The following is a 110,663-nucleotide window of genomic DNA, read 5'->3' on the forward strand; positions in this document are numbered from 1 at the left end:
GATCAGCTCGCGGAAGTCGTGGACCTCGAGGCTGCCCTGTTGCGCCAGTCGGACGTCGTCGATGCCGATCACGATCCGCCCTGCGGAGGATCGCAGCATCGCCGGCAGCAGCGTCTTGGCGAGTTTGGTGTTCGAGACGATCACCGCGCAGGCGCCGCTGTTTTCCAGGATATGCTGGTGATCGCGCTCGGTATTGGTGGTGTAGGTGGGGACGGTGACGCAACCCGCCGCCATGATCGCGAGGTCGCTGATGCAGAATTCGGGGCGGTTCTCGGAAACGAGCATCACCCGGTCGCCGGGCTTGAGCCCCAGCGCCTTGAGCGCGGTGGCGAGGCTCGCCACCTGGCGCGCCGCCTCGGCCCAGCTGGTCGGGTGCCAGGAGCCGCCGGCCTTGTGCCAGAGGAACGGCGCGTCCCCCTTCTCCGCGGCCCGCGTGAGGAACATCGTCACCAGATTATCGAAACGTTCGAGCTTGCGCATTCCTACTCCCCCTGCAGGCGCCCCATCTTATCCTTGAGCGTCCCGCTTCATTCCGACGGGCGGTTGGGCTTGGCACCCACCCGCTGTATAACCGTTACCGAGCCGTCCTGATCCATTGCCACCCCTTCGCTGCGCGGGTCGGCGGCGCCGACCCAGCGGCCGCCCACGCGCTCGATCGCATTGGCCTTGAGGCCCATCGGAGCAGCACGGACGTCCTCGCCCAGCGCGCGTAGCACAGGCAGCATCGCGTCGAGCTGGGTACCCTGCTCGGCGATCGCGGTTTTGCCCGGCGCGTAAAGCAGGCCGAGGCCGATCGCGTCCTGCGCGGAGAGCTTCCAGTCCACGACGCCGATGATCGCCTTGGCCACCTGCGCGATGATCGTGGAGCCACCCGCCGCGCCGACCGCGAGGCGGACCTTGCCGTCGGGGCCGAACACGATCGTCGGTGCCATCGAGCTGCGCGGCCGCTTGCCGCCCTCGACCCGGTTGGCCACCAGATACCCGTTCTTCACCGGCACGGTGTCGAAATCGGTCAATTGGTTGTTGAGGATCATGCCGTCGACCGTCAGGCCTGAGCCGAACGGCCCTTCCACCGTGGTGGTGACTTCGACGACATTGCCCGCCCCGTCGGTCACCGCCAGGTCGGTGGTGCCGGCGACTTCCTGCACCTTGGCCATCACGCGCTTCGGCGCGCCCGGCGGCGTGCCCGCGGCGATGCTGGTCATCGTCCTGGCGGGGTCGATCAACTTGGAGCGGCTGGCGATATAGCGGCGGTCGAGCAGCCCCTTCAGCGGTACCGCCACGAAATCCGGATCGCCGAGATACAGGTCGCGATCGGCATAAGCGAGCCGCGAGCTTTCGGCGAACAGGTGCCAGGCGGTGGCCGAGTCCTTGCCCAGGCGCCCCAGGTCGAAGCGTTCGAGCTGCGCCAGGATCATCAGCACGGTGATTCCGCCCGAGGAGGGCGGGCCCATCGAGCAGATCTTGTACCCGCGATAGCGCCCGCACAGCACCGGTCGTGCCTTGGCGTCGTACGCCGCGAGGTCGCCGGTGGTCATCTTCGAAGGGTTGCGCGCCGCGCCGTTCACCGCCGCGACCAGCTTGGCGGCCTGCGGACCGACATAGAAACTGTCGGGCCCCTGACTTGCGATGCGCTCGAGCAGCGCGGCCTGCTCCGGGTTGCGCACGGTGGTGCCCGCGGGCAGCGGCTTGCCGTCGGCGCCGAAGAACAGCGCACGATAGGCGGGATCGACATGGCCGGAGAATTGGGTGAGCGAATTGTTCATCCGCGGGCTCAGCACGAAGCCGTCGCGGGCGAGGCGGATGGCGGGGGCGAACAGCTTGGCCCAGGCGAGCTTGCCCGAACGGCGATGCGCCAGCGCCATTGCCCGCACCGCCCCCGGCACGCCGACGCTGCGCCCGCCGGGCACCGCGGCGAAGTGGCTGAGCGGTTTGCCGGCGGCGTCGTAGAACCAATGGTCGTCGGCGGCCATCGGCGCGGTCTCGCGGCCGTCCACCGTGGTCATCGCCTTGGTCCTGGCATCGTAGAGCACCAGGAAGCTGCCGCCGCCGAGGCCCGAGCTCTGCGGCTCGACCACGCCCAGCGCCAGCATCGTCGCGATCGCCGCATCGGTGGCGCTGCCGCCCGCGCGCAGGATCTCGACGCCCGCCGCCGCCGCGCGGGGATCGGCGGCGCTCACCATGCCCTGGGCATGGGCGAGCAGCGGCGTGAACAGCAGGAGGAGCAGCGCGACCGTTTTTCTCATGGACCTAGGCGTAGCGCGCTTTGCCCCGGAGGCAAGCCGTCAGGCGAGCGCCCGCGCGATGCTGCGTGCCAGACCGGTCCCGCGATAGAGCAGCGCCGAATAGACCTGCACCAGCACCGCACCCGCCTCGATCCGGCGCTTGGCCTCGTCCGGCCCGTCGATGCCGCCCGCCGAAATCAGCGGCAGCTGCTCGCCCGAGATTTCGCGCGCCTCGATCAGCTTGGCGCGGGCGAGGTCCTTTAGCGGCTTGCCCGAAAGCCCGCCGGCCTCGCCGGCATGGGCCGAGGCGAGGGGCGGGCGGGAGATGGTGGTGTTGGAGACGATCAGCGCGTCGACATGATGATCGATCGCCGCGCGCACCGCGCCTTCCAGCCCGGCGCGATCCAGATCGGGCGCGACCTTGAGGAACAGCGGCGTGGTGCCGCGCGCCGCATGCGCGGCCGCCAGCAATTCGTCGAGCGCAGGCCGCGACTGGAGATCGCGCAGGCTTGGCGTGTTGGGCGAGCTGACGTTGATCGTGATATAGTCGGCATGGCGCGCCGCCTTGGTGACGCCCAGGGCGTAATCGGCGACGCGGTCGGTCGAATCCTTGTTGGCACCGACATTGATGCCGAGGATGCCGGGCCGCTGCTTCAGCCGCGCGATTCGCGCCAGCGCGGCGTCGATCCCGTTATTGTTGAAGCCCATGCGGTTGATCACCGCCTCGTCCTCGACCAGCCGGAACAGGCGGGGCTTGGGATTGCCGGGTTGCGGTCTGGGGGTGAGCGTGCCGATTTCGACCGCGCCGAAGCCCAGTCCGAACAGGCCGGCGATCGCCTCGGCATCCTTGTCGAGCCCCGCGGCGAGCCCGACCCGATTGGGGAAGCTCAGCCCTGCCAGCGTCACCGGCGCCGCCGACTCGGGGCCGCCACCGAAGGGTGCGCCCGCGCCGCCCCACAGAGCCAGCGCGCGAATCGCCGCGCGATGTGCCCGCTCCGGATCGAGCGTGAAGACCAGGTTGCGAAGAATCTTGCCCATGAAAGCGCTCATGCATCGCAAGGCAAACGTCGTCAAAGGCTGGAATGTCGATTCCGTACAATACCGTGCCTCTCGAATCGGGTAGAGCATCCCTGCGACCCGAGGGGTTCCGCTTAACGGGGGGAACCCTTTCCTTTGGGCCCGGCCGGGCAACCGGCCGGGCCTCTTTTCCGTTGCGCTTTCCGCGCAGCCATGCTCCAGCTGTGCGACGAACCGAAGCACAGGGGAACAGCGTCGCATGCGTGGCGCCGAAGAGGGCCAGGTTGCAATTGCCGCGCGCCGTGGCGCGGGGGCGGGCCAGCCTTTGAACATTCGCTTTCAGCCGTCCACCGGGCGGCTGATACCGCATGTCGAAAGCTTTTATCTCGCTCATATCGATGCGCCGTGCATCGAGGGCGTCGAGCGCGTCGATCTCGGCCAGTGGCGCTTCTGCCTGGAGGGCGATGGTACCGTCCATTTCCCGGACGCGCATAGCGAGACAACGCTGCCGGTGATGGTCAACGGCCCCGGCACCGCGCACTGGACCTATCGGATCCAGGGCCCCTTCCGCTGCTTCGGCATTTCCTTGCGCGGCATCGGCTGGCGCACTTTGGTGGGCCGCCCGGCGGACCAGGTGGCCGATCGGCTGGTGGACGGCGGCGAGATCTTTGGGCCGGAGGTGCATGCGCTGCATGCCGAACTCCGCACGCTCGATACGCTGGAAGCGATGGTCGCCGCGGTCGAGCCCTTCCTGCTGCGCCGGATCGACGCCGCGCGGCGCGTGCCCAAGGCACATATCGCCTTCCTTCGGATTGTGCGCGAATGGGCGGCCTCGGGCGATCCGACGATCGATGCGCTGTACGACGCGATGGAGGCCGAAACCGGCATGGGGCAGCGCCAGGTCCAGCGGCTGTGCAAGGAATATTTCGCCGGGCCGCCCAACCATCTGCGCCGCAAGTTTCGCGCGATCGGCGCCGCGATGCGCATCCACCAGGGCGCGCCCCTCGCCGAAGTGATGGCGCCCTTTGCCGACCAGTCGCACATGATCAACGAGATCAAGCATTTCACCGGCCAGACGCCGGGGTTGCTGCGCGACGGCATCGATCCGGTGCTCGCTGCGACGCTGGAGAACGAGAAGTTCCACTTTCTCCCCGATGTGATCCCCGAGACGGTTGACCTCGGCGGCCGCTAGGCCCACATGCCCAATCGGATCAACTTTGTCCGATTGGGAGTCGATGCGTCTTTCGAGCCTTGCCGACTATGCCGTGGTGATGCTGGCCGCTGCTGCGCGCCATTGCGGCGCGTCGTGCCGGCTCAACGCGACGCTGCTGGCGAACGAGACCGGCCTGCCGCTGCCGACGGTGCAGAAGCTGGTGAGCAAGCTTTCCGCCGCCGGCCTGATCGAAAGCGCCCGCGGCACCGGCGGCGGCTTCCGCCTCGCCCGGCCGCCCGCGGCGATCAGCCTTGCCGAGATCGTCGAGGCGATCGAGGGACCGATCGCGCTGACCGTGTGCGTCGACTCGGCGCGGCATGATTGCGCCGTGGAAGGAAACTGCCGGGTGAAGCCGCATTGGGGCGTGGTGAGCGATGCGGTGCGTTCGGCGCTCGCCCAGGTCAGCCTTGCCAGCCTCGCTACGCCTCCGGTGCTTGCAGCCCCGGCAATGCCGGTGCATGGGCTCGCGCCTTCCACCTCCGACCTTTCTTCTCCTTCTCCGGTGCTCGCCGGGGAAAGCCAGGTATCTTTCTGATGGCCACCAAGAATGCCGAGGCGCTCGCCGCCGCGAACAAGAAGTACGAATGGGGCTTCGCCTCGGACGTCGAACAGGAGTTCGCGCCCAAGGGGCTGAGCGAGGATACCGTCCGGTATATCTCCGCCAAGAAGAACGAGCCCGAGTGGATGCTCGACTGGCGCTTGAAGGCGTTCCGCCTGTGGCAGACGCTGGAGGCGCCGGACTGGGCCAAGCTCAACGTGCCGCCGATCGACTATCAGGACGCGTATTATTACGCCGAGCCCAAGCAGAAGAAGACGATCACCAGCCTCGACGAGCTCGATCCGGAAATCCGCCGGACCTATGAGAAGCTCGGTATTCCGATCGAGGAGCAGAAGGTGCTCGCGGGCGTCGAGGGCGCGCGCAAGGTCGCGGTCGATGCGGTGTTCGACTCGGTGTCGGTCGCCACGACCTTCCGCGCCGAGCTCAAGGCGGCGGGGGTCATCTTCCTGTCGATCAGCGAGGCGATCCGCGAATATCCCGAGCTGATCCAGAAGTGGCTCGGCAAGGTGGTGCCGCAGCGCGACAACTATTTCGCCACGCTCAACAGCGCGGTCTTCTCCGACGGCACCTTCGTCTATGTGCCGGAGGGCGTGCGCTGCCCGATGGAGCTCTCCACCTATTTCCGCATCAACGCCGAGAATACCGGCCAGTTCGAGCGGACGCTGATCGTCGCCGACAAGGGGGCGTATGTGTCCTATCTCGAAGGCTGCACCGCGCCGATGCGCGACGAGAATCAGCTGCACGCTGCCGTCGTTGAGCTGGTCGCGCTCGACGATGCCGAGATCAAATATTCGACCGTCCAGAACTGGTATCCGGGCGACGAGAACGGCGTGGGCGGCATCTACAATTTCGTCACCAAGCGGGCGCTGTGCCAGGGGCGCAACTCCAAGGTGAGCTGGACCCAGGTCGAAACCGGATCGGCGATCACCTGGAAATATCCGAGCTGCGTGCTCGCGGGCGAGAATTCGGTCGGCGAATTCTATTCGGTGGCGGTGACCAACAACCGCCAGCAGGCCGATACCGGCACCAAGATGATCCATCTCGGCAAGGGCAGCCGCTCGACCATCGTGTCGAAGGGCATCTCGGCCGGGCGCAGCGACAACACCTATCGCGGGCTGGTCCGCGTGGCGGCGAGCGCGGAGAATGTCCGCAACTTCACCCAGTGCGACTCGCTGCTGCTCGGCGACCAGTGCGGCGCACACACCGTGCCGTATATCGAGGTGAAGAACCCGAGCGCCCAGATCGAGCATGAGGCGACCACCAGCAAGATCAGCGACGACCAGCTGTTCTACGCGCTCCAGCGCGGGCTGGACCAGGAGGCCGCCGTGGCGCTGATCGTCAACGGCTTCGCGCGCGAAGTGCTGCAGCAGCTGCCGATGGAGTTCGCTGTCGAGGCGCAGAAGCTGCTCGGGATTTCGCTCGAAGGTTCGGTGGGATGATTCGTCCCGCCGCCCCCGCTCAGCCTGCGCTCATCTCGGCTGACGTATCGACGACGCAGGGCCGCGTTCCGGGCCCGCAGGAGTATCGTGCATGTTGAACGCCCTTCTTGCCGCAGCCTTCGCCCTTCAGGGCGGCGTCGCGATCGACAGCGCGGCCCAGTTCGGCGCGGCGACCAACCACGCGCGCTGCATCGTCCGCGCGATCGGCACCGCGCCGGCGGACGCGGGCGCGCGCGCGACCAAGGTCGCCGGCGCGATCAAGCAGTGCCGCGACTTTCTCGATTCCGATTTCCAGGCCGGTCGTCTATTGCTCAACGACCGGCCCTACCAGCCGAGCGCCTGGCGCAAGCTGACCCCGGTGCTCGACAGGATCGAGGCCGACATCAAGGCCAGCGTCACCGCGCCCAAGCAGTACAAGATCATGTGGAAGCTGCCCGACGGCTCGCTGGTCGATGCCTATGACGCGGGCGCCCAGCCCAAGACCCTCTCTCTCGTGACCGTGGCGATCTAAACCCCATGCTGAACATCCAGAACCTGCACGCCGAAGTCGACGGCAAGGAAATCCTCAAGGGCCTCACCCTGTCGCTCAACGCGGGCGAAGTGCACGCGATCATGGGCCCGAACGGCGCCGGCAAGTCGACGCTGGGCTACGTCCTGGGTGGCCGCAACGGCTACGAGGCGACCAGCGGCAGCGTGACCTTCGACGGGCAGGATCTGTTGGAACTCGAACCGCACGAGCGCGCCGCCGCCGGCCTGTTCCTCGGCTTCCAGTATCCCGTTGAAATCCCCGGCGTATCGAACGTCCAGTTCCTGCGCGAGGCGGCCAATGCCCAGCGCCGCCACCGCGGCGAGGCCCCGCTCTCGGGTGCCGAGTTCCTCAAGCTGGCGCGCGCCCAGGCGGCGGCGCTCGGCATGGATGCGGAGATGCTCAAGCGGCCGGTGAATGTCGGCTTCTCGGGCGGCGAGAAGAAGCGGAATGAGATGGTGCAGATGGGCATCCTCAACCCCAAGCTCGCCATCCTCGACGAGACCGACAGCGGCCTCGACATCGATGCGCTGAAGGCGGTGGGCGAGGGCATCAACCGCATCATGCGCGCGCCCGACAAGGCGGTGCTGCTGATCACCCATTATCAGCGCCTGCTCGATTACGTGAAGCCGGACTTCGTCCATGTGCTGTTCGATGGCCGCATCGTCCGCTCGGGCGGGCCGGAACTGGCGCTCGAACTCGAGCGCGAAGGCTATGGAGCGCTGGCGGCGTGACCGTGCTCGATCTTCCCACGAAGAAGGCGGAGGCGTGGCGCTGGTCCGACATGGACGCGCTTCGCGCTTCGGCCGAGAGCCCGCAGGCACCGGCAGGCATCGACCCGGCGGACCTGTTCCTCGACATCGAGGGCCCGCGGCTGTGCTTCGTCGACGGCGTGTTCGAGCCTGCGCATAGCCGTCCGGGGCCGGTGGAAGTCACCCGCCAGATCGCCGCGACCGACCATCCGCTCGGCAGCCTGGCGATCGGCGAGGGCTGGGCGCTGCACCTCGGTCCCGAACATGCCGCGACCTGCATCCAGATCGTCCATCTCGGCACCGGCGGCGAGAATCACGTGCCTGCGCGCATCCTGCTCGCCGACGATGCCGTGGCGACCGTGGTCGAGACCTTTGCCGGCACCGGCTGGGCGAACCGGCTGACCGCGATCGCGCTCGGCAAGGGCGCGCGGCTGATGCGCTCGGTGCGGCTGGTCCAGACCGGCGGCTTCGTCTCGATCCGCGACGAGGCGGAAGTGGGCGAGGGGGCGAGCCTCGTCTCGATCTTCCTCGGCGCCGGCGGCATGGGCAGCCGGATCGATGGCGCGCTGACCCTCACCGGCAAGGGCGCCTTTGCCGAGATGGGCGGCGCGCTGCTCACCAGCGGCACGCAGCGGCAGGAAGCTGCGGTTGCGGTGCGCCACGAGCAGGTCGAGGGCAGCTCGCGCCAGATCTGGCGCGCGGTGGCCGCCGACCAGTCGGTGGCGAGCCTCGCCGCGCGGGTGGAAGTCGCCCGAGGGGCCCAGCAGACCGACGGCGAACAGTCGCTGCGCGGACTGCTGCTCCAGCGCACCGCGACGGTAAACCTCAAGCCCGAACTCGAAATCTTCGCCGACGACGTAAAGTGCGCGCATGGCGCGACGGTCGGCGAACTCGATCGCAACGCGCTCTTCTATCTGCAGAGCCGGGGCATCGAAGACGCGCAGGCCAAGGCGCTGCTGACCCACGCCTTTGTCGCGGACGCGCTGGCGCGGATCGGGGAGGAGCCGGTGCGCGAGGCGTTCGCGGCGGATGCGGCGGCTTGGCTGGAGGCGGCGCTGTGAGCGTACTGGCCACCACCGCCCCGCTCGACGTGCTCGCCGACTTCCCCGCGATCCCGGCCGGCTGGGCTTATCTCGACACTGCCGCGACCTCGCAAAAGCCCCGCCCGGTGCTCGACGCGATCGCGCGCGGCTATGGCGAGACCTATGCCACGGTCCATCGCGGCGTGTACCAGCGCTCGGCCGACATGACGCTCGCCTTCGAGGCGGCGCGGGCGCGGGTGGCGAAGTTCATCGACGGCAAGCCGGAGGAAGTGGTGTTCGTCCGCGGCGCGACCGAGGGGATCAACCTTGTCGCTGAGTGCTACGCCGCCACCCAGCTCGAGGCCGGCGACCGCATCCTGCTCTCCGCGCTCGAGCATCACTCGAACATCGTGCCCTGGCAGATAGCCGCCGAGAAGATCGGGGCGCAGATCGATGTGGTGCCGCTCACCGACGATCACCGCATCGATCTCGACGCGATGGCCGCGATGCTGACCGACCGGCACAAGCTGGTCGCGCTCGCCCATGTGTCGAACGTGCTCGGCTCGGTGCTCGACGTGAAGCGCGCGACTGAGCTGGCGCACGGCGTCGGCGCCAAGATCCTGATCGACGGCTGCCAGGCGGTCGCCCGGCTGCCCGTGAACGTCGCCGAGCTCGGCTGCGACTTCTACGTCTTCTCCGGCCACAAGCTCTACGGCCCGACCGGCATCGGCGTGCTGTGGGGTCGGTACGAGCTGCTCGACGCGATGCCCCCCTATCAGGGCGGTGGATCGATGATCGACCGGGTGACCTTCGCCAAGACCACCTACGCACCGCCGCCGGGCCGCTTCGAGGCGGGCACGCCGCACATCGTCGGCGTGGTCGGGTTGCATGCGGCGATCGATTATGTCGACGGCATCGGGCTCGACCGCATCCATGCGCACGAAACCGCGCTGGTGACCGAGACGCGCGCCGCGCTGTCCGGCATCAACAGCGTGCGGCTGTTCGGTCCCGCGGACAGCGCGGGCATCGTCAGCTTCGCGGTGGAGGGCGTGCACCCGCACGACGTCGCGACGATCCTCGACGAGGGTGCTGTCGCGATCCGCGCCGGGCATCACTGCGCGCAGCCGTTGATGGAGCTGCTGGAGGTTCCCGCCACCGCGCGGGCGAGCTTCGGCGTGTATAACGGGCCGGCGGACGTCGCCGCGCTCGTCCGTGGAATCGAACGAGTGACGAGGATCTTCGGATGAACGAAGAACGCAGGATCGTGGTGGAAGAGGTCGAGGCCGTCGAGGCGCCGCCCAAGGCACGCGTCGACGATGCGGTCGAGCCCGCCGCCGAGCGCAAGCGCGACTATCTCTCCGGTTTCCTTTCGCAGAAGCCCGCCGAGCCCGGCGCCGGCGAGCCGGGCGGACCGCTGTACGAGGCGGTGATCGACGCGCTCAAGGAGATCTACGACCCGGAAATCCCGGTCAATCTCTATGACCTCGGGCTGATCTACGGCGTCGACATCACCGCGAACGGCCATGCCGCGATCACCATGACGTTGACCACGCCGCATTGTCCGGTAGCGGAGTCGATGCCGGGCGAGGTCGAGCTGCGGGTGAGCGCGGTGCCGGGCATCGCCACGGCCGACGTCAACCTCGTCTGGGATCCGCCCTGGGACCCGCAGAAGATGAGCGACGAGGCGAAGCTGGAACTGGGGATGTTGTAATTTCTAGCCCCCTCCCGCGTGCGGGAGGGGGTTGGGGGTGGCCCCCGGCACCCAATATCCGGAGCGCTCGCGGAGAGCGGGCGCCCACCCCTCGGTCCCCTCCCGCACGCGGGAGGGGAAGAAGGTTAGAAGACAGACCATGACCACCGTGACCACCCCCCGCCAGCGCCCCGCCGCGCTGCACCTCACCCCCGCCGCCGAGGCGCGCATCGCCGCGCTGATGGCGAAGGCGCCGGAAGGCACGGTCGGCGTCAAGCTCTCCACCCCGCGCCGGGGCTGCTCTGGGCTCGCCTATTCGGTCGACTATGTCGCCGAGGCCAAGCCGCTGGACGAGAAGATCGAGACTCCCGGCGGCACCTTCTTCGTCGACGGTGCCTCGGTGCTCTACCTGATCGGCTCTACGATGGATTGGGTGGAGGATGATTTCACCGCCGGCTTCGTGTTCACCAACCCCAATGCCAAGGGCACCTGCGGCTGCGGCGAAAGCTTCATGGTCTGATACCGGGCTCAGACGGAGGAGAGGGCTGTACTTTCAACCCTCCGCGTCACCTCGGCGAAAGCCGGGGTCCATTGGGGTCTCCGTCCCGGCTCTTTCGCCGGCCGAGTGGCGAATGGATCCCGGCTTCCGCCGGGATGACGGCTGAAGCTGAGGGAACTGCCGTCACCGCCCTTGGTAAAATCGCGTTGGCTGGAGTAGATCCGCCGAAATGACGAAAGCTTCGGACGATGCCGCGCTGCCGATCCGCGTGGCGGCGCTCTACCAATTTACCCGGTTCGACGATCCGGCGGCGCTGCAGGGCCCGCTGGCCAAGCTCTGCTGTTCGCAGGGCGCGAAAGGCACGCTGCTGCTCGCGCGCGAGGGCGTGAACGGCACGATCGCGGGCAGCGACGATGCGATCGCGGCGGTGGTCGACCATATCCGCGCGCTGCCGGGCTGCGCCGGGCTCGACGTGAAATACGCCCGCGCTGCCGAGCAGCCCTTCTACCGGATGAAGGTGCGCCTGAAGCGCGAGATCGTGACGATGGGCCAGCCGGACATCGATCCGCTGGCGAGCGTCGGCACCTATGTCGCGCCCGAGGACTGGAACGCGCTGATCGCCGATCCGAACACGATTCTGATCGATACGCGCAACGACTATGAGGTCGCGGCGGGCACCTTCCGCGGCGCGATCGACCCGCACACCAGGAGCTTCCGCGACTTCCCCGACTGGTTCCGCGCGCACCGCGAGGAACTGCTCGGCAAGAGCGAGATGCCGCCCAAGGTCGCGATGTTCTGCACCGGCGGCATCCGCTGCGAGAAGTCGACGGCGTTCCTCAAGTCCGAGGGCATTCAGGAGGTGTTCCACCTCAAGGGCGGCATCCTCAACTATCTGGAAAAGGTGCCCGAAGCGCAGAGCCTGTGGGACGGCGAATGCTTCGTGTTCGACCAGCGGGTGACCGTCGGCCATGGCCTCGCGCCCGGCAGCTACGAACTCTGCCACGCCTGCCGCCGCCCGGTCAGCGCCCAGGATCGCCGTTCGCCGCGCTATGAGGCGGGGGTGAGCTGCGCCGCGTGCTATGACGAGCGCAGCAACGAAGACCGCGAACGCTACCGCGAACGTCACCGCCAGGAGCGCCTGGCGGCCATCCGCGGCGAGCCGCATGTCGGCAAGGTCTATCCCGCCGACCCCGACGCATGAGCGGAACTTCAGCGCCGGCAACACAGGGTTTCCCGCGCGCGGCTTGATCCTGCGCAAGGACGCGCCCATGTGGGCGGCATGCTGATCGAGACCGAAGCCACCCCCAACCCCGCCACGCTCAAGTTCCTGCCCGGCAGGATCGTGATGGAGGCGGGCACCCGCGACTTCGCCAGCCCCGAGGAGGCGGAAGCCTCGCCGCTTGCCACCGCGCTGTTCGCACTGGGCGACGTGACCGGGGTGTTCTTCGGCCGCGACTTCATCTCGGTGACCGCCGCGCCGGGCGTCGAGTGGCTGAGCCTCAAGCCCGACGTGCTCGGCATCCTGCTCGACCATTTCTCGGCCAACATGCCGCTGTTCATGGCAGGCTCGGCCGCCGGCTTCAGCGTGCCGCCCGAGAGCGCCGATTTCGGCGACAATCCCGAGGATGCCGACATCGTCGCGCAGATTCGCGAGCTGATCGACACCCGCATCCGCCCTGCGGTCGCCAATGACGGCGGCGACATCGTCTATCGCGGGTTCAACGAGGGCAAGGTGTTCCTCCAGATGCAGGGCGCCTGCTCGGGCTGCCCTTCGTCCACCGCGACGCTGAAGAACGGGATCGAGCAGCTGCTCAAATATTACGTTCCCGAAGTCACCGAGGTGCGCGCGATCTGATCGCGCACCCGCTTCCCGCCCCCCCAAGCATGAAAGGATCGCAGGCCATGGGCCAGCCGCTGAACGACGTCGCCCTCGACACGATCTTCCGCACCGCGCGGACCTTCAACGGCTATACCGACGCTCCGGTGACCCAGGCCGATATCGAGGCGATGTACGACCTGCTGAAGATGGGGCCGACGTCGGTCAACCAGCAGTCGGCGCGGTTCGTCTGGGTGCTGAGTCAGGAAGCCAAGGACAAGCTCGCTAGCCTGTCGAGCGGCAGCAATGCCGAGAAGATCCGCAAGGCGCCCGCCAGCGTCATCATCGGCTACGACATCAACTTCCACGAGCATCTGCCGGCATTCTTCCCGCACGCGCCCGAGGCGAAGAACTGGTTCCCGACCGAGGAAGGTCGCCGCGAACAGGCGTTCCGCAACTCCTCGCTGCAGGGTGCCTATTTCATCATTGCCGCGCGCGCGCTGGGCTTCGATACCGGCCCGATGTCGGGGTTCGACAATGCCAAGGTTGACGAGGCGTTTTTCGCCGATCAGCCGGGCGTGAAATCGAATTTCATTTCCACGCTCGGCGTCGGTGATCCTTCGAGCCTTCATGCGCGGTCGCCGCGTCCGGCATTCGATCAGTTCAACCGGGTGATTTGACCTGTACCCAGTTCTATGGCTAGCGCGGGGCGATGGCTGAAGCCCCGCGACTGCTCGTGATCGAAACCGCCACTGCCGCCTGTTCGGTGGCCTTGCTGGCGGATGGTGCCGTTCTTGCCGAACGGCACGAACTGGTCGGCCGCGGCCATGCCGAGCGGCTGATCCCGATGATCGGCGAGCTGCCCGGCGGCGGCCGCGCCGATGCGATTCTGGTCGATGTCGGCCCCGGGAGCTTTACCGGGGTGCGCGTGGGCCTCGCCGCCGCGCGAGGCCTGGCGATCGGCTGGGGGGTGCCGGTACACGGCTATTCCTCGCTCGCCCTGATCGCCGCCGCCGGGTTCGCCGGCGACCCCGCGCTCGCCCGGCTGTCGGTGGTGCTCGAAGGCGGCCACGGCGAAGTCTTCGTCCAGCATTTCGCGACGCCGCTGGTCGACACCGCGCCGCTTGCCTCGCTGCCGCCCGAAGCTGCGCTTGCCGCGCTCGACGGCCGCGCCGCATTCGGCAGCGGCGTCCGGCGCCTCGCAGCACTGGCCGAGGGGCTGGACCTGCGCGAGGCGCTGCCCCGCGCCGCCGACGCGGTGCTGCTCCCGCCCGATTTCGCCTTGCTGCCGCCGCGCCCGCTCTATGGCCGCGGTCCCGACGCCAAGACGCTCGCCGAGCGGGGGCTCGCATGAGCGCCGCGCCCCAGCCGATCGAGCTGCGCGAGGGCGGGGTGCACGACCTGATCCCGGTTAACCGGATCATGCAGTCGGCCTTCGATCCCGAATTCGGCGAAGCCTGGACCCAGTCGCAATGCGTGGGGATGATGGCGCTTTCGGGCGTGTGGCTCGTCGTCGCGAGCATCGGCGGGCGCGACGTCGGCTTCGCGATGGCGCGGGCGATGCTCGACGAGGCCGAGCTGTTGTTGCTGGCGACCAGTCCCGGTGCGCGGGGACTTGGCGTGGGCGGAGCGTTGTTGCGCGCGGTGATCGCGGAGTCGCGCAATCGTGGGGCGACCAAGCTCCATCTCGAAGTCCGCGCAGGCAATGAAGCGATCCGCCTCTATCACCGCGAGGGTTTCGAGAAGATCGGCGAACGTCGTGGCTATTATCGCGGTACTAGCGGGCTGGCGCTCGATGCTCTCACTTTGGCACGTCCGCTTGCATAAAAATTACAACCATTGCGACGTTGATCTCTTGCCAATCACCAAGCTTCGCACGATAGGACGCTGCAGGCGACATCCAGAATAGTCGCCATGAACGGGTCGAAAGGAATATCATGGAAGCTTCATCTGAAATTCAGGAAACCCTGATCGCGCTGACCGCCGATATTGTCGCTGCGCATGTCAGCAACAACAGCGTCGCCGTGTCGGACCTGCCGCAGCTGATCCAGAACGTGCATGGCGCGCTCACCGGTCTCGGCACCGTGCAGCCGGAGCCGGAAGTGAAGCAGGAGCCGGCGGTTTCGGTGCGCGCTTCGGTGAAGCCCGACTACATCGTCTGCCTCGAGGACGGTAAGAAGCTGAAGATGCTCAAGCGTCACCTGATGACCCATTATCAGATGACCCCGGAACAGTATCGCGCCAAGTGGAACCTGCCGGCCGACTATCCGATGGTCGCTCCGAACTATGCCGAGCAGCGCCGCAGCCTGGCGAAGAAGATCGGCCTCGGCACCAAGCGTCGCAAGACCCGCTGATCGCCATTCCCAGGATGGACTTCGAAGCGCCGGCCCGGGCCCCCGTCCGCGGCCGGCGTTTTCGCATTCGCTCGATTAGGATGAGCGAGCCGCTTGCCCTTTTCCGATGACGTCAATGGCGCTACAGCGGTGTCATGGTTCGCAAGATTGATCTCGAAGCGCTCTGCCACGAAAAGGGGCTGCGCATCACCGAACAGCGCAAGGTGATCGCGCGCGTGCTTTCCGACGCCGATGACCATCCCGATGTGGAAAAGGTCTATGAGCGCGCTGCCGCGATCGATCCCGGCATCTCGATCGCCACCGTCTATCGCACGGTGCGGCTATTCGAGGAGGCGGGCATTCTCGACCGCCATGATTTCGGCGATGGTCGCGCGCGCTACGAGCCGGCGCCCGAGGCGCATCACGATCACCTGATCGACGTCGAGAGCGGCAAGGTGATCGAGTTCGTCGATCCCGAGCTCGAGCTGCTGCAGAAGCAGATCGCCGAGCGGCTCGGTTTCCGCCTCGTCGACCACCGCATGGAACTCTACGGGGTTGCACTCGAGCGCAAGAACTGAGCGCGCCCGGCGCCGCCGCGAGGAAGCGACCCAGGGACTGCCGACCCGGCTGACCGGGGCGGAGCAGGTGCGCCTGTGGTTCCGCATCGCGCGGCTGGTGCTGGCGCTGCTGGTGCATGTGCCGCTCCACTATCTCTTCCGGCTGGTGCGGCTGCCCTCGCCCTGGCCGCGGCTGTTCCTGGGCAGCGCGGCCCGGATCGCCGGCGCCAAGGTGAAGCGCGTCGGCACGCCGCTCAAGCGCGACGTGTTCTACGTTTCCAACCATCTCAGCTGGATCGACATTCTGGCGCTCGGCGGGGCGAGCGGCACCGCGTTCGTCGCCAAGGCGGAGATCGGCGCCTCGCCGCTGGTCGGCTGGCTCGCGAGCCTCAATCGCACGGTATATGTGAAGCGCGAGAACCGGATGGGTGTGGCCGAGCAGATCAACCAGCTGCGCGAGGCGCTGGCGGAGACCTGGGCGGTCACCATCTTCCCCGAGGGCACGACGACCGACGGCAAGTCGCTGCTGCCGTTCAAGACGCCGATGCTGCGCGTGCTCGAGCCGCCGCCGCCGGGGGTGATGGTGCAGCCGGTGATGCTCGATTACGGCACGGCGGGCGAGGACATTGCCTGGATCGGCCAGGAGCGGGGCCTCAACAACGCCAAGCGCGTGCTGGCGCGCAAGCGGCGCTTCCGGCTGCGCGTGCATTTCCTCGAACCCTTCGACCCGCGCGACTTCCCCGGCCGCAAGGCGATCGCGGCGGAGAGCCGGCGGCGGATCGAGGCGGCGATGGTGCGCACGCTGGGCCATCCGCTGCGACCGTTCCGCTTTGCCGAGGACCCGATCGGGTACAAGACGCTGGCGCAGGGTGCATCCGAACCTTCCGTATAAACCGTCATACCGGCGCAAGCCGGGATGACGGGTGGGGTGCGGGTGCCCTTCGCAAACAAGCGCAAGGCCTGTTTTCTGCCGTCATTTCCGCGTATAGGCGCGCCGATCATGACCACCCCCAAGACCTATCACGTCAAGTCGTACGGCTGCCAGATGAACGTCTATGACGGCGAGCGCATGGGCGAGCTGATGGCCGCCCAGGGCCTTGTCGCCGCCGAGGCGGACCAGGCCGATCTCGTCGTCCTCAACACCTGCCATATCCGCGAGAAGGCGACCGAGAAGGTCTATTCGGAGATCGGCCGCTTGAAGCTGCGCGAGGCGGGCAAGCCGATGATCGCGGTGGCCGGCTGCGTCGCCCAGGCCGAGGGCGAGGAGATCGCCCGCCGCGCGAAGGTGGACGTGGTGGTAGGTCCCCAGGCCTATCACAATCTGCCGGAGCTGGTGGACAAGGCCGCCAAGGGCCAGCTCGGCCTCGACACCGACATGCCGATCGCCAGCAAGTTCGGCAAGCTGCCCGCGCGTCGCAAGGTGGGGGCGAGCGCGTTCCTCACCGTGCAGGAAGGCTGCGACAAGTTCTGCACTTATTGCGTGGTGCCCTATACCCGCGGCGCCGAAGTCAGCCGGCCCTATGCGGCGATCGTCGACGAGGCCAAGGCGCTGGTCGATGCCGGCGCGCGCGAGATCACGCTGCTCGGCCAGAACGTCAACGCCTGGGGGGACGACGACGGTCGCGGGCTGCACGACCTGATCGTGGCACTCGACCGGATCGAGGGGCTGGCGCGGATCCGCTACACCACCAGCCATCCCAACGACATGGCCGAGGGGCTGATCGAGGCGCACGCCCATGTGGCCAAGCTGATGCCGTTCCTGCACCTGCCGGTGCAGGCGGGCAGCGACCGCATCCTCAAGGCGATGAGCCGCAGCCACACGCGCGATTCCTACCTGCGCATCATCGAGCGCGTCCGTGCCGCGCGGCCGGACATCGCGCTGTCGGGCGACTTCATCGTCGCCTTCCCCGGCGAGACCGAGGCCGAGTTCGAAGAGACGCTGCAGCTGGTCGACGCGGTGCGCTATGCGCAGTGCTTCAGCTTCAAATACTCGCCGCGCCCGGGCACCCCGGCGGCCGACCTGGTCGACCAGTATCTGCCCGAAGCGGTGGCCGACGAGCGGCTCCAGCGGCTCCAGGCGGCGCTCGGCCGCCATTCGCAGGCGTTCAACGAGGCCAGCGTGGGCAAGCGCTGCGCGGTGCTGATCGAGCGGGTGGGGCGCCGCCCCGGGCAGATGATCGGCAAGTCGCCCTGGCTGCAGTCGGTCCATCTGGAGACGTCCGCCAGGATCGGGGACCTGATCGAGGTGGAGTTGGTCAGCGCCGGGCCCAATTCGCTCGCCGGTCGGGAACTGGCGCCAGTTTCCGCGTGACTGGAGGCGCGCCGCGCGCATCGAAGCGCTCCGCCGCCAAGCGGCCGGTGAGCGTCGTCGGCGCGCTTTGGGAGGGACAGCCGTGCCCATACCGGCAACCGCGGCTCGCCGGTGACGACGGGCGAGGTCAACGCGCTGGAGCCGGTGCAGGCCTATGTGCAGCTCGACCTCGGCGCGGCGCTAGAGCATTTTCAAGTTGACCGTGTACGGTCAACGACTCGGAAAATGCGGCAAACAAACATCTAGAGCGTCTTCACCCATGGTGAAAACGCTCTAGGGCCCGGATCGAAGCTTCGGCTGCGGGCTGGCCGCTTCCTGCGCAACCTCGACTCGCTGCTGTCGAACGCGTCGGCGATCGATCGAGAAGGCGCGGCGCTGGTGCTGTGGGGCGGGCTGATCAGTTGCGCGCGGACGATCGGCCCTGCGCTTGTCGAGACGCGCTACCTCCATCTCGGCGAGCACGACACCCCTGGCCGTCCGACGCGCGATCGCTCGCTCGATACCGCCGCCATCCGCTTCGCGCGCGATCCGCTGCCGGCCAGGCTCGACTATGAAGTCGAAGCGATCGGCCAGACCGGGTCGCAATCGGTGAGCCTGGTGGCGGCGGCGGGGCGCCAGCCGGTGCGCGCCTGGTTCGTCCATGGGCGGGTGGGCTACCGGCTGAGCAAGGCGGTGCGGCTGGAGGCCGATGCGGTACTGCTCGCCAAGGGGCGCTTCCTGCGCGATGCCCCGAACGCGCAGCCGGGGCGCTGGACCTGGTAGGGGTCGCTCAACCTGCTGATGAACCTGCAGCCGAGGCCGGACACGACATCGTCGCCCCGGCCCAGGCGGATTTTCAGGCCAGTGCCGCGCGACGCTTGCGGCGGGTGCGGATTGCGCCGCCTGCGATGCCGAAGCCGCCGATCAGCATGGCCCAGCTTGCCGGCTCCGGCACCGCACCACCGGTGGCGCCGGTCAGGCGGATACCGAGATTCTGCTCGCGCAGGCGGCGCCAGTCACCCTCGCTGCCATGGAGGTAGGCGACCAGCGGGTTGGACACGCCGCCCGGCATATAGCTGGTGCGATGTTCGTCGGCGGCCGAGAAGACGACCCAGTAGGATCCCGCCTTCAGGTTCCACTTGAGCGAATCGGCACCCTGCCAGTCGACCAGGCCCCGGTTGACGAAGGTCGTGGAGAAGAGCTGCTTGGCGGGCACGAAATCGATTTCGCTGTAGATGCTGGCGGTGAGGCGCGCGCCTTCGTCACCGCCGATCCAGCCATAGATGCCGTCCACGGTCACGTCGTTCAGGAGCTCGAAATAGCCGGCGAGGCTGCGCGAGCCGGAGACATCCATCGCGCTGGCGGTGGTGGGGTTGCCTGCGCCCGTGTCGAGGATCGGCGCAGCCCGGGCGGCGCCGGTCATGGCGAGCATGGCGGCAGCGAACGCCGCTACAGCGAACTTCATCTTCTTTTCCTTTGCAACTAGACGTGGGGACGCTTGTACAAGCTGCGGGCATTGCGCTCGACGGCAGCGTTGGGGGAATGCGTCTCACCGGTGTGGGTGTGCGTCTCAGCGCTGTCCCACTTTGAGCGTTTCGTGCGAAAGCTATGCGAGCGACGAGCCGGCGTACAGCAGGAGCGCACATGCGAACGCGCCCCGAAGCAGATACTTCATGGAAGACCTTGGTTGTTACTGATGCGTGGCCGTGCAGATAGCGACGGCGTCGTGCATTTCCAACCCAAGGCTGGTTGCTGTCGTTCCCGTTTCGGCACGCGCGGGGCAGGGGAGGCGCCCGGGGGCGACGCGGCAGGGTGTCGCAACCGCGTCACATGCGCGCGGCATTGCACTGGCAACGCACACGCCCCCTGTGCAGCCGCGCCCGCGTCTGCCATCTTGTTCATCGACATGCGCCAAGGAACCTCCGCACGATGCCAAGGTTTGCCCCTCCGGGGCCGCGTGATCCCCGCGCCCCGCGCCAACACCGAAAGGACCGCATGAGCCGCAAGCCTGTCCCCGCCCAGTCCGGCGACCGTTCCCGGGTAGAGGTGACCTTCGACAAGCCCCAGCTCCTGCCGCAGCTCTTCGGAGAGTTCGATTCCAACCTGCTGATGCTCGAGGAGCGGCTGGGCGTGTACATCCACGCGCGCGGCCAGCGGGTCGTGATCGAAGGCGGCACCGAGGCCGTGGCGCATGCCCGCGAGGTGCTCCAGGAACTGCACAGCCGGGTGATCCGCGGCGAGGAAGTCGATGGCGGGCTGATCGACGCGGTGATTGCCATGTCAAGCGAACCGATGTTCACCGGCATCGTCCGCGCCGAGCCGACGAATGGCGGACCCAAGCCCTCGATTATGATCCGCACGCGCAAGAAGACGATCGTGCCGCGCTCGGTGACGCAGACGCATTACATGCGCGAGCTCGCCTCGAACGACCTGATATTCGCGCTCGGGCCGGCGGGTACCGGCAAGACCTATCTGGCGGTGGCGCAGGCCGTTGCGCAGCTGATCACCGGCAGCGTCCAGCGGCTGATCCTGTCGCGGCCCGCGGTGGAAGCGGGCGAGCGGCTGGGCTTCCTGCCGGGCGACATGAAGGAGAAGGTCGACCCCTATCTCCGCCCGATCTACGACGCGCTGTACGACTGCCTGCCGGCCGAGCAGGTGGAGCGGCGCATCGCTTCGGGCGAGATCGAGATCGCGCCGATCGCGTTCATGCGCGGCCGGACGCTTGCGGACGCGTTCGTCATCCTTGACGAGGCGCAGAACACCACGCCGATGCAGATGAAGATGTTCCTCACCCGCTTCGGCCAGAACAGCCGGATGGTGATCTGCGGCGACCCCAACCAGACCGACTTGCCCGGCGGGCCGAGCGCCTCCGGCCTCAACGACGCGGTCAACCGGCTGGAGGGCGTGGAAGGCATCTCGATGGTGCGCTTCGGCGTGGGCGACGTGGTGCGCCATCCGATCGTCGGCCGCATCGTCGCGGCCTATGAGGGGGAAGGTTGAAGGCGAGGATATCCCGTCCTACATTCGGGATATCCCTATCGGAGACGCGGCGTGGCATCGCTCTACATCAAGGACCCGGACACCGCGGCGCTCGCCGCCGAGGTCGCGGTCGCGCTCGGCACCACCAAGACCGAGGCGGTGCGCGACAGCCTGTTGCGGCGCAAGGCGGAGCTCGAGGCCAAGGGCCGCGCGCAGGACGTGCTGCGCAAGCTCGACGCGCATCGCCGCGCCCACCCGCTCCCGCCGCCGACCGGGCTGCCCGCCGACAAGGCGTTTTTCGACGAGCTGTGGGGCGAGGCTTGACGCTGTTTGTCGATGCATCGGCGATGGTCGCGATCATCGCCGAGGAACCCGAGCGCGATCGGCTGGTGGTCGAGGCGGTCGAGGGCGCGCCGGCGATCTGGTCGGCGATGGCGGCCTGGGAAACCGTCGCCGCGCTCTCGCGTTCGCGCGAAATGGATATCAATGCGGCACGCCAGGAAGCGGCACTTTACGCCGATCAGCTCGGGCTGACGCTGGTGCCGATCGGCGCGCGTGAGCTGGACCTGGCGCTCGATGCCTATCAGCAGTTCGGCAAGGGGCGTCACCCCGCCGGACTCAACATGGGCGATTGCTTCGCCTATGCCTGCGCCAAATCGCAGGATGCGCGTCTGCTCTGCAAGGGCGACGATTTCTCCAAGACGGACCTCGCCTGATGCTTGACGTTGCCGCCCTCCTCGAATCGCCCTGGCCGGAAGGCGATTGGGACGCGCTCGCCCTGCGCGCCGCCGAGGCGGCGATCGCGCAGACGCCCTATGCCGAATGGCAGGGCTGGCCGATCTCGGTGGAAGTCGCGGTGCGCTTCACCAGCGACGACGAAGTCCATACGCTGAACCGCCAGTATCGGCACAAGGACAAGCCGACCAACGTGCTGTCCTTCCCGATGATCCAGCCCGATCTGCTCGATGCCGTAACCCAGAACAGCGATGATGGCGAAGTATTGCTGGGCGATATCGTGCTTGCGCACGGCGTCTGTTCGGTGGAAGCCGAGGAGCGTGGCATTGCCGTGGACGATCATGCCACGCATCTGATTGTCCATGGCATGCTGCATCTGCTAGGCTATGATCATATCGAGGATGGCGAGGCGGAAGCCATGGAGGCGATGGAACAGGCCGCCATGGCGGCCCTGAACCTGCACGATCCCTATCCCGTACGCGAGGATTGAACACCAACATGAACGAGGGCCCTAGTACCGGCTCGCCCGAACACCGACACGAAAATGGCGGCATCTGGCGCAGTTTGCGCGCACTCCTGTTCGGCGAGGAACAGGAAGAGACGCTGCGCGAGCGGCTTGAAGAAGCCATTGACGAGCATGAGAGCGACGGCAGCACGCCGCCCGCGGGCGACCTCGCCCCGATCGAGCGTCAGATGCTCAAGAACCTGCTGCATTTCGGCGAGCGCGATGCCGGCGACGTGGGCGTGCCCCGCGCCGACATCATCGCGGTCGAGGAGCAGACCAGCTTCGCCGACCTCGTCCAGCTCTTCGCCGAGGCAGGCCACAGCCGCCTGCCGGTCTATCGCGAGGAGCTCGATACGATCATCGGCATGGTCCACATCAAGGACGTGTTCGAGATCCTCGCCAAGGGCGAGGCGCATCCGCCGAGCATCGCGGGGCTGATCCGCCAGCCGCTCTATGTGCCGCAATCGATGGGCGCGCTCGATCTGCTCGCGCAGATGCGGGTGAAGCGCACCCACCTCGCCGTGGTGCTCGACGAATATTCGGGTACCGAGGGGCTGATCACGATCGAGGACCTGATCGAGGAAATCGTCGGCGAGATCGAGGACGAGCATGACGAGGCGCCTGCCGCGCTGATCGTGCCGATCGACGGCGGCGGCTGGGAAGCCGACGCCCGCGCCGAGCTGGAGGACGTCGCCGAGACGGTCGATCCGCGGCTGGCCGAGGTGGAGGAGGATGTCGACACGATCGGCGGCCTCGCCTTCGTGCTCGCCGGGCACGTGCCGGCGGTAGGCGAGTGCCTGGAGCATGAGAGCGGCTGGAAGCTCGAAGTGATCGACGCCGACGAGCGCAAGGTGAACCGCCTGCGGCTGCATCCCCCCGAAGTACGGGTGGAAGACGCGGCCTGAGCGCCGCGTCTACGCCGCCAGCCCGATCAGGCTGACCTGCCGGCCGTAATCGGGCTCGCCGCGATGCGTGGCGCGGCGGAAGCTGAAGAAGCGGGCCTCGTTCGCATAGGTATCGAGGCCCAGCGCCTCGATCGTCCGCAGGCCGGCCAGTGCCAGCCGGTGTACGACATAGGCTTCCAGATCGAACTGGAAATGCTCGGGGCGGCCGTCGGCGAAGAAGCGTTCGTTGGCCGGGTCCTGCTCGCAAAAGCGCTGGAAGAAGCCGGCATCGACCTCATAGCTGGCCCGGGCGATGCACGGGCCGACTGCGGCGGCGATCCGCTCGCGGCGGGCGCCGAGCGCTTCCATCGCGGCGATCGTCGAATCGGTGATGCCGCCGATCGCGCCCTTCCACCCGGCATGCGCGGCCGCGACCACGCTGGCCTCGCCATCAGCGAACAGCACCGGCGCGCAGTCGGCGGTGAGGATGCCGAGCACCAGCCCCGGCTGATTGGTGATCAGCGCGTCGGCCTTGGGGCGCAGCGCCTCGTCGAAGGGCGCAAGTACCGTCACCGCATCGGCCGAATGAACCTGATAGACGGTGACCAGCTTCGCGCCGGGCAACACCGCCTTGACCGCGCGGCCGCGATTCTCAGCGATCGCCGCCGGACCGTCGTGCGAGCCGGTGCCGACGTTGAGCCCCGCCACCATGCCGGTCGAGACGCCGCCGATGCGGCCGAGAAAACCGTGCGGCACGCCGTCCAGCGCGCGGGCGCGGGTGACTTCGACGTCGCTCACAGTGCCAGCCGCATCAGCCGATCCTCATCGGCATGGTTGCCCACCAGGAAGGCATAGGGTCCGCGATCCTCGAAGCCGTAGCGCTGGTAGAAGCGCTTGGCGCGGTGGTTGTCGATATAGACGGAAAGCCAGAGCTCGGACGCACCCCGCGCGCGGGCGGTGGCGAGCGCCCAGTCCATCAGCGCCTGCGCCGCGCCGCTGCCCTTGGCGCGATCGAGCAGATAGAGCTGGCGGAGTTCCAGCGCGGGGCCCTGCGGTTCGGCGGGCAGGCTGATCGGCCCCAGCTTGCAATAGCCCGCGATGCCCTCCGCATCCTCGATCACCCGAAATGCGAAGGCGGGATCGGCCAGTTCCGCCGCCCAGCCCTCGACGGTGAACTTGGCGAGGAAGCTGGCGAGATCCTCGTCGGCATAGAGATGGCCGAAGGTCGCCTGGAAGCTGGTCCGGAACAGCGCGTCGATCGCGGCGGCATCGGCGGGGGTGGCGTCGCGAAAGCTCATGCGAACCCCGCCGGCACCGGCCAGCCCGGTGCGGTGAGCGCGATCACCTTGAACAGCGAGCCCATCTGGTCGTCGGCGACCAGCCGGTTGCGATCGGCGGCGATGGTGTCGCCGCGCTCCGGTGCGGTGCGGGCAAGCGCGCGGGCGCGCTCGTCGATGCCGAGTGCCTTGAGGAAATCGCCCTGCGTCACCGGCCCATGGACGGTCAGCCCTTCGGCCTCGGCGGCCTCCTTGAGCGTGCCGAAATCGACATGCGCGGTCAGGTCCGCCTCGCCGGGCGCGTCGAACGGATTGGCGAAGGCATGGCCGCGCACTGCCTGCAGCGTGTCGCCGATCGCGGGCCCCTCATAGCCATAGTCGATGATCAGCGCGGCGCCGCCCTGGGCCAGCAGCCGCTGCGCCAGCGCGCGGAGCAGTGACACGCTGGCGGGCGATGTCTCGAGGATCGCGCCTGGGGCGGCGTCGCGAAGCGCTTGCGGGATTACCGGGTCGAAGCCGCGATCGCCGGTGACCGGCAGGAACAGCGTATCCTGGCACGCGACCAGGCGCTCGCGCCAGCCCTGCGCGGTATGGACCAGCTGGCGGATCGGCAGCGCGTCGAAGAATTCGTTGGCGACGACCAGCAGCGGCGCGTCCTCGGGCAGCCCGACCAGGTCGAGATGCCATTCGGCGTGCGGCACGCGTTCCTTCTGCGCGGCGCGCAGTACCGGGCTTGTCTCCAGGAAGTCCACCGGCGGCGTGAACCCGGCCTTGCCCATCGCGCGCAGCGCATCGCTCGCCAGCGTGCCGCGGCCTGGGCCGAACTCGACATAGCGGGCCGCGTCCGGCCGGCCGGCGCGGTCCCACAAATCGGCCAGCCACAGCCCGATCAGCTCGCCGAACATCTGGCTGATTTCGGGCGCCGTGGTGAAGTCGCCGCGCGCGCCCAGCGGATCGCGGGTGGCGTAATAATGCGCGTTGGCAGCCTCCATGAACTGCGAGAGCGGGATCGGCCCGGCGAGCGTGATCGCCCGCGCCAGCCGTTCGGGCAGGGCGGGCTCGGCGGCATTGTCGCGGCGTTCTTCGGGCGGGGCGTCGAGCGGGTTGGTCATGGCGGTCAGGTCAGGCGACGCTCGGCCCGGTGATCGCCTCGATCCGCTTGCGGCGGCCCGGCGCGGTGGCGATGAGGTACAGGCCGCCCGCGATCATCGGCAGGCACAGCCACTGGCCCATGTGCAGGCCGGTGAGGTTGACCAGCCAGACCAGCTGGCGATCGGGCTCGCGGAAGAACTCCACGAAAAAGCGGCACATGCCGTAGCCGAGCAGGAAGATCCCGGCGAGCTTGCCCGGCTGGTATCGCGCATCGGTACGCCAGAAGAAGAACCACAGCACCGCGAACAGCAGCAGGCCTTCCAGCCCCGCCTCGTAGAGCTGGCTCGGGTGGCGGGCCGGCTCGGGGATACCGGCGGGTACGGTACCGCGAAAGACGATCGCCCAGGGTACGTCGCCGGGCTTCCCCCACAGCTCGCCGTTCACGAAATTGGCGAGACGGCCGAAGAACAGCCCGAAGGGTGCGCAGCACACCACATAATCATGCACGCGCAGCCAGTTGAGCTTGTTCTGCCAGGACAGCCAGATAATCGCCAGCGAAGTGCCGATCACGCCGCCATGGAAGCTCATGCCGCCTTCCCACAGCATCAGGATCTGCAGCGGGTTACGGAGCATCTCGGGCGCGTAGAACAGCACATAGCCGATGCGGCCGCCGAGGATGATGCCGAGCGTCGCGTAGAACACCAGATCGTCGGCATGGCGGCGGGCCATCGGCGCGCCGGGCTGGGCCAGCAGCTTCATCAGATACACCCAGCCGATCAGGATGCCGGTGATATACGCGAGCGAATACCATTTGATCTGGAAGAAACCCAGATTGATCGCCACCGGATCGAGGTGGAGATCGGTGAAATGCAGATGTCCGCCGGCAGCGGCAAGCAGAGTGGGCAGCACGATAATCCCCGGCGTGAGAAGCGACTTTGCCCCGCGATAGAGCCAAAACGCCGCAAACCCAAGGGGGAGCGATCAGGCTGATCGAAAGCCCATGCTGGCGTGGGGCCTCGGTGCGCGATAGAGCCGGGGCATGGCTGGCAATACTCCACCCCGCATCAGGCTCGATCGGCGCAGGCTGTTGATCGGCGGCGGCGCGGGACTGGGCCTGGTGGTCGCCTGGGGGCTGTGGCCGCGCAGCTATGCGCCGAACCTCAGCGCCGGGCCGGGCGAGAGCCTGTTCGGTGCCTGGCTCAAGATCGGCAAGGACGGGCAGGTGCGCGTCGCGGTGCCGCAGGCGGAGATGGGGCAGGGCGTCTATACCGCGCTTCCACAGATCCTCGCCGATGAACTGGGCGCGGACTGGAAGCTGGTCGGTGTCGAGCCCGCGCCGCTCAACCCGCTTTATGCCAATCCGCTGGCGGCGCAGACGCTGTTCTCCGCCGCGCTGGGCGGCCTGCCCGAAAAGGTGCAGCGCAGCCATGCCGCGCGTGCGGACCTGATGCTCACCGCCGCCTCCACCTCGGTGCGCGCCTTCGAGGAGGATCTGCGCCAAGCGGGTGCGGCGGCACGGGTGCTGCTGTGCAAGGCGGCGGCGCGGAGTTGGGGCGTCGACTGGCAGTCTTGCGGCACCGCCGGCAGCACGGTGATCCATGGCAACCAGCGGCTCGGCTTCGGCGACCTCGCCGAAGCGGCCGCGCAGGAAAAGGCGCCGGCGCAGCTTCCCTTGCGCGGCGGCGAGGCAGGGCGGCTGCTCGGCCAACCGCTGCCGCGGCTCGATGCGCCGGCCAAGCTCGACGGCAGCGCGAATTTCGCCGCCGATGTGCGCCTGCCGAACATGGTATTTGCCGCGATCCGCCAGGGGCCGGTGGGCGAGACCGAACTGGTGCATGTCGACCGCGAGGCGGCGAACCGGGTGCGCGGCATGCTGTCGATCGTCACGACGAAGCAATGGGTGGCGACGGTGGCGAGCAACTGGTGGGCGGCCGAGCGCGCGCTCCAGGCGCTGCGGCCGCGCTTCCGCAATCCCGCGGCGGTGGTCAACGACGACAGCATCGACGCGGCGCTGGATGCCGCGCTGGAAGGCGAGGGTGCCCGCATCGAGGCGAAGGGGGATCTTGCCGCCGAGTTCCGTGGGGCCAAGGTGGTGACCGCGGACTATCGCGTCGGCCTCGCCCCGCATGCGCCGCTGGAGCCGATGACCTGCACCGCGGACTATGCGCATGGCCGGCTGTCGCTCTGGCTGCCGACCCAGGCGCCGGGCCTCGCGCGCGCGGCGGCGGCCAAGGCGCTCGGCGTCGATCCGGCGCGGGTGACGGTGCATGCGATGCTCGGCGGCGGCTCGTTCGGCGAGAAACTGGAGGTCGATGCGGCAGTGCAGGCGGCGCTGATTTCCCACGCCGTGCAGCGCCCGGTGCAGCTCACCTGGCCGCGCGACGAGGATCTGCGGCGCGATCGCTTCCGCCCTGCCGCCGCGGCACGGCTCACCGCCAAGCTGGGACAAGGCGGCACCGTCTCCGCCTGGCTGGCCAAGATCGCCGCGCCCACCACCGGCCGCGAGCTTGCCGCGCGGCTGCTTGCCGGCGACACGGTCGCAGCAGCCGGGCTGGCGCTGCCCGGCAGGCAAGATCCCTCCGCCGTGGAGGGCGCGGCGCCCGCCTATGCCATCCCCAACCTCGCGGTGGATCACCACCCGGCCGAGATCGGCGTGCCGACCGGCTATTGGCGCTCGGGTGCGCATAGCTACACCTGTTTCTTCGCCGAGAGCTTCGTCGACGAGTTGGCGCATGTCGCCAATCGCGATCCGCTCTCGTTCCGCATGGCGATGCTCGGCAACCAGCCGAGGCTCGCCCGCTGCCTGCAGACCGCAGCGCAGCTCGGCGGCTGGCAGGGCGGCGAGCCGGGGAGCGGGCAGGGGATCGCGGCGCACGCCTTTCGCGGCTCCTACATCGCCGTGATGGCCGAGGCGCATCTGACGCCGCAGCGCGAGATCGTCGTCGAGCGTCTGGTCGCGGCGGTCGATTGCGGGCGGGTAGTGAATCCCGATCTCGTCCGCCAGCAGATCGAGGGCGGGCTGTTGTTCGGCCTGGCTGCCGCGCTGGGGGCGTCGACCACGTTCAGCGAGAACATCGCCGACGTGCAGACGCTCGCCGATCTCAACCTGCCGACGTTGGCGAGCACGCCCGACATTACGGTGGAAATCCTGCCGAGCGGATCGGATCCGGGCGGGGTGAGCGAGCTCGCCGTGCCGCCGACCGCACCCGCCATCGCCAACGCGTTACAAACCGCCACCGGCACGCGATTCCGTCGCCTGCCCCTGCTATCGGACGCCGAATGACCCTGCCCGCAGACCATCCGAAGATCCCGCCCGCCCGTATCGGCGTGCTGCTGGTCAATCTCGGCACCCCCGACGCGCCCGATCCCGGCGCGGTGAAGCGCTATCTGGGTGAGTTCCTCTCGGATCGCCGGGTGGTCGAGATTCCGCCTTTGCTCTGGCAGCCGATCCTGCGCGGGATCATCCTGCGGACGCGGCCGAAGAAATCGGCGCATGCCTATGCCCAAGTGTGGCGCGAGGACGGCTCGCCGCTCGCCGCAATCACCAAGGCGCAGGCGCGCGGGCTGGACGGCGCGTTCGGGGCGAGCGTGACGGTGCTGCACGCGATGCGCTACGGCAAGCCTTCGGTCGGCGAGCAGATTGCCGCGCTCAAGGCGCAGGGTTGCGAGCGCGTCCTGGTCGCACCACTCTACCCGCAATATTGTGCGGCGACGACGGCGACCGTCAACGACGTCGCCTTTGCCGCGCTGATGGCGATGCGCTGGCAGCCGGCGCTGCGCACGCTGCCGCCCTATTATGACGACCCCGCCTATATCGCGGCGCTCAAGACCAGCGTCGAGGAAGGGCTGGCGGGGCTCGACTTCGAGCCGGACGCGGTGATCGCCAGCTTCCACGGCATGCCCCAGCGGACGCTCGAGCTGGGCGATCCCTATCACTGCCATTGCCGCAAGACCGGGCGCCTGCTTGGCGAAGCATTGGGGCGCGAGCTGATCGTCACCTTCCAGTCGCGCTTCGGCCGCGCCAAGTGGCTGGAGCCCGCGACCGACACGACGCTGGAGGCGCTACCCGCCAAGGGTATTCGACGCGTCGCCATCGTGGCGCCAGGTTTCTCGGCGGACTGCCTGGAAACGCTGGAGGAACTCGCGATCCGCGGTCGCGAGTCCTTCCTTGAATCCGGCGGCACGGATTTCGCATATTTGCCTTGTCTCAATGATAGCGCGACGGGCATGGAGTTGCTGCGACAGATCATCGGGCGCGAACTTGCCGGCTGGGTGAACCCCGCCTAGCCAATTCTTGGGTTTGATTGGAGAGGAATGCACATGGCACGTGTAGCGGTCGTAACCGGCGGCACCCGCGGTATTGGCGAGGCGATCAGCCTGGCGCTCAAGGAGGCCGGCATCACCGTCGCCGCCAACTATGCCGGTAATGACGAGAAGGCCGCCGCCTTCACCGAACGCACCGGTATCAAGGCGTACAAGTGGGACGTGGGCGATTTCGACGCCTGTGCCGCCGGTGTGGCACAGGTCGAGGCTGAGCTGGGCCCGGTCGACATCGTCGTCAACAATGCCGGCATCACCCGCGACGGCACCATCCTGAAGATGACGCGCGACATGTGGGAAGACGTGATCCGCATCAATCTGGGCGGCTGCTTCAACATGGCGCACGCCGTGTTCCCGGGCATGCGCACCCGCAAGTGGGGCCGCATCGTCAATATCGGTTCGATCAACGGCCAGGCGGGCCAGTACGGCCAGGTCAACTATGCCGCCGCCAAGTCCGGCATCCACGGCTTCACCAAGGCGCTGGCGCAGGAAGGTGCGCGATTCGGCGTGACCGTCAACGCCATCGCCCCGGGCTATATCGATACCGACATGGTCGCGGCGGTGCCGACGGACGTGCTGGAGAAGATCGTGGCCAAGATCCCGGTCGGTCGGCTGGGCCAGGCGCACGAGATCGCGCGCGCGGTGGCTTTCCTCTGCGCGGAGGAGGGCGGCTTCGTCACTGGATCAACGCTGTCGATCAACGGCGGGCAGCACATGTACTGAACGAACAAGGGGGCCGGCGCCTTGCGGTGCCGACCCCCAACGTCTCTCGATACGCTACGCGAGAGCAACTGTACGCGTACAACCCGTTCTGGATAGAGCGGTTCCCTTGAGCGAACGCTGAACGACTTGGTTATTCGCCGTTCATCTTCGCACCTGCAGCACTGGCGGGCGGCGCGGCAGCCGCTAAGAGGGGCGGATGCGCTTCCGGCTCCGCTTCCTCGCTTATCCGCCGCTGGCGCTGTCGATCCTGTTCCTCACTGCATCGGGCAAGGAATTGCGAACGCCGCTGGGCGCCGACCCGGTGATGCACGCGGCGCGCGTGCCCCTGGTGCCGGGCGACCCGGCGCGGCAGCGAATCGGGCGCCTGCGCTATCTGGGTGGGGTGCGGCTCAGCAGCCCGGACCTGGGTTTCTCCGGCTATTCCGCACTGAATGTGGTGGGCGACCGGTTCACCCTGCTCAGTGATCGCGGCAATCTGGTCCGGTTCCGCATGGGAGCGGACTGGCGGCCGTTTGAGATTCGATTCGCCGACCTTCCCGGCGGCCCCGGCACCAGCGCCTTCAAGGGCGACCGCGACTCGGAGTCGCTCGCGCGCGATCCGGTTACCGGAGAATGCTGGGTCGGCTTCGAATCGCACAACGCGATCTTCCGATTCGATCGCGATTTTCGTGTCACGCAGGGCAAGGCCTATCCGCGAGCGATGAAGCGCTGGCCGCAAAATGGCGGCGCCGAATCGATGGTGCGCCTCGCCGACGGTCGGTTTCTGGTGATCGGCGAGACCGCGCGACCGCGCGGCGGCTCGGTCGATCAGCGCGAGATCTTGCTGTTTCCCGGCGATCCCACCATCGGCAATCCGCAGCCGATCCATTTCGCCTATGTGCCGCCCGACGGCTATGATCCGAGCGACGCGGCGGTGCTGCCCGACGGACGGCTGCTGGTGCTGGTGCGGCGATTCGCGCTGGACACGCTGTTCACCGTGAAGATCGAACTCGTCGATATCCGGGGCGTCAGGGCCGGGCAGGTGCTGCACGGGACCGAGCTCGCCGGCTTTTCCCCGCCGTTCCAGCACGACAATTTCGAAGGGCTGGCGGTGCAGCGCGAGGGCGATTCGCTGGTGCTGTGGATGATCTCGGATGACAATGAGCAATGGTGGCAGCAGACGCTGCTGCTCAAGTTTCGGCTGGACCTCTAGGCCCGGCTTTCCCAGGCGCCAGACACGGCAAAACCCGCCACTGCCGTGCAGTAGCGGGCCAAACCGTTGATCTGAAGAGAGATCAGGCCGCTTCGGCGGTGCCGGCGGTCGCCTTGCGCACTTCGCGCTTCAGGCGACGGGCGCGCAGCGACAGATCGTCGTCGCTGCTCTTCAGGAGCCAGTTGTCCAGGCCGCCGACATGCTCGACCGAACGCAGGCCGTGCGTCGAGACGCGGAGACGGATGCTCTTGCCGAGCGAATCCGAGATCAGCGTCACGTTCTGCAGGTTGGGCAGAAAGGTGCGCTTGGTCTTGTTGTTGGCGTGGGAAACATTGTGTCCCACCTGCCGGCCCTTGCCGGTCAGCTCGCAAATGCGCGACATCGCTTCAAATCCTGAGTTGGGCGGTAAGCCGGAAAGGCCGCGCTGTTAGCGTCGATGCGCGTCGCAGTCAACCGATTCACGGCGGAATGCGCGCAACCTGCTCGCCACCGGGGCGTTGGGCAGGTGAAACGATAGGAGGAGATTGGGATGCGCGCAATCCTGGGGCTGCTGGGAATTCTGGTGCTGGTCGCTGTGGTGCTGATCGCGCTGGGCTTTCTCAATGTCGATGTGCGCGGCGGCAAGCTGCCCACGGTCGCGGCGGAGACGGGCAAGGTCTCGGTCGGCGAATCGAACAGCACGGTGCGCGTGCCCACCGTCGAGATGAAGGACAAGCAGGTAAAGCTGCCGACCATCGACGTACAGAAGGCGCCGGAGCCGACGGCGGCGTCGGCAAAGTGACCCCGTCCGCAAGCCGAATCGCGGCCGCGGCATTGCTGCCGCCGTTCGGCGTCTATCTGGAGGAGGGCGCCGGCCGCCCTTTCCAGATCGCCTGCGCGCTGACCGTGCTCGGCTTCCTGCCGGGGGCGGGCTACGCACTTTGGCGGCTGTTCCGCCGTCCGGAGCCCGCCGCCGCCTGAGCAGGGCGTGACCGGGCGGCGTGCGGTCGCTAAGCCGGGCGCGATGTTCCCTCTGCCCCCTCCCATGCGTGCCGCGCTCGCCGCCGCCCAGGCCGCGGCCGAGCAGGGCGAGGTGCCCGTTGGGGCCGCGATCGTGCGGCAGGGCACGGTGATCGCCACCGCGGCCAACGCCCCGCGCGCGCTCCACGATCCCACCGCCCATGCCGAGATGCTGGCGATTCGCGCGGCGGCGGCGCTGCTCGGCCGCGATCGGCTGGAGGATTGCGACCTGTGGGTCACGCTCGAGCCCTGCGCGATGTGCGCGGGCGCCATCGCCCATGCGCGAATCGCCCGGCTCTATTACGGGGCCAGCGATCCCAAGGGCGGTGCGGTCGAACACGGCCCTCGCTTGTTCGGCCAGCCGACCTGCCATCATCGCCCGGAGGTCTATCCCGGCATCGGCGAGGCCGAGGCCGGCGCGGTGCTGCGCGCCTTCTTTCGCGCCCGCCGCTGAGCCCATTCGGCTTTTGCACCGCAAAAGGTTGTGAAGGGGGCGCCGGTGGGGATATGAGGGCGGTGCACCATGAGCGCACCTTTTCCCTGGATCGACGTAGCGATCATCTTCGTGCTGATCGCGATCAACGGCATTTTCTCCATGTCTGAGCTGGCGATCGTCTCCGCCCGCCCGGCGCGGCTGGAGGCGCTGGCCCGGCTCGGCAACCGCGGCGCCAAGACCGCGATCGAGCTCGCCGAGGATCCCGGCAAGTTCCTCTCCACCGTCCAGATCGGCATCACGCTGATCGGGATCGTCTCGGGTGCCTATTCTGGCGCCAGCCTGGGCGAGCCGGTGGGGCAGCGCATCGAGGCACTCGGTATTTCCGCGGGGCTGGCGCACACGCTGGGGATCACGCTGGTCATCGGTCTCACGACCTACGGCTCGCTGGTGGTTGGCGAACTGGTGCCCAAGCAGTTCGCGCTGCGCTCACCCGAGCCGATCGCTGCCGCAATGGCGCTGCCGATGCGTTGGCTCTCCTGGGGTACCGCGCCGATCGTGTGGCTGCTCGATTCGTCGACCGGGCTCGTGTTCCGCCTGCTCGGCCTCAAGCGCGAATCGGAGAATCGGGTCACCGCCGAGGAACTGCACCTGATCGTGGCCGAGGCCAGCAAGTCGGGCGTGATCGAGGAGCATGAGCGCTCGATCATCTCGGGCGTGGTCCGCCTCGCCGACCGCCCGGTGCGCGAGGTGATGACGCCGCGCACCCAGGTCGACTGGCTCGACGTCGGTCTCGACGGTGCCGGCATTCGCGAGGAACTGCTCGCCACCCCGCACACCCGCCTGCCGGTGGCGGAAGGCTCGATCGATGCAGTGATCGGCGTCGTCCAGGCGCGCGACATCGCCGCCGCGCTGTTCCGCGGCGAGCCGCTCGACCTGCGCAAGCTGATGCGCAAGGCTCCCGTGCTGCCCGATCAGGTCGATGCGATGGACGCGCTCACCGCGCTGCGCCACGCCGAGGTGCCGATGGGGCTGGTGCATGACGAATACGGCCATTTCGAAGGCATCGTCACGCCCGCCAACCTGCTCGCGGCGATCGCCGGCGAGTTCGCCTCGGACGCCGAGCCGGGCGACAACCCCAACATCGTCGAGCGCGAGGACGGCTCGCTGCTCGTCGCCGGCGCGACCCCGGCGGACCAGCTGGCCGAGCGGCTCGGCATCGATCTGCCCGAGGACCGCGACTATGCGACCGTCGCCGGCCTGGCGCTGGCGGTGTTCAAGCATCTCCCGGTGGAGGGCGAGGTGTTCGAGCAGCAGGGCTGGCGGTTCGAGATCGTCGACTTGGACGGCCGCAAGATCGACAAGCTGCTGGTGAGCCGTGAGGGCGCCTAGGCGCTCCCCCGAACGACAGCGTCTCCACACCCCGGGCGGGGGTGGAAACGCTCTCCCCCGATGGAGCGTGGACAATATCGTCCAGTTTCGGAAATCTCCCCTCCGCCCCTTATAGTTGCGCCCCACCCCGGCGCATGGTAGCGGCCGCGGCTTGAATGGGGCCATTCCGCGTCCCTAACTTCAGGCTTTTCGGGAACCCATGTTCGCCACTCCAGCATATGCACAGGCCGCAGGCGCGGCTGGTCAGGGTAGCACTCTGGCCGGGATCGCGTCGGTAGCGCCGCTCGTCCTGATCTTCGTCGTCTTCTACTTCCTGATGATCCGTCCGCAGCAGAAGCGGATGAAGGCGCTGCAGAACGCGGTGAATTCGGTGAAGAAGAACGACACCGTGATCACCGCCGGCGGCCTGATCGGCAAGGTCACCAAGGTCGACGAGACCGAGGTCGAGATCGAGCTCGGCCCCAATGTGAAGGTGCGCGCGATCAAGTCGACGCTCGCCGAAGTGCGCCCGCACGGCGCCAAGCCCGCGAACGACTGATGCTGGATTTCCCGCGCTGGAAGGTCTGGTCGATCACGCTTGGCCTGGCCCTGATGGTACTGCTCGCGGTGCCGAGCCTGGTGCCGGAGAGCCTCCGCAACACCTGGCCGAGCTGGGTGCCCAAGCCCGCCGTCAACCTCGGCCTCGATCTCGCAGGCGGTTCGTACCTGCTCCTCGAGGGCGACACGAGCGACGTGCAGCAGACCAAGCTCGAGCAGATGCGCGAGCAGGTGCGGCTGGCGATGCGCCGCGATCCGCGCGTGGACATCGGCGACATCTCGATCGCCGGCGGCAAGCTCAGCTTCATGGTCCGCGATCCCGGCAAGGTGGATGCGGCGCGCGAAAAGCTGCTGCCGATGACCAACGGTGTCGGCACCACCGGTCAGCGCGACTGGGAAATCCAGGTCGTCGATTCGACCCGCTTCGTGCTGACCCCCACCCAGGCGGGTCTGGCGCAGCAGATCGAAACCGCGATGAACGACGCGCGCGAGGTGGTCGACAAGCGCATCAACGCGCTCGGCACCCGCGAGCCGACCGTGATCCGCGAAGGCAGCAACCGCATCGTCGTGCAGGTCCCCGGCCTGCAGGATCCCAGCCAGCTCAAGGCGCTGCTCGGCAAGACTGCCAAGCTCGAATTCAAGCTGGTCGACACCAGCGTGACGCCGCAGCAGATCGCCAGCGGGGATATCCCCGTCACTTCGCAGCTGCTCCAGTATGAGAATGGCGCGCCGATCGTGGTCAACCGTACCGCGATGATCACCGGCGACATGCTGGTCGATGCCAAGCAGAGCTACGACCAGCAGGGCCGTCCCGACGTGACGCTCCAGCTCGACGGCGCGGGCGCCAAGCGCTTCGCGCGGGTGACGACCGAGAACACCCAGAAGCCGTTCGCGATCATCGTCGACAACAAGGTGATCTCGGCGCCGAACATCAACGAGCCGATCCTCGGCGGCAGCGCCTCGATCTCGGGCGGCTTCACCGTGGACAGCGCCAACGAACTCGCCATCGCGCTGCGTTCGGGCAAGCTGCCGATCAACCTGAAGGTCGTGCAGGAATCGACCGTCAGCCCCGAGCTCGGCAACGATTCGATCCGCGCCGGCGTCACCGCATCGGTGATCGCGATCGTCGCCGTCGTGGTGTTCATGGTGCTGACCTATGGCCGCTTCGGCGTCTACGCAAACATCGCCGTGACGCTGAACGTGCTGGTGATCCTGGCGGTGATGGGCATGCTCAGCGCGACGCTGACGCTGCCCGGCATCGCCGGCTTCGTGCTGACCATCGGCACCGCGGTCGACGCCAACGTGCTGATCAACGAGCGTATCCGCGAGGAACGCCGCCGCGGCCGCAGCGTGATGCAGGCAGTGGAGCTCGGCTATAAGGAAGCCAGCCGCACCATCTTCGAGGCCAACGTCACCCACGCGATCGCCGGCGCGATCATGCTGGTGCTCGGTTCGGGCCCGATCCGCGGTTTCGCGGTGGTGCTGCTGATCGGCATCGCCAGCTCCGTCTTCACCGCCGTGGTGTTCACGCGCATGCTCGTCACGCTCTGGCTGCGCCGCAAGCGCCCGAGCGAGATCCATATTTAAGGAAGCGCCGACATGCGGCTCCTCAAGATCGTACCCGACAACACCAATATCGGCTTCGTCCGCATCCGGTTCATCGCGTTCGCGATTACCGCGCTGCTGACCGTCGCCGCGATCGGTATGGTTGCGGTGCACGGCCTCAATTTTGGCGTCGACTTCGTCGGCGGCGTGTCGATCGAGGAAAAGTTCACCTCGGCCCCGCCGCTCGACGAACTGCGTTCGACGGTGAACGAGCTCGGCTATGGCGAGGCGGTCCTTCAGGACATGGGCGGCAAGAACGTCGTCACCATCCGCCTGCCGGTGCCCAAGTCGAACGATGCGGGCGCGACCAACGCGATGGTCGAGCGGGTGAAGGGCGCGGTGGCGGCCAAGTTCCCCGGCGCCACCTTCTCGACATACTCCACCGTGTCGGGCAAGGTTTCGGGCGAGCTGATCCGCAACGGCGTGCTCGCCGTGGCACTGGCGATCATCGGCATCGCGATCTTCTCCTGGCTGCGCTACGAATGGCAGTTCGGCGTGTCCACCGCGGTCGCGATCCTGCACGACGTGCTGATGACGCTCGGCTTCTTCGCGGTGACCGGCATGGTGTTCGACCTGAACATCGTCGCCGCCGTGCTGACGATCATCGGCTATTCGATCAACGACAAGATGGTGATCGACGACCGCATTCGCGAGAACATGCGCAAGTACCGCAAGATGGGGATGAGCGAGCTGATCGACCTGTCGGTCAACGAGACGCTGCCGCGTACCGTGATGACCTCGCTCACCATCCTGCTGGCGCTGGCCTCGCTGCTGGTGTTCGGCGGGCATGTGCTGCGCGGCTTCACCGCGGCAATGATGCTCGGTATCGTGGTCGGCACCTATTCGTCGATCTACGTCTCGTCCTCGCTGCTGATCACGCTTGGCCTCAAGCCCGGCGTGAAGCCCGAAAAGGCCGACTCGATCGCCGACAATGCCGAGCGCGTGGCGCCGCGCGAGCGGCCGTAACGTGAAGATCGAGCGGCGCAGCGCCGAAGGGCCGCTGATCTCGGGCTTTTCGGGCGGCGGCTTTCGGGTCGACGAGAATGTCTATCACGGGCTGATCATCACGCCCCAGCGCGCCGACGGATGGTCGCCGCCCGCGGTGGCCGAGCTGACCGAGGCGGATCTCGAACCCGCCTTCGCGCTGGATCCGCAGCCGGAATTCCTGCTGCTCGGCACCGGCGCGACACTGGTGCGGCCGCCGCTCAGCCTGGTGAAGGCGCTGGAGAAGCGCGGCATCGGCATCGAGGCGATGGACAGCCGCGCAGCCGCCCGCGCCTGGGGCGTGCTCCGCGCCGAGCTGCGCTGGGTGGCGGGCGCGCTCTACCCGCTCGCCTGAGCTTCCTCCGCGAACAGCGTGGGCAGGGTGCGCTCCAGCCGCGCCAGCGCGGCCTCCCAGCGCTCCGGATCAAACGGACGGGCGAGGCGGGCGAGCAGATCGTCCTCGGGCGCGAGCGGATCGACGCCATCGTTCAGCAGATATTGCGCGAACCATAGCCGCGCCGACTCGGGATCCGGCCGGCGCGCAGTGCCGGCGATGACATCGGCGACGAACGGCTCCAGCGCTGCATAGGCGTTCAGCCAGCCGCCACTGTCGAAGCGCGAATGGCGGTGCATCGGCACGCCGAAGAACGCCGCCAGCGCAAAGGTCTTCGAGTCGCCGACCAGCATGCCGTCGGCGTGGCGCGCCATCGCGAGCGTGGCGGGGTGCATGCCGATCCGCGGGGGGAGCAGCACGACATTGTCGCAGTCGCCGACCGCTTCGATCAGCGGGGCGGCGTCGACATGCGCGTCGTTGAGCGGGTGGTTGGTCACCGCCAGCGTGCAGCGGTCGCCCAGCTGGGCGGCGAGTTCGCGGACCAGCGCGGCATTGGGCTTGGTGGCCAGCCGGTGCATCGCGAGGAAATTATCCTCGGTCTCGCATTCGAGCGGCAGCAGCAGCAGCGGGCGATCCTCGGGGATGCCCAGCCGCGCGAACAATGTGGCGCGCTCTTCCGGTGCGGGCGCCAGGCTATGTTGGAGTCGTTCCCAGGCGGGGGCCAGCATCGTTCGCAGGCGATCGGCTGCGACGGGGGGCATCTCCGCGAGCAGGCCATGGTCGTGCGGCCGCTCGGTGAGCAGGATCCAGCGCGGCGGCGGTGCAAAGGGCTCGTACCGCCCTTCCATCAGCAGGCGGACGATTCCGGGGAAGTGTCGTACGGTCTCGTGATCGGCGGTGCGGCAGAGCACCAGGTCGGGGCCAAGATCGCGGACGAAGCCGATCAGCCCCTCGGCATCCTCGGGCGTGGTGCGGGTGCTGGGATGGTCGGGGCCGTCCATGATGTACCAGCGCAGGTCCGGCAGATCGGCGCAGCGGGCGAGTTCCTCCGGCCCGATACCGGTGCCGCGCCAAGGCGCGGGGGCGAGGACATGGATCTCATGGCGCTCCGCGAGGCGGCGGAGCATCGGCTCGACGATGTGGACGAACCACCAGTTGGTCACCATCGGCAGGTAGAAGAGGATCCGCTGGCGCTGCTCGGGGTGCGGGAGGGGCGGCAAGGGAACTCCGTCGGCGGGGGGACCTGCCTTGCTTATAGGCCCTTGCGGCCGTGGAGGACATGCGGCGTATGCGATTTGCCGGGGCCAGCCAGCGCGGTCCGTCTCAGGCGTGGCCTACCGAATCGAGCGCTGCGTCGACAGCCGCTGCATCGGGCGCCAGTAGCCAGGCTTCGGCGCCTTCGATGCTGTCGAAATAATAGGCGTCGCGGTCGCTGGCCGCCCGCTTGATCTGCATCCGCGCCAGCGACTGGGCGACGACGATGGCGAGGCGGCGCGAAGCGAATTTGGGATTGTTCAGCACATGCTTGAACGACTCGACGCTGTCCTGCGACTGGATCTTCATCCCGCGAATGTCGACCAGCGTGACATGGGCGTTGGCCGCGCATGTCAGTTGGCGGTGCGCCTGGTCCCGCGCCGCCACGAAGCGGACGATGTCCTCCATCGCGAAGAAGCCGGACATCGTGATGCGGACGAGGCTGTTGGAAGCGTCGACGTCGATGGAGAAGGCAGCTTCCATGGGGTTTCCGATCCGGCAGCGTCGCGCACCCGCGTGACGCGGGCGTGGCGGGAGAGCCTATGGACGCGCACGGCCGCGCTCAATTCCGTATCGTTCCTAAGGGCTTGCGAAGGTGCGCTCCGTCCCGGCCGCTATCCACACGCTAGGTTCCGCGCCCGACACCTTCAGTCGATGGCAGGACCGTCACGATGACCCGTCGATACCGCGTAAGCGCGGGCATCCCCTTGTCGGTTACCGCGACGATGAAATGTACCGTCTCGAGCTTCTCCACCACCGGCGCCGTCGCGTTGGCGCGGTAGACGTTCTCGGGGCGGTTGATCGGCACCGGCTGCTTCCAGCTGCCCGCCTCGGGATAGGGAAACCAGGCGAAGGACAGGCTGTCGCCGTCCGGGTCAGCGCTCGGCGAGGCGTCGAGGAGGATCTTCTCGCCCGAATGGACGGTCAGCCGGTCGGCATGGGCGAGGCGGGGGGCCGGCGCGTGGTTGGCCTCCGCGAAGGCCCGGGTGGTCCAGGCGATGCGCGCGGCCATGTCGTTCTGATAGGCGTCGCGCCAGCGCCACACCGTCACCATCGGCCCGCGAAAGGTCTTTTCCGACGCGACCGGCCGCGAATAGGGCGTCGGCACCATCGGTGTGTAGGAATCGTCGGCGTTGGTCCAGATCGGCCGCGCCTCTGGCGCAAGCGGAATGCCGCCGGTGACCGTCTCGCCGGGCGGGAAGGGGCGGGGGACATAGCGCTCGTAGCGGCCGCCCCAGCCGCCCCATTCGGGATGCTCGGGCACGCTGAGCCCTGTCGGGATCAGGTTGAGGAACGAAGGCGTGTCGCCCTCCATCGTCCAGGCGACGTCGGGATAGAGCGCGCCCAAGGCCCCATGCCCCTGCTGGATGTTGCGAGCGATCCAGTCGTTGGAAACCGAGCCGTTGTCGATTCCCTCGATCGGCGTGCTCATGCCGGTCCAGCTGCCGTTACTGTAGGGCCCGGTGCTGACGATGTAGAAGAGGTTTGGAAACTCGCGGCGCAGCCAGGCGCCCGAATCGTCCTGGTCGGAGATGGTGTAGACGCGCAGCTTGGCGATCAGCCGTTCCGCCTCGGCGGGGCTGCGGGTGGCGCGCAGCGTGTACAGCGCCTGCGCCAGCGTGTTCGCGCCGCCCCAAACCGCCACCCAGAGGGGGCGCGGATCCGGGCGGTCGAGCGCGCGGAGCAGCAGCGCGGAGCCGGCGCTGTCCTTGCCCGCGCCGACGCTGGCCATGCCATAGCCGGGCTGCCCGCTCTGGATCTGCGCCAGCAGTTGCCCGGCGCTGGGATAGCCGGCGGCGTGGCGCAGCAGATTGGGCTGCACCCTGCCATAACCCGTCACGATCCGCCGCATCGTCTCCGGCTGCGGATCGGTCTTGAGCCAGATCGAGGTGGTGGCGATCAGCCCCTCGATGTCGATCTCGTTGGCGTAGAGCAACAGGCGGATCAGCGACTGGCTGTCGTCGGTCTCCGCCTCGATGTCCGAGAGGAAGATCAGCCGCTGCTTCTCGACCACCGGATCGCTTGCGGCGTGGGCGGGGCCCGCCACGGCAAGCACCGCCGCCAAAACGATGCCGAATCCTCGCATGCGCCACCCCTCTCCCGTTTGGCCGGAGCCTAGAGGGGCAGGGCGGCGGCTGTCACGGAAAAGCTGCGGGCTCAGCCCTTTGTCGTCTGGTACTTTGCGCGGAAATCATTGGCGAAGGCGGTGAGCCGCTGCTCCTCGATCGCCGCGCGCAGGTCCGCCATCAGGGACTGGTAGAACCAGAGATTATGCTCGGTCATCAGCATCGCGCCGAGGATCTCGCCGGCGCGGACGAGGTGGTGGATATAGGCGCGGCTCCAGGTGCCGCAGACCGGGCAGGCGCAGGCCGGATCGAGCGGGCCCTGGTCCTCGGCGAACTTCGCATTGCGGATGTTGATCGGGCCTTCCCGCGTGAAGGCCTGGCCGGTGCGGCCCGAGCGGGTGGGCAGCACGCAATCGAACATGTCGATGCCGCGCTCGACCGCGCCGACGATGTCGTCGGGCTTGCCGACGCCCATCAGGTAGCGCGGCTTGGTCTCGTCGAGCTGGCCGGGGGCATAGTCGAGCACGCCGAACATCGCTTCTTGGCCCTCGCCCACCGCGAGGCCGCCGACCGCATAGCCGTCGAAGCCGATATCCTTCAGCGCATCGGCGCTCGCCTGGCGCAGGCCTTCGTCGAGTGCGCCCTGCTGGATGCCGAACAGGGCAGCGCGGGCGGCATGTTCCTCGCCCGAATCGAAGCCGGCGCGGCTGCGCTTGGCCCAGCGCATCGATCGCTCCATCGCCTTGGCCTGCACGTCGCGGGTCGAGGTGGTCGGCACCAACTCGTCGAACGCCATGACGATGTCGGAGCCGAGCAGCCGCTGGATCTCCATCGAGCGCTCGGGGCTCATCATGTGGCGCGAGCCGTCGAGGTGCGAGGCGAAGGCGACGCCTTCCTCGCTGCGCTTGGTCAGTTCGGACAGGCTCATCACCTGGTAGCCGCCTGAATCGGTGAGGATCGGTCGGTCCCAGCCCATGAACTTGTGCAGCCCGCCCAGCCGGGCGACGCGCTCGGCGGTGGGGCGCAGCATCAGGTGATAGGTGTTGCCGAGCAGGATGTCGGCACCGCTGGCGCGCACGTCTTGCGGCTTCACCGCCTTGACGGTGGCGGCGGTGCCGACCGGCATGAAGGCGGGGGTGCGGATCTCGCCGCGCTGCATGGCGATGGTGCCGCGACGCGCCTTGCCGTCGGTGGCGTGGATGGTGAACTGGAAACGGGGCATGCGTGGCTATTGGCGCGTTTGGGGCCGGAATCCAAGGGAGGGCCGTGTGGCGGAACAGGACGACGAGCTGCGGGCGATGGCGGCGCATCGCGGGCTGAAGCTGGTCAAGTCGCGGCGGCGCAAGCCCGGGGGCGACTTCGGGCGGTACGGGCTCAAGGATGCGGGTGGGGCGGAGATATTCGGCGTCGGGGCGGACGGGCTGACGGCGGATGCCGAGGCGATCCGCGGGTTCTTGCGCGGCGGGATGCGGAGCGACTGGAGTATTTCGGTCGAGACCACGCCCGGACCGAAGCGCGCTCCCAAGCCGAAGCCTTCCCCCAAGTCCAAACCCGCACCGCCGCCCAAGCCGCGTTTCAAGCCTGAGGTCGCCAACCTGCTGCGCGACCTGCCAGAGGCGAAGGACGACGAGGCGTTCACCGATCTGCTCAAGCGCCCAGGCGTGCGGATCGAGCGGATCGTCTCACGCGGGCAGGCGACGCCCGATGAGGCGCCGATGGTGCAGGACTGGGACGAATGGGTGGTGCTGCTCGAAGGTGCGGCGGGGATCCGGATCGAGGATTCGGCCGAGGTGCGGCTGGCCCCGGGCGACCATCTGCTGATCCAGGCCGGGCAGAAACATTGGGTGACATGGACCGCGCGCGACCGGCCGAGCGTTTGGCTTGCCGTACATCTCGACGGATAGGAGCAGCACCCATGGCCGAACCCCTCAATCCCGGCGACGACGCCGCCCCGGGCACGCCGGGCACCGGCGAAGACATCTGCCGCCGTTGCGGCGGGTCGGGTCGCATTGACGGCGGCGAGTGCCCCAACTGCGGCGGTAGCGGCAAGGTGGTGGAGGGGATCGGCGGGGGCTGATCGGCGCATCGCTACACCGAGCGCCTGCCTCACCTCCGTGCCCCTCCGAAAGCAGGGGCCCAGGGTCGCGGGCGACTTGCTCTCCTACCCTGGGCTCCTGCTTTCGCAGGAGCACTAGGAATTACGGCAGCAGCAACCCAGCCAGCGCGGCCGACATCAGGTTCGCGAGGCTGCCCGCGATCAGCGCCTTGATCCCCAGCCGCGCAATCACCGGGCGCTGGTTGGGCGCGAGGCTGCCGGTGGTCGCCATCTGGATCGCGATCGAGCTGAAATTGGCGAAGCCGCACAAGGCAAAGGTGATGATCGCCTTGGAGCGCGGCGCGAGGTCGGTTGCCTTGCCGAGCTCGATGAAGCCGACGAATTCGTTGAGCACCACCTTGGTGCCGAACAGCCCCCCGGCCGTGAGCGACTCGTGCCAGGAGATGCCGAGCAGGTACATCACCGGCGCGAAGATCGCCCCGATGATCGCCTGGAAGCTGAGGTGCGGATAGCCGAACCAGCCGCCGACCATGCCGAGCAGCCCGTTGGCCAGCGCCACCAGCGCGACGAAGGCGAGCACCATCGCGCCGACCGCCACCGCGATCTTCACGCCGGTCGAAGCACCATTGGCCGCCGCCATGATGATGTTGGCGGCGCGCTCCTCCTGGAAATCCTCCTCGGCGACGCGGATCACCTCGTCCTCGCCGGACATCGGCGCGTCGACGACGGCGGGCTCGTCCGGCATGATGATCTTGGCCATCATCAGTCCGCCCGGTGCCGCCATGAACGAGGCTGCGAGGAGGTAGGGGAGCGAGGCCGGCCCGAGCAGGCTGGCATAGGCGGCGAGGATCGTCCCCGCGACGCCCGCCATGCCGACGCTCATCACCGCGAAGACCTGCGAGGGGGTGAGGCGGGCCAGATAGGGCCGGATCACCAGTGGCGCCTCGCTCTGGCCGACGAAGATGTTCGCCGCCGCGCAGAGCGATTCGACCTTGCTGACCCCGGTCACCTTCTCAATCGCGCCGCCGATCCAGCGCACCACCAGCTGCATGATGCCGACATGGTAGAGGATCGAGACGAGCGCGGCGAAGAAGATGATCACCGGCAATGCGGCGATGGCGAGGCTCTGGCCGCCCAGCTCGGGCTTGGCGAGATTGCCGAACAGCAGCTGGGTGCCCGCGCTGGCATAGCCAAGCAGCGCCGAGACGCCGTTCGCCATGCTGTGCAGCGCTACCTGGCCCCAGCCGGTCCGAAGTACGATGACCGCCAGGCCGGCCTGGAGCAGAAAGGCGGGTCCGACGACGCGCAGGCGGATCGCCCGGCGATTGCTGGAAAGCAGGAAGGCGATGCCCAAAATCGCCAGCACCCCGAAAATGCCGATCGGGAAATGAGTCATTCTGAAGTCGATAGTCCCCATCGCCGGCGGAATCGCGGCCAGCAAACCCATCGACCATACACGCGGCGGCGCATCTTGCCAGCCGCTTGCGTTGACCGGGGTGGGACAGGCGTGCTGCCCTAGTCGTCGTCCAGCCCGACGGCGAAGGCGAGCCGCAGCGCTTCGGACAGGCTGCGCGCCTCCAGCTTGGCCATGGCGTTGGCGCGGTGGACCTCTACCGTGCGCGGCGAGATGCCCAGGTCATAGGCGATGGTCTTGTTGGGATGCCCGCGCACCAGCCCGCGCAGCACGTCCTTCTCGCGCGGGGAGAGCAAGGCGATGCGCCGCTCGGCCTCCGCGCGGCTGGCAAGCGCGGCATCGCCCTCCTCCAGCCGCTCAAAGCCGCGTTCGAGGGCTTCGACCAATGCATCCTTCTCGAACGGCTTTTCGAGAAAGTCGATCGCGCCGCCCTTCATCGCCGCCACTGCGGTGCCGACATCGCCGTGGCCGGTCAGCACGATCACCGGCAGCTTGACGCCGCGCCTGGCAAGTTCCGCCTGGACCTCGATCCCGTCCATCTCTGGCATGCGTACGTCGAGCAGGATGCAGCCGGGCTTGGCGCCGCCCACCCTGCCCAGGAAATCGACGCCCGAGCCATAGGTGTCGACGTCATAGCCCGAGGTGCGCAGCATGAAGCTCGTCGAACGGCGGACCGATTCCTCGTCGTCGACCAGGTGGATGCGCTTGCGGTCGCTCATGCGGGTTCCTCGTGTGCGGACATCAGGGTGAAGTTGAAGATGGTGCCCCCTTCGTCGCGCGGCTCGGCCCAGATGCGGCCGCCATGCGCCTCGACGATGGTGCGGCAGATCGAGAGGCCGAGGCCCATGCCGCGCTCCTTGGTGGTGGCGAAGGCCTGGAACAGCCGCGGCGCCTGTTCGGGCACGATGCCGGGGCCGGTATCGGCCACCCAGACGCGGACCAGGTTGCGCGGGGCGACCTCCGATCCGATGGTGATCTCGCGCACCGGGCTCTCCGCCATTGCCTCGATCGCGTTGCGGATCAGGTTGACCAGCACCTGCTGGATCTGCACCCGGTCGCACAGCACCGCGGTGGCGCGCGGATCGAGCGCGTAGAAGGCGCGCACGCCCAGCTCGCGCGACCCGGTGAGCGCCAGCCGGCTGGCCTCGTCGATCAGCCGCGGCAGGTCGACCAGCCCCATGTCCGCCTCGCCGCGCGCGACGAACTCGCGCAGCCGCCGGACGATGTTGCCCGCCCGCAGCGCCTCCTTGACCGATTCTGCCATCGCTTCCTGGATCATCGCCTGATCCTCGGGATCATCGCTGTCGCGCGCCATCAGGTTGCGCCCGGCTTCGAGATAATTGGCGATGGCGGTCAGTGGCTGGTTGAGCTCGTGCGCGAGTGTCGAGGCCATGGTGCCCATCGCCGAGAGCCGCGAGACGTGGATCAGCTCGGACTGAAGCTCCTTGAGGCGGAGCTGGGAGCGCTGCTCGTCGGTCAGATCGCGGATGAAGCCGGTGAAGATCCGCTGCCCCTCGCTGCTCGCCTCGCCGACCTGCAATTCCATCGGGAAATCGGTGCCGTCGCGCCGCTGGCCGACGACGATGCGGCCGATGCCGATCACCCGGCGCTCGCCGGTGGTGAGGTAGCGGGCGAGATAGGAGTCGTGCAGCTGCGCGTCGGGGGCGGGCATCAGCATGCTGACGTTGCGGCCGATCACCTCCGCTTCCGTCCAGCCGAACAGCCGCTCGGCAGCGGCGCTGAACGAGAGCATGGTGCCCTGGGCATCGATCACCACCATCGCCGAGGGCACGGTGGCGAGGATCGAGCGCAGGTGGAGCGCGCTGCCGGCGAGCGCGGTCTGCGAGGCCTTGTGATCGGTGATGTCGCGGAACACCTCGGCATAGCCGTGCAAGCGGCCGTCGGCGTCGACGAGCGCGGAGAGCTGGATTTCCGCCAGATATTCACTGCCGTCGCGGCGGACGCGCCAGCCTTCCTCGATCAGCCGGCCGGCGGCGCGGGCGCGTTCCAGGTCGCGCGCGGGCTTGGCGGCCTTGGCTTCTGCCGGGGGGTAATGGAGCGCGACGTCGGCGCCTGTAAGGTCGGCAGGCGTCCAGCCGTCGAGCAGCTCGACGCCGCGGCTCCAGCTGGCGATCCGGCCGTCGACGTCGAGCAGCAGCACGCCGCGATCCGTCGACGCCTCGAACAGAAGCGCCATCGCCGTGGGATCGTGGGCGGGCCTATCTGTCATAAACTCCGATGCTTGTGCGCAATCCTTTCCATACATACGCACCTCCCGGCAGGAAACTAGAATTTGACCGTCGTCAAAGTAAAGGCCGGGTAAATACGGGATATTTCCGCTCTTCTTGATGGAGGCGGAAATGCTCGACGTCATTGGCAGCAACTATCTGTACATGGTGATGGGAGCGATGGGCGTTTTCACGCTCGCGCTCGCGTTTGTCACCCTCAGCGAGTATATGCATCCGCGCGATCGGTGAGCGCAGACGGGCTTCCCCCGCGCGGCGCGGGGCGCTAGCGCGGTTGCATGACTGCGAACCTTTCGATTGCCGGCCTCGAACTGGGCGGCACCAAATGCGTCGCCACTTTGGGCAGCGGCCCGGGCGACGTGCGCGAACAGCATGTTGTGCCGACCACCGATCCGGCGACCACGCTCGCCGGACTCGAAGCGGTGCTCGATAGCTGGTCCTTCGACGCGATTGGCATCGCCAGCTTCGGGCCGATCGAACTCAACCCGGCGCGGCCCAATTTCGGCTCGATCATCGCGACGACCAAGCCCGGCTGGAACGACACCGATCTTACGCGGCGCCTCTCCGCGCGCTACGGCAAGCCGCTGGCGATCCAGACCGATGTCAACGGTGCGGCGCTGGCGGAGGCGCGCTGGGGTGCTTCGGCGGGGCTTTCGACCCACGCGTACATCACCATCGGCACCGGGGTGGGCGTGGGGCTGGTCGCCAATGGCCGGCCGATCATGGGCTATGCGCATGGCGAGGCGGGGCATATGCGCTCGGCCCGCGCGCCCGGCGACACGTTCCAGGGCTGGTGTCCGTACCATGGCGATTGTGCCGAGGGGCTGCTCTCCGGCCCGGCGCTGGCCGCCCGATTCGGCCGGCCGGGGCAGGACGTCGCCGACGACGCGCCCGAATGGGACTATTTCGCGCATGACCTGGCGGCGCTGCTCCACAACCTGATCGTCAGCCTCGCGCCCGAGCGGATCGCGATCGGCGGCGGGGTGATGACCCGGCGGCCGCAGCTGTTCGGCGCGGTGCGGGCGAAAGTGGCGGCAAGCATCAACGGCTATGGCGCGCTGGCGGGCTACTCCGCCGAGCTCGACGAGCGGGTCGGTCCGCCGGGGCTGGGCGACATGGCGGGGCCGCTCGGCGCGATCGCGATGGGGCTGGAAGCGCTGGATCGCTGAGCTTGCGCGCTTTGGGGGTTGCGTCCCGCCCCCAAGCGGCATACAGGGCGCACCCTCGGTCGGGGCGTAGCGCAGCCTGGTAGCGCATCACACTGGGGGTGTGGGGGTCGCAGGTTCGAATCCTGTCGCCCCGACCAAGCCACACCCAAGCAATCACGAAATCGCCGGATCGTTGCGCTTGCGCGGCCTTAGGGGAACTCCCCCTTTGCACGCCCGCACCCGCCACCCATATGCGCGTCCATGAGTGACAAGAACGCTGCGTGGCACGGCACGACGATCCTCTCCGTGCGCAAATCGGGAAAAGTGGTGATTGCGGGCGACGGCCAGGTTTCGGCCGGCAACACCGTGATGAAGCCTAATGCGCGGAAAGTGCGTCCGCTGGGCGACGGCAAGGTGATCGCGGGCTTTGCCGGTGCCACCGCCGATGCCTTCACCCTGTTCGAGCGGCTCGAGGCCAAGCTGGAGCGGCACCACGGCCAGCTGCTGCGCGCGGCGGTGGAGCTCGCCAAGGACTGGCGGACCGACAAATATCTCCGCAACCTGGAGGCGATGCTGCTCGTCGCCGACAAGGACGTCACGCTGGTGGTCACCGGCAATGGCGACGTGCTCGAGCCCGAGGCGCACGAGCATGGCACCGTCGCGGCGATCGGCTCGGGCGGCAATTTCGCGCTGTCCGCGGCGCGCGCGCTGATCGAGTACGAGCCCGATGCCGAAGTGGTCGCGCGCAAGGCGATGGCGATCGCCGGCGAGCTGTGCGTCTACACCAACGACCGGCTGACCGTGGAGTCGCTGGACAGCGCGAACTGACTTCTTCTCCCCTCCCGCGTGCGGGAGGGGCCGGGGGTGGGCCCTCGCTCGCCTCCAAAGACATCGCTCGCGGATGGCGGGCGCCCACCCCTAGCTCCTCCCGCAAGCGGGAGGGGAACGAGTACAAAATGAACCAGAACCTCACCCCCAAGACGATCGTCGCCGCGCTCGACGCGCACATCATCGGCCAGAAGGACGCCAAGAAGGCCGTCGCCGTGGCCCTGCGCAACCGCTGGCGCCGGCAGCAGCTCAGCGCGGATCTGCGCGACGAGGTGACGCCGAAGAACATCCTGATGATCGGGCCCACCGGCTGCGGCAAGACCGAGATCAGCCGTCGCCTCGCCAAGCTCGCCGATGCGCCCTTCGTGAAGGTGGAGGCGACCAAGTTCACCGAGGTCGGCTATGTCGGCCGCGACGTCGAGCAGATCGCCCGCGATCTGGTCGAGGAAGCGATCCGACTCGAGAAGGAGCGTCGCCGTTCCGCGGTGAAGGACAAGGCCGAGGAGGCGGCGATGGGCCGGCTGCTGGATGCGCTGACCGGCAAGGATTCGAGCACCGCGACTCGCGAGGCGTTCAAGCAGCGCTTCAACGAAGGGCTGCTCGACAACACCGAAGTCGAGATCGAGGTCGAGCAGGCGCCGCAGATGCCGTTCGACATCCCCGGCGGCGCGCCGCAGATGATCAACCTGTCGGAGATGATGAAGGGCCTGACCGGCACGCCGCTCAAGCGCCGCAAGCTCAATGTCCGCTCCGCCTGGGAGAAGCTCGTCGAGGAAGAGGCCGACAAGCGCCTCGACCAGGACGAGGTCAGCCGGGTGGCGCTGGCGGACGCCGAGGCGAACGGGATCGTCTTCCTCGACGAGATCGACAAGATAGCCGTGTCCGACGTGCGCGGCGGATCGGTGAGCCGCGAGGGCGTGCAGCGCGACCTGCTGCCGCTGATCGAGGGCACCACGGTGGCGACCAAATACGGCCCGATGAAGACGGACCATATCCTGTTCATCGCCTCCGGCGCGTTCCACGTCGCCAAGCCCAGCGACCTGCTGCCCGAGCTGCAGGGCCGCCTGCCGATCCGGGTGGAGCTCAAGGCGCTGACCGAGGAGGATTTCGTCGCGATCCTCTCCGACACCAAGGCGAGCCTGGTGCGGCAATATGCCGCGCTGCTCGGCACCGAGGGCGTCTCGATCGACTTTACCGAGGACGGCATCCGAGCGGTCGCGAAGATCGCCGCCGAGGTGAATGCCGAGGTGGAGAATATCGGCGCCCGCAGGCTGCAGACGGTGATGGAGAAGCTGCTCGAGGAAGTCAGCTTCGAGGCCGAGGACCGCAGCGGCAGCGCCGTGGTCATCGACGCGGCCTATGTCGACAAGCAGCTGGCCAGCGTGGCGCGGAACACGGATCTGAGCCGCTACGTGCTGTAAACGGACGTAAGCCCCTCCCCTTTAGGGGAGGGGTTTGGGGTGGGGCAGTGTCTCACCGAGACTAAGTTCCGTTCTGGAATCCCTCCACCCCCAACCCCTCCTCCAAGGAGGAGGGGCTTGCAGTAGTGTAGCGTTCTGGCAGGTTCTCCCATCGACTTGATCCCGGGGGACTCCATGCACAAGCTCATCCTCGCCACGCTGCTGGCCGGCGCCGCCGCAGCGCCGCTCCTCGCCCAGACCGCCGCGCCTACGCCGCCGGTCGCCGCGAAGAAGCCCTACACCGTCAAGGCCCCCTTCGGCGCGACGCGCGAGGACCCCTATTACTGGCTCCGCGACGACACCCGGAAGAATCCCGAGATGCTCGCCTATCTCGCCGCCGAGAACGCCTATGCCGATGCGGTGCTGGCGCCGACCAAGCCGATGGCGGACACGCTGTACCGCGAGATCATCGGCCACATCAAACAGGACGACGCGAGCGTCCCCTACGCCAAGCACGGCTATTTCTATTATACCCGCTTCGATACCGGCGCCGACTATCCGGTGGTTGCGCGCCGCAAGGGCAGCATGGCGGCGCCCGAGCAGGTGCTGTTCGACCAGCCGGCGATGGCCAAGGGCAAGGGCTTCTTCCAGATCGGCAACTGGCGGGTAAGCCCCGACAACGCCCGCATCGCCTGGGCCGAGGACACCGTCGGCCGCCGGCAATATGTGCTGAAGGTGAAGGACATCGCCACGGGCACGCTGCTCGCCGACACGGTGCCCAATATCGAGGCCGGGCTGGTGTGGTCGGCGGACGGCAAGACGATCTTCTATGTCGAGAAGGACCCGGTCACGCTGCTCGGCACGCGGGTGAAGGCGCATGTGCTCGGCACCCCCGCCTCGGCCGACCGGCTCGTCTATACCGAGAAGGACGACACCTTCTACATGAGCATCGGCGCCACGACCGACGAGCGCTATATCTGCATCAACCTCCATTCGACCGTGAGCGACGAGCAGCGCTGCGCGCCGGCCGCCAATCCGGTTGCCTTCACGCCGGTCGCGCCGCGCGCGCGGGACTTCCTCTACAATGCCGATCACCTGGGCGGGCGCTGGATCATCCGCACCAACTGGCAGGCACCCAACTATCGGATCATGGTGGTGCCGGATGCGAAGGCCGCGGCGGGGCGCGCCGGCTGGGCCGATCTCGTGCCGACCAGCGACACGGTGTTCATCGAGAATTTCCAGCCCTTCGATCGCTTTCTCGCCATCGAGGAGCGCTCGGGCGGCAACAAGCGGCTGCGGATGCTGACCCCGGCCGGCAAGAGCAGCTTCGTGACCGCGGACGAGCCCGCCTATGTCATGGACCTCGGCACCAACGAGGACCCGGCCAGCCCGGTGCTGCGCTACACCTATGGCTCGCTGGTCACGCCGACCACCACCTACGAAGTCGATGCCGCGACCGGCAAACGGACGGTGCTGAAGGTGCAGCCGGTACCGGGCTATGACGCTTCCAGATATGTGACGGAGCGCGTCTGGGCCACGGCGCGCGACGGCACCAGGGTGCCGGTCAGCCTCGTCCATGCCAAGACCTTCCGGAAGAACGGCACGGCGGCGCTGTTCCAGTACGCTTATGGCAGCTACGGCTATTCGACCGATCCGAGCTTCAATCCGACGCTGCCGAGCATGCTGGATCGCGGCATGGTCTATGCCATCGCGCATATCCGCGGCGGGCAGGAAATGGGCCGCAAATGGTATGATGACGGCAAGATCTTCCACAAGAAGAACAGCTTCACCGACTTCGTCGACGTGACCCGCTTCCTGGTCGACCAGGGCTATGCCGCCAAGGGCCGGGTGGCGGCGATGGGCGGCAGCGCGGGCGGGCTGCTGATGGGCGCGGTCGCCAACATGGCGCCGCAGGACTATCGCGTGATCATCGCGCAGGTGCCGTTCGTCGACGTGGTGACGACGATGCTCGACACCTCGATCCCGCTGACCACCGGCGAGTTCGACGAATGGGGCAACCCCGCCGAGCAGCGCTATTACGATTATATGCTCAGCTACTCGCCCTACGACAATGTGACGGCGCAGGCCTATCCGTCGCTCTATGTCGGCACCGGCTTGTGGGACAGCCAGGTACAATATTACGAGCCGACCAAATGGGTGGCGAAGCTCCGCGCGACCAAGACCGACGCCAATCCGCTGGTCTTCCGCGTCAACATGGAGGCGGGCCATGGCGGCAAGTCCGGCCGGTTCGAGCGCTACAAGCAGAATGCGGAGTATCTCGCCTTCGCGCTGGACCAGCTGAAGGTGCAGTAAGCACGCGGGGGTGGGCTGCTCAGCCCCCCTTCGCCCGGGTATAGGGCGTGAACTTGCCCAGCCGGCAATAGCCGCTGGGGATGCTCATCCCCGGCGTCACCACCCGGAACTGGTCGTTGCGGCAGAGCTGGCTGCCGCGGATCTCGACGATCACCGTGCTCAGCGGCGCCAGCGACGGGCATTCGGAGGCGAGGTCGTTGCGATAGAGCCGCGCGCCCTGGCGATAGACCAGGGTGCGCGTATCGATGATCTGCGGGCCGTCGGTGAAGCCGGGGTTGATGCAGTCCTGCGGCTTGCCCGGCACCCGGTCGCCCAGCGCGCTGGCCAGTTCGCGCCGCGCCTGGGCGTCGCGCTGGGCCTGATAGTCGGCATTCTGGACGCAGCCGGCGAGCGTGAGCGCGCCGATGATAGTGGTGATGGCGAAGCGCATCGTCTCTCTCCTCGCCGGACCTACGACTCAGCCGGCAAAATTATCCTTCGCGGCGCGGCGTTCGGCGAGCATGCGCGCATCGGCGGCGCGGAGGAAGGGGTTGGTCACGCGTTCGGCGGCGATCGTGGTCGGCACGGTCGCCTCGCCGGCGGCGCGCAGCCGCTCCACCTCGGCCATGCGGTCGCGGATCGCGGCATTGTCCGGCTCCGCCACCAGCGCGTAGCGGCCGTTCGACAGCGTATATTCGTGCGCGCAATAGACGATGGTGTCGTCGGGCATCGCGGCGAAGCGCTGCATCGCCGTGAACATCTGCTCAGGCGTTCCCTCGAACAGCCGCCCGCAGCCCATCGCGAACAGCGTATCGCCGACGAACGCCAGGGCGTCTTCGGCAAAGTGGTAGGCGATGTGCCCGGCGGTGTGGGCCGGCACTTCCAGCACCGTCGCGACATGGCCGCCGATCGCCACCGTATCGCCCTCGGCGACCAGCCGATCGGCGGTGGGGATCTTCGCGGCCTCGGCGGCCGGCGCGATCACGGTACAACCGGTCGCCGCCTTGAGCGCGGCGTTGCCGCCGGTGTGATCGGGATGCCAGTGGGTGTTCCAGATCGCCGAGAGCTGCCAGCCCTGTTCGGCCAGCGCCGCCAGCACCGGCGCCGCGTCGCCCGGATCGACCACGATCGTCTCGCCCGACACGGGATCGTGGACGAGCCAGACATAATTATCGGTAAAGGCGGCGACGCGGACGATCTGGAGCGCGGTCATCGCCTCACCACTCGCCGGTGTTCGGCATCGACGCCCAGGGCTCCTGCGGGGGCAGGCTGCCCTTCTGGAGCAGCTCGATCGAAATCTTGTCGGGCGTGCGGACGAACGCCATGTGGCCGTCGCGCGGCGGGCGGTTGATCGTCACGCCGGCATCCTGCAGCCGCTGGCAGGTTGCGTAAATGTCGTCGACCTGGAAGGCGAGGTGCCCGAAGTTGCGGCCGCCGGTATAGTCTTCCGGATCCCAATTATGGGTCAGTTCCACCTCGGCGGTGCCGCGGCCGGTTGCCGGATCGATGTCCGCTTCGGTGGCGAGATAGATCAGCGTGAAGCGGCCCTTCTCGCTGGTGATGCGGTGGGTCTCCTTGAGGCCCAGCAGCTCGAAGAACTTGATCGAGGCGTCCGGGTCGGTGACGCGGATCATGGTGTGGAGGAACTTCACGGGGGCACTCCCTGGATTGGCGTTTCCCGCCAGATAGGGGCGCCCCGCGCTCGGTTCCACCCGCTACTTGGCCGGTGCGGCGTCGAACTGGGCGAGCGCGGCCCGGGCGGCGGTGGCTTGCGGGCTGCTCGGCGCGGCGGCGACGACCTTGTTCCACGCCGCCTTGGCGCCCGCTTCGTCGCCGCTCGCCGCCGCGATGTTGCCCGCCTCGATCTGGACCGCGGCGTCATCCCCGGCGCGCTTGACCGCCTCGGCGATGTCCTTCTGCGCACGCGGCAGGTCGTTCATTCGCCGCGCGAGCGTCGCCGAGAGCAGCCAGGCGAGCGGATCGTCGCCGGCCTTGGCAAGTGCGACGTCGATATCGGCACGTGCGCCGACATTCTCGCCGGAGGCGACAGCGGCGCGGGCGCGGTCGAGATAGGCCTCGCCCAGCGCCAGCCCCTTCAGCTGCCCGCTGGCCAGCGCGGCGTTGATCGCCGCGCGTGCCCTGGGCGGCTTCTTGGCGGCGAGCCAGGCATTGCCCGCCTGGGTCCAGTAGACCGCGGCACGGGCGCCGTCCTTCGCGGTCTCCGCCTCGCCTGCGGCCTCCTCGAACGCGGCCGCGGCCGAGTCCCAGCGGCCCTGGTTGGTATAGGCGACGGCGAGGCACTGCCGGGCGAACATGCCGCCCTTGTCGGTGCCCCATTTCACCGCCTCGTCGATCGCCGCGCCCGGATCGCCGGTGGCGAGATCCATGCACTTGGTGAAGCGCGGCGGCTCGCCCGCAGGCACCGGCGCGGCAGCCTTGGCGGCAGCGGCGCGGGCGCGCTCGGCATCGCGCAGCACCGGGCCGGCCTTGGGCGCGATGGCGGCGGGGGTCTGCTGCTGGGCGATCAGCAGGAGGAGGGGGAAGAGCATGCGATCAATACGTCCTCGGTGGCGCTAAGCAGCAGGCGGATGTCGGCGTCGCGCGACAGGCGGTGGTCACCGCCCTTGACCAGCGTCACCTGCACATCGTCTGAACGAAGCGTGTCGGCGAGCCGCAGCGCCAGTTCCCACGGCACCTCGGCGTCGCGCTGGCCCTGGAGCAGGCGCACCGGGCCGTCAAAGGCGATCGGCGCCTCCAGCACCAGGTTGGCCTCGCCCGAGGTCCAGAAGGGGAGGGTGGTGACCATCGGTTCGGGGCCATAGTCGCTCGGCTGTTCGAGCCGGCCCTCCTTGGCGAGCGTCGCCTTCTCGGCATCGGTGAAGCCCCAGCGGGTGAAATCGGGCGCGGCGGCGATGCCGACCATGCCCACGACGCGCCCGGGCCGCGCCTGCGCCACCAGCAGCATCAGCCAGCCGCCCATCGACGAGCCGACCAGCACCACCGGCCCTTCCACCACCGTGTCGATCATCCGCAGTGCGTCGTCGCGCCAGCTGGCCAGCGTCTGGTCTTCGAAGTCGCCCGGGCTTTCGCCGCAGCCGGCATAGTCGAAGCGGAGGAACGCCTGGCCGCGCGCCCGCGCCCATTCTTCCATCGCCAGCACCTTCGATCCCTGCATGTCGGAACGATAGCCGGGCAGGAAGACGATGGTGGGGGAGGCGCCTTGCGTGTGGTGATGGGCGAGCTTGATCATGGCGGCGGTGTAGCCGCTCGCGGCTTTCGCCGCCAGCGACGGAACCGATCACGGCCATCGGGATTGATCATAGGACATCGCATCCCGGAAGGAGCATCTAGGCGCCATGAGCAAAGTCGAGAAAGCCATCGCCCTGCCGGTCCGCCGGTTCGTCCCCAGCAGCCAGCTCGTCTTCGGCGCGGCGATTGTCGTGTCGGGCCTCTCGGTCCTCGCCGGCAAGCTGATCGCGGCGCTCGCCTAAGGGGCGGTCGCCGGGTTGTCGCCGCACATCGCGCGCAGCGCCTGCCATTGCTCGGGGCTGAGCGCGGGCTTGTACGCAGCGCCCGGTTTGGCGCTCGCCCGGAACGCCTGTTCGCGCGACGTCGATAGCGGGTGCGAGGACAGATAGGTCATCATCACCGCTGCATTGCCGGGCTGCGCGTCCTGCTCGGCCAGCCGTGCGAACAGCGCGGCCGTCGGCAGCGGGGAGATATTGGCGGCCTGCAGCCGCCCGATCGCATAACCGTCCGCCCCCGCCTCGGCCTTGCGCGAATAGCGGGCGTTGAGCAGCGCGTTGCCATAGCCGCTGACATTGCCGTCGAACCCGCCGAGCAGCAGCTGCAGGCCATATTGGCGGATCAGTGCCTCCATGCCGTCGCGGTGGGCGACATGGCCGAGCTCATGCGCGAGCACCCCCGCCACCTCGTCCGGCGACTTGGCGTTCTGGATCAGCCCGTCGAACAGCACCACCTGCCCGCCGGGAAAGGCGACGGCGTTGATCATCGGCGCATGGACGACGCGGATGGTCACGTCGCCATCCTGGCGCAGCCGCGCGCCGAGGGCTTTCAGTGCGGCGTCGCCCTGCGGGCTGGCGCAGGCATAGGTGCCCAGATTGCCGACGATCAGCCGGCCCATCCGCTGCTCCACCGATTGCGGCACCAGTCGCGCCAGTAGCGGCGGCAGCTTGAGCGTGAAGGCGACGACCAGCACCGCGAGGATGGCGAGCACGCCCGCCGAGCGCCACAGCCCGAACCGATCGATCCAGGCCCCGTAGCGTGCCGGCTTGGGCAACTGCACCGCGATTTCGGACGGCGGGAACTCGAGAAAGGTGATCCGCCAGCCCGGCCGACCCTTCAGGCCGAAGGCGCGCTCATGGTGCGAGGTGCCGTGCGGCTCCAGGTCGGCAAAGGCATAGGGGCCCGGATCGGCGCCGTCGCCCTGCAGCGTGAATCGCCGCTCGTCGGCGCTCGGCACGAGCACCGGCATGCGCCGTTCGCCGCTGCGGCCGTCATAATGCCAGACCCGGGTTTCCACCTGTTGCCCTCCCTCAGAACGCGCCCATGTCGAGGCTGTCGAACAGCCCCTCGCCCTGGCCGGGCGCGCGCGTGTCCGATTGCGTGAACTGCTCGAGATCCAGCGTACCATAAGCGCGCAGGTGGCGGATGAAGAACGCCCAGTTGCGATAGCCGATGAAGATCGAGCCGATGCCCAGCGTGCACACCACCAGGGCAACGGTGCCGAGCATCAGCTTCAGCCAGTCCTTGGTACGCGCGGTGAACTCGAACTCGAGGTGCCCGAGCGTCAGTGCGCCGATCGCCTGGCGAAAATAGGCGGCGTAGAAGGAAAGGCTGATCAGCCCGAACAGCGCCAGGAACAGCAGGTAGAACACGAAGAAGCCGACGATCAGGAACAGCGGGGGGGCGACGGGCCCAGGCGCCGTTTGCGGGGTCACACCGAACCACAGGCTGAGCGCCACGGCCACGATGCCGCCGATAACCAGCGCCACGGGCAGCAGGTAGAACAGCAGATAGCGCCGCATCAGCCCGTCCGAGCTGGCGCCGGAGCGAAACGGATAGGGCCCGAAGCTCATCGCGTTCCAGCGTTCGTTCCACAGCGTGACCAGCGCCCAGGGCACCAGCAGGCCGAACGCGGCGCTGCCCAGCATCATCCGCCAGAGATAGGAAAGACCGTAGCGAAACCCCTGGTCGTCGCTGCCGCCGCGGATGCCGTGCCAATAGGTGCGGCTCAGCCGGTAGCGCAGCGCGCGGAAGATCGCGACGCCGCCCAGCAGGAACAGGAACAGGTAGAGACCGAAGAAGAGCAGGCCGGCCGCAGCGGCGCCCTCGGGCGTGCCCCGCATCGCCAGCGCGCCGACCAGCAGGTTGAGCCCCGCTACCGGCACGAACACCAGCACCATCACGACGATATAGCCGAGCAGCAGTTCGCGCCCGGTGCCGGTCCATTCGAGTCGGTCGTCGATGAAGCGCGTCCGGCTCCACAGATACTGCCGGGTCCGCGTGCGGCCCCAGAAGTTGTAGATGCCGAGCGTTACGATGGTCAGCAGCAGGTTGGTGAACGCGATCGGCGCGTATTCGCGCCACGCGCCGTAAAACTCGAACGCACCGCGCTCGGCCTGTTCTTGCATGATGGTCCCCCTTGGCCGCCATCCAATAGCGGCCAAGGGTTGACGTCAAGTAACGATCAGAGCGCGCTGTTGAAGGTGTCGCACTGGCGCGGGTCGCCGGTCTCCATGCCGCGCTTGAGCCAGGCCATGCGCTGCGCCGAGGTGCCGTGGGTGAAGCTGTCCGGCACCACGTTACCTCGCGCCTCGCGCTGCAGCGTGTCGTCGCCGATCGCGTTGGCGGCGGTCATGCCTTCCTCGATGTCGCCGGGTTCCAGCCGGTCGCGGTTGCGCGCCGCCCAGACGCCGGCATAGCAGTCGGCCTGCAGTTCGAGCTTCACCGACAGGCGGTTGCCCTCGGTCTTCGAGGCGCGAGCCTGGGCCTGCGATACTTCGGTCGAGGTGCCGAGCAGGTCCTGGATATGGTGGCCCATCTCGTGCGCGATTACATAGTCGCGGGCGAAGTCGCCCTTGGCGCCGAAGCGGTTCTGCAGCTCGTCGAAAAAGGCGGTGTCGAGATACACGCCGTCGTCGCTCGGGCAATAGAAGGGGCCGACCGCCGAGGTCGCCGCGCCGCAGCCGGTATTGGCGCCGCCCTTGAAGAAGTTGATCGTCGCGGGCCTGTAGTCGCTGCGGCCCATTTCCTGGAAGATCTTGCCCCAGGTGTCGTCGGTGCTGCGCATCACCCGGCACGCTTCCAGCCGGCGCTCGTCGACGCGGCAGACCTGCTGGCCGGACTGGCCCGCGGTGGGCGAGCGGCCGCCGCCGCCGCCGCCGCTCTGCCCCAGCATGCCGCCGCCGCCGCCCAGCCCGAACATCACCAATGCGATGATGCCCACCAGCACGATGCCGCCGCAGCCCATGCCCCGGCCGAGGAACATCGGCAGCAGGCCGAGCAGCGGAAAGCCGCCGCCGCCGCCCGAGCCGAGATCGCGGGCATTGTCGGTAGGATCGAGATCGTCGAGCCGCATTGGGCCTCCCCTTGATTTGGTTGCCGTAACAATGCGCCAATCGTCTGCGCGTTGCACGTGCCGCTAGCAAGGTTCGTATTGCTCCGCAGCATGGGATGCGCCACATCGCACCGCATGGCCGATGCTGAGTCCCGCCCGCACCGTCGCCGCCATGCCGGACCCGGCATGCCGCTGCCGGATACCGTCGCGCTGGTGCTGCAGGGGGGCGGGGCGCTCGGCAGTTTCCAGGCCGGGGTCATCGAGGAACTCGCCACCGCCGCGATCGACGTGGACTGGGTGGCGGGCATTTCGATCGGCGCGGTCAATGCCGCGCTGTTCGCCGGCAATCCGCCCGAAAAACGGCTCGGCGCGATCCGCGCCTTCTGGGAGCAGGTGACCTCCGCACTGCCCGAATTCTCGCTGCCGATGAACGACCAGGCGCGCGAGATCAGCCATGAATGGGCCGCCGGCGCGGTGATGCTGGGCGGCGTTCCCGGTTTTTTCCGCCCGCGCCCGATCCCGCCCGCCTTCGCCGTGCCGGGTACGCCGGGCGCGCTGAGCTTCTACGATACCAGTCCCTTGCGCGAGACGCTGGACCGGCTGGTCGACTGGGACCTGCTGAACGACGGGCCGGTCCGGCTGTCGGTCGGCGCGGTCAATCTGCACAGCGGCAATTTCCGCTATTTCGATACGCGCGACGAACGCATCGATGCGCGGCACATCATGGCGTCTGGTGCGTTGCCGCCCGGGCTGCCGCCGGTCGAGATCGACGGTTGCTGGTATTGGGACGGGGGACTCGTCTCCAACACCCCGCTTACCCATGTCCTCGATCGGCAGGAGGCCGAGATGCTCGTCTTCCAGGTCGATCTGTTCCCCGCGGAAAACGAACTCCCGCGCACGATCATGGACGTGATGGGCCGCGAGAAGGAAATCCGTTTCTCCAGCCGCACCCGCGCCATTTCCGACGAACGGCTGCGGCTGCGCAAGGCGCGCGAGACGGTGCGGCGGCTGCTCGACAAGCTGCCCGAGCATGTCGCCGACGCGCCCGAGGTGCAGGCGGTGCGCGATCTGGTGACCGAATATCCGGTCAATGTCGTGCAGCTGATCTACCGCGCGAAGCTCTGGGAAGGCGGCTCGCGCGACTTCGAATTCTCCACACGGACGATGCACGAGCATTGGGAGGCCGGCCGTATCGCGGTCGCCGAAACCATGGCCAATTCGCGGCTCGTCGCGCAGAACATCCTCGACGGCAAGACTGCCGCTTTCGATCTCACCCAGCGTTAAAAGGAGTATGCCGATGTTCCTCAAGGGCAAGTCCGCGATCGTCACCGGGTCCACGTCGGGCATCGGCCTCGCCTATGCGAAGGCGCTGGCGGCCGAGGGCGCGAATGTGCTGATCAACGGCTTCGGCGACGCGGCGGCGATCGAGAAGGAGCGCGCGGCACTTGCGGAGACCAGCGGCGGCAAGGCGCTGTACGACGCCGCCGACATGACCAAGCCCGACCAGATCGCGGCGATGGTCGCGCGGGCCGAGGCGGAGTTCGGCGCGGTCGACATCGTCATCTCCAACGCCGGCATCCAGCATGTCGCGCCGATCGACGAATTCCCGCTGGAGAAGTGGGACGCGATCCTCGCGATCAATCTCAGCTCGACCTTCCACCTGATGCGCGCGGCGATCCCGGGCATGAAGCAGCGCAAATGGGGCCGGATCATCTCCACCGCCAGCGCGCACAGCCTGGTCGCCAGCCCCAACAAGTCGGCCTATGTCACTGCCAAGCATGGCCTGGCCGGCCTCACCAAGACGGCGGCGCTGGAAGTGGCGACCCACGGCATCACGGTGAACTGCATCTCGCCGGGCTATGTCTGGACGCCGCTGGTCGAGAACCAGATCCCCGACACGATGAAGACGCGGGGCCTGACCCGCGAGCAGGTGATCAACGACGTGCTGCTCGATGCCCAGCCGACCAAGCAGTTCGTGCTGCCCGAGCAGGTGGCCGCGCTGGCCCTGTTCCTGTGCCGCGACGAAGCCGCGCAGATCACCGGCGCGAACTATTCGATCGACGGCGGCTGGACTGCCGAATGATGGTGCGCACCCTGGTCGCCTTGGGGCTGGGCGCGGCGCTGGCCGGCTGCAGCGTCTATCACGAGGCGACCTCGCCGGGGATGGACACGCGCCTCCCCTGGCGCCGGATCGCGACCGACACGGATCGCACCAAGCTGCGCAACTGGCGCAAGGCGTGGAGCGAGGCGCTGCCGCTCGCCCGCGCCGCCGACGTGAAGCTGATCGAGGGCGACCCTGCGCTGTTCGATCCCGATCGGGCGCTGGACACGGCGATGCCGCCGGCCGGCGCCTATCGCTGCCGCACCATCAAGCTGGGCGGCGGCGGCACCGCGGTGACCGCGATCGTCACCTATGATTGGCGGCCTTGCCCGATCACCGCGGATGGCGACCTGCGGCACTTCCGCATCGAGGGGGGCTTGCAGCGGCCCGAGGGCAATTTCTTCCCCGACGTGACCGCCCGCGTGACCTTTCTCGGCACGCTGGAAGTGGGCGACGACAGCGCACCGCTTCGCTACGGGCTCGACAACAAGCGCAACCTGATCGGCTATGGCGAGCGGATCGGCGACCAGCGCTGGCGGCTGGTGATCCCCTATCCGGCGTTCGAATCGAAGGTCGACGTGATCGAGATCGTTCCCGCGGTTTGACAGGCGGGCGGCCAGGCGTGACACTCGGGTCCATGACCGCAAAGGGGGCCCGATGTTCACGTCTTTCCTGCTGGCCGGGGCAATGAGCCTCGGCACGCCCGCCGCTGCTGCCGCCGATCCGGTGCGCGACGCCACGGCCAGGGCGATGCAGCAGCTGATGGCGCTCTACCGCGACCTCCACGCCCATCCCGAACTCAGCCTGCACGAGGTGCAGACCGCCGCCAAGCTCGCCGCCGCCGCGCGCGAGGCGGGCTATGAGGTGACCGAGAAGGTCGGCGGCACCGGCGTGGTCGCGGTGCTGCGCAACGGACCCGGCCCCGTCGTGCTGATCCGCGCCGACATGGACGGGCTGCCGGTGGTGGAGAATACCGGGCTGCCCTTCGCCTCCAAGGTCCGCGCGACCACCGACGAGGGGATCGAGAGCGGCGTGATGCACGCCTGCGGGCACGACACCCACATGGCGAGCTGGGTCGGCACGCTGCGCAACCTCGCGGCGATGAAGGATCGCTGGCACGGCACCGTGGTAATGATCGCCCAGCCCGCCGAGGAGCGCGGGCGCGGCGCCAAGGCGATGCTCGACGACGGGCTGTTCACCCGCTTTCCCAAGCCGGGCTACGCGATCGCCTTCCACGACAGCGCCAGCCTGCCCGCCGGGCAGATCGGGGTGACACCCGGCTATGCGCTGGCAAACGTCGACTCGGTCGACATCGTGGTGAAGGGCGTAGGCGGCCACGGCGCCTATCCGCACACGACCCGCGACCCGATCGTGCTCGCCGCGCGGATCGTCACCACGCTGCAGACCCTGGTCAGCCGCGAGATGGATCCGCAGCAGCCGGCGGTGGTGACCGTCGGCGCGATCCATGGCGGATCGAAGCACAACATCATCGGCAACGACGTGACGATGCTGCTCACCGTGCGCAGCTTCACCCCCGAATCGCGCCAGCAGCTGCTCGACGGGATCGCGCGCATCGCCAAGGGCGAGGCGATCGCGGCCGGCGTGCCGGAGGACCGGATGCCGGTGGTGACGGTGAAGGACGAATATACCCCGGCCACCTTCAACACCCAACCGCTCGCGGGGCGGCTGCAGGGGCTGTTCACCACGCGCTTCGGCAAGGACCGGGTGGTCGAGACCAAGGCAGTGATGGGCGGCGAGGATTTCAGCCGCTACTGGCTCGCCGACAAGAGCATCCAGAGCACGATCTTCTGGGTGGGCGGCGTGCCCCAGGCGAAGTGGGACGCTGCGCAGGGCGGCAAGGCGATGCTGCCCTCGCTCCACAGCGCCGAATGGGCTCCCGATGCCGAGGCGGTGGTCAGCACCGCGACCGAGGCACTGACCGCGGCGGCGCTGGATATCCTGCAGCGGTAGCGGGCGGGAAGGTCTGGTGTCGTTATGCGGTCAGTTTCCGCTGCGGCCGAGCGCTCTCGCCAGTGCCCCGAAGATCGTCATCCCGGCGAAAGCCGGGGTCCATCCGCCTCTCGGCCGCTGCAAGAGCTTCAGGCGAGACCCCAATGGGCCCCGGCTTTCGCCGGGGTGACGGTTTGGGAGTAGCGATGGCTATTATCAGTGCGGCCTGGCATCAAAGCTTGCCGAACACCGCTTCATAGCCCGCCCTATCGCCCTCGGCGAGGAAGCGGGCCTGGTCGATCCAGCGGTCGCGGGTCATGCGGCCCTGGAAGCTGCCGAGCTGGGCGTCGAGCGCCTTGGCGCCGGCCTCGTCGAGCGCGGCGAGCTGGGCGAAACGGGTGATGCCGAGTTCGTTGAGCCGTGCGGCCAGCTTGGGGCCGACGCCCTTCAGCCGGGTGAGATCGTCACCGCCCGCTGCGGGCGCCGCTTCCACAGGTGCGGGCGCGACAGGCGCCGGTTGGGCATTGGTATCCGCCGCGAGCGCCGCCGATGGGGCCGCGATCGGCGCGGCGGCCGCAATCGGCTCGTCGGCGAGCGGGCCGGGCGCGGGCATGGGTGCCGGCACTTCGGGCGCGCTGGTCGTCACCGAGGGAGGCTCGATCGGCTTGGCCGGATCGACGACTTCGAGCTCGCCGCGCTCGTCCAGTTCCTCGCGGGCCTTGCGGCGGCGGATCGCCAGACGCGTGCCCCAGATCAGGATGAACACCGCCAGCGCCGCGCCCAGCGCGATGAGGACGAACGACGTGGTCAGCCAGCCCGTCTCGGCGGTAGCGGCGACCGCGCCATAGCCCTGGGAAACCTGATCGTTCATGCGTGCCGCTCCAAGGTTCGCTTGCCTTGCCCTTCCCTTAGCGTGCGGTGCGGCCGCGTCCACCCATCTGCGCGGCGGGACGCACGCTGCAGAGGATAGCCGGGCGTTAGCGGATTCGCGGCTCGGGCGCGCCGCGGGCGCGCAGGCGCAGTGCCAGGACGTAGATGATGATCGCCACGCCGGCGAACAGGAACCATTGCACCGCATAGGCGAGGTGGTTGTTGGGCACGCTGGCGATGTCGGGCGGGGCGCTCGGCTCCAGCCCCGGCGCTGCCTGGTCGGAGACCAGCATCAGCGGCTGGGGTGCGGAATCGAAGATGCCGGCGATCAGCGGGCGGTGGTCCGGCGCGCGGGTGAGGGTGCCGCTCACCACCCCGCCGGGCCAGTGCGGGCGGAACATCGGGTCGCGGGTCACTCCCATGTCGACCAGCAATGTCGCGTCGGCATGGGTGCGGCAGGTGGCGATCTGCCGCCAGCCCTGCAGGCCCTGGACCCCCCGCCCGCCCTGGCGCGCCCAGCGGGTGACCGACTGGCAGGCAGAACGGGCATGGCGGAACAGCAGCGAGGCATCGGCCGCGCCGCTCTCGATCGTGATCGTCGGCTGCATCGTGTTGGCGGCGAACACCGCCAGCGCGCTCTCCTTCTGCGCCCGCCGGTCGAGCTGCCAGAAGCCGAGCGCGATCATCGCCGCGACGGCGAGGCCGACTAGCAGGGTAGGGATCAGGGGCACGCCGCGCATGTCAGTCCTCGGCGATTCGGCCCTCATGGGCCCGGTTGCGAAATTCGAGCGCGAGCAGCAGCCCCTTGGCCACGCGCAGCGATCCCACCACCATCGCCAGCGTGACCGGCGGCCAGAGCAGCAGATGGACCCAGACGGGCGGGGAGAAGCTGAACTCCACCCATAGCGCCAGGATCGTCACCAGCGCGCCGATGCCGAGGGTGAGGAACACCACCGGCCCGTCGCCGACGTTGAACTTCGTGAAATCGAGCCCGCAGGCGGAACAACGCTCGGAAAAGGCGGTGAAGCTGCGGAACAGCGTCCTGGCGCCGCAGCGCGGGCAGCAGCCGTAGAGGCCCGATGCGATCGGGGGCGGCAACGCAACGCTGCCGCCCCCTGTGGGATCGGGTGTCGGTGCGGCCACGTCAGCCGGCGTGGACCGGCGCGCCCCAACCGCCCCAGACATAGATCGACGCGAACAGGAACAGCCAGACGACGTCGACGAAGTGCCAGTACCAAGCCGCCGCCTCGAAGCCGAAATGCTGGCGGGGGGTGAAGTCGCCGCGATAGGCGCGCACCAGGTTCACGACCAGGAAGATCGTGCCGACGATCACGTGGAAGCCGTGGAAGCCCGTCGCCATGAAGAAGGCGCCGCCATAGCTGGAGCCGCCCTCGCTCGCCGCCTTGAAGGGGAAGGGGGCCTCCATATACTCGTACGCCTGGAGGCAGCTGAAGATGAAGCCGAGCACCACGGTGAGCCACAGGCCCTTCTTCACCGTGTCGTTCTCGCCCACGCCGATCAGGCCCCACAGCCCGCGCAGTTCGCCGCCGCGCTCGTTGTGGATCAGGCCGTGATGCGCCCAGGTGACGGTGCAGCCCGAGCAGAGCAGGATCAGCGTGTTGAGCAGCGGGAACTGCCAGGCATCGAGCACCTCCATGCCCTTGGGCGGCCAGGTGCCGCCGACTGCCTCAACCGTGGAGGGGAAGAGCGCGAAATCGAACCAGGCCCAGAACCAGCCGACGAAGAACATCACTTCGGAGGCGATGAACAGGATCATGCCGTAGCGCAGATGGAGCTGGACGATCGGGGTGTGATCGCCGGCATGCGCCTCCTGGATCACCTTGCCCCACCAGCCGAACATGGTGAGCAGCACCAGCAGGAAGCCGGTGGTCAGCACCAGCGTTCCGTTCGCCATCTTGTGCATCCACATCACGGCGCCCGAGGCGAGGACCAGCCCGCCCAGCGAGCCCAGCAGCGGCCAGATGCTCGGCGGCAGGATATGATACTGGTGGTTCTTTGCTCCAGCCATGGGCGTATCCCAATCCTCTCTCTATTTTGCGCGATGCTAGCTTGGTGTCTTCGGCGAATCCACTGGATAAAATGTATAGGACAAGGTGATCTCCTCGACGTCGCGCGCGTCGGGATCGTTGAGAATCTTCGGGTCGACGAAGAAGATCACCGGCATGCGGACGGTCTCGCCCGGCTGCAGCGTCTGCTGGGTGAAGCAGAAGCACTGGATCTTGGTGAAATATTTGCCGACCTGTGCCGGCGTGACGTTGAACGTCGCGGTGCCGGTAAGCGGCCGGTTGGAGGTGTTGGTGGCGGTGAAGAAGGCCATGTCGCGGCCGCCGATGTCGATTGTGTCCTCGCGCCGCTCGGGCGCGAACTTCCACGACAGCTTGGGGCTGACATTGCTGTCGAACGCCACCGTAATCTTCTGCCCCGTGGCGCCGGGTGCGCGCAGGCCGCGCTGGGTGGTGCCGTTGAGCCCGGTCGCCTCGCAGAACATCCGGTAGAGCGGCACCGCGGCAAAGCCCAGCCCGGTCATGCCGCACACCAGCACGGCACCCATCAGGCCGACGCGCAGGTTGCGGCTGATCCTCATCCGCCGTGCCCGAGCTGCATCTTCACGATCGAGATCGCGAACACCAGCACGACGAAGCCGCCGAGCAGCAGCGCCATCACCCGGGCGCGCGATCGCTGGCGCGCGCGGATCAGCTCCAGTTCCGATGCCGGCATGTCGTTACCATCCTCTCCGCGGGAATCGTTCATCCGATCCACCTGTCGATCACGAGCGCACCAAATAGCACGAACAGATACAATATCGAGAATTTGAACAGCCGCTTTTCCGGGATCATACGGTCTTCCGGTTCGGTGCGGCGGGTGGCGACCTGGATCGCCATGGCGAGGAAGATGCCGGACATCACCGCGGCGGTGAGGCCATAGACCATGCCGCTCAGCCCCAGCGGCCAGGGCGCGGCGGCGGCGGCGATCATCGGCAGGGTGTAGAGGCCGATCTGGATGCGCGTGGTGCGCTCGCCGGAGACGACCGGGAGCATCGGCACGCCGGCATTGGCGTAATCGGTCTTCACGAACAGCGCGAGCGCCCAGAAATGCGGCGGCGTCCACAGGAAGATCAGCGCGAACAGCAGTACCGGCAGCGTCGCGACATTGCCCGTCGCCGCCGCCCAGCCGATCAGCGGCGGGAAGGCGCCGGCCGCGCCGCCGATCACGATGTTCTGCGGCGTCCGGCGCTTGAGCCAGATCGTGTAGACGAACACGTAGAACAGGATCGAGACGGCGAGGATCAGCGTCGCGACGAGGTTGATCGCGACATACATCAGCACCAGGCTGAACACCGCGAGCCCCACGCCGAAATGCAGCGCCGACTGGCGGTCCATCCGGCCCGCGGGTAGCGGGCGCCCTTGCGTCCGCTTCATCTTGGCGTCGAGATCGGCCTCGTACCATTGGTTGAGCGCGCCCGCGGCACCGGCACCGAGCGCAATGCACAGGATCGCGGTGAAGCCGAGCACCGGGTGGATCGGCACGGGTGCTGCGAGCATGCCGCACAGCCCGGTGAAGACGACCAGCGTCATCACCCGGGGCTTGGTGAGGGCAAGGAAATCGCGCCAATCGGCGGGCAGTGCGGGATTGGCGTTGGTCACGGACATCATCGTTCCCGATATACGGCGCGCGCCCGGCGGGCGAAAGAGGTCAGCCGAGTCGCTTGGCGTTGGCCCGCACCTTGCGGCGATAATGCCGCAGCGTCTTGCTCGCCTGCGCCTCGGGCGTGCTGCCCAGCCGGCCGGTGGCGGCGGCGACCTGAAGCTCCCAGGCGGCCTGCATCTTCTCGGCGACCATGCGCTGTGCCTCGGCCGTCGCGCCGGGGCCGCCGGCAGCAAGCTTGGTCAGCCGCATCCCGATCACGGTCGAGGCCTCGATGCCCAGCATCCAGCTGTCGAGGCCGATCTTCATCCAGTCGGCATAGGGGCTGCGCATCGACGTCTCCAAAATACTACCGGACCAACGAGCAAACGCGCGAGCGACGCGTCCGGGGGCGTCGTGCAGGATAGCGGATAGAAGTTACCGAAACCGCTGATGCGCCCATCGTCGCGGCGAGGCCAGCCGATTCGGTGCCGGTGTGCCGCGTGGTGACACATGCTATTGCAACTGATTATTAATACGCCTATGCGGCCGCCCAACGAGAATATCTGCATCGGGGCGCATCCAATGAACCTATCCTCCCTTCGCCGGCACAGCATCCTGCTGGCCGCGTTGGCCAGCGGCGTCGCCATGCCCGCGGCGGCGCAGGCGTTGCAGGGAGAGGACGATATCGTCGTCACCGGGCGCACCGCCAATGCCAGCATCCTCGGTGCCGACGTGCCCGCCTTCACCTATCCCCAATCGGTCCGCGTGCTCGATCGCGATCTGATCGATGCGGTCAACCCGACGCGACTCGGCGATCTCTTCGATCTTTCCGGCGGCGTCGCGCGGCAGAATGATTTCGGCGGGCTCTGGGACAAGGTGTCGATCCGCGGCTTTGCCGGCGACGAGAATGCCGGGCCGGATATCCGCATCAATCGCTTCAGCAGCAATTTCGGCTTCAACGCGCCGATCGACGCGGCGACGATCGAGCGCGTCGAGGTGCTCAAGGGCGCCACCGCGGCGCTGTCGGGCATCGGCGAGCCGGGCGGGGCGATCAACCTCGTCACCAAGGCGCCGCTCGATCGCTTCCAGGGCAGCGCCGATCTGAGCGCGGGCAGCTGGAACAGCTGGCGGACGAGCGCCGACGTGACCGGGCCGCTCGCCCAGGGGCTCTCGGCCCGACTGATCGGCGTGGCGGAGGGGCATGACAGCTTCCGCGACCATGTCGACGGCTCGCGCCGGCTGATCGCGCCGTCGCTCGCCTGGGCGCCGGCGGCGGGGCTGCGGCTGCTCTACCAGGCCGAATATATGCGCAACACCAGCGTGCTGGACCGCGGCATCGTCGCGGTAGGTGGCAATGCGCGGGCGATGGACCGCCGCACCTTTCTCGGTGAGCCCGGCGACGGGCACATCGTGCAGAACGGCTTCTGGCAGCAGGGCAGCCTGTTCGCCGACCTGACCAAGGACGTACGGCTCGAGCTGGGTGCCAGCCAGCGCGACGGATCGCTGCGCGGCTTCGGCACGATGGTCGATTTCGGCCCCCGAGGCCTGCAGGCGGACGGGCGCACCGCCGGGCGCGACCGGCGCTATCACGATTTTGCCTGGAACGACCTGTCGCTCCGCGCGGAGCTGGCTGCCAAGATTACGCTGTTCGGCATGACGCATGATCTGCGAGTCGGCGCCGACCGCGTCCGCTACCATATCGACTTCGTGCTGAACCGCGCCCGCGGCACGCCGACCCGGCCGCTGCTGCCGATCGATCTGTTCGATCCCGTTTATGCCACCACCGCGCTGCCGGTGCCGCCGCCCTTCGCCAGCCGCGACAGCCGCTTCCGCAGCGAGAGCGTCTATGCGCAGGACCTGATCGGGGCGGGGCCGTTCACGCTGCTGCTCGGCGCGCGGTGGAACAGCTTCCGCGAGTCCGTGATCAACCGGCTGACCAATCGCCGCTTCGAGACGGTCGACAAGGGGGTGACGCCGCGCGCGGCGCTGACCTGGCGGGCGAGTGACGCGATCGCGCTCTACGCCAGCTGGGGCGAATCGCTGCGGCTCAACCCGTCGGACGGCACGACCAGCTTCGACGGCGAGCGCAGCCAGTCGATCGAGGGCGGGGTGAAGTTCGCGCTGTTCGGCCAACGGCTGACCGGCCAGGCGGCGCTGTTCGACATGATCAAGCGCAACGTGCTCAATCCCAATGCGGTCGATCCGTTCGTCAAGACGCAGATCGGGCGCCAGCGCTCGCGCGGGGGCGAACTCGAGCTCAACTGGAAGGTGGCGAACGACCTGCTCGTCACCGGCACCTACACCCATCTCGATGCCAAGGTGCGCAACGATGCCAATACCGCGCTGATCGGCACCGCGCTCAGCAACGTGCCGAGCGACATGGGCAGCCTGTTCGTGCAGAAGACGCTGGGGCCGGTGGCGCTGGGCGGCGGGGTGACGCATGTCGGCGCGCGGGCGGGGGATCCGTTTGGAACCAGCTATCGATTGCCCGCCTATACGATCGCGCGGGCCAATCTGAGCGTCGCGGTGAACGACCATCTCACGTTGCGGGCGGATGTCGATAACCTGTTCGATGCGTATTACATCGCCAGTTCCTACGCGAATGTGTGGACCACGCCCGGCGCACCCCGCAGCTTCCGGGTGACGGCGTCGACGCGGTTCTGACCAAAGAAAAAGCCCCGGAGGTTTCCCCCGGGGCTTTTGTCGTTCGGCTGCGGCCGGATCAGTCGATCTTGGGCAGCGTCTCGAACTGGTGGAAGGGTGGGGGGCTCGACAGCGTCCATTCGAGCGTGGTCGCGCCTTCGCCCCAGGGATTGGCTTCCGCCTTCTTGCCCGCGAGCAGCGAGTAGATGACGTTGACGAAGAACACCGCCATGCCCGCCGCCATGATCATGTAGCCGACGGTCGCCGTGTGGTTCCAATAGGCATATTGGTCGGTATAGTCGGGGATGCGGCGCGGCATACCCTGCAGGCCCAGGAAGTGCATCGGGAAGAACAGCAGGTTCACGCCGGCGAAGAACACCCAGAAGTGGATCTGGCCGAGCAGCTCGCTGTACATCTTGCCCGTCATCTTCGGGAACCAGTAATAGAAGCCCGCGAACAGGCTGAACACCGCGCCCAGCGACAGCACATAGTGGAAGTGGGCGACGACGTAATAGGTGTCCTGCATATAGTCGTCGACGCCGCCATTGGCGAGGACGACGCCGGTCACGCCGCCGACGGTGAACATGAAGATGAAGCCGATCGCCCAGACCATCGGAGTCTTGAAGCTGATCGACCCGCCCCACATCGTCGCGATCCAGGAGAAGATCTTCACGCCGGTTGGCACCGCGATCACCATGGTCGCGGCGGTGAAGTACATCTTCACCTGCACCGGCAGGCCGGTGGTGAACATGTGGTGCGCCCAGACGACGAAGCCGACCAGGCCGATCGCCACCATCGCATAGGCCATGCCGAGATACCCGAACACCGGCTTGCGGCTGAACGTCGCGATGATGTGGCTGATGATTCCGAAGCCCGGCAGGATCATGATGTACACTTCGGGGTGGCCGAAGAACCAGAACAGGTGCTGGTAGAGCACCGGATCGCCGCCGTACTGCGGATCGTAGAAAGCGGTGCCGAAGTTGCGATCGGTGATCAGCATGGTGATCGCCGCCGCCAGCACCGGCAGCGCCAGCAGCAGCAGGAAGGCGGTGACCAGCACCGACCAGGCGAACAGCGGCATCTTGTGCAGTGTCATGCCCGGCGCGCGCATGTTGAAGATCGTCGTGATGAAGTTGATCGCGCCGAGGATCGACGCCGCGCCCGCAAGGTGGAGCGAGAAGATCGCGAAATCGACCGACGGCCCCGGTTCGCCATAGGTGGAGAGCGGCGCATAGACCGTCCAGCCGGTGCCGGCACCCACCCCGACGAAGGGCGAGAGCATCAGCAGGATGAAGCCCGCCACGGTCAGCCAGAACGAGATGTTGTTCATCCGCGGGAAAGCCATGTCCGGCGCGCCGATCATGATCGGCACGAACCAGTTGCCGAAGCCGCCGATCATCGCCGGCATCACCATGAAGAACACCATGATCAGGCCGTGCGCGGTGATCAGCACGTTCCAGAAGTGCATCGCCTCGTCGAACGTGCCTTCGCCGTGCAGCTTGGCGACCCACCAGGGCAGGTACTGGATGCCCGGCTGCATCAGCTCGGCGCGCATGATGCCCGAGATCGCGCCGCCGATGATCCCCGCGAAGATCGCGAAGATCAGGTAGAGCGTGCCGATGTCCTTGTGGTTGGTCGACATGAACCAGCGCGCGAAGAAGCTCGGCTTGTGATCGGCGTCATGGTCGCCATGCGCATGGTCGTGCGCGGCGGAATAGGGGAGCGCGGTATCGGTCATGGCTCAGTTGCCCGTGTTGCCGGCGCCGGCGGGGTTCGCGGTCGCAGGCTGGTTGGACGGTGCCGGCGTGGCGGTGGCGTCGACGGTGGGTGCGTTCTCCATCGCGCCGTTGGCGGTGGCGTCGGTCGCATCGTTGCCCATGGCGGTGGTGCTCGCCGGCTCGGCCGCGGCGCCCGGCATGGTGCCGCCCTTCGAGGCGACCCATTGCGCGAACTTGGCCGGGCTCACCGCCTCCACGGCAATCGGCATATAGGCGTGGCGCGCGCCGCACAGTTCGGAGCACTGGCCGAAATACACGCCTTCCTTCTGGATAATGAAGCTCGTCTCGTTGAGGCGCCCGGGGATCGCGTCGAGCTTGATCCAGAAGGCGGGGACCGCCCAGCTATGGATCACGTCGGTCGCGGTCGTCACGAGCCGAATCGGTACGCCGACCGGCAGCACCACGCGCTGGTCGGTGGCGAGCAGGCGGGGGCCGTCGGCATCGGTGCGATAGCGCTGATCCTTGCCGACCTGCCCCTCTTCCTTGAGCATGTTGGCGGTCAGCTGGATGTTGCCGTTATCCGGATATTCGTACGACCAGAACCACTGGTTACCGATCGCCTTGAGCGTCACTGCGTTCTTCGGCGCGGGCTTGAACTGCGCGGCGAGCAGCTTGATCGACGGGATCGCGATCGCGACCAGGATCAGCACCGGCGCCAGCGTCCAGACGATCTCGATCGCGGTATTGTGGCTGGTGCGCGAGGGCGTCGGGTTGGCCGCCCGGCGATAGCGGATGATCACCCACACCAGCAGCAGCAGCACGAAGATCGAGATGATCGTGATCAGCGGCAGCAGGATCACGTTGTGGAACCAGTGTGCTTCCTGGCCGGTGGGGGTCACCTGCTGCTGGAGCGAGAAGGCCTTGTCGACCGGCTCGCCGACACCGGGCACGGCGGTGTGCAGCGGCTTGCCGGCAGCATCGAGCGTAGGGTCGGCAACCTTGGGGGCGGGTGCGGCAGGCGCTGCAGCGGCGGCCGGCGATGCGGCAGGGGCCGGGGCGGCGGGTTGCGCCAGTCCCGGAGAAGCGAAGGCCAGCCCGGTGGCCAGCAGGATCGTCGGTACCAAGAAACTGCGCATAATGGTGTTGTCACCCCTCTCCAGGAACGCACAACCGGGGCATCCTAGCGGCCCTTTGAACCAAAGGTATAGCTGGGAAAAGGCCATGCTCAACCTTTTTCGCGTGCGGTTGCGGTAGCAGCCCCCGCCACTTAAAGGATCGTTCCACCGTTGACTTCAGGAGCCCAGACATTGACCGGAGACGCCATCCTCGACGAATTTCGCGACGCAGGTGCGTTGCTTGAGGGGCATTTTATCCTGTCTTCGGGTTTGCGCTCTCCCGTATTTCTCCAGAAGATGCGGATCTTCGAGGATCCGGTCCGCACCGAGCGGGTGTGCGGCGCGCTCGGCAAGCTGATTCGCGAGACCTTCGGCGAGGTCGACATCGTCGTCTCGCCCGCGATCGGCGGCATCATCCCCGGCTATGAGACGGCGCGCGCGCTCGGCTGCAAGGCAGTGTTCGTCGAGCGCGAGGACGGCGAGTTCCAGCTGCGCCGCAGCTTCGAGATCCCCGAAGGCGCGCGGGTGGTGATGGTGGAGGACATCGTCACCACCGGGCTCTCCTCGCGCGAGTGCATCGCGGCGATCCGCAAGCATCCCGGCACGCTGGTGGGTGCGGCCTGCATCGTCGATCGCTCGAACGGCAAGGCCGATGTCGGCGTGCCGCTGATTTCGCTGACCAAGCTCGACGTGCCGGCCTATCCGGCGGACCAGCTGCCCCCCGAGCTGGCGGCGATCCCGGCGGTCAAGCCCGGGAGCCGGGCGATCACCGCATGACCGGCAGGCTGCGCCTCGGGGTCAATATTGACCATGTCGCGACCGTGCGAAACGCGCGCGGCAGCGGCTATCCCGATCCCGTGCGCGCGGCGCTGCTCGCGGCCGAGGCGGGGGCGGATGGGATCACCGCGCACCTGCGCGAGGATCGCCGGCACATCACCGACGGCGACATCGCCCGGCTGGCGACCGAACTCACCGTGCCGCTCAACCTGGAAATGGCCGCGACCGAGGAAATGCTGGCGATCGCGCTGAAGCACCGTCCGCACGCCGTGTGCATCGTGCCCGAGAAGCGCGAGGAGCGGACGACCGAGGGCGGGCTGGATGCCGCCGGTATGTTCGACCTGCTCGCGCCGATGGTCGCCAGGCTGCGCGACAATGGCAGCCGTGTGTCGCTGTTCATCGAGCCCGAGGCGCGCCAGATCGACGCGGCGATCAGGCTTGGTGCGCCCGTGGTCGAGCTGCACACCGGCCGCTATGCCGAGCTGGAAGGCGAGGATCTCGCGGTGGAGCTGAAGCGGCTGTCCGACGCGGCGGCGCTGGCCGCGCGCAACGGCATCGAGCCGCATGCGGGGCACGGCCTCACCTTCGACAACGTGGTGCCGATCGCCGCGATCCCGCAGGTGATGGAGCTCAATATCGGCCATTTCCTGATCGGCGAGGCGATCTTCGATGGCCTCGGGCCGGTGGTGCAGCGGATGCGCGCGCTGATGGACTCGGCGCGGTGAGGTTTTCCTTCAATCCTCCCCGGCACGGGGAGGGAGACCACGCCGAAGGCGTGTTGGAGGGGCCGCCGCGCAGCAGCGGTAGATCCTGCGCCTTTCGGGACACCGCGTCTCCGGCGCGGCCCCTCCACCAGTCGCTGCGCGAATGGTCCCCCTCCCCGTGCCGGGGAGGAAGTTTGCCGTGATCCTCGGTCTCGGCTCCGACCTCTGCAACATCGAGCGGATCCGCAATTCGCTCGATCGCTACGGCACGCGCTTCGAGCAGCGCGTGTTCACCGAGGTCGAGCTCGCCAAGGCCGCCAAGCGCCCGCACAATTACGCGCCCACCCTCGCCAAGCGCTTTGCGGCCAAGGAGGCATTTTCCAAGGCGGTCGGAACCGGGTTCAGCCGGGGCGTGTTCATGAAGGATATCGGCGTGGTTAATGCACCGTCTGGCGCACCCACGCTCGCGCTGACTGGCGGGGCCAAGGCGAGACTTGACGCCATGACGCCACCGGGACACGTGGCCAAGGTGCACCTGACGCTTACGGACGACATGCCCTGGGCGTTCGCGATGGTGATGATCGAAGCCGTGCCGGCGGAAAAGGAAATGTAATGGGGGCGGACGAACTGGCGTTGAGCAGCAAGCGGAGCGAGCGACGCCAGAGCGCTACACGCCAGGGTACCGATTGGTGGGCCGAACTGCGCGGCCTCGTTTGGCTGGTGCTGGGGGTGCTCGCCTTCCACAGCCTGATCGCCAAGCCCTTCTACATCCCCTCGGAATCGATGCTGCCCACGCTGCGGGTGGGGGACCAGCTGATCGTCAGCAAATATCCCTACGGCTATTCCTTCGTCACGCCGACCTTTCATCTGCTGCCGCCGATCCCCGGGCGCATCCTCGGCCGGCTGCCGGCGCGCGGCGACATCGTCATCGTCACCCCGCCGCAGCACAGCACCGACTATATCAAGCGCGTGATCGGCCTGCCCGGCGACACCATTGCCGTGCGCGACGGAAGCGTCTGGCTGAACGGCAAGCCGGTCCCGCGCGAGGCGCTGGGCGAGCGGCTGGTGCCGATCGACGGCAACACCCGCTGCGATCCCGATCCCGAGCGCGGCGGATCGATCTTCTACGAGGGCCGCCGCGTCGTCCACCAGGGCAAGGCCTATTGCAGCCTGACGCTGTTCCGCGAGACGCTGCCGAACGGCGCCAGCTATGACATCGCCGACCTGGGCGACTCCGCCGGCGACAATTTCCCGCCGACCGTGGTGCCGAAGGACCATGTGTTCCTGATGGGCGACAATCGCGACAACAGTGCCGACAGCCGCTTCAGCCTCGAACAGGGCGGGCTGGGCGGGCCGGTGCCGTGGGAAAATATCGGCGGGCGCGCCGAGTTCATCACTTTTTCGCGCGACGGCTCGTCGACATGGAACCCGCTGACCTGGTTCACGGGTTTCCGCGGCGATCGGTTCGGCATTTCGCTGCACCCTACCCACGAGGAACAATGAGCAACGATCCGCTGGAATCCGCGCACGTCCGCGTCGTGCGCGAGCCGGGCCCGAACGAGTTTCGCGACCCCGCCACCCGCGCCGAATTCAGGAAGGCCACGGTGTGGCTGGGTCTGGCGGTCGGCATCGCGCTGATCGTGCTGCTGGTCCAGCCGCTGCTGATCATCTTCGCGGGGCTGGTCTTCGCCTCGATGCTCGATGGCGGCGCGCGGCTGCTCGGCAAGGTGCTGCCGATCCCGCGCGGCCTGCGCATCGGGCTGGTGCTGCTCCTCGTCTTCGCGTTCTTCGGCCTCGTCTTCTACCGTACGGGCATGCAGATCTCCGAGCAGGCCGAGCAACTACGCACCACGCTGGAGGCGCAGGCCAATCGCGTCGCGCGCTGGGCCTCGGACATGGGGCTGATGCCCGGCCGTTCGGACATCAACGGCATGCTGCGCGAGGCGCTGGGCTCGGTGGGCAAGCTGACCAGCGCGGTCGGCACCGCGATCGGCGCGGTGACCAGCATGGTCATGATCCTGATCCTGGGCCTGTTCATCGCGCTGGAGCCGCGCATCTACGAGCGCGGGCTGCAGTGGATGGTCCCGCTCGACCAGCGCCACGCCTTCGCGCACATGCTGGGCGGCATGGCGACGACGATGCGACGGCTGCTGGCCGGGCGCCTGCTCGGGATGCTGTTCGAAGGCGTGCTGACCTGGATCTTGCTGAGCGTCGCGGGCGTGCCGATGGCGCTGCTGCTCGGCATCATCACCGGCGTGCTGGCGTTCATTCCCAATGTCGGCGCGATCATCTCGGGCGTGCTGATGGCCGCCGTGGGCTTCAGCGCCGGCCAGGAAACCGGCATCTGGGCGATCATCATCTATTTCGCCGTGCAGAATTTCGACGGCTATGTGGTGATTCCGATGGTCGCCAAGCGTACCGTCGACCTGCCGCCGGCGCTGACGCTCTCCTCGCAGATCCTCGCCGGCACGCTGTTCGGCGTGCTCGGGCTGGCGCTGGCCGATCCGATGGTCGCGATGATCAAGGTGGCCCTGGAGAGCAACGCCCGGCTCAACGGCAAGAAGCCGAAGCGCGACGGCGACTCCGAAAAGGACTGAGCCGATGCTCGTGCTGCACGACTATTTCCGCTCCTCGGCGGGGTATCGGGTGCGGATCGCGCTCGCCCTCAAAGGGGTGGAGCATGTGCGGCACGAGGTCCCCTTGCTGGAGAACGCCCAGCGCAGCCCCGCGCATCTCGCGCGCAACCCGCAGGGGCTGGTCCCCGCGCTGGAGGCGGACGGCCGCGTCTTCACCCAGAGCCTGGCGATCCTCGACTGGCTCGACGCGCGCTATCCCGAACCGCGGCTGATCCCGGCCGATCCGGATGCCCGGGCCGACGCGCTGGCGCGGGCGATGGTGATCGGGATGGACGTGCATCCTATCAACAATCTGCGGGTGATGCGCCATCTGGAGCATGGCGTCGGCGCCGATGCCGCGACGCGCTCGGCCTGGACGGCGCACTGGATGGCCGAGGGTTTTTCGGCGCTGGAGGCGATGGTGCGCAACTCCGGCGGCGACGGCCCGTTCCTCGGGGGTGCCGCACCCGACATCTCCGACTGTTTCCTGGTCCCGCAACTGTTCAACGCCCGGCGCTTCGCCGTGCCGCTGGATGCCTATCCCCTGCTGCTGCGCGCCGAAGCGGCGGCCGTTTCCCATCCGGCTTTCGTCGCCGCCCATCCGGATACCGTCGCACCACATGCTTGAAAAACTGGGATGCGCGGTTGCCGCGCTGTGCGTGGCGGCGCCTGCGGTCGCGCAGGATCGTTCGCAGGACGAGATCGTCGTCACTGGCCGCGGGCTCGACGTGCCGCCGGGCGATGCCGCCTATGCCGTGGTGACGATCGACCGCGCCCGGCTGGCCGAGACCGCCAGCAACCGGATCGAGGACGTGCTGGCCGATGTCGCGGGGCTCGCGCAGTTCCGCCGCTCGACCTCCACCTCGGCGCATCCGACCAGCCAGGGGATCACGCTGCGCGGGCTGGGCGGCAATGCCTCGAGCCGCGCGCTGTTGCTGCTCGACGGCGTGCCGCAGACCGATCCGTTCGGTGGCTGGGTGCCGTTCCCGGCCTATATGCCCGGCCGGCTCGCCGGTGTGCGCGTGACGCGCGGTGGTGGCAGCGGCTTTGCCGGCCCCGGAGCGCTGGCGGGCACGGTCGAGCTGGAGAGCGGCAGTCCTACCGAGCTGGGCTCGCTGAACCTTGGTGCTTTCTACGGCAGCCGGAACAGCGTCGACGCCAACGCCGTCGCCGCGGTGCCGGTCAGCGGCGGCTTCTTCACGGTCGCGGGGCAATATGGCCGCAGCGACGGCTTCGTGCCGATCGTGAAGCCCGGCCGTGTCGATCGCGCAGCGCCCTATGAGCAGGCCAGCGTCGCGGTGCGGGGCGTCACCAACATCGGGGGCGGCACCGAACTCCAGACCAATCTCTCCGGCTTCACCGACCAGCGCGACCGCGGCACCGCCTTCACCGGTGTGCTGAGCAAGGGCGCGGACGCCAGCGTGCGCCTCGTCCACCGCGGCAACGGGCAGAAGGGCGAATGGGGCTGGTCCGCGCTCGCATATCTCCAGGTCCGCCAATTCGAGAGCGGTTTCGCCAGCATCTCCGCCGCGCGCGACACGGTAAGCCCCGTCGTGCAGCAGGAAGTGCCCGCGACCGGCATCGGCGGCCGGATCGAAGTCGCCCCGCCGGTGGGCGGGGGCGTTACGCTGCGGCTCGGCGGCGACCTGCGCCGCGTCTCGGGCGAGACCCGCGAACTCTACACCTTCGTCGGCACCAGCCCGACGCGGCGGCGGATCGCCGGCGGCGCGAGCCTCACGACGGGCGGCTTCGCCAATGCCAGCTACACCAGTGGTGGCTGGACGCTCGATGCCGGCGGGCGCCTGGACCATTGGACGATCCATGACGGTAGCCTGTTCGAGGCGCCGCTCGCCGCCGGCCCGGTGCTGACCGACACGCGGTACAGCAACCGCCATGGCTGGGAGCCGACCGGGCGGCTGGGTGCCGCCTATGCGATGGGCCCGGTGACGCTGCGCGCGGCCGGCTATCGCGGCTGGCGGCTGCCGACACTCAACGAACTCTACCGCCCGTTCCGCGCGGGCGCCGACGCCACCGCGGCCAATTCGGGTCTCGATCCCGAGCGGCTATGGGGCGGCGAAGTGGGCGTCGACCTCCGGCCCGTGCCCGACCTCGTCTTCCGCGCGACCGGCTATTTGAACCGGCTCGACGGCGCGATCGCCAACGTCACGCTGTCGCGCGGACCGGGGACCTTCCCCGGCGTCGGCTTCGTCTCGGCGGCGGGGGCCTATCGCCAGCGACAGAATCTCGAAGCGGTCGAGGCCAAAGGTATCGAACTGGACGGCCACTGGACGCTCGGCGCCTGGAGTCTCGCCGGTTCCTGGGCCTATGCCGACAGCCGCGTCCATGCCTCCGGCGCAGCCACGTCGCTCGACGGGCTGCGCCCGGCGCAGACCCCGCGCTTTCAGGGATCGGCGACGCTCGCCTGGCGCGCGGCGCTGGCCAATGCGTCGGTGACGGCGCGTTATGCCGGGGCCCGGTTCGAGGACGACCAGAACAGTGCCGAGCTCGATTCGGCCTGGACCGTCGATGCGACGCTGGGCGTGCCGGTCACCCGCGCGCTGCGGATCGAAGGCCGCGCCGAGAATCTGTTCGATGCCGAAGTGCAGGCGGGGATCAGCGGCGGCAACGTCATCGAGCGCGCGACGCCGCGTACGCTGTGGATCGGCCTGCGCTACGCGATGCGCTGACGGGCGAGCCGGCTGAACAGCGCGAGATAGTCGCCGACGGGATCACCTTCGTCGGCGCGAGGGGCTGGACGGGCCCGGCCGGGCACGAGCCAATGGTCGAGCGCCGCGACCAGCGCATCGCCATCCTCGCGCGGAACCACGGTGCCGAGCGCCGGCGAGTCGATAAGTTCGCGCACCGCCACGCTCGCCTCGGTCGCGACCACCGGCGTGCCCTGCGACAGTGCCTCGCGGACCACGCCGGGCACGCCTTCATAATCCGAGGTCAGCGCCGCCACGGTGGCGTGCTTCAATGCCGGGAGCGGATCGCTGACATGGCCGGGCATCGTCACCCGGTCGGCGAGGCCGAGCCGCGCCACCTGCGCCTCCAGCGGCGCACGCGCGCTGCCTTCGCCGAGCAGCAGCAGCCGGATCTCCGGATCGGCGAGCCGCGGCAGCGCATCGATCAGCCGGTCCCAGCGCTTCTGCGCCTCCAGCCGGCCGACGCCGACGATGTAGCGTGCGTCCGGCAGCGCGATCGGCGCGGCATCGGCGATGCGCTCGGCTGGCGGGTTGGCGATCACGCTCACCCGATCCGCGGGCAGGGCCATCTTCGCCATCGCCTCGCGCGCCATCGCCGGGGTCATCGCCACGACGTGATCGAGGAACCGGGGGTGCCAGCGGAGCCAGCGGTTATAGCCCCACGCGACCATCCGCCACATCTCGTGCCGCACCAGCGCATTCGACACCTTGGCGATGATCGGCGGGCAGTCGCGGCCGAGGCGGAGGCGGATCATCGCGGCGGCGGCGGTGTAGTAGTTGCCCGGGCAGAACACCACGTCGGGATCGACCTTGCGGACGACGCCGGGCAGCCGCATCAGGATCGGATAATGCGGGCTGCCCAGCTCGATCAGCTCGATGCCGGCGGGGAGTTCGGCTGCCAGCGGCCCCTCGCACGCCCCCAGCACCAGCGTTACCCGATGTCCCCGTTCGCGCCACCCCGCCGTCATGCGCAGCAGCGCACGTTCGACGCCGCCGCCCTGCAGAGTCTCTGCGAACGCCAGGATGTGGAGCGGCGTGGAGGGGGGGGAGTGGTACAGCATCTACTTGCGGTTTGCCTTTCTAAAGCCCAAATCGCTGCCGGAATAAACCGCAATGTGTTGGGAAAGCCTAGCGTCGCGCGACGCGACCCGGATGGGGAAGCCGTCGAAACGCGGGAAGTGAGTGAATGTTTCGGTCTTGTCGGTGGCGCTTTTGAATGGATTGAACAGGCAGGCTGGGGAGGCTTCGGTGAACACGCGCATGGCCGAAGCCGCGATTCCGGCTGCACCCGATCTTGGCGGCCTCGAGCCCGTCGAGAAGATCAAGCGTCGCTGGCCGATGTGGCTGGGCGCGGGTCTCACGCTGCTGATGGTGGCGGGGCTGGCGCGCGAGCTGTTCGGCGGCGGGCTGACCGGGCTGGCGCGGGCGATGCCCACCAACCCGCTCTTCTACCTCGTCTTCGTGCTCTATTATCTCGGCTCGCCGACCTTCGACTACATCATCTTCCGTAAGCTGTGGCGGATCCCGATTGACGGGATGATCGCGCTGCACAAGAAGCGGATCGCGAACGAAGTGCTGCTCGGCTATTCGGGCGAGGCCTATTTCTACGCCTGGGCACGGCAGCGCACCCAGATGGTCGCGGCCCCCTTCGGCGCGGTGAAGGACGTGACGATCCTCTCGGCCATCGCCGGCAACGCGATGACGCTGGCGGTGGTGGCGATGGCACTGCCCTTCGGCATCGACCTGCTGAAGCCCGCCGAGTTCAACACGCTGATGGGCTCGGTCGCGCTGATCTTCGCGATGTCGCTGCCGTTCCTGATCTTTTCCAAGCGGGTCTTCTCGCTGCCGCGCGGCGCGCTGTGGTGGGTGTTCGGGATCCACTGCATCCGCATCATCACCAGTTCGGTGCTGATCGCCTTCGCCTGGCATTTCGCGATGCCGCAGGTCTCGATCGGCATCTGGCTGCTGCTGTCGGCGGGCCGCCTGCTCGCCTGGCGCCTGCCGCTGGTGCCGAACAAGGAACTGCTGTTCGCCAGCTTCGCGATCATGATCATCGGCCAGGGCGAGGCCTTGTCCGAACTGATGGCGCTGATCGCCGGCCTTTCGCTGGCCGCGCACATGGTCCTGATCGCGGGCTTCGGCCTGCACGCTTTGCTCACGAGGAAAACCGCATGACGCGCACCGCCCTTCTGGCCGCGACACTGCTTGCCGCTGCCGCCGCGCATCCGGCCACCGCGCAGACGCTGGGCGAGGACGCCGGCGCCTGCACCAGCGGCCGCGGCCCCGCCATCCAGGCCGAGATCACCGGCCTCAAGGACCGCAGCGGCAGGTTGAAGCTGGAACTGTATCCGGCGACCGAGGAGGACTTCCTCAAGGACGACCGGGATCTGGCCAAGGAGGGCAAGACCTTCCGCCGCATCTGGGCGAACACGCCGCCCTCGGGCCCGGTGATCCTGTGCATCCGCGTGCCGGCGCCCGGCGAATATGCGGTGCTGTTCACCCATGACCGCGACGGCAAGAACAAGTTCAACTTCTGGTCGGACGGCGCCGGCTTCCCGTCCAACCAGCGTCTGGGCCGCAGCCGTCCCAAATTGCGGCAGGCGATGGTGCGCGTCGGGAACGGAGTGACTACGGTGAACATTCGGGCGCAGTATCTGCGCGGCCTGGGAGGGTTCAGCCCGCTCGATTGAGGACCAGCATGCGCATCGTCGACGTCAACGAGTTCTACTCTCCCACCGGCGGCGGCGTACGCACTTATCTCGATCGCAAGATGGGCCTGATGGCCGATCTGGGGCACGAGCTGATCGTCGTGGCGCCCGGTGCGGAAAATGCAGTGGAGGAGCGCCCCGGCGGCGGCGCGATCCACTGGATCAAGGCCCCGCCGCTGCTGCTCGATCGCAATTACCGCATCTTCGTCAAGGACGAGCCGGTCTGGGCCGCGCTCGATCGGCTCAAGCCCGACATCGTCGAGAACAGCTCGCCCTGGCTCCCTGCCTGGACGGTGGGGCGGTGGCAGGGCGATGCGCTCAAGGTCTATTTCGCGCATGGCGACCTGGTCGGCACCTATCCGCAGCGCTGGCTCGACAATGTCGCGACCCCGCTCCAGGTCGAGCAGGCGTTCGGTTGGTACACCAAGTATATGGCGCGGTTCCTGGCGCACTATGACGCGTTCGTGACCAACGGTCCCGCGCTTGCCAAAAGGTTCGAACGGCGCGGGCTCAAGGTCGATGCCTCGGTGCCGCTGGGGATCGACCGGGGCTGGTTCTCCCCCGATCTGCGCGACGAGAAGCTGCGGGTGTCGCTGCTCGCGCAACTGGGCCTGCCGCCCGAGGGGCATTTGCTGCTCGGGCTCGGGCGCCAGCACAAGGAGAAGCGCTGGCCGCTGGTGATCGAGGCGGTGGAGGCTGCCGCGAACGACCTGCCGGTGGGGCTGATGCTGCTCGGCGACGGGCCGCAGCGCTCGCAGCTCGAGGCGCTGATCGCCGACAGCCCGCACATCCGCATCTTCCGCCCGGTCTATGATCGGTTGCGGCTCTCGCGCATCATCGCGAGTTGCGATGCGCTGATCCACGGTTCCGATGCCGAGCCGTTCGGGCTGGTCGCCTGGGAGGCGCTCGCCTCGGGCCTGCCGCTGATCGGACCGGACGAGGGCGGGTTTGCCGAGATTGCCGAGCCGCCCTTTGCCGAGACCTATGCGGCGCGCGACACGCTGTCGGCGGCGGATGCGATCCGCCGGCTGTTCGCGCGCGACCAGACGATCCTGCGCCATGCCGCGCGCGTGGGCGCCGCCAAGGTGCGCAGCGACGCCGATCACGCCGCCGCGCTGATGGACTATTATGCCGGCTTGCTGGCCGCCCGGCGCGGCGGTGCGGTGGTCGAGGACATCTCGGGCGCGGCATAGACGGTGGTCGGCACGGTGCCCATCCAATAGGTGCCGCGCGACGCATAGCCGAGGCGGTGGAGATAGCGCTGCACATGCGCGCGCACCGCCAGCCGCTCGCCGCGGAACGGCGTGCGCATCACCACCACCGCCGGGCGCTGCGCGAAGATGCGGTCGACTTCGGCGATCTGATCCACTCCGAGCGCGCCGTTTTCGCGCTCGCGCGACAAATGGCTGGGGAACAGCCAGGGGCTCAGTGCGCAGCGGCCGGTGGCGCCGTAGAGCATCGAATCACCCGACTGGACGTAGAGGCAGCCCGGCCCCCGGCCGATGGCGTCGGCGATCGTCGCCAGCTGGGCGGCGCTGCCGCGCTTGACTTGGGCGGCGAGCACGCAGATCGTGCCCGCGATCAGGGCCACCGCGAGGAGGACGGGGGCGACGATGCGGCGGCCGATCCGGTCCTGCGCAAAGAAACCGGCGCAGCACAGGCTTCCCGGTACCATCGCCGGCAGCGCATAATGCGGGAACCAGGAGCCGAATACGAGCAGTCCGACCATCGCCGCGACCAGCCAGCCGAGCAGCAGCCCCTCGGCGGCGGAAGGGCCGCCCGCGCGCCGCATCCGCGCCCAGCCGAGGCCGCTCAGCACCAGCAGCGGCGCGAGCGGCACCATCACTTCGAAGAAGGCGCCGACCAGGTCGATGAACGGGTCGCTGCGGCGGTCGAGGATCGAGCCGAAATTGGCATAGGCCCAGGCATCGAAATGGCCGAGCCAGGCATAGGCGCCGGCGGCGAGCAGTGTCGGCAGCATCGCCATGCCGGCATAGCCGAGACCGCGCCGGGCGACATGGTGGAGGTTCGCACCGAGCACCGATTCGCGGCGCAGCAGCCACAGGCCGAGGAACAGGCCCTCGAACAGCACGGTGTACTTCACCTGCAGCGCCAGCCCGATCAGCAGCATCGCGAGCAGGTTGCGCCCGATGCGGACCGGATCGCCATCGCGATCGTCGGCGCGCGGCAGCAGCAGTGCGACCGCACCCATGGTGAGCAGGTTGTAGAAGACCGGCGCCTGACCGCCCTGGCCGTCCGCCACGTTGAGCATCAGGATGTAGAGCAGGGCAGCCGGCAGCGCGCCGGCGCTCCAGCCGACCCGGTCGGCCGTCCGTGCGATCATGCCGGCGGTGAGCACCACGCAGGCGAGCGCCATCAGCTGATAGGTGAGGATGCCCCAGGGCATGCCCAGCGCCGCCGCGGGGGCATAGAGCAGGAACAGTCCGACGGGCTTGCGATCCCAAATGTCGACGAAGGGTAGCGCGCCGTCGAGCAGTCGCTGGGCGGTGACCCAGTAGAATTGCTCGTCGACCGCCACCAGCGGATTGCCGAAGGTGACGGCGCGCACGGCGACCGCCGTCGCCAGCAGCGCCATCCAGCGTGGCAGGGCTGCTGCTGCCGCGGCGAGCCCGGCTTTCGGCTCGGCAATGCCGAGGGAAGCGATACGCGTTGCCATCAGCGGGCGATGCTGCGCGCCAAGGAGGGTGGAGCCGCAGTCATGCGGCGAGGCGACCGGGCGAGGCCCGGCGCGGTTGGGAATGCCTTCACGTGCGCCTTCGTCTCCGTGCCGCCGGCGGTCTTCCCGCTCGGCAGGGTGCGTTCCCCCAGTTGTCACGCCCCAAAAACCCGATTCGCCGAAATGCCTAGCCTAGCTTTGCGTCGCTGTCACGAACACGACACCTAGCCGCGGCAGGGAGCGGCCGACCGAACAAGGGACGCGACAAGATGACTCTCCGACTCGACCGCCGCGCGCTGCTGCTCACCGGAACCCTGGGAATCGGTGCGCTGGCACTTCCCGGCATCGCGCTTGCCCAGGCGACCGCCCGCGGCTTCACCCATTCGGTGGCGAGCGGCGAGCCGGGGCCGGACACGATGCTGCTATGGACGCGCTACGTGCCCGCCGATGGCGGCGCGGTGAAGTTGCGCGCGCAGATCGCCACCAGCGCCGACTTCACCCGCATCGTCGCCGAAGGCGAGCAGATCACCGGCGCGTGGCGCGACCACACCGCCAAGGTGACCCTGGCCGGCCTTTCGCCCGACACGCGCTATTTCTACCGTTTCGTGGCACCCGACGGCAGCTTCTCGCCGGTGGGCCGTACCAAGACGCTGCCGCTGGGCGATGCGCGCCGCTTCGGCATCGCGATCTTCTCCTGTTCGAACCTGCCGTTCGGCTGGTTCAACGCCTATGGCCATGCCGCCGCCCGCGACGACATCGACCTGTGGGTGCATCTCGGCGACTATCTCTACGAATATGCCAAGGGCGGCTATGCGCCGGCCGGCGGCGCGATCGGTGGCCGCTGGCCCGAGCCGGCGGGCGAGATGATCCACCTCGCCGATTACCGCCTGCGCTACGCCAGCTACCGCGCCGATCCCGATCTCCAGGCGCTGCATGCAAACAAGCCGATGCTCGTCCAGTGGGACGACCATGAAAGCGCGAACGACAGCTGGGAAGGCGGCGCCGAGAACCACCAGCCTGACAAGGAAGGGGATTGGAGCGCGCGCAAGGCCGCGGCGATGCAGGTGTTCCGCGAGTGGATGCCGGTGTCCGAGACGCCCTGGGGCAGTTACGAGATCGGCACGCTGGCGACCTTCTTCCGCACCGAGAGCCGGCTGCTCGCGCGCAGCCAGCAGCCCGATGTCGCCCCGCTGTTCAAGGAAGCCGATCCGGTCAAGGCGCTCACCGCGTTCCGCGACGGGGCCTGGCACGATCCGGCGGTGACGATGCTCGGCAGCGAGCAGGAAGTGTGGCTCGACCATGCGATGCGCCGCTCGGTCAAGGCGGGGCAGCGCTGGCAGGTGGTCGGCTTCGGCACGATCATGGGCAACCTCACCACCCCGGCCGATGCGATGGGCTGGCTGGCGCCGGACGCCGATCCGCGCGCCAAGGCCTATGTCCAGGCGGGCGTGCTGGCGGGCAGACTGGGCCTGCCGCTCGGCTATGACAGCTGGGGCGGCTATCCGGCGGCGCGGGCGCGATTCCTGAAGTCGTCGCAGAGCATGGGCGCGAACCTGCTCGTCGTGTGCGGCGACAGCCACAATGCCTGGGCGTTCGATCTCGCGCAGGACGGCAAGGCGGCGGGCGTCGAGTTCGCCGGCCATGCGGTGACCTCGCCGGGCTTCGAAAGCGCGCTCAAGACCGATCCGAAGGTGGTCGCCGCCGCGATGGTCAAGGCGAATCCCGAGCTGAAATGGTGCGACACCAGCCGCCGCGGCTATATGGCGCTGACGCTCACGCCCGATCAGGCGCGCAACGACTGGGTGTTCATGGACACGGTGACCGACCGCAGCCTGAAGGCGAGCGTGGGGCATAGCGCGATCGTGCAGCGCGGCCGGAACGTGATGGGGTGACCTCGTTCCCCTCCCGCTTGCGGGAGGGGTTAGGGGAGGGGCTGACGTGGAGGCTTTTGCTGACGCGTCTTGTTGCGCGAAACCGCCATCCCCTCCCCCGACCGCTCCCGCAAGCGGGAGGGAAGCGAAGGCTTAAGCCAGCCAGAGCGCCGCAGCGATCAGCCCCGCGCCGGCCACTAGCGCCGTCGCGATCCACCCGCCCGCCTTGGTGACCGCCGCTGCCACGCCGGTATCCGCCGCCGGCGCTTCGAGCCGCGCCGCCGCCGCGCGCAGCAGGCGTGGCGCGTCCTCGCCGAGCTCCACCAATGCCAGTGCCAGCGCCGCCGAGCTGGCCGCCATCCGCGCCGGGCCGAAGCGGTTCGCCAGCAGCGCGACCTGCGCCCGTCCGATCGCACCCGACAGGTCGAAACCCGGTGCGATGCGGTCGAGCACGCCGTCCATCGTCACCATCGCCTTGAACACCAGCAGCAGGTCCGGCGGCAGCACCAGCCTTTCCTCGCGCAGCAGCCGCAGGAAATCGGGCATCATCGCCGAGAGCACGAGCTTGCCGCCGCCATGGCGCTGAACAATCGCCTCGGCCGCGCGGTCGATCGTGCGGCGGGGGACGGCATGCCCCTCGCTCCATAGCGCCAGCGTGTCGGCGAGCGCCCGGGCGTTGCCGCCGGTCAGCGCCAGCACGAAGGCGATGAACTCGTCGCGGCGCTTCGGCCCGACATGGCCGATCGAGCCGAGGTCCAGCAGCGCCAGCCTGTCGCCGGGCAGGCAGAGCAGATTGCCGGGGTGCGGATCGGCATGGAAGCGGCCGTTGACCAGCACCATCGCGATCACGGTATCGGCGCCCAGCTCGGCGATGGCTTCGGGATCGATCCCGGCGGCCCGCAGCGCTTCGCCGGATACCGGCTTCACGCCGGCGATATAGTCCATCACCAGCAGCGTCTCGGACGTCCACTGCCAATGGATCTCGGGCACCACGACGCGCGGCGTGTCGGCCATGTCGGCGCGCAGCAGATCGGCGTTGCGGCCCTCGTTGGTGAAGTCGAGCTCCTCCAACAAGGCCTGGCGGAGCTGCCGGGCGAGCGCCACCGGCTCGAACCGTCGCGCCTCCGCGCTGCTCTGTGCGACCAGCGCGGCGAGCTCGCCGATCAGCCGCAGGTCCGCCTCCATCGCCGCGCGGATGCCCGGGCGGCGCACCTTCAGCACCACCTCGCGGCCATCCGCCAGCCGCGCACGATGGACCTGCGCCATCGAGGCAGCAGCCAGCGGCGTCGGGTCGAACGAGGCGAACGCTTCTTCCGGCGGCATGCCGAGCGCGGCTTCCACCTCGCCGCGGATCGCCTCGAAGGGCAACGTCGGCGCGGCGCTCTGGAGCCGTTCCAGCTCGGCGATCCACTCGGGCGGCAGCAGGTCGCCGCGCGTCGCGAGAATCTGGCCGATCTTCACATAGGTGGGGCCCAGCGCCTCCAGTGCCAGCCGGGTGCGGCGGGGCAGGGGCAGGGCACCGGTCTCGGGATCGGCGGCATCGGCCTCGCCCGCAAAGCCGAGCGTCTCCAGCAGCACGCCCAGCCCGAAGCGCGCCGCCACGGCCGCCACGGTCCGCACCCGGGCGGAATCGCGGACCGTGGCGGTGAGCAGCCGGAGCATCAGTCGAGCGACTTGGTGGCCTGTTCGAACATGTCCTTGCTCAGGCCCGGGCTGGCGACGATCCGTTCCAGCTCGCCGCGCATCTTGGCGGCGCGGTCGGCGTCGAAGCGCTTCCAGCGGCCGAGCGGCGGCACCAGCTTGGCGGCAGTCTGCGGATTGAGCTTGTCGAGCGCGATCAGCTGGTCCGCGACGAAGCGATAGCCGCGCCCCGAAGGATCATGAAACGCCCGCTGGTTGATGCTGAACGCGCCGACCAGCGCCCGCGCCCGGTTGGGGTTGGCGAGCGTGAAGTCGGGATGCCTGGCGAGCTTCTCCACCGCCGCAAGCGTGTCGTCGCGCGAAGACAGTGCCTGGGTCTGGAACCACTTGTCCAGCACCAGCGCGTTGCCGGCATAACGCTGGTAGAAGGCTTGAATCGCCTTCTCCCGCAGCGACGACGTGCCGTTGACCAGCGTGGCGAGCCCGCCCTGGCGATCGGTCATGTTGTCGGCCGCGTCGAACTGCGCATAGGCGAGCTCCGCCGCATCGGCCGCGCCGCTGGCGGCGATATAGCCGAGCGCCACGTTCTTCAGGCGGCGCGCGCCCTTGGCGGCCGGCGAATATTCGAAGCGGTTGGCCCGTGCGCCTTCGTACGCCGCGCGCCATTCGGGCTCGAGCAGGTTGCCGAGATCGGCGCGCAAGGCTTCCCGTGCGCGGAAGATCGCATCGGGATCCACCACCGCCATCTGGTCGCCGATGAAGCTGTCCGAGGGGAGCAGCACCGCCTCGGCGATGAAGGCGCGGTCGAGCGACGGATCGGTCAGCGTGTTGCGGACCGCGTCGATCAGCGCGCCATGCTCGCCCTTGCCGGTGGTCACCGCGGCGACTAGCGTGTCGAGCATCAGCTGCTGCATCGCCTCGTAGCGCGCGAAGGGATCGTCGTCATGCGCCGAGAGGAAGGCGAGGTCGGCCGCGCTGCGATTGGCGTCGACGATCACCGGTGCCGAGAAACCGCGGTTGATCGACAGCACCGCGCGCTCGGGCAGGCCCTCGAAGCGCAGTTCCTGCTCGGGCTTGTCGAGCAGCACCAGCTGTTCGTCGGTCAGCGGCGCACCGCTCTTCTCGCCGAACAGGCGGATCTTGAGCGGGAGGACCATCGGCTCCTTGACCGGCTGGCCCGGCGTCGGCGGCACGGTCTGGGCGAGCGCGAGGCGGGTGGTCGCACCGTCCTGCACGAGGTTGGCGGAGACGCGCGGGGTGCCCGCCTGGCTGTACCAGCGGCGGAACTGGCCGAGATCGACCCCGCCGGCCTCCTCCATGCTGGCCACGAAATCCTCGCAGGTTGCGGCGGTGCCGTCGAAGCGATCGAAATAGAGGTCGGTCGCGGCGCGGAACTTCTGCGGGCCGAGGATGGTGGCCATCATCCGGATCAGCTCGGCGCCCTTGTTGTAGATGGTCGCCGTGTAGAAGTTGGAGATCTCGATATATTCGTCCGGGCGCACCGGGTGCGCGAGCGGGCCGGCATCCTCGGGGAACTGGCTGGCACGAAGCGAGCGCACATCCTCGATCCGCTTGACCGCCGCCGAGCCCTGATCGGCCGAGAAGCTCTGGTCGCGGAAGACGGTGAACCCTTCCTTCAGGCTCAGCTGGAACCAGTCACGGCAGGTGACGCGGTTGCCCGACCAGTTGTGGAAATATTCGTGCGCGACCACCGCGGCGATCGCGTCATAGTCCCAGTCGGTGGCGGTGTCGGGATCGGCGAGGATGTAGCGGCTGTTGAAGACGTTCAGCCCCTTGTTCTCCATCGCGCCGAAGTTGAAGTCGTCGACCGCGACGATGTTGAACACGTCGAGATCGTACTCGCGGCCATAGACGTCCTCGTCCCACTTCATGCTGAGCTTCAGCGCATGCAGGGCGTGGTCGGTCTTGGGCAGGTCGGGCGCGCGGACATAGATGCCCAGCTGGACCTCACGGCCCGACATGGTCGTGAAGCTGCCGGTGTTGGCGACGAGATCGCCCGCGACCAGCGCGAACAGATAGCTCGGCTTGGGGAAGGGATCGTGCCACTCCGCCCAGTGGCGGCCGCCCTCGGCGGGCCCTTGCGCGATCGGGTCGCCATTGGCGAGCAGCACCGGGAAGCGCGCCTTGTCGGCGGTCATGCGGACCTTGTACTTGGAGAGAACGTCCGGGCGATCGGGGAAGAAGGTGATGCGCCGGAAGCCCTCGGCCTCGCACTGGGTGCAGAGCATCCCCGACGAGGCATAGAGGCCCTGGAGCTGGGTGTTGCGCTCGGGCGCGATCACCACTTCGGTCTCGATCGTGTGGGCATCGCCGGTGAGCGGGATCACCAGATCCTGGCCGTCCATCCGCCAGTTCTGCGCGGCAACGCCATCGACCTTCACCGATGCGGCTTCGAGCCCGTCGCCGTTCAGCACCAGCGCGCGATCATGCGCGCCGTTGCGGGTGACGTGGAGCGTGGCCCGCACCCGGGTCGCGGCGGGGTCGAGATCGAAGTCGAGCGCAATCTCCGGCACCAGCCAGTCGGGTTGGCGATAATCCTCACGGCGAATGGCCTGGGGGGCTGCGGCGGCGATGCGGGCGTCACTCATACCGGTTCGATATAGGACAAGCCGCCCCGGCTGCTACTCTATTCTCTCGATTACCTTGCTCGAAAACTTCATTCGCGCTTCGACATGCGGGTACGGCAGCGAAATGGCGCGAAGGGGGCAACGGGTGGGAATTGACCGCCCGGGCATCCCTGCTAGGCTTGAAATATTCTTGCGATCCACAGGGAAACCCGATGCTTCGACCGACTGCGCCGCTTGCCCTTCTCCTCGTCGCGGCGTCGCCCGCCCTTGCCCAGACCGTTGCCGAGCGGAATGCCGTCATCTACGCCCCGCTGCCGCCGGAGCAGGCGGCGCTGAAGAGCCATGTGATGTTCCTCGCCTCCGATGCGCTGAAGGGCCGCGAGGCGGGATCCCCGGAGTTCGAGATCGCAGCGGACTATGTCGCGTCGCAATTCTATGCGGCGGGCCTCAAACCGGCGGGCGATGACGGCGGCTATCTGCAGAAGGTGCCGCTGGTCAGCTACAAGCTGGACGGCAGCGGCGCGATGTCGATCGGCCGCGCCAAGGGTGCGCCAGTCACGCTCGAAGCCGGCAAGGACTTCATCGCGGGTGCCAACCCCGAGAAGCCCGAATACAGCGTCACCGCGCCGGTGGTGTTCGTCGGCTATGGCATCGTCGGGCTGGGCCGCGACGACTACAAGGGCGTCGACGTGAAGGGCAAGATCGTCGCCTTTTTCGGCGGTGCCCCCTCCAGCTTCCCCGGCGAGGAAGGCGCGCACTTCCAGAACCCCGCCGCCAAGGCCGAGATCGCGAAGAAGCACGGTGCGGTGGGCTATATCACGCTCGAGTCGCCGCGCTCCGCCAAGAGCCGTCCGTTCGCGATGTATGCCGCCTATGCCAACCGCCCGCGCGTCACCTGGGGCAATGCCGACGGCACCGGCCATGTCGCTGCACCGGGCACGCCGGGCCTGGGGCTGCTGAGCCTTGCAGGTGCCGAGAAGCTGTTCGCCGGCGCCAAGACCCCCTGGGCGTCGATCGCCAAGGCCGCCGCAGTCGACGGCGCCACGTTCAAGGCGATCCAGTTGCCGGGCACGCTGACGATCGCGACCAAGACCGCGCTGACCCCGATGCCGAGCTTCAACGTGGCGGGCCTGATCGAAGGCAGCGATCCCAAGCTGGCCGGCGAAGTCGTCGTGCTCTCCGCCCATCTCGATCACATCGGCGTGGGCAAGCCCGATGCGAAGGGCGACACGATCAACAACGGCGCGCTCGATGACGCGATCGGCACCGCCTCGCTGATCGAGGAGGCCAAGCGCTTCAAGGCGGCGGGCACCAAGCCGCGCCGCTCGATCCTGTTCCTGGCAGTGACGGCGGAAGAGAAGGGGCTGGTCGGCTCCGACTATTTCGCCAACAACCCCACGATCAAGAACACCATCGTCGCCGACGTGAACCTCGACATGCCGATCATCACCTATCCGTTCGAGGATATCGTGGTTTACGGCGCCAATCATTCGACGCTGGGGCCGATCGTCGCCAAGGCGGCGGCCGAGATCGGCGTGAAGATGTCCGAGGACCCGCTGCCCGGCGAGAATATCTTCGTGCGTTCGGACCATTACAACTTCGTGCGCAAGGGCGTGCCCTCGGTGTTCCTGTGGCCGGGTGCGGGTGGCCCGGGCCGCGCGGCGATCGATCACTTCATGAAGAACCATTACCACCAGCCCTCGGACCAGATCGACCAGCAGCCGGCGATCAACTGGCAGTCGGGCGTGCGTTTCGTCGACGTCAACTTCCGCATCGCCAACGCGATCGCGAATGGTGACGAACGGCCGGTGTGGAACAAGGGCGACTTTTTCGGCCTCACCTATGACGGTCCGGGCGCGAAGTAAGCGCTGGTGAAGCGCGCGCTGCTTGCCCTGCTCCTGCTCGCCGGCCCCGCGCTGGCGCAGCAGGCGCCGCCGCTCACCCCCGAACAGGCGGCGATCAAGGCGCATGTCCAGTTCCTCGCCTCGGACGCGCTGCGCGGTCGCGAGGCGGGGACGCGGGACTATGACGTGGCGGCCGAATATGTCGCCGCGCGGATGCTGGCGATGGGACTGGAGCCTGGCGCGAGTGGCGGCTGGTTCCAGCCGGTCAAGCTCGTCACCTATCGCCCGGCGGAAAAGGCGACATGGACGCTCAAGCGCGGCGGCAAGGACGTGCCGTTCGCCTTCGGCAAGGACTTCGTCAACGAACCGGTGCCCTCGTCGCCCGACTTCAAGGCGGAGGGCGAGCTGGTCTTCGCCGGCTATGGCATCGTCTATCCGCAGGGGAAGCGGGACGACTACAAGGGCCTCGACGTGCGCGGCAAGATCGTCGCGATCCTCGACGGTACCCCCAAGGGCCTGCCCAACGAGGTCAACGCCCATTTCGGCGACGACGGACAGAAGGCGCGGCTGGCGGCGGCGCGCGGCGCCAAGGCGGTGCTGATCGTCGAGACGATCGCGCGCGCCAGGGAGTTCAGCGTCGAGAAGTTCGCGCCCTATTATGCCTATCCGCGCACCGGCTGGGCGGGCCCCGACGGCGTCGCGAATGCGGTATCGCCCCAGGCCCCGGTTGTCGGCCAGGTGAGCCAGGCCGGCGCGGCCAAGCTGTTCGTAGGCGCGAAGCTGCGCTGGGCCGACGTGCTCGCCGCGCAGGCGCGCGGCAGCCGCATGCCGACCGGGCCGCTCGCAGGCACGCTGGCGGTGGCGAGCAAGACCCGGCTGTCGACGCGCGACAGCCACAATGTCATCGGCAGGATCGAAGGCAGCGATCCCGCACTCAAGGCGCAGACGGTGGTGCTGTCGGCGCATCTCGACCATGTCGGCGTCGGCGAGCCGGTGAAGGGCGACACGATCTACAACGGCGCGATGGACAATGCGATCGGCGTGTCGATGCTGCTCGAGATCGCCAAGGCCATCCAGGAAAGCGGCAAGCGGCCGCGTCGCTCGCTGCTGTTCGTAGCCCTCACCGCCGAGGAGAAGGGGCTGATCGGCTCCGACTATTTCGCGCATTTCCCGACGGTCCCCAGGGGGGCGATCGTCGCCGGCGTCAATTTCGACATGCCGATCCTCACCTACCCGCTGGTCGACCTCGTCGTGCTCGGCGGCGAGCGGTCGAGCATCGGCCCGGTGGTCGCCGCCGCGGCCAGGGCCGAGGGGCTGGGCGTCGTGCCCGATCCCGCGCCGGAGGAGATGTTCTTCGTCCGCTCCGACCATTACAGCTTCGTGCGGGCGGGCATCCCCGCGGTGTCGCTCGACACCGGGCCGGGCGGCACCGGCGCGGTGGCGGCGCGCAAGTTCCTCGACGAGAATTATCACAAGCCTTCCGATCAGATCGACCTGCCGTTCGACTGGAATTCGGCGGTGAAGTACAAGCGTGTCGGCCTCGCGACGGTGCAGGCGCTGGCCGATGGCGATGCGCGCCCGCGCTGGAACCACGGCGACTTTTTCGGCACGCTGTTCGGGGGCGGGCAGTGAGCGTCGTTCGCCTGCTCGTCTTCGGTCCCGGCTATACCGCGTCGCGGCTGATGGCGGCGGTGCAGGCGGCGGGCGGCCAGGTGGAGACCGTCACCCGCGCCACCTTCGCCGATCGGGCACGTACCCGCGTGGAAATCGCGGCGGCGACCCACATCCTCTCCAGCATTCCGCCAGGGGATGCCGACCCGGTGCTCGCCGCTTACGGCGCCGAGATCGCGGCAAGCGGCAAGTGGCTCGGCTATCTCTCCTCGACCGGCGTGTACGGCGATACCGGCGGCGGCTGGGTGGACGAGAGCGCGCCGCTGCGGGGACGTCGCTGGGGGCGGGTCGAGGCGGATCTCGGCTGGGGCGCGCTGCCCAATGCGCATGTTTTCCGCCTGCCGGGCATCTACGGCCCCGAACGCTCGGCGCTGGAGCGGATGGCGGCGGGGGCGACTCGGGTCTATTTCCCAGGGCAGGTGTTCAGCCGGGTGCATGTCGACGATCTCGTCGCCGGCGTGATCGCGGCGTTCGCGGGGCCGCCCGGCGCCTACAACCTCGCCGACGACCTCCCCGCGCCGCAGGCCGAAGTGCTCGCCTATGCCGCCGAACTGCTGGGGGTCGATCCGGGCCCGGCGGTCACGCCCGACGACGTCGAGCTCAGCGCCGCCTCGCGCGCCTTTTATGCCGAGAACCGGCGGGTGGCGAACGGCAAGGCCAGGCGGCTGCTCGGCTGGCGGCCGCGCTATGCCGATTACCGGTTGGGCCTGCGCGCCCTCAAGGCCAGCACCAGCCCGACCAGCACCAGCACGCCGCCGCCCACCGCGAGCAGCGACCAGCGATAGCCCTCGAACAGCGTCGAGAGCAGCATCGCGATCACCGGAATCAGCACGCTGGTATAGGCCGCCTTGGCCGGGCCGATGGTGCGGATCAGCTGGAAATAGATGGTGAAGGTGATCGAGGAGCCGATCACGCCAAGATAGAGGATGCCGAGCAGATAGGCGGGCCGCGTCTCGATCACGGGCGGCCCGACCGTGGCGAGCGCGAAGCCCGCATCGAGCGCGGCGCCGATCAGCATCGCCCAGCCGAGCGTGGAGGCCATCGGATAGGCCTTGGCGGTGCCGGTCGCCTGCATCACGTTCGCGACCGAGGCGGAGAGCACCCCCGCCAGCGCGATGCCGATCCCGAGCAGCGCTTCATGCGGGCCGACGGGGTTGAGCCGCGCCTCATGGACGAACAGCAGCGCCACGCCCGCCATCGCCACGACCGAACCGATCAGCAGCTGCCTTCCCATCTTCTGGCCCAGGAAGATCCGCGCCAGGATCGCGTTGGGCACCAGCAGCAGCGCATAGACCACCGCTACCACACCCGAGGTGACGTGCGCCTCGGCGCGGTAGACGAAGTTGAAGTTGAGCACGAACTGGGCGAGACCCAGGCAGGCGGCAAAGGCAAAGCCGCGGGCATCGAGCAGCAGCCGGTCGCGTCGGAACGCCGCCCAGAGCAGCGTCGTCACCCCGGCGACGAGGAAGCGATAGCTCACCGACCAGCTTGGCGGCACCACCGCCAGCTGGTCCTTGATGACGAGCCAGGTCGAACCCCAGATCAGCGTGACCAGCAGGAACGGAATAAGGACCGTCAGCCGGGCGGAGCGGGGCGTGTCGGCGCCGATCACAGCGCCGCGATCGCCTGGGCCAGCGGCCGGATCGCGTCCTCCGCCTGGTCCCAGCTGGTGACGAGGCGCACTTCGCCCTCGGCCCAGTCGTAGAAGTCGAAGCCGAGCGCGCGCAAGGCTTCGGCTTCCGCCGGGTTTGCCTTCAGGAACACTTCGTTCGCCTGCACCGGGTGCACCAGCCGGTCGCCTGCCGCTTCGGCCAGCAGCCGCGCCCCGGCATTGGCGGCGCGGGCGTTGGCGAGCCACACATCGTTCTCCAGCATCGCCAGCAGCTGCGCGGCGAGATAGCGGCCTTTGGAGAAGAGCAGCCCGGCGCGCTTGCGGCGGTAGAGCGTCACATCGGCCAGTTCGGGGCGGAAGAACACCAGCGCCTCGGCGCTCATGCCGCCATTCTTGACGAAGCCGAAGCTCAGCGCGTCGACGCCCGCGCGCCAGGTAACGTCGCCCGGATGGCAGCCGAGATGCGCGACGGCATTGGCGAAGCGCGCCCCGTCCATGTGCAGGCCGAGCTTGCGAGTCTTGGCGAGATCGCCGATCGCCGCCACCTCGTCGGCCGTATAGACCAGGCCATATTCGGTCGCGTTGGTGATCGAGATCGCGTGCGGCTGCACCTGATGCACGTCGTTGCGGATCGGATCGACCACTGCATGGATCGCCTCGGGGGTCAGCTTGGCGCCCGGGCCGGCGGCGGTGAGCAGCTTCGCGCCGTGCGTGTAGAATTCGGGCGCACCGCCCTCGTCGCAGTTGATGTGCGCGTCGCGGTGGCAGACGATGCCGCCATGCGGGGGGCAGAGCGCGGTCAGCGCCAGGCAGTTCGCCGCGGTGCCGGTAGGCACCCACAGCGCGCGGACTTGCGTTCCGAACAGATCGGAAAAGGCGCCGTCGAGCCGCTTCGACCAGGCATCGCCGTCATAGGCGGTGTCGAGCGTATTCGCCTCGACCAGCGCCTGGAGCACAGGCGGGCAGACGGCGGCGGCATTGTCCGAGAAGAAGCGCATGGCCAAGTCCTTGCGGCCTGGCACACGCCCGGTCAACGGTCTGTTACGGCGCCCGACGCAGCGGCTGGGCCTCGCAGAGGATCAGCGCGAACCAGTCCTTGTCGTCGGTCCATTGTTCGATCGGCGTCCAGCCGCCCGCGCGGAGCAGCTGGCGCGCGCCGTTGGGGCCGTATTTGTGGCTGTTCTCGGTGTGGATCGTCTCGCCCGCCGCCATGCTGAACGGGCGGCCGTCGACGGTGAAGTCGACATCGCGCTGCGCCTCGAGATGCATTTCGATCCGGGCATAGTCGGCGTTCCAGATGGCGCGGTGGCGGAAGGCGTCGACCGGGATCGTCCCGTCCAGCTCGCGGTTGATCCGGCTCAGCAGGTTGAGGTTGAACGCCGCGGTTACGCCCGCTGCATCGTCATAGGCGGGGACGAGGATCTCGGGCGACTTCACCCGGTCCATCCCGATCAGCAGTCGTGCGCCTTCGCCCAGCCATTCGCGCATCGCGCGCAGCAGGTCGACCGCGTGCCAGGCGTTCATGTTGCCGATCGTCGAGCCGGGGAAAAAGCCGAGCTTGGGCATCTTCGCCACCTGCTCGGGCAGCGGCACGGGCCGCAGGAAATCTGCCTCCACCGGATAGACGGGCAGGCCAGGGAATGCCTGCGAGAGCTGGGCGGCGGAATGACGAAGGAACTCGCCCGAAATGTCGATCGGCACATAAGCGGCCGGTTCGATCGCGCGGAGCAGCCGCGGCGTCTTCACCGACGAACCCGAGCCGAACTCCACCACCGCCGCATTGGGCGCGGCAAGGTCGCCCAGCGCGCCCGAGATCGATTCGAGCAGTGCCGTCTCGGTGCGCGTCGGGTAATATTCGGGAAGCTCGGTGATCTCCTCGAACAGTTCCGAGCCGCGGCGGTCGTAGAACCAGCGCGCCGGGATCGCGCGCGGGCTGGCGGCGAGGCCGGTCAGCACGTCGGCGCGGAAATGGGGGTCGGCAAGGCTGGCCTGGCCGTCTTCGAGTTCCTGCTTGAGCATCAGAGGTCCTTCGCCAGACGCACGCCGGTGAACTGCCAGCGCTGATGGGGGTAGAAGAAATTGCGGTAGCTGGCGCGCACATGGCCGCGCGGGGTGGCGCAGCTGCCGCCGCGCAGCACGAACTGCCCGCTCATGAACTTGCCGTTATATTCGCCGACCGCGCCTTGCGCCGTGCGGAAGCCGGGATAGGGGCGATAGGCGCTGCCGGTCCATTCCCACACATCGCCGAACCAGGCGGGGCCGCCCGTCGACGGGCGCGGTTCGACCGGGCCGGCAGCATCGAGCTGGTTGCCCGAGCGCGGATCGGCGCCGGCCGCCGCGGCCTCCCATTCGAACTCGGTCGGCAGCCGGGCACCGGCCCAGCTGGCATAGGCGTCCGCCTCGAAGAAGCTGACATGGGTGACCGGCGCGGCCGGATCGATCGGGCGGCGGCCGTCGAGCCCGAAGCGGGTCCAGACGCCGTCGACCTGTTGCCAGTAGAGCGGCGCGGTGATGCGGTTGGCCTGCACCCAGGCCCAGCCGTCTGACAGCCAGTGGCGCGGATCGGCATAGCCGCCAGCGGCGATGAACGCCGCCCATTCGCCATTGGTCACAGTGCGATCGGCCAGCGCATGCGGGGGAAGAAGGGTGGGGTGGCGTGGGGTCTCGCAGTCGAAGGCGAAGCCCGCCAGGTCCTCGGGCATATCGATGCCCGCGCTGACCTGGCCCGCAGCACCTTCGATCCAGCCGATCGGTCCGGGCATCGCCACCGGGACCTTGGCCGCGCCCGGCCACATCGCCGGCTCGAGCGGGTTGACCGAGAAATGGTGGAGAATGTCGGTGAGCAGCAGTTCCTGGTGCTGCTGCTCGTGCTGGCAGCCGAGCGCGATCAGCGTCAGCGCCTCGGCCGGCAGCATCGGCATCGCCTCGACGATCGCCTTATCCACTGCCGCGCGATAGGCGTGCACCGCGTCCAGCGTCGGGCGCGAGAGCATGCCGCGGCGGGGACGGGCGTGGCGCTGCCCCTCGGCCTCGTAATAGCTGTTGAACAGGAACGGCCAGCGCTCGTCGAACAGGCGATAGCCGGCCACATGGTCGCGCAGCACGAAGGTTTCGAAGAACCAGGTCGTGTGCGCGAGGTGCCATTTGGCCGGCGAGGCGTCGTCCATCGACTGGAGCGTCGCATCGGCGTCGGAGAGCGGCGCCACCAGCGCGGTGCTGAGCGCGCGGACGCCCGCGAACTGCGCCGCCAGGGCGTCCGGGGTGGCGGCAGTGGCGGGCATCGTTCGCATTCTGTTCTCCTACCGCAGGCCGGCTGCCGGGGCAACCCATACGGAGGGATGCGCGCAGCAACGGCTATTGGTTACGAGGTCCCCCAGGGACCCACAAAACGTCCGCCGCGCCCTTTTGGTTCATGGTGCGGGCGGCGACGAACAAAAAATCTGAAAGTCTATTGAGGTAGATGAGCGCGTTGCTGCTCAGCGTCCCCTGGTCGTTGGCGGCAACCGCGGCACGTTCGGCACGGCGGGTGATGGCGCGGGCGAGGTGGATCGCTGCCGCCGCCGGGCTGCCGCCGGGCAGGACGAAGCTGTTGAGCGGTTGGAGATCGTCGTTGAGCGTGTCGATCGCGGCTTCCAGCCATGCGATTTGTTCGGGCGTGATCCGCAGCGCGCCCTCACCATTTCCCGGCGTGGCGAGATCGGCGCCGAGATCGAACAGGTCGTTCTGGATGCGGGCGAGCGTGGCGTCGAGCGGATCGCCGGGCGCGAGCGTGGTGCGCGCGACGCCGATCGCGCTGTTCGCCTCGTCGACATCGCCGATCGTCTCCATTCGGGCCGAGGCCTTGGAAACGCGCGAGCCGTCCGCAAGGCCGGTGGTGCCGGCGTCGCCGGTGCGGGTGTAGATCTTGTTGAGCTTGACCATGGGTAGGGAAGGTACGGTGGACGCGCCGCCGAGGCTAGCGTCTTCAGGGGAAGCGGCGGAACCCCTTGATAGTGCGACCGTTCGAAGGACCTGCCTCGTCTGGGGAGACGTCCCGTGCCCGATCCCGTACCGCTTCGCACCCGATCCTATGGCCTGCCGCTGCACCCGATCGTGCTGGGATTGCCCTTTGTGTGCTTCTTCGCAGGCATGATCGCCGACATCGCCTATTTCCGCAGCTACGACATTGCGTGGAAGAATTTCGCCGACTGGCTGATCGCCGGGGGCATGGTGCTCGGCGCGCTCGGCGCCATCGTAGGGATCGTCGATCTGGTGCGGCCGACGGTGCGGGCGAACCGACTGCTGGTCCCGTATGCGATCGCCTATGCCGTCGCCATGGTGTTGGCACTGCTCAACAATTTCATCCACAGCCGCGATGCCTACGGCGCGATGCCGGCGGGGCTGATCCTGTCGGTGCTGACCGTGCTCGTGCTGACCGGCGCCTCGGCGCTCGGCGCGATCCTGCTGCGCCAGAGCCGTTTCGGAGGGTTCCGCTGATGCGTGCACTGCTTCTCGCCGCGGGCGCCACGCTCGCGCTCGCCGGATGCGCCAGCAAGGGCGGCGATACCAGCCAGCAGATCGGCGGCGATCCCAAGCTGCCGGAGATCCAGCAATATCTCGTGCCGCCGATGCACGTGGTGCCGCCCGCCCCCTGGGGGTCGGCCAAGCCAAAGGTACCGGCGGGCATGAAGGTCCAGGCCTTCGCCACGGGCCTCGCCAAGCCGCGCTCGGTCTACACCCTGCCCAATGGCGACGTGCTGGTGGTCGAGACCGACGGCCCGTCCGAGCCGATCCATCGGCCCAAGGACGTGGTGATGAACCTCATCCAGGCGCACGCCCATGGCGGCGGCAAGGCGGGAATGGACATCATCCTGCTGCGCGACGCGAACGGCGACGGCGTACCCGAGCTCAAGACCAAGTTCCTCACCGGGCTCAACTCGCCGTTCGGCGTGGCGCTGGTCGGCGGGGATCTCTACGTCGCCAATACCGATGCGATCCTGCGCTTCCCGTATCAGACGGGGCAAACCAGCATCACCGCGGCGGGCACCAGGCTGGTCGACCTGCCCGGCGGCCCGATCGACCACCACTGGACCAAGAGCCTCGTCGCCAGCCCCGACGGCACCAAGCTCTATGTCGGGGTGGGGTCGAACAGCAACATCACCGAGAACGGCATGGATGCCGAGCGCGGCCGCGCCGCGATCTGGGAAGTCGATCGCGCGAGCGGCGCCCACCGGCTCTATGGTACCGGCCTGCGCAATCCCAACGGGCTGCAGTTCGAGCCGCTGACCAACGTGCTGTGGACCGTGGTCAACGAGCGCGACGAGCTGGGGCCGGACCTGGTGCCGGATTACCTGACGTCGGTGCGCGACGGCGGCTTCTATGGCTGGCCGTACAGCTATTGGGGCCAGCATGTCGATCCGCGGGTGAAGCCGCAGCGGCCGGACCTCGTCGCCAAGGCGATCAAGCCCGATTACAGCCTGAGCAGCCATGTCGCGCCGCTGGGGATGGTGTTTGCCGCCAACGCGGTCGCGCTACCGCCGCAGTGGCGCTCGGGCGCGTTCATCGGCGAGCATGGCAGCTGGGATCGCGGCCATCTCAACGGCTACAAGGTGATCTATGTGCCGTTCGCCGAGGGACGCCCCTCCGGCAAGGCGGTCGACGTGGTGACCGGATTCGTCGAGGGCGAGACGGCGCATGGCCGCCCGGTGGGGCTGGGGCTCGATAGGACCGGCGCGCTGCTGATCGCCGACGATCTCGGCAACACGGTGTGGCGGGTCAGCGGCGGCTGACGCTACGCTTCTAGCCTTACCCGTAAACCTGTCATCCCGACGAAAGTCGGGATCCATTCGCCACTCCGCCGGGGCAAGAGCCGTAACGGCCAGGGCAATGGATCCCGGCTTCCGCCGGGATGACGACTATTGGTTCGAGAACCCCTCAGCTCTTGGCCGAGGCGATCAGCAGGATCAGCGCAGCGACGCCGATCGCCACCGCCTGGAACAGGATGCGCTTCTGCATCAGCTTGTTCGATCGCAGCGCGCGCTCGCTGGGGCCGTCGCCTTCCAGGTCCTGCGTGGTGGTGCCGGCCATGGTGACCAGCCCCTTGATGAGGAAGAACAGCGTCGCCAGGACCGCTGCGAGGAACAGGATCGCGAGGAACAACATTCGGCGACCTTACGCCTCGATTTGTCCGAAGCCAATCGGTACTTCCCCTTTGCGCAGTCTGTCGGACAGCGCGCGGCCATCCTCGCCCGCCAGCCGCAGCGATTCCAGCGTCGGCGCGCCGTGCCGCTTGGCGAGCCGCTGACCGTCCGGACCCGCGAGCAGCGCATGGTGGCGGTATTCCGGCGTCGGCAGGTCGAGCAGTGCCTGCAGCAGCCGGTGGACATGGGTCGCGGCGAACAGATCGGCCCCGCGCACGACATGGCTGATGCCCTGCGCCGCATCGTCGACCGTGACGGCGAGGTGATAGCTGGCGGGCGCATCCTTGCGGGCGAGGATCACGTCGCCATGGCTTGCCGGATCGGCGTCGACGGTACCGGCCTCCGCGTCGTGCCAGGTGAGCGCCCCCGTCCGCGCGACTGCCTTCGCCATGTCGAGCCGCCAGCTGTGCGGGCGCGTCAGGTCGGGATCGACGAGGCCGCGGCAGGTGCCGGGATAAAGCGGGCCGTCGGGCCCGTGCGGCGCGGAGAGGCTCGCCGCGATGTCGGCGCGGGTGCAGAAACAGGGATAGAGCAGCCCCATCGCCCGCAGCCGGTCGAGCGCGTCCTGATACAGCCCCCGCCGCTGCGACTGGAAGGTCGGCGGTTCGTCCCGTATCAGCCCCAGCCAGTCGAGATCGGCGAGGATCGCTGCTACATGTTCGGGCCGCGAGCGCGTGCCGTCGATATCCTCGATGCGCAGGGTGAAACGACCGCCCGCGCCCCGCGCGAAGTCGTGCGCCTGGAGGGCGGAATAGGCATGGCCGAGATGGAGTCGACCGGTGGGGCTGGGCGCAAATCGGGTGTGGATATTCATGAATGTGGCTCTTGACCGCGAGTCGCGGCATATGCTGTCATGCGGGCGTCACGCTTCTGCGCAAGAGGCGAGGCACCGAAATCGAGGGTGAGGTTCTTGCATGTACCATCCCGATCTGATCCGCCATCCGGATGGGTGCCCGGCGCTCGTGCTGAACGCCGATTACACGCCGCTCAGTTACTATCCCCTGAGCGTGTGGCCCTGGCAAACGGCGATCAAGGCGATCTTTCTCGAACGCGTCGACGTCGTCTCCTATTATGAACGCGAGGTGCGAAGTCCCAGCGCGGTGCTGAAGCTCCCTTCGGTCATCGCGCTCAAACAATATGTGAAGCCTTCGCAATTTCCCGCCTTCACCCGGTTCAATCTGTTCCTCCGCGACAAGTTCGCCTGCCAATATTGCGGATCGCACCGGGATCTCACCTTCGACCACGTCATTCCCCGCGCCCAGGGCGGCCGCACCACCTGGGAAAATGTCGCCACCGCCTGCGCCCCCTGCAACCTTCGCAAGGGTGGCCGCACCCCCCAGCAGGCCGGCATGCCGCTCTACATCCAGCCGATCCGGCCGACGAGCTGGCAGCTCCAGGAACATGGCCGCCGCTTCCCGCCCAACCATCTCCACGACACCTGGCGCGACTGGCTCTACTGGGACATCGAGCTGGAGGCCTGAGCGACCCTCCCTCCGCAAAATCCCAGTGTGTTATTGCGATAACACAGATAGTCGGCTAAGGCGGATGCATGGCGCGCGAGCCCGGCATTCCCGATAGTCGATTCCCGTTGCGGCGCGATGGCGCCGACGACGATGGTGTACAACCGCAGGGCTGGCGCCCGCAGGGGCGGCGCGACAAGCGCGAGCCGATCTGGCGGCCCGGCACAGGGGCGGGGGAGAGCACCGCGCCGCACGAGCCCTATCGCGGGCGCTATGGCGGCGCAGGCGGCGGCTTCGACGGCGGCGACGACCTGCCGCCCGCCGTGCCGGCCAAGCGCGGCATCCGCTGGGGCCGCTGGATCGTCCGCGGCCTCGCCGTGTGCATCCTGCTGTTCATCGCCGCGGTTGCCTGGCTGGCGATCACCGCGCCCTTGTCCAAGTCGCTGCGTCCGCCCGCGCCGCCCTCGATCACGCTGCTGGCCTCTGACGGCACGCCCATCGCCAGGCGCGGGGCGGTGATCGGCAAGCCCGTCGACGTGTCCAAGCTGCCCGATCATGTCGCCCAGGCCTTCATCGCGATCGAGGACCGGCGCTTCTACAACCACTGGGGCGTCGATCCGCGCGGCATCGCGCGCGCGGCGTTCCACAATGTCAGCTCGGGCGGCGGGTCGCAGGGCGGCAGCACGATCACCCAGCAGCTCGCCAAGAATGCGTTCCTCAACTCCCGCCGCACCTTCGGGCGCAAGGCGCAGGAGGTGCTGATCGCCTTCTGGCTCGAGGCCTGGCTGAGCAAGGACGAGATTCTCTCGCGCTACCTCTCGAATGTCTATTTCGGCGACAACGTCTATGGCCTGCGCGCTGCCGCCCAGCATTATTTCTCGACCAGTCCCGAGCATCTGACGCTGAGCCAGGCGACGCTGCTCGCGGGCCTCGTAAAGGCGCCGAGCCGGCTGGCGCCCACCGGCAATCTTGACGGTGCCCGCGAGCGCCAGCGGCTGGTGATCGGCGCGATGCAGGAAGCCGGGTTCATCACCGCGGCCGAGGCGCGGCGCGTGCGTCCGGCGGTGCTGCACGTGCAGGACAGCGACGAGAGATTGCCGAACGGCACCTATTTCGCCGACTGGGTGCTTCCCGAAGCGCGCGACCGCGCCGGCGGGGTCGCCACCGAGCAGACGGTGACGACCACGCTCGACACCCGCCTGCAAAATGCTGCCGAGCGCGTGATCAAGGCCTCGGGCCTCGGCAAGGCGCAGGTCGCGCTGGTGGCGATGCGGCCGGACGGGCGCGTCGTCGCGATGGTCGGCGGGCGCAACTATGCCGCCAGCCCGTTCAACCGCGCGACCCAGGCGCGGCGCCAACCCGGGTCGGCGTTCAAGCTGTTCGTCTACCTCGCCGCGCTGCGTTCGGGCATGACGCCGGACACGATGGTCGACGACACGCCGGTGCAGATCGGCGACTGGAAGCCCTCGAACAGCGACGGCCGCTATGCCGGCCGCATCACGCTGCGCCAGGCGATGGCCAAGTCGAGCAATGTCGTGGCCGCGCGGCTGATCCAGAAGCTCGGCGTCGGCCGGGTCACCCAGGCGGCGCGCGACCTTGGCATCTCTACCCCGCTCGGCAACGACGCCTCGATCGCGCTCGGCACCTCGACCGGCTCGCTGCTAGAGCTGACCGCGGCCTATGCGGCGGTGGCCAACGGCAGCTACCCCGTGCGTCCCCGTGGTCTGGACGAAGAAGAATCGGCCGACGACTGGCTGGCGCGCCGGCTGGGCGGGCCGAGCCGCTTCGACGAACGGCTGCTCGAAGACCTGCGCTCGATGCTCGAAACCGTGGTCCAGTCGGGTACCGGGCGCTCGGCGGCGCTGCCGGTACCCGCGTTCGGCAAGACGGGTACGACCCAGGACGGGCGCGACGCGCTGTTCGTCGGCTGGGCAGGCGACCTCGTCGTCGGGGTGTGGATCGGCAATGACGACAACAGCCCGGTGTCGGGCGCCTCTGGCGGCGGGCTGCCGGCGCATATCTGGCGCGACTTCATGGTCCGCGCGCTGGGTCTGACCCTACCGCCGGTGCCCGTCGAGCCCGACAATGTGATCGACGAGAATGGCATCGTTCTCGACGATGTGCTGAACAGCGCCGGCGTGCAGGTCGACGAGGAGGGCGTCCAGCTCGATCTCGGCCGGGTGCGCGAGCTGGTGCCCGAAGGCGAGGTGCGCGACGCGATCCCGCGCAACCTGCGGATCCCCGCGCCCGGCAGCGACGCCGATCGCCGCCGCCGGGATCCCCCGCGTGAGGATCCCGAGGGCGAGGAGTGATCCCGGCGCTGGCCCTTCCCGGCGCGACTGGCTAGGAGGGCCGCAACAAATTTTCAGGAGACGGGCATGAAGACGGTAGGCGTGATCGGTGCGGGCCAGATGGGTGCGGGGATTGCCCAGGTGTCGGCGCAGGCGGGCTATGCCGTGCTGCTGTCCGATGTCGACCAGGCGCGCGCCGAAGCCGGCAAGGCAGGCATCGGCAAGCAGCTCGCGCGCGCGGTGGAGAAGGAAAAGATCACCGCCGCCGATGCCGAAGCCGCGCTGGGCCGGATCACCCCCATCGGCGATCTCGCCGCGATGGCGCTGTGCGACCTGGTGATCGAGGCGGCGACCGAGCGCGAGGGCGTAAAGCGCCAGATCTTCGAGACCGTCGGCAAGGCGCTGGGAGGCGACGCGATCCTCGCCAGCAACACCTCGTCGATCCCGATCACCCGGCTTGCCCAGGCGGCGCCCGATCCGGCGCGCTTCATGGGCGTGCACTTCTTCAATCCCGTGCCGGTGATGGGCCTGATCGAGCTGATCCGCGGCCTCGCCACCAGCGACGCGACCGTCGCGGCGGTGGAGTCGTTCGGCCAGTCGCTCGGCAAGCGGATCGTCCATGCCAATGATGCGCCCGGCTTCATCGTCAACCGCGTGCTGATGCCGATGCTCAACGAGGCGTGTTTCGCGCTCGGCGAGGGTGTGGCGACGATTCCCGATATCGATGCGGCGTGCCAGCTCGGGCTCAACCACCCGATGGGCCCGTTCACGCTGGCCGATTTCATCGGGCTCGACACCTGCCTGGAGATCACCCGCGTGCTGTTCGAAGGCACCGGCGACCCCAAGTTCCGCCCGGCACCCTTGCTGGTGAAGTACGTGGAAGCCGGCTGGTACGGCCGCAAGACCAAGCGCGGCTTCTACGACTATACCGGTGCGGAGCCCGTGCCGACGCGGTGAGCGCGCCCCGGCGCGGGGCGCATGCCGGCAGGCATGTACCCGCGCCCGGACCGCGTCATGCCAGGACGGCGCGATCGGCCGTGGCCGGCGCCCCGGCGCTCGTCCGCGCCGCGACGTCGCGGATCGCCGCCACGACCTGTTCCGGCACCGCATAGTGAAACAGATGCCCCTGCGCCGGTACGATCCGCAGTTCGGCACCCGATACTTCGCGGGCGAAGCGTTCCGCATGCCGATCGACATGGGCGATACGATCGCCTTCGCCCGCCATGACGATGATCGGCACCGCTAGCGCCTCGTACCGGCGGCTGATCGCGACCGCAGCGGGTACCATCAGCGCAGTGTCTGCGGCGGTCGCGCGGACCTGGGACGGGCGCAGCGTCAGCGCGATCGGAAAGGCGGCGAACTTCTCCGAAATCGGTGCGGGCGAGAAGCTGGCCTTGATCGCCACCGGCCCAAGCAGGCGGCCAGCGAGCGGCGACACGGTGGTCGCCATGACGTCGCCGACCAGGGGGAGGGCCGGCGTGGAAAGCGGCCAGACGTCCGGGCGGGCCGTCCCGTAATAATAGCCGGACAGGAGGATGAGGCCGGATACCGTTTCCGGAGCGTCCAGCGCCAGGGCCAGCGCGACCAGCGTACCCCAGCTATGGCCCACCACCACGGCAGGCCCGACGCCGAGCTGCTTGAGCGCCGCCGCGATCACCTGCGCCTGCGCCGCCGGTGTCCAGATCGTCGTGCGCGGGCGATCGCTATAGCCGAAGCCGGGGCGGTCGAACGCGATCACGCGATTCTGCGCCGCGGCGAGGCCCAGCACGCCGCTCGCTTCGTAATCCTGGAGAGTAACGCCGTTGCCGTGGAGGAGCACCACCGCCGGTCCTTCGCCGCGGTCGACATAATGGAGGCGCATCCCGTCGACGTCGACAAACGATCCGGCGGGCGGCGTCTCCGCTTCTGCCCGCTTCCTGCTTGCACGGTTGTACAGCGCGCTGCCAGCCAACGCCGCGATACCCGCGGCTCCAGCGATCCAGCCGAGGTTGCGGCGCGTACCGGCATCCTCCGGCTGTATCGCATCAGAGAGTGCCGAACGCGGTTTCTTGCTGGATTTCTGTGTCATGCCGACTCAACCATTGTGCAGCGCACAAGTTGCTTGTGCGCTGTCGCTTCGTCAGGCCGGAAGGACGGTCCGGTTTACTCCGCCGCCTGCGCCGGCGCCGCGCTGGCGGCTTCGATCTCGGCGGCCTTGGCTTCGACCAGCTTGACGATGTGATCGAGCATGTCGGCATCCTCGACGGTGTGATCGGTCAGGCCCGACAGATACACCATGTGCTTGCCGTTGCCGCCGCCCGTCAGGCCGATATCGGTCTCGCGCGCCTCGCCGGGGCCGTTGACCACGCAGCCGAGCACCGAAAGCGACAGCGGCGTGCGGATGTGCTGGAGCCGTTCCTCCAGCGCCTGCACGGTGCGGATCACGTCGAAGCCCTGGCGCGCGCAGCTCGGGCAGGAGACGACGCGGACGCCCCGGTTGCGGATGCCGAGCGCCTTGAGGATCTCGAAGCCGACGCGCACTTCCTCCTCGGGCTCGGCCGAAAGACTTACCCGGATGGTATCGCCGATGCCGAACCACAGGAGCGAGCCGATGCCGATCGCCGACTTCACCGTCCCGCCGACGAACCCGCCCGCCTCGGTGATGCCGAGGTGCAGCGGGCAGTCGACCGCATCAGCCAGCTGCTGATAGGCGGCGACGGCGAGGAACACGTCGCTCGCCTTCACCGCGACCTTGAACTGGTGAAAGTCGCGGTCTTGGAGCAGCTTGATGTGATCAAGCGCGGATTCGACCAGCGCTTCGGGGCAGGGCTCGCCATATTTCTCGAGCAGATCCTTCTCGAGGCTGCCTGCGTTGACGCCGATGCGAATCGAAGCGCCATTGGCCTTGGCGGCGTTGACCACCTCGTTCACTCGGTCGGCCGAGCCGATATTGCCCGGGTTGATCCGCAGGCAGGCGGCGCCGGCATCTGCGGCTTCCAGCGCGCGCTTGTAGTGGAAATGGATGTCCGCGACGATCGGCACGCGCGCGGCGCGGACGATCTGCTTGAGCGCGGTGGTGCTTTCGACGTCGGGGCAGGAGACGCGGATGATGTCCGCGCCCGCCTCTTCGCAGCGGCGGATCTGGTCGATCGTCGCCTTCACGTCGGAGGTGGCGGTGTTGGTCATGGTCTGCACCGTCACCGGGGCGTCGCCGCCTACGGGCACGTTGCCCACCATGATCTGACGGCTTTGCCGCCGGATGATATCGCGCCAGGGTCGTACGGACATGGGGGCCATATAGGCGCATCAGCGCGGCGGGGCTAGGGCAGATGGCGTCCCTTGGTTTCCTCCCCGGCCAGGGGGAGGATACAGTTCGCTGCGGCTTGGACGCTTCGCCTGATCTGCTAGGGACGGCCCGAATTATGCATCAGGAGCCCGCCGCCATGTCTACCGCCACCCCCAAGCCCCGCTGGACGCTGATGATCCACGGCGGTGCCGGCAGCATGCGGCGCGGCGAGCTGCCGGTGGCGCAGGAGTCGGGCGCCGAAGCAGGCCTCAACGCCGCGCTCGACGCCGGCGCGGCAGTGCTCGAGGCGGGCGGCTCGGCGGTCGACGCGGTGCAGGCGGCGGTGCAGGTGCTGGAGGACGATCCGCACTTCAATGCCGGGCGCGGATCGGTGTTCACCTGGGAAGGCGGCCACACGCTCGACGCCGCGATCATGGACGGCCGCACCCGTGCGGCGGGCGCGGTCGCGGGATCGACCACCACGCGCCACCCCGTCGCGCTCGCCCGGGCGGTGATGGACAAGAGCCGTCACGTCCTGCTCGCCGGCGAGGGTGCGGACCAGTTCGCCCGCGAGCATCAGCTCGAGCAGGTCGACAACGCTTGGTTCGGCACCGAGGAGCGCCGCCAGCAGCTCAAATCGATGAAGGGGGACAGCGCGGGTGGCGGCTTCGACGTCGACATGAAATACGGCACGGTCGGCGCGGTGGCGATGGACACGCACGGCCATGTCGCCGCCGCCACCTCCACCGGCGGGCTCACCGGCAAGCGCTGGGGCCGGGTCGGCGATTCGCCGCTGA

General features: G+C 68.2%; 116 protein-coding genes and 1 tRNA gene (2 of these 117 only partly in view). 69 read left to right on the forward strand and 48 right to left on the reverse strand.

All coding sequences use genetic code 11. From position 1 onward, the window contains the following. The 3 genes in view from CA234_RS00240 to CA234_RS00250 are tightly spaced (at most 47 nt apart) and all read right to left on the reverse strand, a layout consistent with a single transcriptional unit that may run on beyond the window. Nucleotides 1-480, reverse strand: partial view of an AMP-dependent synthetase/ligase gene (locus CA234_RS00240; protein WP_126000608.1) — the start only. It extends 1,305 nt beyond the left edge of the window; the window shows 480 of its 1,785 coding nt (coding positions 1-480); the start codon lies at nt 478-480; the stop codon falls past the left edge of the window. A 47-nt stretch (nt 481-527) separates the two neighbouring features. Beyond that, nucleotides 528-2,246 (reverse strand): gamma-glutamyltransferase, encoded by a 1,719-nt coding sequence (gene ggt / locus CA234_RS00245; protein WP_206431063.1) that lies wholly within the window; start codon nt 2,244-2,246, stop codon nt 528-530. A 39-nt stretch (nt 2,247-2,285) separates the two neighbouring features. Further along, nucleotides 2,286-3,263, reverse strand: coding sequence for a quinone-dependent dihydroorotate dehydrogenase (locus CA234_RS00250; protein WP_241213114.1), 978 nt, complete (start codon nt 3,261-3,263; stop codon nt 2,286-2,288). 304 nt (nt 3,264-3,567) lie between these two features. On the opposite strand from CA234_RS00250, the gene CA234_RS00255 reads away from it, so the two are divergent. The 19 genes from CA234_RS00255 (at nt 3,568) to CA234_RS00345 (ending at nt 18,721) form a co-directional block, all read left to right on the forward strand. Continuing rightward, nucleotides 3,568-4,434 (forward strand): helix-turn-helix domain-containing protein, encoded by an 867-nt coding sequence (locus CA234_RS00255; RefSeq protein WP_241213115.1) that lies wholly within the window; start codon nt 3,568-3,570, stop codon nt 4,432-4,434. Nucleotides 4,435-4,477: 43 nt separating this feature from the next. After that, on the forward strand, nt 4,478-4,990 hold the full coding sequence (locus tag CA234_RS00260) for an SUF system Fe-S cluster assembly regulator (RefSeq protein WP_125977776.1): 513 nt from the start codon (nt 4,478-4,480) through the stop codon (nt 4,988-4,990). Continuing rightward, nucleotides 4,990-6,453 carry a Fe-S cluster assembly protein SufB gene (gene sufB, locus CA234_RS00265; protein ID WP_125977774.1) on the forward strand — a complete coding sequence of 488 codons (1,464 nt, stop codon included), beginning with the start codon at nt 4,990-4,992 and terminating at the stop codon, nt 6,451-6,453. Before CA234_RS00260 ends, sufB begins: the two co-directional genes overlap by 1 nt. A 91-nt stretch (nt 6,454-6,544) precedes the next feature. Beyond that, entirely contained in the window at nt 6,545-6,964 is a 420-nt protein-coding gene (locus tag CA234_RS00270) for a hypothetical protein (protein WP_125977772.1), read from the forward strand. A gap of 5 nt (nt 6,965-6,969) precedes the next feature. Next, nucleotides 6,970-7,713 carry a Fe-S cluster assembly ATPase SufC gene (sufC, locus tag CA234_RS00275; protein WP_125977770.1) on the forward strand — a complete coding sequence of 248 codons (744 nt, stop codon included), beginning with the start codon at nt 6,970-6,972 and terminating at the stop codon, nt 7,711-7,713. Beyond that, on the forward strand, nt 7,710-8,792 hold the full coding sequence (locus CA234_RS00280; protein WP_206431064.1) for a SufD family Fe-S cluster assembly protein: 1,083 nt from the start codon (nt 7,710-7,712) through the stop codon (nt 8,790-8,792). Before sufC ends, CA234_RS00280 begins: the two co-directional genes overlap by 4 nt. Beyond that, nucleotides 8,789-10,000, forward strand: a complete 1,212-nt coding sequence (locus tag CA234_RS00285; protein WP_126000609.1) for a cysteine desulfurase — start codon at nt 8,789-8,791, stop codon at nt 9,998-10,000. Before CA234_RS00280 ends, CA234_RS00285 begins: the two co-directional genes overlap by 4 nt. Further along, nucleotides 9,997-10,464 (forward strand): SUF system Fe-S cluster assembly protein, encoded by a 468-nt coding sequence (locus CA234_RS00290; protein ID WP_125977766.1) that lies wholly within the window; start codon nt 9,997-9,999, stop codon nt 10,462-10,464. The genes CA234_RS00285 and CA234_RS00290 overlap by 4 nt, the downstream gene beginning before the upstream one ends. A 139-nt stretch (nt 10,465-10,603) precedes the next feature. Beyond that, the gene (locus CA234_RS00295; protein ID WP_126000610.1) at nt 10,604-10,963 is read left to right on the forward strand and encodes an iron-sulfur cluster assembly accessory protein; all 360 of its coding nucleotides are present in this window, start codon (nt 10,604-10,606) and stop codon (nt 10,961-10,963) included. A 208-nt stretch (nt 10,964-11,171) separates the two neighbouring features. After that, a complete protein-coding gene (locus tag CA234_RS00300) occupies nt 11,172-12,143 on the forward strand; it encodes a rhodanese-related sulfurtransferase (RefSeq protein ID WP_126000611.1) in 972 nt (323 codons plus the stop codon). Between the two features lie 78 nt (nt 12,144-12,221). Next, on the forward strand, nt 12,222-12,797 hold the full coding sequence (locus CA234_RS00305) for a NifU family protein (protein ID WP_125976082.1): 576 nt from the start codon (nt 12,222-12,224) through the stop codon (nt 12,795-12,797). A 47-nt stretch (nt 12,798-12,844) separates the two neighbouring features. Beyond that, nucleotides 12,845-13,438, forward strand: a complete 594-nt coding sequence (locus tag CA234_RS00310) for a malonic semialdehyde reductase (protein WP_125976080.1) — start codon at nt 12,845-12,847, stop codon at nt 13,436-13,438. Between the two features lie 32 nt (nt 13,439-13,470). Continuing rightward, on the forward strand, nt 13,471-14,112 hold the full coding sequence (tsaB, locus tag CA234_RS00315; protein WP_125976078.1) for a tRNA (adenosine(37)-N6)-threonylcarbamoyltransferase complex dimerization subunit type 1 TsaB: 642 nt from the start codon (nt 13,471-13,473) through the stop codon (nt 14,110-14,112). Beyond that, nucleotides 14,109-14,585 (forward strand): ribosomal protein S18-alanine N-acetyltransferase, encoded by a 477-nt coding sequence (gene rimI, locus CA234_RS00320; protein ID WP_125976076.1) that lies wholly within the window; start codon nt 14,109-14,111, stop codon nt 14,583-14,585. Before tsaB ends, rimI begins: the two co-directional genes overlap by 4 nt. Nucleotides 14,586-14,695: 110 nt before the next feature. Beyond that, the gene (locus tag CA234_RS00325; RefSeq protein ID WP_064310290.1) at nt 14,696-15,112 is read left to right on the forward strand and encodes a MucR family transcriptional regulator; all 417 of its coding nucleotides are present in this window, start codon (nt 14,696-14,698) and stop codon (nt 15,110-15,112) included. A 134-nt stretch (nt 15,113-15,246) separates the two neighbouring features. Then, nucleotides 15,247-15,669: a Fur family transcriptional regulator gene (locus CA234_RS00330; RefSeq protein WP_066724328.1), complete on the forward strand. Its 423-nt coding sequence runs from the start codon at nt 15,247-15,249 to the stop codon at nt 15,667-15,669. Nucleotides 15,670-15,706: 37 nt separating this feature from the next. After that, on the forward strand, nt 15,707-16,540 hold the full coding sequence (locus tag CA234_RS00335) for a lysophospholipid acyltransferase family protein (protein ID WP_164521672.1): 834 nt from the start codon (nt 15,707-15,709) through the stop codon (nt 16,538-16,540). Between the two features lie 108 nt (nt 16,541-16,648). Continuing rightward, on the forward strand, nt 16,649-17,959 hold the full coding sequence (gene miaB / locus CA234_RS00340; protein WP_126000612.1) for a tRNA (N6-isopentenyl adenosine(37)-C2)-methylthiotransferase MiaB: 1,311 nt from the start codon (nt 16,649-16,651) through the stop codon (nt 17,957-17,959). A gap of 378 nt (nt 17,960-18,337) precedes the next feature. Further along, nucleotides 18,338-18,721, forward strand: coding sequence for an alginate export family protein (locus CA234_RS00345; protein WP_164521666.1), 384 nt, complete (start codon nt 18,338-18,340; stop codon nt 18,719-18,721). A 73-nt stretch (nt 18,722-18,794) separates the two neighbouring features. On the opposite strand, the gene CA234_RS24710 is transcribed toward CA234_RS00345, so the two are convergent. After that, complete coding sequence (locus tag CA234_RS24710) at nt 18,795-19,403, reverse strand: PEPxxWA-CTERM sorting domain-containing protein (RefSeq protein ID WP_241213116.1); 609 nt, start codon at nt 19,401-19,403, stop codon at nt 18,795-18,797. A 530-nt stretch (nt 19,404-19,933) separates the two neighbouring features. Between CA234_RS24710 and CA234_RS00355 the strand changes: the two genes are divergently transcribed. From CA234_RS00355 to CA234_RS00375, 5 genes are read left to right on the forward strand one after another with little or no spacing between them, the layout of a single operon-like run. Beyond that, nucleotides 19,934-20,938: a PhoH family protein gene (locus CA234_RS00355; protein WP_125976067.1), complete on the forward strand. Its 1,005-nt coding sequence runs from the start codon at nt 19,934-19,936 to the stop codon at nt 20,936-20,938. 51 nt (nt 20,939-20,989) lie between these two features. Next, nucleotides 20,990-21,241, forward strand: coding sequence for a type II toxin-antitoxin system VapB family antitoxin (locus tag CA234_RS00360; RefSeq protein WP_126000613.1), 252 nt, complete (start codon nt 20,990-20,992; stop codon nt 21,239-21,241). Then, nucleotides 21,238-21,633, forward strand: a complete 396-nt coding sequence (locus CA234_RS00365; protein ID WP_125976063.1) for a type II toxin-antitoxin system VapC family toxin — start codon at nt 21,238-21,240, stop codon at nt 21,631-21,633. Before CA234_RS00360 ends, CA234_RS00365 begins: the two co-directional genes overlap by 4 nt. Next, on the forward strand, nt 21,633-22,142 hold the full coding sequence (gene ybeY, locus CA234_RS00370; protein WP_125976061.1) for an rRNA maturation RNase YbeY: 510 nt from the start codon (nt 21,633-21,635) through the stop codon (nt 22,140-22,142). The genes CA234_RS00365 and ybeY overlap by 1 nt, the downstream gene beginning before the upstream one ends. An 8-nt stretch (nt 22,143-22,150) precedes the next feature. Beyond that, a complete protein-coding gene (locus tag CA234_RS00375; RefSeq protein ID WP_126000614.1) occupies nt 22,151-23,062 on the forward strand; it encodes a hemolysin family protein in 912 nt (303 codons plus the stop codon). A 9-nt stretch (nt 23,063-23,071) separates the two neighbouring features. Here the strand turns inward: CA234_RS00375 and pgeF are convergent, their stop codons facing one another. From pgeF to lgt, 4 genes are read right to left on the reverse strand one after another with little or no spacing between them, the layout of a single operon-like run. After that, nucleotides 23,072-23,839 (reverse strand): peptidoglycan editing factor PgeF, encoded by a 768-nt coding sequence (gene pgeF / locus CA234_RS00380; protein ID WP_126000615.1) that lies wholly within the window; start codon nt 23,837-23,839, stop codon nt 23,072-23,074. Beyond that, on the reverse strand, nt 23,836-24,339 hold the full coding sequence (locus CA234_RS00385; RefSeq protein ID WP_126000616.1) for a GNAT family N-acetyltransferase: 504 nt from the start codon (nt 24,337-24,339) through the stop codon (nt 23,836-23,838). The genes pgeF and CA234_RS00385 overlap by 4 nt, the downstream gene beginning before the upstream one ends. Beyond that, complete coding sequence (locus CA234_RS00390) at nt 24,336-25,430, reverse strand: SAM-dependent methyltransferase (protein WP_126000617.1); 1,095 nt, start codon at nt 25,428-25,430, stop codon at nt 24,336-24,338. Before CA234_RS00390 ends, CA234_RS00385 begins: the two co-directional genes overlap by 4 nt. A gap of 10 nt (nt 25,431-25,440) precedes the next feature. Further along, nucleotides 25,441-26,319 (reverse strand): prolipoprotein diacylglyceryl transferase, encoded by an 879-nt coding sequence (gene lgt, locus CA234_RS00395; RefSeq protein ID WP_126000618.1) that lies wholly within the window; start codon nt 26,317-26,319, stop codon nt 25,441-25,443. Nucleotides 26,320-26,449: 130 nt separating this feature from the next. Between lgt and CA234_RS00400 the strand changes: the two genes are divergently transcribed. The 4 genes from CA234_RS00400 (at nt 26,450) to CA234_RS00415 (ending at nt 31,645) form a co-directional block, all read left to right on the forward strand. After that, nucleotides 26,450-28,693, forward strand: coding sequence for a molybdopterin cofactor-binding domain-containing protein (locus CA234_RS00400; RefSeq protein ID WP_126000619.1), 2,244 nt, complete (start codon nt 26,450-26,452; stop codon nt 28,691-28,693). Further along, on the forward strand, nt 28,690-29,697 hold the full coding sequence (hemH, locus tag CA234_RS00405; protein WP_126000620.1) for a ferrochelatase: 1,008 nt from the start codon (nt 28,690-28,692) through the stop codon (nt 29,695-29,697). Before CA234_RS00400 ends, hemH begins: the two co-directional genes overlap by 4 nt. A gap of 33 nt (nt 29,698-29,730) precedes the next feature. Continuing rightward, nucleotides 29,731-30,453, forward strand: a complete 723-nt coding sequence (gene phbB, locus CA234_RS00410) for an acetoacetyl-CoA reductase (protein ID WP_125976044.1) — start codon at nt 29,731-29,733, stop codon at nt 30,451-30,453. A gap of 196 nt (nt 30,454-30,649) precedes the next feature. Continuing rightward, entirely contained in the window at nt 30,650-31,645 is a 996-nt protein-coding gene (locus CA234_RS00415; protein WP_125976042.1) for an esterase-like activity of phytase family protein, read from the forward strand. An 82-nt stretch (nt 31,646-31,727) separates the two neighbouring features. Here CA234_RS00415 and rpmB read toward each other — a convergent pair whose 3' ends face one another. Further along, on the reverse strand, nt 31,728-32,027 hold the full coding sequence (rpmB, locus tag CA234_RS00420) for a 50S ribosomal protein L28 (RefSeq protein ID WP_093296900.1): 300 nt from the start codon (nt 32,025-32,027) through the stop codon (nt 31,728-31,730). 147 nt (nt 32,028-32,174) lie between these two features. Between rpmB and CA234_RS00425 the strand changes: the two genes are divergently transcribed. The 8 genes from CA234_RS00425 to CA234_RS00460 all read left to right on the forward strand — a co-directional run bounded on the left by CA234_RS00425 (nt 32,175) and on the right by CA234_RS00460 (nt 37,950). Then, on the forward strand, nt 32,175-32,426 hold the full coding sequence (locus CA234_RS00425) for a hypothetical protein (protein ID WP_125976040.1): 252 nt from the start codon (nt 32,175-32,177) through the stop codon (nt 32,424-32,426). Next, nucleotides 32,423-32,605 carry a YqaE/Pmp3 family membrane protein gene (locus CA234_RS00430; protein WP_125976038.1) on the forward strand — a complete coding sequence of 61 codons (183 nt, stop codon included), beginning with the start codon at nt 32,423-32,425 and terminating at the stop codon, nt 32,603-32,605. Before CA234_RS00425 ends, CA234_RS00430 begins: the two co-directional genes overlap by 4 nt. Before the next feature lie 64 nt (nt 32,606-32,669). After that, nucleotides 32,670-33,098 (forward strand): nucleoside deaminase, encoded by a 429-nt coding sequence (locus CA234_RS00435; protein WP_125976035.1) that lies wholly within the window; start codon nt 32,670-32,672, stop codon nt 33,096-33,098. A gap of 69 nt (nt 33,099-33,167) precedes the next feature. After that, nucleotides 33,168-34,469 (forward strand): hemolysin family protein, encoded by a 1,302-nt coding sequence (locus CA234_RS00440; RefSeq protein WP_125976033.1) that lies wholly within the window; start codon nt 33,168-33,170, stop codon nt 34,467-34,469. Nucleotides 34,470-34,668: 199 nt separating this feature from the next. Beyond that, nucleotides 34,669-35,007 carry a preprotein translocase subunit YajC gene (gene yajC, locus CA234_RS00445; protein ID WP_125976031.1) on the forward strand — a complete coding sequence of 113 codons (339 nt, stop codon included), beginning with the start codon at nt 34,669-34,671 and terminating at the stop codon, nt 35,005-35,007. After that, the gene (gene secD, locus CA234_RS00450) at nt 35,007-36,593 is read left to right on the forward strand and encodes a protein translocase subunit SecD (protein ID WP_125976029.1); all 1,587 of its coding nucleotides are present in this window, start codon (nt 35,007-35,009) and stop codon (nt 36,591-36,593) included. The genes yajC and secD overlap by 1 nt, the downstream gene beginning before the upstream one ends. A gap of 12 nt (nt 36,594-36,605) precedes the next feature. Next, complete coding sequence (gene secF / locus CA234_RS00455; RefSeq protein WP_125976027.1) at nt 36,606-37,577, forward strand: protein translocase subunit SecF; 972 nt, start codon at nt 36,606-36,608, stop codon at nt 37,575-37,577. Between the two features lies 1 nt (nt 37,578). Next, nucleotides 37,579-37,950, forward strand: coding sequence for an Mth938-like domain-containing protein (locus CA234_RS00460; protein ID WP_126000621.1), 372 nt, complete (start codon nt 37,579-37,581; stop codon nt 37,948-37,950). On the opposite strand, the gene CA234_RS00465 is transcribed toward CA234_RS00460, so the two are convergent. The 4 genes from CA234_RS00465 to tgt form a co-directional block, all read right to left on the reverse strand. Continuing rightward, nucleotides 37,935-39,149, reverse strand: coding sequence for a hypothetical protein (locus CA234_RS00465; RefSeq protein WP_125976025.1), 1,215 nt, complete (start codon nt 39,147-39,149; stop codon nt 37,935-37,937). The two genes, CA234_RS00460 and CA234_RS00465, sit on opposite strands and share 16 nt — an antisense overlap. A gap of 103 nt (nt 39,150-39,252) precedes the next feature. Then, the gene (locus tag CA234_RS00470; protein ID WP_125976023.1) at nt 39,253-39,666 is read right to left on the reverse strand and encodes a hypothetical protein; all 414 of its coding nucleotides are present in this window, start codon (nt 39,664-39,666) and stop codon (nt 39,253-39,255) included. A gap of 142 nt (nt 39,667-39,808) precedes the next feature. Beyond that, nucleotides 39,809-41,269 carry a DUF1593 domain-containing protein gene (locus CA234_RS00475; protein ID WP_125976021.1) on the reverse strand — a complete coding sequence of 487 codons (1,461 nt, stop codon included), beginning with the start codon at nt 41,267-41,269 and terminating at the stop codon, nt 39,809-39,811. Between the two features lie 71 nt (nt 41,270-41,340). Next, nucleotides 41,341-42,471 (reverse strand): tRNA guanosine(34) transglycosylase Tgt, encoded by a 1,131-nt coding sequence (gene tgt / locus CA234_RS00480; protein WP_125976019.1) that lies wholly within the window; start codon nt 42,469-42,471, stop codon nt 41,341-41,343. 46 nt (nt 42,472-42,517) lie between these two features. Between tgt and CA234_RS00490 the strand changes: the two genes are divergently transcribed. Continuing rightward, the gene (locus CA234_RS00490) at nt 42,518-43,153 is read left to right on the forward strand and encodes a cupin domain-containing protein (RefSeq protein ID WP_241213117.1); all 636 of its coding nucleotides are present in this window, start codon (nt 42,518-42,520) and stop codon (nt 43,151-43,153) included. A gap of 11 nt (nt 43,154-43,164) precedes the next feature. Continuing rightward, a complete protein-coding gene (locus tag CA234_RS24195; protein ID WP_164521667.1) occupies nt 43,165-43,326 on the forward strand; it encodes a hypothetical protein in 162 nt (53 codons plus the stop codon). 121 nt (nt 43,327-43,447) lie between these two features. Here CA234_RS24195 and CA234_RS00495 read toward each other — a convergent pair whose 3' ends face one another. From CA234_RS00495 to CA234_RS00505, 3 genes are all read right to left on the reverse strand, one after another. Continuing rightward, nucleotides 43,448-44,701, reverse strand: coding sequence for a nucleoside transporter C-terminal domain-containing protein (locus tag CA234_RS00495; protein ID WP_125976017.1), 1,254 nt, complete (start codon nt 44,699-44,701; stop codon nt 43,448-43,450). A 119-nt stretch (nt 44,702-44,820) separates the two neighbouring features. Further along, nucleotides 44,821-45,438 carry a response regulator gene (locus CA234_RS00500; RefSeq protein WP_125976015.1) on the reverse strand — a complete coding sequence of 206 codons (618 nt, stop codon included), beginning with the start codon at nt 45,436-45,438 and terminating at the stop codon, nt 44,821-44,823. Next, nucleotides 45,435-46,949, reverse strand: coding sequence for a PAS domain S-box protein (locus tag CA234_RS00505; RefSeq protein ID WP_164521668.1), 1,515 nt, complete (start codon nt 46,947-46,949; stop codon nt 45,435-45,437). The genes CA234_RS00500 and CA234_RS00505 overlap by 4 nt, the downstream gene beginning before the upstream one ends. Nucleotides 46,950-47,243: 294 nt before the next feature. Between CA234_RS00505 and CA234_RS00510 the strand changes: the two genes are divergently transcribed. The 5 genes from CA234_RS00510 (at nt 47,244) to CA234_RS00530 (ending at nt 52,654) form a co-directional block, all read left to right on the forward strand. Continuing rightward, nucleotides 47,244-48,134, forward strand: coding sequence for an ROK family protein (locus CA234_RS00510; RefSeq protein ID WP_125976011.1), 891 nt, complete (start codon nt 47,244-47,246; stop codon nt 48,132-48,134). Between the two features lie 60 nt (nt 48,135-48,194). Further along, nucleotides 48,195-48,271: transfer RNA gene (locus tag CA234_RS00515), tRNA-Pro, on the forward strand. A gap of 103 nt (nt 48,272-48,374) precedes the next feature. Continuing rightward, the gene (gene hslV, locus CA234_RS00520) at nt 48,375-48,941 is read left to right on the forward strand and encodes an ATP-dependent protease subunit HslV (RefSeq protein WP_126000622.1); all 567 of its coding nucleotides are present in this window, start codon (nt 48,375-48,377) and stop codon (nt 48,939-48,941) included. Between the two features lie 128 nt (nt 48,942-49,069). Further along, nucleotides 49,070-50,362: an ATP-dependent protease ATPase subunit HslU gene (gene hslU / locus CA234_RS00525; protein WP_019370201.1), complete on the forward strand. Its 1,293-nt coding sequence runs from the start codon at nt 49,070-49,072 to the stop codon at nt 50,360-50,362. A gap of 174 nt (nt 50,363-50,536) precedes the next feature. Then, nucleotides 50,537-52,654, forward strand: coding sequence for a S9 family peptidase (locus CA234_RS00530; protein ID WP_126000623.1), 2,118 nt, complete (start codon nt 50,537-50,539; stop codon nt 52,652-52,654). 19 nt (nt 52,655-52,673) lie between these two features. Here CA234_RS00530 and CA234_RS00535 read toward each other — a convergent pair whose 3' ends face one another. From CA234_RS00535 to CA234_RS00555, 5 genes are all read right to left on the reverse strand, one after another. Continuing rightward, nucleotides 52,674-53,084 carry a hypothetical protein gene (locus tag CA234_RS00535; RefSeq protein WP_126000624.1) on the reverse strand — a complete coding sequence of 137 codons (411 nt, stop codon included), beginning with the start codon at nt 53,082-53,084 and terminating at the stop codon, nt 52,674-52,676. A gap of 27 nt (nt 53,085-53,111) precedes the next feature. Then, nucleotides 53,112-53,846: a hydroxyacylglutathione hydrolase gene (gene gloB, locus CA234_RS00540; protein WP_126000625.1), complete on the reverse strand. Its 735-nt coding sequence runs from the start codon at nt 53,844-53,846 to the stop codon at nt 53,112-53,114. A 4-nt stretch (nt 53,847-53,850) separates the two neighbouring features. Beyond that, entirely contained in the window at nt 53,851-54,285 is a 435-nt protein-coding gene (locus CA234_RS00545) for a VOC family protein (protein ID WP_126000626.1), read from the reverse strand. Between the two features lie 63 nt (nt 54,286-54,348). Further along, nucleotides 54,349-55,182, reverse strand: coding sequence for a hypothetical protein (locus tag CA234_RS00550; RefSeq protein WP_125975999.1), 834 nt, complete (start codon nt 55,180-55,182; stop codon nt 54,349-54,351). Then, the gene (locus tag CA234_RS00555; RefSeq protein WP_126000627.1) at nt 55,158-55,883 is read right to left on the reverse strand and encodes an alpha/beta hydrolase; all 726 of its coding nucleotides are present in this window, start codon (nt 55,881-55,883) and stop codon (nt 55,158-55,160) included. Before CA234_RS00555 ends, CA234_RS00550 begins: the two co-directional genes overlap by 25 nt. A 106-nt stretch (nt 55,884-55,989) precedes the next feature. On the opposite strand from CA234_RS00555, the gene CA234_RS25120 reads away from it, so the two are divergent. Next, the gene (locus CA234_RS25120; protein ID WP_277600107.1) at nt 55,990-56,124 is read left to right on the forward strand and encodes a hypothetical protein; all 135 of its coding nucleotides are present in this window, start codon (nt 55,990-55,992) and stop codon (nt 56,122-56,124) included. On the opposite strand, the gene CA234_RS00560 is transcribed toward CA234_RS25120, so the two are convergent. Genes CA234_RS00560 through CA234_RS00570 form a run of 3 tightly spaced genes read right to left on the reverse strand, consistent with a single transcriptional unit; the run spans nt 56,121 to nt 59,234 of the window. After that, complete coding sequence (locus CA234_RS00560) at nt 56,121-57,176, reverse strand: M48 family metallopeptidase (RefSeq protein WP_126000628.1); 1,056 nt, start codon at nt 57,174-57,176, stop codon at nt 56,121-56,123. The genes CA234_RS25120 and CA234_RS00560 overlap by 4 nt on opposite strands. Before the next feature lie 13 nt (nt 57,177-57,189). Then, entirely contained in the window at nt 57,190-58,287 is a 1,098-nt protein-coding gene (locus CA234_RS00565; protein WP_126000629.1) for a YjgN family protein, read from the reverse strand. A gap of 56 nt (nt 58,288-58,343) precedes the next feature. Further along, nucleotides 58,344-59,234, reverse strand: a complete 891-nt coding sequence (locus CA234_RS00570; protein WP_126000630.1) for a neutral zinc metallopeptidase — start codon at nt 59,232-59,234, stop codon at nt 58,344-58,346. Between the two features lie 114 nt (nt 59,235-59,348). Here CA234_RS00570 and CA234_RS00575 point away from each other — a divergent pair, with 114 nt between their 5' ends. From CA234_RS00575 to CA234_RS00590, 4 genes are read left to right on the forward strand one after another with little or no spacing between them, the layout of a single operon-like run. Then, nucleotides 59,349-60,497, forward strand: a complete 1,149-nt coding sequence (locus CA234_RS00575; protein WP_125975989.1) for a patatin-like phospholipase family protein — start codon at nt 59,349-59,351, stop codon at nt 60,495-60,497. A gap of 13 nt (nt 60,498-60,510) precedes the next feature. Next, nucleotides 60,511-61,296: a 3-hydroxybutyrate dehydrogenase gene (locus CA234_RS00580; protein ID WP_125975987.1), complete on the forward strand. Its 786-nt coding sequence runs from the start codon at nt 60,511-60,513 to the stop codon at nt 61,294-61,296. Next, on the forward strand, nt 61,293-61,919 hold the full coding sequence (locus CA234_RS00585; protein ID WP_125975985.1) for a DUF4893 domain-containing protein: 627 nt from the start codon (nt 61,293-61,295) through the stop codon (nt 61,917-61,919). Before CA234_RS00580 ends, CA234_RS00585 begins: the two co-directional genes overlap by 4 nt. A gap of 52 nt (nt 61,920-61,971) precedes the next feature. Beyond that, entirely contained in the window at nt 61,972-63,285 is a 1,314-nt protein-coding gene (locus CA234_RS00590) for an amidohydrolase (RefSeq protein ID WP_126000631.1), read from the forward strand. Between the two features lie 211 nt (nt 63,286-63,496). Here the strand turns inward: CA234_RS00590 and CA234_RS00595 are convergent, their stop codons facing one another. The 8 genes from CA234_RS00595 to CA234_RS00625 form a co-directional block, all read right to left on the reverse strand. Further along, nucleotides 63,497-64,135: a hypothetical protein gene (locus CA234_RS00595; protein WP_125975981.1), complete on the reverse strand. Its 639-nt coding sequence runs from the start codon at nt 64,133-64,135 to the stop codon at nt 63,497-63,499. A gap of 106 nt (nt 64,136-64,241) precedes the next feature. Then, nucleotides 64,242-64,874, reverse strand: coding sequence for an SURF1 family protein (locus tag CA234_RS00600; protein WP_125975979.1), 633 nt, complete (start codon nt 64,872-64,874; stop codon nt 64,242-64,244). Between the two features lies 1 nt (nt 64,875). Next, a complete protein-coding gene (locus CA234_RS00605; RefSeq protein ID WP_241213118.1) occupies nt 64,876-65,277 on the reverse strand; it encodes a DUF983 domain-containing protein in 402 nt (133 codons plus the stop codon). A 1-nt stretch (nt 65,278) separates the two neighbouring features. After that, nucleotides 65,279-66,163, reverse strand: coding sequence for a cytochrome c oxidase subunit 3 (locus CA234_RS00610; RefSeq protein ID WP_125975975.1), 885 nt, complete (start codon nt 66,161-66,163; stop codon nt 65,279-65,281). 36 nt (nt 66,164-66,199) lie between these two features. Next, entirely contained in the window at nt 66,200-66,739 is a 540-nt protein-coding gene (locus tag CA234_RS00615; RefSeq protein WP_126000632.1) for a cytochrome c oxidase assembly protein, read from the reverse strand. Next, nucleotides 66,736-66,906: a hypothetical protein gene (locus CA234_RS24200; protein ID WP_164521665.1), complete on the reverse strand. Its 171-nt coding sequence runs from the start codon at nt 66,904-66,906 to the stop codon at nt 66,736-66,738. Before CA234_RS24200 ends, CA234_RS00615 begins: the two co-directional genes overlap by 4 nt. Next, the gene (locus CA234_RS00620) at nt 66,903-67,808 is read right to left on the reverse strand and encodes a heme o synthase (protein ID WP_125975971.1); all 906 of its coding nucleotides are present in this window, start codon (nt 67,806-67,808) and stop codon (nt 66,903-66,905) included. Before CA234_RS00620 ends, CA234_RS24200 begins: the two co-directional genes overlap by 4 nt. A gap of 40 nt (nt 67,809-67,848) precedes the next feature. After that, entirely contained in the window at nt 67,849-68,133 is a 285-nt protein-coding gene (locus tag CA234_RS00625) for a hypothetical protein (RefSeq protein WP_121072049.1), read from the reverse strand. A gap of 231 nt (nt 68,134-68,364) precedes the next feature. Here CA234_RS00625 and CA234_RS00630 point away from each other — a divergent pair, with 231 nt between their 5' ends. Next, complete coding sequence (locus CA234_RS00630; RefSeq protein ID WP_125975969.1) at nt 68,365-70,446, forward strand: TonB-dependent siderophore receptor; 2,082 nt, start codon at nt 68,365-68,367, stop codon at nt 70,444-70,446. A 58-nt stretch (nt 70,447-70,504) separates the two neighbouring features. Here the strand turns inward: CA234_RS00630 and ctaD are convergent, their stop codons facing one another. Beyond that, a complete protein-coding gene (gene ctaD / locus CA234_RS00635) occupies nt 70,505-72,163 on the reverse strand; it encodes a cytochrome c oxidase subunit I (RefSeq protein WP_121072043.1) in 1,659 nt (552 codons plus the stop codon). A gap of 3 nt (nt 72,164-72,166) precedes the next feature. After that, nucleotides 72,167-73,279, reverse strand: a complete 1,113-nt coding sequence (coxB, locus tag CA234_RS00640) for a cytochrome c oxidase subunit II (protein ID WP_126000633.1) — start codon at nt 73,277-73,279, stop codon at nt 72,167-72,169. Nucleotides 73,280-73,450: 171 nt separating this feature from the next. On the opposite strand from coxB, the gene pyrE reads away from it, so the two are divergent. The 7 genes from pyrE to CA234_RS00675 all read left to right on the forward strand — a co-directional run bounded on the left by pyrE (nt 73,451) and on the right by CA234_RS00675 (nt 80,041). Beyond that, a complete protein-coding gene (pyrE, locus tag CA234_RS00645; protein ID WP_125975965.1) occupies nt 73,451-74,035 on the forward strand; it encodes an orotate phosphoribosyltransferase in 585 nt (194 codons plus the stop codon). Next, nucleotides 74,032-74,760 carry a pyridoxine 5'-phosphate synthase gene (locus CA234_RS00650; RefSeq protein WP_125975963.1) on the forward strand — a complete coding sequence of 243 codons (729 nt, stop codon included), beginning with the start codon at nt 74,032-74,034 and terminating at the stop codon, nt 74,758-74,760. Before pyrE ends, CA234_RS00650 begins: the two co-directional genes overlap by 4 nt. 178 nt (nt 74,761-74,938) lie before the next feature. Next, complete coding sequence (gene acpS, locus CA234_RS00655; protein ID WP_125975961.1) at nt 74,939-75,352, forward strand: holo-ACP synthase; 414 nt, start codon at nt 74,939-74,941, stop codon at nt 75,350-75,352. After that, on the forward strand, nt 75,352-76,242 hold the full coding sequence (gene lepB / locus CA234_RS00660; protein WP_126000634.1) for a signal peptidase I: 891 nt from the start codon (nt 75,352-75,354) through the stop codon (nt 76,240-76,242). The genes acpS and lepB overlap by 1 nt, the downstream gene beginning before the upstream one ends. Beyond that, nucleotides 76,239-77,336 carry an AI-2E family transporter gene (locus CA234_RS00665; protein ID WP_125975956.1) on the forward strand — a complete coding sequence of 366 codons (1,098 nt, stop codon included), beginning with the start codon at nt 76,239-76,241 and terminating at the stop codon, nt 77,334-77,336. The genes lepB and CA234_RS00665 overlap by 4 nt, the downstream gene beginning before the upstream one ends. Nucleotides 77,337-77,340: 4 nt before the next feature. Further along, a complete protein-coding gene (gene maiA, locus CA234_RS00670) occupies nt 77,341-77,982 on the forward strand; it encodes a maleylacetoacetate isomerase (protein ID WP_126000635.1) in 642 nt (213 codons plus the stop codon). After that, nucleotides 77,975-80,041: a TonB-dependent receptor gene (locus CA234_RS00675; RefSeq protein WP_126000636.1), complete on the forward strand. Its 2,067-nt coding sequence runs from the start codon at nt 77,975-77,977 to the stop codon at nt 80,039-80,041. Before maiA ends, CA234_RS00675 begins: the two co-directional genes overlap by 8 nt. On the opposite strand, the gene CA234_RS00680 is transcribed toward CA234_RS00675, so the two are convergent. Further along, nucleotides 80,026-81,120 carry a glycosyltransferase gene (locus tag CA234_RS00680; RefSeq protein ID WP_126000637.1) on the reverse strand — a complete coding sequence of 365 codons (1,095 nt, stop codon included), beginning with the start codon at nt 81,118-81,120 and terminating at the stop codon, nt 80,026-80,028. The genes CA234_RS00675 and CA234_RS00680 overlap by 16 nt on opposite strands. Then, nucleotides 81,121-81,321 carry a hypothetical protein gene (locus tag CA234_RS00685; protein WP_125975947.1) on the reverse strand — a complete coding sequence of 67 codons (201 nt, stop codon included), beginning with the start codon at nt 81,319-81,321 and terminating at the stop codon, nt 81,121-81,123. On the opposite strand from CA234_RS00685, the gene CA234_RS00690 reads away from it, so the two are divergent. From CA234_RS00690 to CA234_RS00700, 3 genes are read left to right on the forward strand one after another with little or no spacing between them, the layout of a single operon-like run. Beyond that, nucleotides 81,308-82,234 carry a hypothetical protein gene (locus CA234_RS00690; RefSeq protein ID WP_241213119.1) on the forward strand — a complete coding sequence of 309 codons (927 nt, stop codon included), beginning with the start codon at nt 81,308-81,310 and terminating at the stop codon, nt 82,232-82,234. The two genes, CA234_RS00685 and CA234_RS00690, sit on opposite strands and share 14 nt — an antisense overlap. Next, nucleotides 82,231-82,749, forward strand: a complete 519-nt coding sequence (locus tag CA234_RS00695) for a DUF2141 domain-containing protein (protein WP_125975944.1) — start codon at nt 82,231-82,233, stop codon at nt 82,747-82,749. Before CA234_RS00690 ends, CA234_RS00695 begins: the two co-directional genes overlap by 4 nt. A gap of 8 nt (nt 82,750-82,757) precedes the next feature. Next, complete coding sequence (locus CA234_RS00700) at nt 82,758-83,960, forward strand: glycosyltransferase (protein WP_126000638.1); 1,203 nt, start codon at nt 82,758-82,760, stop codon at nt 83,958-83,960. Here the strand turns inward: CA234_RS00700 and CA234_RS00705 are convergent. Beyond that, on the reverse strand, nt 83,894-85,444 hold the full coding sequence (locus CA234_RS00705; protein ID WP_126000639.1) for a hypothetical protein: 1,551 nt from the start codon (nt 85,442-85,444) through the stop codon (nt 83,894-83,896). The genes CA234_RS00700 and CA234_RS00705 overlap by 67 nt on opposite strands. A 269-nt stretch (nt 85,445-85,713) precedes the next feature. On the opposite strand from CA234_RS00705, the gene CA234_RS00710 reads away from it, so the two are divergent. Next, a complete protein-coding gene (locus CA234_RS00710) occupies nt 85,714-87,336 on the forward strand; it encodes an alkaline phosphatase D family protein (protein ID WP_125975938.1) in 1,623 nt (540 codons plus the stop codon). Between the two features lie 132 nt (nt 87,337-87,468). Here CA234_RS00710 and CA234_RS00715 read toward each other — a convergent pair whose 3' ends face one another. Then, nucleotides 87,469-88,977, reverse strand: a complete 1,509-nt coding sequence (locus CA234_RS00715) for an AarF/ABC1/UbiB kinase family protein (protein WP_125975936.1) — start codon at nt 88,975-88,977, stop codon at nt 87,469-87,471. Then, a complete protein-coding gene (gene pepN, locus CA234_RS00720; protein WP_125975934.1) occupies nt 88,977-91,565 on the reverse strand; it encodes an aminopeptidase N in 2,589 nt (862 codons plus the stop codon). Before pepN ends, CA234_RS00715 begins: the two co-directional genes overlap by 1 nt. Before the next feature lie 191 nt (nt 91,566-91,756). Between pepN and CA234_RS00725 the strand changes: the two genes are divergently transcribed. The 3 genes from CA234_RS00725 to CA234_RS00735 are packed head-to-tail and all read left to right on the forward strand — an operon-like array spanning nt 91,757 to nt 95,844. Continuing rightward, nucleotides 91,757-93,409 (forward strand): M28 family metallopeptidase, encoded by a 1,653-nt coding sequence (locus CA234_RS00725; protein WP_126000640.1) that lies wholly within the window; start codon nt 91,757-91,759, stop codon nt 93,407-93,409. A 6-nt stretch (nt 93,410-93,415) separates the two neighbouring features. Beyond that, complete coding sequence (locus tag CA234_RS00730; protein ID WP_126000641.1) at nt 93,416-95,020, forward strand: M28 family peptidase; 1,605 nt, start codon at nt 93,416-93,418, stop codon at nt 95,018-95,020. After that, nucleotides 95,017-95,844 (forward strand): NAD(P)-dependent oxidoreductase, encoded by an 828-nt coding sequence (locus CA234_RS00735; RefSeq protein ID WP_126000642.1) that lies wholly within the window; start codon nt 95,017-95,019, stop codon nt 95,842-95,844. The genes CA234_RS00730 and CA234_RS00735 overlap by 4 nt, the downstream gene beginning before the upstream one ends. Here the strand turns inward: CA234_RS00735 and CA234_RS00740 are convergent. The 5 genes from CA234_RS00740 to CA234_RS00760 form a co-directional block, all read right to left on the reverse strand. Then, complete coding sequence (locus tag CA234_RS00740; protein WP_126000643.1) at nt 95,754-96,671, reverse strand: EamA family transporter; 918 nt, start codon at nt 96,669-96,671, stop codon at nt 95,754-95,756. The two genes, CA234_RS00735 and CA234_RS00740, sit on opposite strands and share 91 nt — an antisense overlap. Then, on the reverse strand, nt 96,668-97,669 hold the full coding sequence (locus CA234_RS00745; RefSeq protein WP_126000644.1) for a beta-eliminating lyase-related protein: 1,002 nt from the start codon (nt 97,667-97,669) through the stop codon (nt 96,668-96,670). Before CA234_RS00745 ends, CA234_RS00740 begins: the two co-directional genes overlap by 4 nt. Nucleotides 97,670-97,712: 43 nt before the next feature. After that, nucleotides 97,713-98,690: an L-histidine N(alpha)-methyltransferase gene (gene egtD / locus CA234_RS00750; protein WP_125975922.1), complete on the reverse strand. Its 978-nt coding sequence runs from the start codon at nt 98,688-98,690 to the stop codon at nt 97,713-97,715. Beyond that, the gene (gene egtB, locus CA234_RS00755) at nt 98,690-99,952 is read right to left on the reverse strand and encodes an ergothioneine biosynthesis protein EgtB (RefSeq protein ID WP_126000682.1); all 1,263 of its coding nucleotides are present in this window, start codon (nt 99,950-99,952) and stop codon (nt 98,690-98,692) included. The genes egtD and egtB overlap by 1 nt, the downstream gene beginning before the upstream one ends. A 73-nt stretch (nt 99,953-100,025) precedes the next feature. After that, on the reverse strand, nt 100,026-100,592 hold the full coding sequence (locus CA234_RS00760) for a cob(I)yrinic acid a,c-diamide adenosyltransferase (RefSeq protein ID WP_125975920.1): 567 nt from the start codon (nt 100,590-100,592) through the stop codon (nt 100,026-100,028). A gap of 114 nt (nt 100,593-100,706) precedes the next feature. On the opposite strand from CA234_RS00760, the gene CA234_RS00765 reads away from it, so the two are divergent. Both CA234_RS00765 and CA234_RS00770 read left to right on the forward strand, forming a co-directional pair. Then, nucleotides 100,707-101,147, forward strand: coding sequence for a DUF2231 domain-containing protein (locus CA234_RS00765; protein ID WP_125975918.1), 441 nt, complete (start codon nt 100,707-100,709; stop codon nt 101,145-101,147). Further along, a complete protein-coding gene (locus CA234_RS00770) occupies nt 101,147-102,439 on the forward strand; it encodes a sorbosone dehydrogenase family protein (protein WP_126000645.1) in 1,293 nt (430 codons plus the stop codon). Before CA234_RS00765 ends, CA234_RS00770 begins: the two co-directional genes overlap by 1 nt. A gap of 145 nt (nt 102,440-102,584) precedes the next feature. Here the strand turns inward: CA234_RS00770 and CA234_RS00775 are convergent, their stop codons facing one another. Both CA234_RS00775 and gluQRS read right to left on the reverse strand, forming a co-directional pair. Next, nucleotides 102,585-102,812 carry an HIG1 domain-containing protein gene (locus CA234_RS00775; RefSeq protein WP_125976609.1) on the reverse strand — a complete coding sequence of 76 codons (228 nt, stop codon included), beginning with the start codon at nt 102,810-102,812 and terminating at the stop codon, nt 102,585-102,587. 9 nt (nt 102,813-102,821) lie between these two features. Then, nucleotides 102,822-103,664, reverse strand: coding sequence for a tRNA glutamyl-Q(34) synthetase GluQRS (gluQRS, locus tag CA234_RS00780; protein WP_126000646.1), 843 nt, complete (start codon nt 103,662-103,664; stop codon nt 102,822-102,824). A gap of 100 nt (nt 103,665-103,764) precedes the next feature. Here gluQRS and CA234_RS00785 point away from each other — a divergent pair, with 100 nt between their 5' ends. The 3 genes from CA234_RS00785 (at nt 103,765) to CA234_RS00795 (ending at nt 107,558) form a co-directional block, all read left to right on the forward strand. After that, entirely contained in the window at nt 103,765-104,331 is a 567-nt protein-coding gene (locus CA234_RS00785; protein WP_125976611.1) for an HNH endonuclease, read from the forward strand. Nucleotides 104,332-104,399: 68 nt separating this feature from the next. After that, on the forward strand, nt 104,400-106,622 hold the full coding sequence (locus tag CA234_RS00790; protein ID WP_241213120.1) for a transglycosylase domain-containing protein: 2,223 nt from the start codon (nt 104,400-104,402) through the stop codon (nt 106,620-106,622). Between the two features lie 66 nt (nt 106,623-106,688). Beyond that, nucleotides 106,689-107,558, forward strand: a complete 870-nt coding sequence (locus CA234_RS00795; protein WP_125976612.1) for a 3-hydroxyacyl-CoA dehydrogenase NAD-binding domain-containing protein — start codon at nt 106,689-106,691, stop codon at nt 107,556-107,558. 55 nt (nt 107,559-107,613) lie between these two features. On the opposite strand, the gene CA234_RS00800 is transcribed toward CA234_RS00795, so the two are convergent. Then, nucleotides 107,614-108,669: an alpha/beta hydrolase gene (locus CA234_RS00800; RefSeq protein ID WP_126000647.1), complete on the reverse strand. Its 1,056-nt coding sequence runs from the start codon at nt 108,667-108,669 to the stop codon at nt 107,614-107,616. A 74-nt stretch (nt 108,670-108,743) separates the two neighbouring features. Further along, complete coding sequence (ispG, locus tag CA234_RS00805) at nt 108,744-109,868, reverse strand: flavodoxin-dependent (E)-4-hydroxy-3-methylbut-2-enyl-diphosphate synthase (RefSeq protein ID WP_125976614.1); 1,125 nt, start codon at nt 109,866-109,868, stop codon at nt 108,744-108,746. Nucleotides 109,869-110,023: 155 nt separating this feature from the next. Between ispG and CA234_RS00810 the strand changes: the two genes are divergently transcribed. After that, nucleotides 110,024-110,663, forward strand: partial view of an isoaspartyl peptidase/L-asparaginase gene (locus tag CA234_RS00810; protein WP_125976615.1) — the 5' portion only. It continues 308 nt past the right edge of the window; 640 of the gene's 948 nt are visible here — the first part of the coding sequence; the start codon lies at nt 110,024-110,026; the stop codon falls past the right edge of the window.

The organism is Sphingomonas sp. ABOLE (assembly GCF_003950455.1).
Lineage (GTDB): Bacteria > Pseudomonadota > Alphaproteobacteria > Sphingomonadales > Sphingomonadaceae > Sphingomonas > Sphingomonas trueperi.

What these genes read in the sequence shown, in the direction of transcription:
- miaB (WP_126000612.1), top strand. Translation starts at nt 16,649, where the DNA reads ATGACCACCCCCAAGACCTATCACGTCAAGTCGTACGGCTGCCAGATG.
- CA234_RS24200 (WP_164521665.1), bottom strand. Translation starts at nt 66,906, where the DNA reads ATGAACGATTCCCGCGGAGAGGATGGTAACGACATGCCGGCATCGGAA.
- CA234_RS00715 (WP_125975936.1), bottom strand. Translation starts at nt 88,977, where the DNA reads ATGCTCCGGCTGCTCACCGCCACGGTCCGCGATTCCGCCCGGGTGCGG.
- CA234_RS00325 (WP_064310290.1), top strand. Translation starts at nt 14,696, where the DNA reads ATGGAAGCTTCATCTGAAATTCAGGAAACCCTGATCGCGCTGACCGCC.
- sufC (WP_125977770.1), top strand. Translation starts at nt 6,970, where the DNA reads ATGCTGAACATCCAGAACCTGCACGCCGAAGTCGACGGCAAGGAAATC.
- CA234_RS00260 (WP_125977776.1), top strand. Translation starts at nt 4,478, where the DNA reads ATGCGTCTTTCGAGCCTTGCCGACTATGCCGTGGTGATGCTGGCCGCT.
- CA234_RS00665 (WP_125975956.1), top strand. Translation starts at nt 76,239, where the DNA reads ATGAGCAACGATCCGCTGGAATCCGCGCACGTCCGCGTCGTGCGCGAG.
- CA234_RS00610 (WP_125975975.1), bottom strand. Translation starts at nt 66,163, where the DNA reads ATGGCTGGAGCAAAGAACCACCAGTATCATATCCTGCCGCCGAGCATC.
- CA234_RS00795 (WP_125976612.1), top strand. Translation starts at nt 106,689, where the DNA reads ATGAAGACGGTAGGCGTGATCGGTGCGGGCCAGATGGGTGCGGGGATT.
- CA234_RS00790 (WP_241213120.1), top strand. Translation starts at nt 104,400, where the DNA reads ATGGCGCGCGAGCCCGGCATTCCCGATAGTCGATTCCCGTTGCGGCGC.
- CA234_RS25120 (WP_277600107.1), top strand. Translation starts at nt 55,990, where the DNA reads ATGAGCAAAGTCGAGAAAGCCATCGCCCTGCCGGTCCGCCGGTTCGTC.
- CA234_RS00290 (WP_125977766.1), top strand. Translation starts at nt 9,997, where the DNA reads ATGAACGAAGAACGCAGGATCGTGGTGGAAGAGGTCGAGGCCGTCGAG.
- CA234_RS00590 (WP_126000631.1), top strand. Translation starts at nt 61,972, where the DNA reads ATGTTCACGTCTTTCCTGCTGGCCGGGGCAATGAGCCTCGGCACGCCC.
- CA234_RS00385 (WP_126000616.1), bottom strand. Translation starts at nt 24,339, where the DNA reads ATGAGCTTTCGCGACGCCACCCCCGCCGATGCCGCCGCGATCGACGCG.
- gloB (WP_126000625.1), bottom strand. Translation starts at nt 53,846, where the DNA reads ATGACCGCGCTCCAGATCGTCCGCGTCGCCGCCTTTACCGATAATTAT.
- CA234_RS00390 (WP_126000617.1), bottom strand. Translation starts at nt 25,430, where the DNA reads ATGACCAACCCGCTCGACGCCCCGCCCGAAGAACGCCGCGACAATGCC.
- CA234_RS00760 (WP_125975920.1), bottom strand. Translation starts at nt 100,592, where the DNA reads ATGGTCAAGCTCAACAAGATCTACACCCGCACCGGCGACGCCGGCACC.
- CA234_RS00505 (WP_164521668.1), bottom strand. Translation starts at nt 46,949, where the DNA reads ATGACAGATAGGCCCGCCCACGATCCCACGGCGATGGCGCTTCTGTTC.
- CA234_RS00675 (WP_126000636.1), top strand. Translation starts at nt 77,975, where the DNA reads ATGCTTGAAAAACTGGGATGCGCGGTTGCCGCGCTGTGCGTGGCGGCG.
- hslV (WP_126000622.1), top strand. Translation starts at nt 48,375, where the DNA reads ATGAGTGACAAGAACGCTGCGTGGCACGGCACGACGATCCTCTCCGTG.
- CA234_RS00705 (WP_126000639.1), bottom strand. Translation starts at nt 85,444, where the DNA reads ATGGCAACGCGTATCGCTTCCCTCGGCATTGCCGAGCCGAAAGCCGGG.
- ispG (WP_125976614.1), bottom strand. Translation starts at nt 109,868, where the DNA reads ATGTCCGTACGACCCTGGCGCGATATCATCCGGCGGCAAAGCCGTCAG.
- CA234_RS00330 (WP_066724328.1), top strand. Translation starts at nt 15,247, where the DNA reads ATGGTTCGCAAGATTGATCTCGAAGCGCTCTGCCACGAAAAGGGGCTG.
- CA234_RS00425 (WP_125976040.1), top strand. Translation starts at nt 32,175, where the DNA reads ATGCGCGCAATCCTGGGGCTGCTGGGAATTCTGGTGCTGGTCGCTGTG.
- phbB (WP_125976044.1), top strand. Translation starts at nt 29,731, where the DNA reads ATGGCACGTGTAGCGGTCGTAACCGGCGGCACCCGCGGTATTGGCGAG.
- coxB (WP_126000633.1), bottom strand. Translation starts at nt 73,279, where the DNA reads ATGCGCAGTTTCTTGGTACCGACGATCCTGCTGGCCACCGGGCTGGCC.
- CA234_RS00415 (WP_125976042.1), top strand. Translation starts at nt 30,650, where the DNA reads ATGCGCTTCCGGCTCCGCTTCCTCGCTTATCCGCCGCTGGCGCTGTCG.
- CA234_RS00510 (WP_125976011.1), top strand. Translation starts at nt 47,244, where the DNA reads ATGACTGCGAACCTTTCGATTGCCGGCCTCGAACTGGGCGGCACCAAA.
- CA234_RS00620 (WP_125975971.1), bottom strand. Translation starts at nt 67,808, where the DNA reads ATGATGTCCGTGACCAACGCCAATCCCGCACTGCCCGCCGATTGGCGC.
- CA234_RS00470 (WP_125976023.1), bottom strand. Translation starts at nt 39,666, where the DNA reads ATGGAAGCTGCCTTCTCCATCGACGTCGACGCTTCCAACAGCCTCGTC.
- lepB (WP_126000634.1), top strand. Translation starts at nt 75,352, where the DNA reads ATGGGGGCGGACGAACTGGCGTTGAGCAGCAAGCGGAGCGAGCGACGC.
- hemH (WP_126000620.1), top strand. Translation starts at nt 28,690, where the DNA reads ATGACCCTGCCCGCAGACCATCCGAAGATCCCGCCCGCCCGTATCGGC.
- CA234_RS00555 (WP_126000627.1), bottom strand. Translation starts at nt 55,883, where the DNA reads ATGATCAAGCTCGCCCATCACCACACGCAAGGCGCCTCCCCCACCATC.
- egtD (WP_125975922.1), bottom strand. Translation starts at nt 98,690, where the DNA reads ATGCTCAAGCAGGAACTCGAAGACGGCCAGGCCAGCCTTGCCGACCCC.
- CA234_RS00770 (WP_126000645.1), top strand. Translation starts at nt 101,147, where the DNA reads ATGCGTGCACTGCTTCTCGCCGCGGGCGCCACGCTCGCGCTCGCCGGA.
- CA234_RS00700 (WP_126000638.1), top strand. Translation starts at nt 82,758, where the DNA reads ATGCGCATCGTCGACGTCAACGAGTTCTACTCTCCCACCGGCGGCGGC.
- CA234_RS00310 (WP_125976080.1), top strand. Translation starts at nt 12,845, where the DNA reads ATGGGCCAGCCGCTGAACGACGTCGCCCTCGACACGATCTTCCGCACC.
- CA234_RS00580 (WP_125975987.1), top strand. Translation starts at nt 60,511, where the DNA reads ATGTTCCTCAAGGGCAAGTCCGCGATCGTCACCGGGTCCACGTCGGGC.
- CA234_RS00550 (WP_125975999.1), bottom strand. Translation starts at nt 55,182, where the DNA reads ATGCTCTTCCCCCTCCTCCTGCTGATCGCCCAGCAGCAGACCCCCGCC.
- tsaB (WP_125976078.1), top strand. Translation starts at nt 13,471, where the DNA reads ATGGCTGAAGCCCCGCGACTGCTCGTGATCGAAACCGCCACTGCCGCC.
- tgt (WP_125976019.1), bottom strand. Translation starts at nt 42,471, where the DNA reads ATGCCCCGTTTCCAGTTCACCATCCACGCCACCGACGGCAAGGCGCGT.
- CA234_RS00295 (WP_126000610.1), top strand. Translation starts at nt 10,604, where the DNA reads ATGACCACCGTGACCACCCCCCGCCAGCGCCCCGCCGCGCTGCACCTC.
- CA234_RS00495 (WP_125976017.1), bottom strand. Translation starts at nt 44,701, where the DNA reads ATGACTCATTTCCCGATCGGCATTTTCGGGGTGCTGGCGATTTTGGGC.
- CA234_RS00680 (WP_126000637.1), bottom strand. Translation starts at nt 81,120, where the DNA reads ATGCTGTACCACTCCCCCCCCTCCACGCCGCTCCACATCCTGGCGTTC.
- CA234_RS00565 (WP_126000629.1), bottom strand. Translation starts at nt 58,287, where the DNA reads ATGCAAGAACAGGCCGAGCGCGGTGCGTTCGAGTTTTACGGCGCGTGG.
- CA234_RS24195 (WP_164521667.1), top strand. Translation starts at nt 43,165, where the DNA reads ATGGCCGAACCCCTCAATCCCGGCGACGACGCCGCCCCGGGCACGCCG.
- CA234_RS00595 (WP_125975981.1), bottom strand. Translation starts at nt 64,135, where the DNA reads ATGAACGATCAGGTTTCCCAGGGCTATGGCGCGGTCGCCGCTACCGCC.
- CA234_RS00775 (WP_125976609.1), bottom strand. Translation starts at nt 102,812, where the DNA reads ATGTTGTTCCTCGCGATCCTGTTCCTCGCAGCGGTCCTGGCGACGCTG.
- CA234_RS00530 (WP_126000623.1), top strand. Translation starts at nt 50,537, where the DNA reads ATGCACAAGCTCATCCTCGCCACGCTGCTGGCCGGCGCCGCCGCAGCG.
- yajC (WP_125976031.1), top strand. Translation starts at nt 34,669, where the DNA reads ATGTTCGCCACTCCAGCATATGCACAGGCCGCAGGCGCGGCTGGTCAG.
- CA234_RS00800 (WP_126000647.1), bottom strand. Translation starts at nt 108,669, where the DNA reads ATGACACAGAAATCCAGCAAGAAACCGCGTTCGGCACTCTCTGATGCG.
- CA234_RS00725 (WP_126000640.1), top strand. Translation starts at nt 91,757, where the DNA reads ATGCTTCGACCGACTGCGCCGCTTGCCCTTCTCCTCGTCGCGGCGTCG.
- CA234_RS00375 (WP_126000614.1), top strand. Translation starts at nt 22,151, where the DNA reads ATGAACGAGGGCCCTAGTACCGGCTCGCCCGAACACCGACACGAAAAT.
- secD (WP_125976029.1), top strand. Translation starts at nt 35,007, where the DNA reads ATGCTGGATTTCCCGCGCTGGAAGGTCTGGTCGATCACGCTTGGCCTG.
- CA234_RS00535 (WP_126000624.1), bottom strand. Translation starts at nt 53,084, where the DNA reads ATGCGCTTCGCCATCACCACTATCATCGGCGCGCTCACGCTCGCCGGC.
- CA234_RS00685 (WP_125975947.1), bottom strand. Translation starts at nt 81,321, where the DNA reads ATGCGCGTGTTCACCGAAGCCTCCCCAGCCTGCCTGTTCAATCCATTC.
- CA234_RS00440 (WP_125976033.1), top strand. Translation starts at nt 33,168, where the DNA reads ATGAGCGCACCTTTTCCCTGGATCGACGTAGCGATCATCTTCGTGCTG.
- egtB (WP_126000682.1), bottom strand. Translation starts at nt 99,952, where the DNA reads ATGCCCGCCACTGCCGCCACCCCGGACGCCCTGGCGGCGCAGTTCGCG.
- gluQRS (WP_126000646.1), bottom strand. Translation starts at nt 103,664, where the DNA reads ATGAATATCCACACCCGATTTGCGCCCAGCCCCACCGGTCGACTCCAT.
- CA234_RS00630 (WP_125975969.1), top strand. Translation starts at nt 68,365, where the DNA reads ATGAACCTATCCTCCCTTCGCCGGCACAGCATCCTGCTGGCCGCGTTG.
- CA234_RS00400 (WP_126000619.1), top strand. Translation starts at nt 26,450, where the DNA reads ATGGCTGGCAATACTCCACCCCGCATCAGGCTCGATCGGCGCAGGCTG.
- CA234_RS00600 (WP_125975979.1), bottom strand. Translation starts at nt 64,874, where the DNA reads ATGCGCGGCGTGCCCCTGATCCCTACCCTGCTAGTCGGCCTCGCCGTC.
- hslU (WP_019370201.1), top strand. Translation starts at nt 49,070, where the DNA reads ATGAACCAGAACCTCACCCCCAAGACGATCGTCGCCGCGCTCGACGCG.
- CA234_RS00575 (WP_125975989.1), top strand. Translation starts at nt 59,349, where the DNA reads ATGGCCGATGCTGAGTCCCGCCCGCACCGTCGCCGCCATGCCGGACCC.
- ctaD (WP_121072043.1), bottom strand. Translation starts at nt 72,163, where the DNA reads ATGACCGATACCGCGCTCCCCTATTCCGCCGCGCACGACCATGCGCAT.
- CA234_RS24710 (WP_241213116.1), bottom strand. Translation starts at nt 19,403, where the DNA reads ATGAAGTTCGCTGTAGCGGCGTTCGCTGCCGCCATGCTCGCCATGACC.
- CA234_RS00615 (WP_126000632.1), bottom strand. Translation starts at nt 66,739, where the DNA reads ATGAGGATCAGCCGCAACCTGCGCGTCGGCCTGATGGGTGCCGTGCTG.
- CA234_RS00625 (WP_121072049.1), bottom strand. Translation starts at nt 68,133, where the DNA reads ATGCGCAGCCCCTATGCCGACTGGATGAAGATCGGCCTCGACAGCTGG.
- ybeY (WP_125976061.1), top strand. Translation starts at nt 21,633, where the DNA reads ATGCTTGACGTTGCCGCCCTCCTCGAATCGCCCTGGCCGGAAGGCGAT.
- CA234_RS00270 (WP_125977772.1), top strand. Translation starts at nt 6,545, where the DNA reads ATGTTGAACGCCCTTCTTGCCGCAGCCTTCGCCCTTCAGGGCGGCGTC.
- CA234_RS00570 (WP_126000630.1), bottom strand. Translation starts at nt 59,234, where the DNA reads ATGCGGCTCGACGATCTCGATCCTACCGACAATGCCCGCGATCTCGGC.
- rpmB (WP_093296900.1), bottom strand. Translation starts at nt 32,027, where the DNA reads ATGTCGCGCATTTGCGAGCTGACCGGCAAGGGCCGGCAGGTGGGACAC.
- rimI (WP_125976076.1), top strand. Translation starts at nt 14,109, where the DNA reads ATGAGCGCCGCGCCCCAGCCGATCGAGCTGCGCGAGGGCGGGGTGCAC.
- CA234_RS00355 (WP_125976067.1), top strand. Translation starts at nt 19,934, where the DNA reads ATGAGCCGCAAGCCTGTCCCCGCCCAGTCCGGCGACCGTTCCCGGGTA.
- maiA (WP_126000635.1), top strand. Translation starts at nt 77,341, where the DNA reads ATGCTCGTGCTGCACGACTATTTCCGCTCCTCGGCGGGGTATCGGGTG.
- CA234_RS00250 (WP_241213114.1), bottom strand. Translation starts at nt 3,263, where the DNA reads ATGGGCAAGATTCTTCGCAACCTGGTCTTCACGCTCGATCCGGAGCGG.
- pepN (WP_125975934.1), bottom strand. Translation starts at nt 91,565, where the DNA reads ATGAGTGACGCCCGCATCGCCGCCGCAGCCCCCCAGGCCATTCGCCGT.
- CA234_RS00710 (WP_125975938.1), top strand. Translation starts at nt 85,714, where the DNA reads ATGACTCTCCGACTCGACCGCCGCGCGCTGCTGCTCACCGGAACCCTG.
- ggt (WP_206431063.1), bottom strand. Translation starts at nt 2,246, where the DNA reads ATGAGAAAAACGGTCGCGCTGCTCCTCCTGCTGTTCACGCCGCTGCTC.
- CA234_RS00500 (WP_125976015.1), bottom strand. Translation starts at nt 45,438, where the DNA reads ATGAGCGACCGCAAGCGCATCCACCTGGTCGACGACGAGGAATCGGTC.
- sufB (WP_125977774.1), top strand. Translation starts at nt 4,990, where the DNA reads ATGGCCACCAAGAATGCCGAGGCGCTCGCCGCCGCGAACAAGAAGTAC.
- CA234_RS00695 (WP_125975944.1), top strand. Translation starts at nt 82,231, where the DNA reads ATGACGCGCACCGCCCTTCTGGCCGCGACACTGCTTGCCGCTGCCGCC.
- CA234_RS00650 (WP_125975963.1), top strand. Translation starts at nt 74,032, where the DNA reads ATGACCGGCAGGCTGCGCCTCGGGGTCAATATTGACCATGTCGCGACC.
- secF (WP_125976027.1), top strand. Translation starts at nt 36,606, where the DNA reads ATGCGGCTCCTCAAGATCGTACCCGACAACACCAATATCGGCTTCGTC.
- CA234_RS00435 (WP_125976035.1), top strand. Translation starts at nt 32,670, where the DNA reads ATGCGTGCCGCGCTCGCCGCCGCCCAGGCCGCGGCCGAGCAGGGCGAG.
- CA234_RS00305 (WP_125976082.1), top strand. Translation starts at nt 12,222, where the DNA reads ATGCTGATCGAGACCGAAGCCACCCCCAACCCCGCCACGCTCAAGTTC.
- CA234_RS00475 (WP_125976021.1), bottom strand. Translation starts at nt 41,269, where the DNA reads ATGCGAGGATTCGGCATCGTTTTGGCGGCGGTGCTTGCCGTGGCGGGC.
- CA234_RS00745 (WP_126000644.1), bottom strand. Translation starts at nt 97,669, where the DNA reads ATGCGCTTCTTCTCGGACAATGCCGCCGCCGTCTGCCCGCCTGTGCTC.
- CA234_RS00785 (WP_125976611.1), top strand. Translation starts at nt 103,765, where the DNA reads ATGTACCATCCCGATCTGATCCGCCATCCGGATGGGTGCCCGGCGCTC.
- CA234_RS00300 (WP_126000611.1), top strand. Translation starts at nt 11,172, where the DNA reads ATGACGAAAGCTTCGGACGATGCCGCGCTGCCGATCCGCGTGGCGGCG.
- CA234_RS00585 (WP_125975985.1), top strand. Translation starts at nt 61,293, where the DNA reads ATGATGGTGCGCACCCTGGTCGCCTTGGGGCTGGGCGCGGCGCTGGCC.